69 protein-coding genes, 1 tRNA gene and 2 pseudogenes are annotated in these 81,146 nt (G+C 66.9%); 41 read left to right on the forward strand and 31 right to left on the reverse strand.

What is annotated here, in order from left to right; all coding sequences use genetic code 11:
- Positions 1-854, forward strand: an 854-nt coding sequence (locus tag ACI1US_RS07700) for a glutamate--tRNA ligase family protein (protein ID WP_461639510.1), incomplete at its 5' end; no start/stop codon positions are given.
- A gap of 60 nt (positions 855-914) precedes the next feature.
- Here the strand turns inward: ACI1US_RS07700 and ACI1US_RS07705 are convergent.
- Both ACI1US_RS07705 and ACI1US_RS07710 read right to left on the reverse strand, forming a co-directional pair.
- Positions 915-1,259 carry a hypothetical protein gene (locus ACI1US_RS07705; protein WP_461639512.1) on the reverse strand — a complete coding sequence of 115 codons (345 nt, stop codon included), beginning with the start codon at positions 1,257-1,259 and terminating at the stop codon, positions 915-917.
- 51 nt (positions 1,260-1,310) lie between these two features.
- A complete protein-coding gene (locus tag ACI1US_RS07710; RefSeq protein ID WP_461639514.1) occupies positions 1,311-2,180 on the reverse strand; it encodes an SGNH/GDSL hydrolase family protein in 870 nt (289 codons plus the stop codon).
- A gap of 162 nt (positions 2,181-2,342) precedes the next feature.
- Here ACI1US_RS07710 and ACI1US_RS07715 point away from each other — a divergent pair, with 162 nt between their 5' ends.
- The 3 genes from ACI1US_RS07715 (at position 2,343) to ACI1US_RS07725 (ending at position 4,883) form a co-directional block, all read left to right on the forward strand.
- The gene (locus ACI1US_RS07715; RefSeq protein ID WP_416549515.1) at positions 2,343-4,154 is read left to right on the forward strand and encodes a DEAD/DEAH box helicase; all 1,812 of its coding nucleotides are present in this window, start codon (positions 2,343-2,345) and stop codon (positions 4,152-4,154) included.
- Positions 4,155-4,181: 27 nt separating this feature from the next.
- The gene (gene ybaK, locus ACI1US_RS07720) at positions 4,182-4,670 is read left to right on the forward strand and encodes a Cys-tRNA(Pro) deacylase (protein WP_461639516.1); all 489 of its coding nucleotides are present in this window, start codon (positions 4,182-4,184) and stop codon (positions 4,668-4,670) included.
- A 127-nt stretch (positions 4,671-4,797) separates the two neighbouring features.
- Positions 4,798-4,883, forward strand: a tRNA-Leu gene (locus tag ACI1US_RS07725).
- A 672-nt stretch (positions 4,884-5,555) separates the two neighbouring features.
- Here the strand turns inward: ACI1US_RS07725 and ACI1US_RS07730 are convergent.
- From ACI1US_RS07730 to ACI1US_RS07745, 4 genes are all read right to left on the reverse strand, one after another.
- Positions 5,556-6,323 carry an SDR family NAD(P)-dependent oxidoreductase gene (locus tag ACI1US_RS07730; protein WP_461639518.1) on the reverse strand — a complete coding sequence of 256 codons (768 nt, stop codon included), beginning with the start codon at positions 6,321-6,323 and terminating at the stop codon, positions 5,556-5,558.
- Between the two features lie 30 nt (positions 6,324-6,353).
- The gene (locus tag ACI1US_RS07735; RefSeq protein ID WP_461639520.1) at positions 6,354-7,625 is read right to left on the reverse strand and encodes a M23 family metallopeptidase; all 1,272 of its coding nucleotides are present in this window, start codon (positions 7,623-7,625) and stop codon (positions 6,354-6,356) included.
- A 134-nt stretch (positions 7,626-7,759) separates the two neighbouring features.
- The gene (locus ACI1US_RS07740) at positions 7,760-9,583 is read right to left on the reverse strand and encodes an ABC-F family ATP-binding cassette domain-containing protein (RefSeq protein ID WP_461639522.1); all 1,824 of its coding nucleotides are present in this window, start codon (positions 9,581-9,583) and stop codon (positions 7,760-7,762) included.
- 12 nt (positions 9,584-9,595) lie between these two features.
- Positions 9,596-10,543 carry an EamA family transporter gene (locus tag ACI1US_RS07745; RefSeq protein WP_461639524.1) on the reverse strand — a complete coding sequence of 316 codons (948 nt, stop codon included), beginning with the start codon at positions 10,541-10,543 and terminating at the stop codon, positions 9,596-9,598.
- A gap of 135 nt (positions 10,544-10,678) precedes the next feature.
- On the opposite strand from ACI1US_RS07745, the gene ACI1US_RS07750 reads away from it, so the two are divergent.
- The 3 genes from ACI1US_RS07750 to mshC all read left to right on the forward strand — a co-directional run bounded on the left by ACI1US_RS07750 (position 10,679) and on the right by mshC (position 14,210).
- On the forward strand, positions 10,679-11,989 hold the full coding sequence (locus tag ACI1US_RS07750) for a M20/M25/M40 family metallo-hydrolase (protein WP_416549517.1): 1,311 nt from the start codon (positions 10,679-10,681) through the stop codon (positions 11,987-11,989).
- Between the two features lie 82 nt (positions 11,990-12,071).
- Positions 12,072-12,938 (forward strand): undecaprenyl-diphosphate phosphatase, encoded by an 867-nt coding sequence (locus ACI1US_RS07755; protein ID WP_416549518.1) that lies wholly within the window; start codon positions 12,072-12,074, stop codon positions 12,936-12,938.
- Positions 12,939-14,210, forward strand: a complete 1,272-nt coding sequence (mshC, locus tag ACI1US_RS07760; RefSeq protein ID WP_416549519.1) for a cysteine--1-D-myo-inosityl 2-amino-2-deoxy-alpha-D-glucopyranoside ligase — start codon at positions 12,939-12,941, stop codon at positions 14,208-14,210. It abuts the gene before it with no gap.
- A 379-nt stretch (positions 14,211-14,589) separates the two neighbouring features.
- On the opposite strand, the gene ACI1US_RS07765 is transcribed toward mshC, so the two are convergent.
- Positions 14,590-15,738: a PAC2 family protein gene (locus ACI1US_RS07765; protein ID WP_461639527.1), complete on the reverse strand. Its 1,149-nt coding sequence runs from the start codon at positions 15,736-15,738 to the stop codon at positions 14,590-14,592.
- A 71-nt stretch (positions 15,739-15,809) separates the two neighbouring features.
- Here ACI1US_RS07765 and ACI1US_RS07770 point away from each other — a divergent pair.
- From ACI1US_RS07770 to lnt, 8 genes and pseudogenes are all read left to right on the forward strand, one after another.
- Positions 15,810-16,367, forward strand: a pseudogene (locus ACI1US_RS07770) (HAD family hydrolase); the annotation flags it as partial.
- Positions 16,368-16,448: 81 nt separating this feature from the next.
- Entirely contained in the window at positions 16,449-17,582 is a 1,134-nt protein-coding gene (locus ACI1US_RS07775; protein ID WP_416549521.1) for a tRNA (adenine-N1)-methyltransferase, read from the forward strand.
- 69 nt (positions 17,583-17,651) lie between these two features.
- Positions 17,652-18,590: a peptidylprolyl isomerase gene (locus ACI1US_RS07780; RefSeq protein ID WP_461639529.1), complete on the forward strand. Its 939-nt coding sequence runs from the start codon at positions 17,652-17,654 to the stop codon at positions 18,588-18,590.
- 12 nt (positions 18,591-18,602) lie between these two features.
- Entirely contained in the window at positions 18,603-19,667 is a 1,065-nt protein-coding gene (locus tag ACI1US_RS07785; RefSeq protein ID WP_461639531.1) for a helix-turn-helix transcriptional regulator, read from the forward strand.
- Complete coding sequence (locus tag ACI1US_RS07790; protein ID WP_461639533.1) at positions 19,667-20,758, forward strand: helix-turn-helix transcriptional regulator; 1,092 nt, start codon at positions 19,667-19,669, stop codon at positions 20,756-20,758. Before ACI1US_RS07785 ends, ACI1US_RS07790 begins: the two co-directional genes overlap by 1 nt.
- Before the next feature lie 38 nt (positions 20,759-20,796).
- The gene (gene tatC / locus ACI1US_RS07795) at positions 20,797-21,684 is read left to right on the forward strand and encodes a twin-arginine translocase subunit TatC (RefSeq protein ID WP_461639535.1); all 888 of its coding nucleotides are present in this window, start codon (positions 20,797-20,799) and stop codon (positions 21,682-21,684) included.
- The gene (locus tag ACI1US_RS07800) at positions 21,681-24,071 is read left to right on the forward strand and encodes a DEAD/DEAH box helicase (RefSeq protein WP_461639537.1); all 2,391 of its coding nucleotides are present in this window, start codon (positions 21,681-21,683) and stop codon (positions 24,069-24,071) included. Before tatC ends, ACI1US_RS07800 begins: the two co-directional genes overlap by 4 nt.
- The gene (lnt, locus tag ACI1US_RS07805; protein WP_461639539.1) at positions 24,068-25,909 is read left to right on the forward strand and encodes an apolipoprotein N-acyltransferase; all 1,842 of its coding nucleotides are present in this window, start codon (positions 24,068-24,070) and stop codon (positions 25,907-25,909) included. The genes ACI1US_RS07800 and lnt overlap by 4 nt, the downstream gene beginning before the upstream one ends.
- Before the next feature lie 12 nt (positions 25,910-25,921).
- Here the strand turns inward: lnt and ACI1US_RS07810 are convergent, their stop codons facing one another.
- Positions 25,922-26,281, reverse strand: a complete 360-nt coding sequence (locus ACI1US_RS07810) for an RNA polymerase-binding protein RbpA (protein ID WP_461639540.1) — start codon at positions 26,279-26,281, stop codon at positions 25,922-25,924.
- Positions 26,282-26,524: 243 nt separating this feature from the next.
- On the opposite strand from ACI1US_RS07810, the gene ACI1US_RS07815 reads away from it, so the two are divergent.
- Entirely contained in the window at positions 26,525-27,298 is a 774-nt protein-coding gene (locus tag ACI1US_RS07815; protein WP_461639542.1) for an SDR family oxidoreductase, read from the forward strand.
- 12 nt (positions 27,299-27,310) lie between these two features.
- Here ACI1US_RS07815 and ACI1US_RS07820 read toward each other — a convergent pair whose 3' ends face one another.
- Complete coding sequence (locus tag ACI1US_RS07820) at positions 27,311-28,405, reverse strand: glycosyltransferase (RefSeq protein WP_461639544.1); 1,095 nt, start codon at positions 28,403-28,405, stop codon at positions 27,311-27,313.
- Between the two features lie 262 nt (positions 28,406-28,667).
- On the opposite strand from ACI1US_RS07820, the gene ACI1US_RS07825 reads away from it, so the two are divergent.
- From ACI1US_RS07825 to ACI1US_RS07845, 5 genes are all read left to right on the forward strand, one after another.
- Positions 28,668-31,223: a S8 family serine peptidase gene (locus ACI1US_RS07825; protein ID WP_461639546.1), complete on the forward strand. Its 2,556-nt coding sequence runs from the start codon at positions 28,668-28,670 to the stop codon at positions 31,221-31,223.
- A 270-nt stretch (positions 31,224-31,493) separates the two neighbouring features.
- Positions 31,494-36,107, forward strand: coding sequence for a glutamate synthase large subunit (gene gltB / locus ACI1US_RS07830; protein WP_461639548.1), 4,614 nt, complete (start codon positions 31,494-31,496; stop codon positions 36,105-36,107).
- A complete protein-coding gene (locus ACI1US_RS07835) occupies positions 36,100-37,566 on the forward strand; it encodes a glutamate synthase subunit beta (RefSeq protein WP_461639550.1) in 1,467 nt (488 codons plus the stop codon). The genes gltB and ACI1US_RS07835 overlap by 8 nt, the downstream gene beginning before the upstream one ends.
- Positions 37,567-37,795: 229 nt before the next feature.
- Positions 37,796-38,440: an NAD(P)-dependent oxidoreductase gene (locus ACI1US_RS07840; protein ID WP_461639552.1), complete on the forward strand. Its 645-nt coding sequence runs from the start codon at positions 37,796-37,798 to the stop codon at positions 38,438-38,440.
- A gap of 57 nt (positions 38,441-38,497) precedes the next feature.
- The gene (locus ACI1US_RS07845) at positions 38,498-40,126 is read left to right on the forward strand and encodes a methyltransferase (RefSeq protein WP_461639554.1); all 1,629 of its coding nucleotides are present in this window, start codon (positions 38,498-38,500) and stop codon (positions 40,124-40,126) included.
- A 30-nt stretch (positions 40,127-40,156) separates the two neighbouring features.
- On the opposite strand, the gene ACI1US_RS07850 is transcribed toward ACI1US_RS07845, so the two are convergent.
- Entirely contained in the window at positions 40,157-40,909 is a 753-nt protein-coding gene (locus tag ACI1US_RS07850) for a TSUP family transporter (RefSeq protein WP_461639556.1), read from the reverse strand.
- A 232-nt stretch (positions 40,910-41,141) separates the two neighbouring features.
- Here ACI1US_RS07850 and hisD point away from each other — a divergent pair, with 232 nt between their 5' ends.
- From hisD to ACI1US_RS07865, 3 genes are read left to right on the forward strand one after another with little or no spacing between them, the layout of a single operon-like run.
- On the forward strand, positions 41,142-42,455 hold the full coding sequence (hisD, locus tag ACI1US_RS07855) for a histidinol dehydrogenase (RefSeq protein ID WP_461639597.1): 1,314 nt from the start codon (positions 41,142-41,144) through the stop codon (positions 42,453-42,455).
- Positions 42,455-42,934 (forward strand): transcriptional regulator NrdR, encoded by a 480-nt coding sequence (gene nrdR / locus ACI1US_RS07860; protein ID WP_461639558.1) that lies wholly within the window; start codon positions 42,455-42,457, stop codon positions 42,932-42,934. The genes hisD and nrdR overlap by 1 nt, the downstream gene beginning before the upstream one ends.
- 13 nt (positions 42,935-42,947) lie before the next feature.
- Positions 42,948-44,015 (forward strand): quinone-dependent dihydroorotate dehydrogenase, encoded by a 1,068-nt coding sequence (locus ACI1US_RS07865; protein ID WP_461639560.1) that lies wholly within the window; start codon positions 42,948-42,950, stop codon positions 44,013-44,015.
- Positions 44,016-44,145: 130 nt separating this feature from the next.
- On the opposite strand, the gene ACI1US_RS07870 is transcribed toward ACI1US_RS07865, so the two are convergent.
- Positions 44,146-44,718, reverse strand: coding sequence for a DUF3043 domain-containing protein (locus ACI1US_RS07870; protein WP_461639562.1), 573 nt, complete (start codon positions 44,716-44,718; stop codon positions 44,146-44,148).
- A gap of 183 nt (positions 44,719-44,901) precedes the next feature.
- Between ACI1US_RS07870 and ACI1US_RS07875 the strand changes: the two genes are divergently transcribed.
- The 6 genes from ACI1US_RS07875 to ACI1US_RS07900 all read left to right on the forward strand — a co-directional run bounded on the left by ACI1US_RS07875 (position 44,902) and on the right by ACI1US_RS07900 (position 49,300).
- Positions 44,902-45,252: a HesB/IscA family protein gene (locus tag ACI1US_RS07875; protein ID WP_416549522.1), complete on the forward strand. Its 351-nt coding sequence runs from the start codon at positions 44,902-44,904 to the stop codon at positions 45,250-45,252.
- A gap of 149 nt (positions 45,253-45,401) precedes the next feature.
- On the forward strand, positions 45,402-46,268 hold the full coding sequence (gene ctaC, locus ACI1US_RS07880) for an aa3-type cytochrome oxidase subunit II (RefSeq protein ID WP_416549523.1): 867 nt from the start codon (positions 45,402-45,404) through the stop codon (positions 46,266-46,268).
- 15 nt (positions 46,269-46,283) lie between these two features.
- Complete coding sequence (gene ctaD, locus ACI1US_RS07885; RefSeq protein WP_416549524.1) at positions 46,284-47,927, forward strand: aa3-type cytochrome oxidase subunit I; 1,644 nt, start codon at positions 46,284-46,286, stop codon at positions 47,925-47,927.
- 18 nt (positions 47,928-47,945) lie between these two features.
- A complete protein-coding gene (ctaF, locus tag ACI1US_RS07890; RefSeq protein WP_461639565.1) occupies positions 47,946-48,368 on the forward strand; it encodes an aa3-type cytochrome oxidase subunit IV in 423 nt (140 codons plus the stop codon).
- 9 nt (positions 48,369-48,377) lie between these two features.
- Positions 48,378-48,821, forward strand: coding sequence for a GNAT family N-acetyltransferase (locus tag ACI1US_RS07895; protein WP_416549526.1), 444 nt, complete (start codon positions 48,378-48,380; stop codon positions 48,819-48,821).
- Positions 48,822-48,823: 2 nt separating this feature from the next.
- Positions 48,824-49,300 carry a TetR/AcrR family transcriptional regulator gene (locus tag ACI1US_RS07900; protein ID WP_461639568.1) on the forward strand — a complete coding sequence of 159 codons (477 nt, stop codon included), beginning with the start codon at positions 48,824-48,826 and terminating at the stop codon, positions 49,298-49,300.
- Positions 49,301-50,631: 1,331 nt separating this feature from the next.
- On the opposite strand, the gene qcrB is transcribed toward ACI1US_RS07900, so the two are convergent.
- Genes qcrB through ctaE form a run of 4 tightly spaced genes read right to left on the reverse strand, consistent with a single transcriptional unit; the run spans position 50,632 to position 54,828 of the window.
- Complete coding sequence (gene qcrB / locus ACI1US_RS07905) at positions 50,632-52,245, reverse strand: cytochrome bc1 complex cytochrome b subunit (RefSeq protein WP_416549528.1); 1,614 nt, start codon at positions 52,243-52,245, stop codon at positions 50,632-50,634.
- Positions 52,242-53,330, reverse strand: coding sequence for a cytochrome bc1 complex Rieske iron-sulfur subunit (gene qcrA / locus ACI1US_RS07910; protein ID WP_416549529.1), 1,089 nt, complete (start codon positions 53,328-53,330; stop codon positions 52,242-52,244). Before qcrA ends, qcrB begins: the two co-directional genes overlap by 4 nt.
- A 59-nt stretch (positions 53,331-53,389) precedes the next feature.
- The gene (qcrC, locus tag ACI1US_RS07915; RefSeq protein WP_416549530.1) at positions 53,390-54,193 is read right to left on the reverse strand and encodes a cytochrome bc1 complex diheme cytochrome c subunit; all 804 of its coding nucleotides are present in this window, start codon (positions 54,191-54,193) and stop codon (positions 53,390-53,392) included.
- Positions 54,194-54,213: 20 nt separating this feature from the next.
- Positions 54,214-54,828 (reverse strand): aa3-type cytochrome oxidase subunit III, encoded by a 615-nt coding sequence (ctaE, locus tag ACI1US_RS07920; RefSeq protein ID WP_416549531.1) that lies wholly within the window; start codon positions 54,826-54,828, stop codon positions 54,214-54,216.
- 167 nt (positions 54,829-54,995) lie between these two features.
- Between ctaE and trpD the strand changes: the two genes are divergently transcribed.
- Positions 54,996-56,063 (forward strand): anthranilate phosphoribosyltransferase, encoded by a 1,068-nt coding sequence (trpD, locus tag ACI1US_RS07925; protein WP_416549532.1) that lies wholly within the window; start codon positions 54,996-54,998, stop codon positions 56,061-56,063.
- On the opposite strand, the gene ACI1US_RS07930 is transcribed toward trpD, so the two are convergent.
- From ACI1US_RS07930 to ACI1US_RS07960, 7 genes are all read right to left on the reverse strand, one after another.
- Positions 56,060-56,698: a phosphoribosylanthranilate isomerase gene (locus ACI1US_RS07930; protein WP_416549533.1), complete on the reverse strand. Its 639-nt coding sequence runs from the start codon at positions 56,696-56,698 to the stop codon at positions 56,060-56,062. The genes trpD and ACI1US_RS07930 overlap by 4 nt on opposite strands.
- 150 nt (positions 56,699-56,848) lie before the next feature.
- Positions 56,849-58,897, reverse strand: coding sequence for a BCCT family transporter (locus ACI1US_RS07935; RefSeq protein WP_461639572.1), 2,049 nt, complete (start codon positions 58,895-58,897; stop codon positions 56,849-56,851).
- Between the two features lie 341 nt (positions 58,898-59,238).
- Positions 59,239-59,622: a hypothetical protein gene (locus tag ACI1US_RS07940; RefSeq protein WP_461639574.1), complete on the reverse strand. Its 384-nt coding sequence runs from the start codon at positions 59,620-59,622 to the stop codon at positions 59,239-59,241.
- Positions 59,623-60,012: 390 nt separating this feature from the next.
- Positions 60,013-60,567, reverse strand: a complete 555-nt coding sequence (locus tag ACI1US_RS07945; RefSeq protein WP_461639576.1) for a GNAT family N-acetyltransferase — start codon at positions 60,565-60,567, stop codon at positions 60,013-60,015.
- Positions 60,568-60,596: 29 nt separating this feature from the next.
- Positions 60,597-61,415, reverse strand: coding sequence for a phosphatase PAP2 family protein (locus tag ACI1US_RS07950; RefSeq protein ID WP_461639578.1), 819 nt, complete (start codon positions 61,413-61,415; stop codon positions 60,597-60,599).
- Between the two features lie 173 nt (positions 61,416-61,588).
- Positions 61,589-62,413: a TrmH family RNA methyltransferase gene (locus ACI1US_RS07955; protein WP_461639580.1), complete on the reverse strand. Its 825-nt coding sequence runs from the start codon at positions 62,411-62,413 to the stop codon at positions 61,589-61,591.
- Complete coding sequence (locus ACI1US_RS07960; RefSeq protein WP_461639582.1) at positions 62,410-63,318, reverse strand: alpha/beta fold hydrolase; 909 nt, start codon at positions 63,316-63,318, stop codon at positions 62,410-62,412. Before ACI1US_RS07960 ends, ACI1US_RS07955 begins: the two co-directional genes overlap by 4 nt.
- Before the next feature lie 176 nt (positions 63,319-63,494).
- On the opposite strand from ACI1US_RS07960, the gene ACI1US_RS07965 reads away from it, so the two are divergent.
- Positions 63,495-64,193, forward strand: coding sequence for an exonuclease domain-containing protein (locus ACI1US_RS07965; RefSeq protein ID WP_416549534.1), 699 nt, complete (start codon positions 63,495-63,497; stop codon positions 64,191-64,193).
- A 197-nt stretch (positions 64,194-64,390) separates the two neighbouring features.
- On the opposite strand, the gene ACI1US_RS07970 is transcribed toward ACI1US_RS07965, so the two are convergent.
- Positions 64,391-64,639, reverse strand: coding sequence for a type B 50S ribosomal protein L31 (locus ACI1US_RS07970; RefSeq protein WP_059059830.1), 249 nt, complete (start codon positions 64,637-64,639; stop codon positions 64,391-64,393).
- 171 nt (positions 64,640-64,810) lie between these two features.
- Positions 64,811-65,605, reverse strand: a complete 795-nt coding sequence (locus ACI1US_RS07975; RefSeq protein ID WP_416549535.1) for an ABC transporter ATP-binding protein — start codon at positions 65,603-65,605, stop codon at positions 64,811-64,813.
- A gap of 29 nt (positions 65,606-65,634) precedes the next feature.
- Here ACI1US_RS07975 and serB point away from each other — a divergent pair, with 29 nt between their 5' ends.
- A complete protein-coding gene (serB, locus tag ACI1US_RS07980) occupies positions 65,635-66,273 on the forward strand; it encodes a phosphoserine phosphatase SerB (protein WP_416549536.1) in 639 nt (212 codons plus the stop codon).
- A gap of 187 nt (positions 66,274-66,460) precedes the next feature.
- Here serB and ACI1US_RS07985 read toward each other — a convergent pair whose 3' ends face one another.
- Positions 66,461-67,180, reverse strand: a complete 720-nt coding sequence (locus ACI1US_RS07985; protein WP_461639586.1) for a beta-ketoacyl-ACP reductase — start codon at positions 67,178-67,180, stop codon at positions 66,461-66,463.
- Between the two features lie 145 nt (positions 67,181-67,325).
- Here ACI1US_RS07985 and ACI1US_RS07990 point away from each other — a divergent pair, with 145 nt between their 5' ends.
- From ACI1US_RS07990 to ACI1US_RS08005, 4 genes are read left to right on the forward strand one after another with little or no spacing between them, the layout of a single operon-like run.
- Complete coding sequence (locus ACI1US_RS07990; protein ID WP_461639588.1) at positions 67,326-67,733, forward strand: DUF3099 domain-containing protein; 408 nt, start codon at positions 67,326-67,328, stop codon at positions 67,731-67,733.
- A complete protein-coding gene (locus ACI1US_RS07995) occupies positions 67,730-68,089 on the forward strand; it encodes a hypothetical protein (RefSeq protein WP_461639590.1) in 360 nt (119 codons plus the stop codon). The genes ACI1US_RS07990 and ACI1US_RS07995 overlap by 4 nt, the downstream gene beginning before the upstream one ends.
- Complete coding sequence (locus ACI1US_RS08000; protein ID WP_416549537.1) at positions 68,082-68,939, forward strand: SURF1 family cytochrome oxidase biogenesis protein; 858 nt, start codon at positions 68,082-68,084, stop codon at positions 68,937-68,939. Before ACI1US_RS07995 ends, ACI1US_RS08000 begins: the two co-directional genes overlap by 8 nt.
- Positions 68,932-69,858, forward strand: a complete 927-nt coding sequence (locus ACI1US_RS08005; protein WP_416549538.1) for a cutinase family protein — start codon at positions 68,932-68,934, stop codon at positions 69,856-69,858. The genes ACI1US_RS08000 and ACI1US_RS08005 overlap by 8 nt, the downstream gene beginning before the upstream one ends.
- Before the next feature lie 106 nt (positions 69,859-69,964).
- Here the strand turns inward: ACI1US_RS08005 and ACI1US_RS08010 are convergent, their stop codons facing one another.
- The 6 genes from ACI1US_RS08010 to sufB all read right to left on the reverse strand — a co-directional run bounded on the left by ACI1US_RS08010 (position 69,965) and on the right by sufB (position 75,924).
- Complete coding sequence (locus tag ACI1US_RS08010; RefSeq protein ID WP_416549539.1) at positions 69,965-71,563, reverse strand: ABC-F family ATP-binding cassette domain-containing protein; 1,599 nt, start codon at positions 71,561-71,563, stop codon at positions 69,965-69,967.
- Positions 71,564-71,812: 249 nt separating this feature from the next.
- Complete coding sequence (locus tag ACI1US_RS08015; RefSeq protein ID WP_416549540.1) at positions 71,813-72,214, reverse strand: metal-sulfur cluster assembly factor; 402 nt, start codon at positions 72,212-72,214, stop codon at positions 71,813-71,815.
- A gap of 23 nt (positions 72,215-72,237) precedes the next feature.
- Positions 72,238-72,996: a Fe-S cluster assembly ATPase SufC gene (gene sufC / locus ACI1US_RS08020; RefSeq protein WP_416549541.1), complete on the reverse strand. Its 759-nt coding sequence runs from the start codon at positions 72,994-72,996 to the stop codon at positions 72,238-72,240.
- Positions 72,993-73,325, reverse strand: coding sequence for a non-heme iron oxygenase ferredoxin subunit (locus tag ACI1US_RS08025; RefSeq protein WP_416549542.1), 333 nt, complete (start codon positions 73,323-73,325; stop codon positions 72,993-72,995). The genes sufC and ACI1US_RS08025 overlap by 4 nt, the downstream gene beginning before the upstream one ends.
- Positions 73,325-74,503 (reverse strand): Fe-S cluster assembly protein SufD, encoded by a 1,179-nt coding sequence (gene sufD / locus ACI1US_RS08030; RefSeq protein WP_416549543.1) that lies wholly within the window; start codon positions 74,501-74,503, stop codon positions 73,325-73,327. Before sufD ends, ACI1US_RS08025 begins: the two co-directional genes overlap by 1 nt.
- A 2-nt stretch (positions 74,504-74,505) precedes the next feature.
- Positions 74,506-75,924: a Fe-S cluster assembly protein SufB gene (sufB, locus tag ACI1US_RS08035; protein ID WP_416549544.1), complete on the reverse strand. Its 1,419-nt coding sequence runs from the start codon at positions 75,922-75,924 to the stop codon at positions 74,506-74,508.
- A 231-nt stretch (positions 75,925-76,155) separates the two neighbouring features.
- On the opposite strand from sufB, the gene ACI1US_RS08040 reads away from it, so the two are divergent.
- The 4 genes and pseudogenes from ACI1US_RS08040 to ACI1US_RS08055 form a co-directional block, all read left to right on the forward strand.
- Positions 76,156-77,082, forward strand: a complete 927-nt coding sequence (locus tag ACI1US_RS08040; protein WP_416549545.1) for a COX15/CtaA family protein — start codon at positions 76,156-76,158, stop codon at positions 77,080-77,082.
- A gap of 219 nt (positions 77,083-77,301) precedes the next feature.
- On the forward strand, positions 77,302-79,389 hold the full coding sequence (gene tkt, locus ACI1US_RS08045) for a transketolase (RefSeq protein ID WP_416549546.1): 2,088 nt from the start codon (positions 77,302-77,304) through the stop codon (positions 79,387-79,389).
- A 114-nt stretch (positions 79,390-79,503) separates the two neighbouring features.
- Complete coding sequence (gene tal, locus ACI1US_RS08050) at positions 79,504-80,613, forward strand: transaldolase (RefSeq protein WP_416549547.1); 1,110 nt, start codon at positions 79,504-79,506, stop codon at positions 80,611-80,613.
- Positions 80,610-81,146 (forward strand): annotated as a pseudogene (locus ACI1US_RS08055) (glucose-6-phosphate isomerase); the annotation flags it as partial. The gene tal and the pseudogene ACI1US_RS08055, both read left to right, overlap by 4 nt.

An 81,146-nucleotide genomic window follows, 5' to 3' on the forward strand; every position in this document is an offset into this window, starting at 1 on the left:
GCGCGAGCGGTCGCCGCTTCCTCATGCGCATCGAAGATTTGGATCGTGCCCGCGACGCCGGAACGGCCGAGCTGCAGCTCGCACATCTCCGCGCGATCGGGATCGACTGGGACGGCGAACCCGTGCTCCAGACCGAGCGAGGTGACGCCCACGACGCAGCCATAGCCAGGCTCGACGCCGCGGGCCTCGTCTACGAGTGCACCTGCACGCGCCGAGATATTCTCGCTGCGCCCTCAGCGCCGCACGCCCCGCCCGGCGCGTACCCGGGAACCTGCCGCGACCGTTCGCCCGCCGAACGCCAGGCCGCCCGTGCAGCGATTGCCCCGCGGCTGCCGGCGCTGCGATTGCGCGCCCCCGCCGACCTCACGGAGCTCAGCTTTGATGATCTCGTGCTCGGGCCCACCTCGGGCGACATCGACGACCTGGTGCTGCGTCGCGGCGACGGCACGGTCGCCTACAACCTCGCCGTCGTCGTCGATGACGACGCGATGGGGGTCGACCAGATCGTGCGCGGTGACGACCTCGCCCCGTCGACTCCCCGCCAGATACTGCTGCAGCGGCTACTCGGCCTGCGCTCGACCCCCGAGGTCGCATACGGCCACGTGCCGCTCGTGCTCGGGCCAACGGGCGCACGACTCGCCAAGCGCGACGGCGCGGTCACGTTGCGCGAGCTGGGGGAGGCGGGCGTTTCCGCTGACACTGTGCTCAGCGCGCTCGCGCACTCGCTCGGGATCGCTGCTGCCGGGGAGCGCGTGCACGCAGCAGAGCTGGTCAGCCGCTTCGATCCAGCGCTGCTGCCGCGCGAGCCGTGGGTGTGGCGGGGCAGCTTCGAGGCTGAGCACTTCGACGCGTAGTTCCTCCGCACCTAGCACTTGCGCGCGGCGCGGCCCGCGCCGCGCCGGAGTGCGCTAGCGCTAGCGCTTGAGTGCGCGGATGATCCGCGCGAGCGCGCGACCGGCGACCCAGACGAACGGCACGGCGACAGTGAGCAGCGCGATGAGGTTCGGCTCGAACCGGGTGTGACCGTCGCGGGTCACATACGCGCCGATGGGCAGCGACATGCCGCCGCCTCCTCCGCCCGATCCTTCGCCCGACACGGTGCCATCAGCTCCGCCGCCACCCTCGCCCGCACCAAACATGTAGCTGCCGACGGCGACCGGAAGGATCGTGGTGCCGTCAACGTCGACAGCCTCGCCGTAGGCGGTGTTTACACCCGTCTGAGTGACGGTGTCTGCAATGTGCTTTGTGATGTTAGGCATAGGGCCAGCCTACTTCCTCAGGTCTGAAGGCGAAGGGTGAGTTCTGCGAGATTAGTCGCCGCTGCCGTGCCGCGGGCGCAGCACCTGCGGCTCGGGGCGCTTTGCCGAGATGTCGTCGCCCGACGAGACATGCTTGATGCGGCGTACGACCCAGGGCACCAGGTGCTCGCGCGCCCACACCACGTCTTCCTTTCTCGCCTGCCGCCAGGTGCGCTCGGGCAGCGGCGGTGGATCAAGCGGGCCAAGATCGTGCGGAACGTTCAGCGAATCGAGCGCCGCCCGGGCGATCGTGTGGTGGCCGAGCGCGTTCATGTGCAGGCGGTCACCGGCCCAATAGCGGCTGTCCTGGAGCTCCTCGATAGCCCACTGATCCACCACGAAGCAGTCGTGCCGCTGCGCGACCTTGCGCACGTTCTCATTGAAAATCGCGACCTTGCCGCGAATCGAGCGGAACACCGGCTGGAACGCTACGTCGACCCCGGTAAAGATGAGGATCGTTGCCCCCGTCTCCTTCAGCCGGGAGACGATGTGGTCGAGTTTCTCGGCGACCTCGTCCGGGTCGGTGCCGGGGCGGATGACGTCATTGCCGCCCGCGCAGACACTCACGAGATCGGGGCGCAGCTCCATTGCGGTGTCGAGCTGCTCGTCGATGATCTGCTGGATGAGCTTGCCGCGGACCGCGAGATTCGCGTACGCGAACTCCTGCGACTGCTCGGCCAGTACCTCAGCGAAGCGATCGGCCCAGCCGCGGAGCCCGCCGGGGCTCTCGGGGTCGGGGTCTCCGAGGCCCTCGGTGAAAGAGTCGCCAATAGCAACGAAGCGTGACCAGGGGAGCTCAACATTCTCGGTCGGAGCTACTGACGCTGCCGTCTCGAGCTGCTCAGAACGCGCGTCATCCGCGCGGAGTGAATCGTGAACCATCGTCTCGGTCCCTTTCTTTTCAGCCTCAACGCTACCCTGCTCCGCCGCGTTATACACCCTCGAATTTTGCTCCGACGGGTGCGGCGCGTCGCCAGGCGAGACGCGCTGAGGGCGCGCAGCCGCTCGGGCAGAACCGAGTGATCAGCGGTAGTCTAAGACGTTGTGATTGAATCGGCAGAAGACGGGACTCTCCTGCCGGGGACATTCGCCGCCGAGCACTTGCCGCCCGCCTATCCAGAGCGGGCCGCGCGCGGTACCGCCGGCAGTCTCCGGGCATGGCAGCAGGAGGCAATCAACCTCTACTTGGAACGTAACCCGCGTGATTTCCTCGCTTCAGCGACCCCCGGAGCAGGCAAGACGACCTTTGCGTTGCGGCTCGCGGCGACGCTGCGCGGCAACAAGACCGTGTCGCAGATCATCGTTGTCGCGCCGACCGAGCACCTGAAGGTGCAGTGGGCGGACGCCGCCTCACGCGCCGGCATCCGACTCAACCCGCGCTACTCGAACAGCGACGGGCTCAGCTACGGCAGGCACTACGACGGCGTCGTTGTGACCTACGCGCAGGTCGCGATGAAGCCCGTGCAGCATCGCCTGCTCACCGAGTTCGAAGACACGCTCGTCATCATGGACGAGGTACACCACGGCGGCGACGCGCTCAGCTGGGGCGAAGCGATCCGCGAGGCGTACGGCAGCGCGAAGCGCAGGCTCTCACTCACGGGTACGCCGTTCCGCTCCGACGAGGCCCCGATCCCATTCGTACAGTATGCCCCGCAGGGCGACGGCACTAAGATCTCCCTCACCGACTACGACTACGGCTACGGGCGGGCGCTGGCAGACGGCATCGTTCGGCCCGTGATCTTCATGGTCTACGCCGGCAAGATGCGCTGGCAGACCAGCGCGGGCGAAGAGATGGAAGCCCGCCTCGGCGAGGGCAACACGAAAGACGTCACGAGTCAGGCGTGGCGCACCGCGCTCGACCCGATGGGGGATTGGATCGCCAAGGTGCTCCGCGCCGCCGACAGGCGCCTCACCGAGGTCCGCGAGCACATCCCCGACGCGGGCGGTCTCGTCATCGCGACCGACCATGCCTCAGCCAAGGCGTACGCACAGATGCTGCATCAGATCTCGGGCGAAGAGGTTGCGCTGATCCTCTCCGATGACTCGGGATCCTCTGAGCGCATCGACAGCTTCTCCGCGGGAACATCACGCTGGATGGTCGCCGTACGCATGGTGAGTGAGGGCGTGGACGTGCCGCGCCTCGCCGTCGGCGTGTACGCCACTAGCTCGTCGACGCCGCTGTTCTTCGCGCAGGCCATCGGCCGCTTCGTGCGGTCGCGCCGCCGTGGCGAGGTCGCCTCAGTGTTCATCCCGAACGTGCCCCCGCTCATGGAGCTTGCCGCGTCGCTGGAGAAGGAGCGCAACCACGTGCTCGAGGGGCCCGGATCGGCCGAGGAGATGTGGGACGCCGAGGCCGCGCTCATGGCCGAGGCCGAGCGCGAAGACAAAGCCTCCGACTCCCTGATCGAGGACGAATTCAAGTACCAGGCACTCGAGTCCGACGCCCACTTCGACCGCGCCGTGTTCGACGGTGCCGAGTTTGGTGGCTACGCGGAGGTCGAGAGCGAGGAGGAGCTCGACTTCCTCGGGTTCCCCGGCATCCTCGAACCGCAAGAGGTGAAGGCGCTCTTGCAGCAGCGGCAGTCGAAGCAGGCTCGGCGCAGCGCGGTGAGTCAGGGCATCGTCGAGCATGCCCCTGAGCGGGCCGAGGCGCCCGAAGCGCTGCACCGCACGCTCGGGGAGCAGCGGAAGCTGCTGTCGAGCCTCGTCGGCATGTACGCGCGCGTAAGCGGCGAGCAGCACAAAGACATCCACACCGAGCTCCGCCGCATGTGCGGCGGCCCCGCGGTGCCGCAGGCGTCGGTGACGCAGCTGCAGAAGCGCATCGACCTGCTCCGGCAGCGCCTGCGGCCGTAGCGGGGCAGCCCGGCCTATCCTGGAGGCATGGCGAAAAGGGAAGCAGGGTCGACGCCTGCGATGCTCGTGCTCACGAAACTGGGCGTGCCCTACGAGGTGCGCAGCTATCGTCACGACCCAAGCGAGACTGACTTTGGGGGAGAGGCCGCTCGCGAGCTTGGCGTCGACCCTGAGAGGGTGTTCAAGACGCTCCTCGCCGAGGTCGACGGAACCCTCGCCGTTGCTGTGGTGCCCGTCACCGGAAAACTCGACCTCAAGGCACTCGCGGCCGCGTGCGGCGGCAAGCGTGCGCAGATGGCCGACCTGGCCCTCGCCGAGAAGAAGACCGGGTACGTCGTCGGGGGAATCAGCCCGCTCGGGCAGCGCTCACGGCTGCGAACCGTGGTCGACAGCTCCGCGCTCGCAGTCGACAGCGTCCTGGTTTCTGGGGGACGGCGCGGTCTCGACATCGAATTGCGAGGCGCTGACCTCGTCCGTGCAACCAATGCGGTGACCGCGGATATCGGGCGTGTCTGAGCATATTGCCCGCCGTTTGGCTGGGGTGGCGTGCGTGACACTCCCGGAATCACGACCGAATTGGCTTGGTGTTGAGATTCCGTGGTAAGTTATTCTCTGTTCGGCCGCAAGGAAATGAACAAGATTCGCGCGGATGGCGGAATTGGTAGACGCGCTAGCTTGAGGTGCTAGTGCCCGTATTAGGGCGTGGGGGTTCAAGTCCCCCTTCGCGCACGAGTCGCAAGAAAAGTAAGGCCCCTGCTTCGGCAGGGGCCTTACTTGTTTGTGAACTGAGCCCGGCCCGGCCGGTCACCCGTATTCTGGGTGAGAGGCAGCGTTGCCGGAGGGCTTCGCCGCGGGCCTTGGGCGCAGGGAGCCGGCCGGGAGCATGCGGGCACCGTCAGCCGTGCGCCGGTCGTAGGAGGCCCCGCATCGCTCGGACCGTGCCATCCCGCTTCAGCCCGAGGGGACGCTGGTGTCGGAGGTAGATCTCAGCGCTGTGTAACGCTCACCTGCCATGACCTCAGCGAGGTCATGGGCTTTTTGCTGCAAATCACTCCTGACTTCGCTGAGGTCATGTCTTGTGAGCGATTCTGGCCTGGCGCACCCTTGCCTGAAGTGTGCTTGCCATGGTGAGGAAGGGCCTGGGGCGGGTGCGTTTCGCAGCCCCCAGCCGCGGTGTCGGCACCGGTGGTCGTGGCCTTTCAACGAGTGGGAACTACCGCGCGCTGCAGGACTCCTCGCCGACTGCGGGAGCTAGATGGCGCTACACGTTCGTGTGTGAAGAGCCCTCAAAGCCCCGTTTCATCCATTGCGACCGGTTTTCGGCCCTTGCAGGGGTCGGTCTGGATGAATCGGGTGGGAGAGGACGCGGGTGGTGGAGCCCCGGGAGGCGCTGGGCGCGCGCTACAGCGGCGAGCCGGTCGATCCGAGGCGCTCGAGCATGCGGCCGGGCAACACCGCCATGAGCGGCCGCACCAGACGGTAGCGCCAGTCTGAGACGAGCACGGGGGTGCCCCGATGGAGCGCCCGCAGACCCTCGCGGGCAACCCGGCGGGTGTCTGCCCATGCGATGCGGGGGAGCGTGGGGAGATGATCCTCACCCATCCGCTCATGAAACTCGGTTGCGAGCAGCCCCGGACACAGCGCGGTCACACGCACTCCGCGCGAGCGGTACCGCATGCTGAGCGAACGTGAGAGCGACACCGTGGAGTTCTTCGCGGCACCGTACGTGCCGCTCGGCATGAAGGCTGCGGCGCTCGCCACGTTCATGATCCAGCCGGAGCCGCGCTCGAGCATGCCCGGCACCGCGGCGTGGGCGAGCCGCAGCGGCACCCAGGAGAGCAGCTCGTGCATGCGGCGCTCGTCAGCGATGTCGCTCGCCTCAAAGCCCGCGTAAACGCCGAAGCCGGCATTGTTGATGAGAATGTCGACCGGGGCGTCTCGCGCCGCCACACGCTCAGCTACGAGCTCCAGCGATGCGGGTTCCGTGAGATCTGCGGCGAGCACCTCGACAACGACGTCGTAGCGCGAACGCAGTACGTGCGCGAGGCGTTCAAGCCGCGGCTGATCGCGGGCGACGAGCACGAGGTCTATGCCGCGGGCCGCAAGCTGCCGGGCGAACTCGGCACCGAGCCCCGCCGATGCTCCAGTAATGAGTGCTCGGTAGGTCATGCCCCGTTACGCCACGCTGAAGATCGACAGTTACTTCGAGGCGGCTGCGCGCTTGGCTGCCTTCTCGATCTGCTCGTCGATGTAGGGGAGCGGATCGATCGGAACGCCCGAGCGACGCAGCGCGAGGTGCAAGTGGTCGCCGAACGACATGCCGGTGTTACCAACACGCCCAACAAAGTCACCGATCTCAACCTTGTCGCCGACCTTGCGGTCGTGCGAGTCGACCTGCATGTGGCAGTAGCGGCTAGTGAGCGTTTCTTCACTCACCTTGTGCTGAAGCTTGATGCTGAAGCCGCAGCCGTCGTTGGCGTAGCCGGCCTCAATCACCACACCCGAACCGATCGCGAGCACCGGGGTACCACCCGGTGCGGCGATGTCCTGCGCGTCGTGGAACTGTTCGACCGGAGCCGTCCGATAGGCAAACCCATCCGTGAGCGGGAACTCGCGGTCGAAGGAATACCGAATCTCGGTGTTCTCGAGCGTCGCAGGATCGACGAGACCGGCCTCAGGCGTGATCTGCTTATACGAGCCCGGGTCAACACCGAGTTCGACGGAACCGATGGCCCCGAGTGCGTCTTGCGTCTGTGTTACCGCTGAACTCTGCAGATGCTGCGCCGCACGCGCTGCGACCCCGTCTGTGTCGCCAAAGGCCGAGGAGAAGGCGGGCAGCGTGGTCGTGACGGCGAGCGTTCCGACGCATGCGAGAGAGAAGGTTGCTGCGGCGATCCGCTTCACAGTTCGCCGCGTGGAGCGGGGCCTCGCGGGACTCGCAGGAGCAGCGGTGATGTCAGTGGGGGCTGCTGTGTGCAGCGTGAACTCGGGAAGCGGGGTGAGCAGCAGGCCCTCGGCGGTGAGGGGCTGCGGTTGCTGGGTGGAAGCGGCTGCGGACGGAGCCGGGGCTTGCTGGGCGGGAGCCTGGGCTTGCTGGGCGGGAGCCGGGGCTTGCTGGGCGGGAGCCTGGGCTTGCTGGGCGGAAGTCAGCTCCGCTGGTGCCTGCTCCGCCGGTTCCTGCGTCGCATCAGCGCGCCGCGGCGGAGCCTGCTGTGCCTGCTGTGCCTTCCGAGCCTGCTGCGCGGCCTTCTGGGCCTGCTGCGTCTCTGCGCGCTGTGCCTGGGCTTGAGTGCGCCGCGCCTGCCGCGCCTGAGCCCGCCGCTCTGGCACCTGCTGTGCCTCTGCGTGCTGAACCGGGGCCTGCTCGTCCTGCTCGGCCGATGCCTGCTGGAGGGCGTCGGCTCGCTGCTGAGCTTCCCGGAGGGAGCGTCGGCTCGGATAGCCAGACGGCTCTTGAGGGGGTACAGACATAGAGTAAAAGTCAGCGGTTGGTTGACCTGACGAAGGAGCCGAGCCGCTCACCCGGCCCTCCGAACTTGGAATTGTGCAACCATAGCAGACCCTTCTGTGCGGCGGGCGAAGTGTTCGGAGGCCAACAACGCCCCCTATTTTCGCTTGGATGAATGCTCGAACGGTCCCGAATTGTGTGGCTGCAGCTCGAGTCGATCGCCCTCCCAGCGTCGCCTGAGCCAGCGGTCGTGGGACGCAACGATGACGGTTCCCGGGAACTGCGCGACGGCCCGTTCGAGCGCGTCGGCGAGCGCGAGCGAGAGGTGGTTCGTGGGTTCGTCGAGGAGGAGAACATGCGGCGGGTCTGCGATGAGGATCGCGAGCGCGAGCCGTCGCTGTTGCCCGGTGCTCAGGCTGCCGACCTGCTGAGCTTCGTCGCGCGCAGCGATGAGCCCGAACTGCTGCAGCGGAATGCGCTCGGCCAGCTCGCGGCCCACGCCGTCGATGTAGGTTTCCATGACGGTGCGTGCCGCGCCGAGGCCGTGCGGGTCCGCGAAGCGGATCTCTTGGTCGAGCAGCCCCACCCGGTATCCGGCTGCGCGGCTGATCGTTCCCGCATCGAGCCGTTGCTGGCCGTCAAGGGCGCGCAGCAGCGTCGACTTTCCCGCGCCGTTCACGCCGGTCACGAGCAGCCGCTCGCCCGCGCGCACGGTAAGTGAGAGTGGAGCGAGCCGGCCGGACACGGCGGCGCCCTCCGCCACGAACACGGGAGGGGGTGCGCCGCCCGATTGCGCGTCAACGCGATCGACTGGCACTTCGACGCCGCCTGGCACTTCCGCGCCGCCAACCGGCGGCCCGATCCCGGCAAAGTTCAGCTCGGCGGGCGGCGCAGCAATCTGGCTCTTCGACAGCACCTCGAACCGGGTGCGGGCATCGTTGACGCGCCGCGCCACTACCCGAGCGTTGCGGTCTGCGTAGAATTTCTGCGCCATTCGGGTTTCGGATCGTGGCTTCCACTCCTCGTGGCCGACGATCTGGCTGGTGCCCACTGCCGCGCGGAGCCGCCGCAGCTCGGACTGCTCAGCCGCGTAGCGCTCCTCCCAGCGCAGCCGCTGCGCGCGTCGGGCGGCAAGATAGTCGGAGTAGCTCCCGGTGAAGCGGGTGACGCCTATCGCGCTGCCGGTGCCATCCTGCACGAGCGGGTCGGCGAGGGATCGGGGCTGCGGCGCGGGGTCGAGGTCGATGAGGGCCGTTGTGACCTCGTCGAGGAAGGCGCGGTCGTGGCTCGCGAACAGTGCGGGGCCGGGCCAGGCGGTGAGCAGCCGGGTGAGGAAGTCACTTGCGCTGTCGTCGAGGTGGTTCGTCGGCTCGTCGAGCAGCAGGACGTCGGGGGCGTTGAGCAACAGCCACGAGAGCGAGAGCCTGGCGCGCTGGCCGCCCGACAGCGCACCTGTCTCCCGGTCGCGCGGGATCTCGGCAATGCCGAGGCCGGAGAGGACCTGCTCGATGCGTGAATCAATGACCCAGCCATCCAGGCATTCTACGGCGTCGAGGGCGAGCGCGTAATCGGCAGCGGCCGCCTCGTCGTTCGGGTGCGCAGCGAGCAGACCGGCAACGTCATCGAGCCTTGAGATCGCTGAGCGCACGGGCTGGATCGCGGTGTGGATCGCCGCCTGAATGGTGTCGGTGGGCGCGAACGGCGGCTCCTGATGGAGCAGCCCGATTCGTGGCGTCAGCCCGCCGGGCATGATGGCCGCGACGCTCCCTGCGTCGGGCTCGACGAGCCCGGCAGCGATGCGCAAGAGCGTCGACTTGCCCGAACCGTTCTCGCCGATGAGCCCGACACGGCTGCCCGCTGCGACGGCGAAGGAGATGTCGGTGAGTACTCGGCGCGCCCCGAAAGACTTCGAGACGCCGTCGAAGCGGAGGTGTGCGGAGGGCGCTGACGCGGAGAGAGTTGACGCGGAGTAAGTTGACACAGTCGGGTCAGTCTATCTGCGCGAGCGCTGCAGCTCACCGACCCGCACGGTGACGACGCCGGCCACGATGAGCGCGGCACCGATCCACTGCAGCGGTGTCGGAATCACGGCGAGAAGCACGATGGTCCAGACGATCCCGAACAGCGGTTCGGAGTATCCGGTAAAACTCGCGACCGTCGCGCCGAGGCGTCGGGACGCCGCGACTCCCAGCAGATACGAGAGGACCGTGGAGATCAGTACCATCGCCGCGACGACTGCCCACGGACTCATCTCGACGCCCGCGATGACGGCGGGGCTGTTCGTCACCGTGAAGGGGAGCACGCCCGCTGCGCCCGCGAGCAGCAGCGGCACGGCCCCGACGAGCAGCCCCAACCCGACGAAGGGCAGCGTCGGAATTCCGTGGTCGCTTGCGGCCCCGGTCGCGTAGTAGGCGGCGTTGCCCGCCGCGGCGATGAGCGCGAACATGATCCCGAGCGGATGCAGCGACACGCCAGCGAGCACGCCAGAGATCGCGACGACGCCGAGCACGGCGATCCCCGCACCGAGGAAGGTGAGCGCAGACGGTGCGACGCGGCTGCGCGCCCACATCCAGAACACGAGCATCACCGGGCCGGTGAACTCAACAAGCAGGGCGAGGCTGGGCGGGATGAACTGCACGGCGAGGAAGAAGGCAAGCTGACAGCCGGCGACGGCGAGCACCCCAAAGACCAGCAGCTGCGCCCAGGCGCGCCGCACCGTGTCCCAGCGACCGCGCATCATCACGAGCGTCGGGCCCAACAGCACGAGCGCCGAGAACGTAATCCGCGCGGTCGTGGCGGCCCCGGCCGACCAGCCCGCCTGCATGAGCGCGCTCGCGAAGATCCCAGACAGCCCGAAGGAGGCCGCTGAACCGACGGCAAGCATGAATCCCGTCACCGCTGAGGTGCGTGCGCTCGACTGGAGGGTGCTCGCGTGCATCATTGCCTTTCGGGTGCGGGCCTTCGGGTGCGGGCCTGTCGTGGGTGACCTGCCGGGCAGGCAGCCACACCAGGCCGTCGCCGCAACACTTCGTCGCTTCCTCAGAGGCTACCGCGTTCGCCCCGCTATGGTGGATGCATGGCACCAGAGCTCGATGTAGAACTGTCTGAAACCGCGCGGATCGCGCGCGACCTCATCAGGATCGATACGTCTAACCGCGGTGGCGGCGACGCGAATCCTGAACGCCCCGCTGCCGACTACGTGTCCGCCTACCTGCGTGAGCTCGGGCTCGAGCCCGTCACGATCGAGTCTGCTCCGGGCCGCGCGAGCGTCGTCGCCCGCGTCGCAGGCCGCGAGCCACAGCTCCCGGCACTCGTGCTTCACGGCCACCTCGACGTCGTGCCCGCGGACCCCGCGAACTGGTCGGTCGATCCCTTCGCCGGCGTCGTCAAGGACGGCCTGCTGTGGGGCCGCGGCGCTGTCGATATGAAAGACATGGACGCGATGATCCTCACGGCGATCGCCGAGATCCTCCGCGCGGGCGAGCAGCCCAGGCGCGACGTGGTCCTCGCCTTCTTTGCCGACGAGGAGAACGGCGGCATCTACGGCTCGCACCACCTCGTCACCCATCACCCGGAGCTCTTTGCCGGCGCGGGCACGGCGATCAGCGAGGTCGGCGGCTACTCAATCGACATCGCAGGCAACCGCGCATACCTCATTCAGACAGGGGAGAAGGCGCTCGACTGGATCCGCCTGCGCGCCCGCGGCACCGCCGCACACGGCTCGCGCGTCTGGCACGACAACGCGGTGACCCGGCTCGCCGAGGCGATCGCCGCGCTCGGCCGCCACGAGTGGCCGATCGCGCTGTGCGACACGACACGCGAGCTTGTCGACGAGATCGCGAAGCTCGTGGGGGAGGATCCACATGAGATCAACCCCGAAGAGCTCGTGCTCAGCCTGGGCAAGGGTGCCGGATTTATTCAGGCGAGCCTGCGCAACACCTCGAACCCGACGGTGCTCAGCGCCGGCTACAAGCACAACGTCATCCCCGACACGGCCGAGGCGCTCGTTGATGTGCGGACGCTGCCCGACGAGCAGGAGCAGGTGCGCGCGGAGATCCAACGCATCGTCGGCGACGACATCGAGATCGAGATCGTGCACTCCGATATCGGCCTCGAGGTCCCGTTCACGGGCGAACTCGTCGACGCGATGAAGGCAGCGCTTGAGGCCCACGATCCCGGGGCGAAGGTACTGCCGTATCTTCTGTCTGGCGGCACCGACAACAAGGCACTCGCGCGGCTCGGCATCACCGGCTACGGCTTCGCCCCGCTCAAGCTGCCAGCCGATCTCGACTTCCCCGGGATGTTCCACGGCGTCGACGAACGAGTGCCGCTTGACGCGCTCGATTTCGGCCACCGTGTGCTCACCGATCTGCTGCGCAGCTACTGAGCCCACTGAATTCTGAGCCGCGCTTGGGCTAGTCTGGACGACGGCCCGCAGCGCGAGCCACAAGACGGAAGGCCATTACCGCATGGGTATTTTCGAGGCGATCATCCTCGGCATCGTTCAGGGGCTCACTGAGTTTCTGCCGGTTTCTTCGAGCGCGCACCTCCGGGTGACGAGCGAGCTGCTGGGCATCGGCGACGCCGGTGCAGCGTTCACCGCAATCACCCAGATCGGCACCGAGGCGGCGGTCATCGTCTTCTTCTGGCGCGACATCGTGCGGATAATCGGCAGGTGGTTCCAGTCGCTCTCGGGCAAGACGGTTCCGCGGAACGATCCCGACGCGAAGATGGGCTGGTGGATCATTCTCGGCACCATCCCGATCGTCGTGCTCGGCCTGCTGTTCCAGGACGCGATCGAGACCACCCTGCGCTCGCTCTGGTTCACCGCGATCTCGCTGATTGTCTTCGGCCTGCTGCTCGGCGTCGCCGACCGGCTCGGCACGAAGGTCCGCCCGATCGAGAAGCTCACCTGGAAGCACGGCCTCATCTACGGCCTCGCCCAGGCAGCCTCACTCATTCCCGGAGTCTCCCGCTCTGGCGGCACGATCACGGCAGGCCTCTTCATGGGGTACAAGCGTGAGGCTGCGGCCCGCTACTCGTTCCTGCTCGCGATTCCCGCTGTGCTCGGCTCGGGCTTCTACCAGGTCTTCAAGGTCATCAAGTCGCCGGCGAACCAGGCGCCGTGGAGCATGACGATCATCGCGACCGTTGTTGCCTTCGCGATCGCGCTCGTCGTGATCGGATTCTTCATGCGCTACATCTCCAAGCGGAGCTTCATGCCATTCGTGATTTACCGCGTGCTCATCGGCGGCGTGATCATCGTGCTGCTGCTCACGGGCGTGCTGACCCCGGGCGGCGAAGTCCCCGCGATCGCATTCCAGGACGGTGTGTAAATGAGAACTTGGACCCCGCCGCCGCTTCCAGACCTACCCGGCACCGGCGAAGCGCCAAAGCTCTTCAATACGGCGACCGGCCGTATGGAACACCCCGCGATCCAAGACGACCGCGCAACGCTGTACGTGTGCGGGCTCACGCCCTACGACGCCACCCACGCGGGTCACGCCTTCACCTACCTCACGTTTGACATCATGCAGCGTGCATGGCGCGACGCTGGCATCGAGACCGTGTACGCCCAAAACATCACCGATATCGATGATCCGCTGCTCGAGCGGGCAAACGATACGGGCGTCGACTGGCGAGCACTCGCCGACGAGCAGATCGGCCTGTACCGCTCAGACATGCACCGGCTCGGCATGCTCCCGCCCGAGCATTTCGTCGCGGTGACCGAGTCGATCGACGAGATCGCCTACGGCGTGAAGCAGCTCGTCGAACGCGGCTTTGGCTACACCGTTGCGACCCCCGAGGCCGAGGGCGACGACATCTACTTCGACGTGCGCGGCGCGCAAAAGGAGTCGCAGTGGCGGCTCGGCGACGTCGCTCCCTACGACCGCGACCTGCTCGAGACGCTCAGCGCAGAGCGCGGGGGAGACCCCGAGCGTGAGGGCAAGCGTGACGTGCTCGATCCACTGCTCTGGCGGGCTGCCCGCGAGGGTGAACCGAGCTGGGAGTCGCCGGTGGGCCAGGGCCGCCCCGGCTGGCACATCGAGTGCACGGTGATCGCGCGCGAGGCGCTCGGCGAGCTCTTCACCGTGCAGGGCGGCGGGCACGACCTCGTCTTCCCGCACCACGAGTTCACCGCTGCGCACGCAACCGTGATCTCAGGCAAGCCGCTCGCGCACGCGTTCTGCCACGCCGCGCTCGTGTCGTACGAGGGCCACAAGATGTCGAAGTCACGCGGCAACCTCGTGTTTATTTCGAAGCTGCTCGACGGCTCGCACGCGGGGCACTGCGTCGACCCGTCTGCGATCAGGCTCACCCTGCTCGCGAACCACTACCGCTCAGAGTGGGAGTGGTTCGACGCCGACCTCGAGCGGGCAGAGCGCAGGCTCACCGCGTGGCGTGAGGGCCTCTCGCGCACGAGCGCGGAGCCGGCTTCGGCGACGGGCGTGCTGCAGCAGCTGCGCGCGGCGCTCGCGAACGACCTCGACACGCCGGTGATGCTCGCCACGCTCGACGCTGCGCTTGACGCCGGGGTCGATGATCCTGCGCTCATTGCGCACGCGGTGCAGGCGCTGCTCGGCGTCCAGCTGCTCCCCGCGGAGTAACTCGGGGCGCGCGGGCCATTCCGCCGAACACGGCCAGGGTGTGAAGCGAAGCCCCTGCGCGCTCCGGCGAGCACACTCTGCAGATGCGAGCTTGCCCAGCCTGCGCCGCTCAAAAGCCATGACCTCGGCGAAGTCATGAGTGATTTGCAGTAAAACACCCATGGCCTCGCTGAGGTCATGGCAGGTGAGCGTTGCTGGTCGATGAGGTTGACAGCTGTAGTCGCGAAGAGCTCGGTGGCTTGGGGCTGCGGGTGGCACCCGTATGGTCCCTCAACTTCTGGTCAGTTTGCGCCACCGATCGGGCGGGCGGACCGGGGTTTTGGGCGCGAATTGACCAGGAGTGCGCGGGGCGGGGCAGGGTGGCGGGGTGTTCCGCGCGCTAGCTCGCTGACGGCTGGGTGGGGCCGGCGGGGGAATCTGGATCGGCGCCCGGCGGGAGGTCGCTTTCGGTGCCCGCCGTGCCCGCTGTGCTCTCTGTGCTCTCAGCGTCTTCCAGAGTCGCGGCGCTTTCGCTACCCGCGGCGTCTTCCAACGACGCAGCCTCTTCCAGGCCCGCGTCGTCTTCCAACAACGCAGCGCCTGCCGCCGCACCCCGCGAGTCCTGTTCGAGGAACTTCTCGAACTCGGCCGCGAGCGCGTCGCCCGTCGTCTCGGCGGCCATGGCGTCGTCGCGTGCCTCCTCGAGGCTGCGAATGTAGCGCGTCATATCGTCGTCGTTCTCGGCGATCCGGTTGATGTTGCTCTCCCAGTCGGTCGCCTGCGCGAAGAGCTCGCCGCGCGGGATCACGATGTCGAGGAGTTCCTCGAGCTTGTCGAGGATCGCGAGCGTGGCCTTCGGCGAGGGCGCTGAGTGGACGTAGTGCGGCACCTGGACCCAGAGCGAGAGGCTGTCGATCGTCGCTGCCTCGAGGGCGACGTCGATCGCCGTGACAATGCCGACGGGGCCCTCGTAGTCGCTGCGCTCGGCTCCGTAGCGCTGCCTAAGCTCGGGATCTTCCGAGGTGACACTGGTGATGATCGGGCGGGAGTGCGGCGCGTCCGAGTACATCGAGCCAAGCAGTACGACGAGGTCAACGCCCCATACCTCGGCGAGCTCGACGACCTCGTCGGCGAAGTTCTCCCAATCACGGCCGGGCTCGTAGCCGGGCATAAAGAAAAGGTCGTGCACGGGCGAGCCGTCGATGCGGGTGATGGTCTCGCCCTCGGAGTCGGCCTTGGCGCTCGCGCCAGCGGTGCTGCTGCCTGCCTGGCCGCGGCCGACGACCACGCCCGGCCGGTGCACCGTGCCGTACAGCCGGGTATCGGGCCACTCGATCGTGCGGCGGCCGTCGTCGTCGCGGAACATCTTCGGACGTTGCAGTTGCAGGTCGACGAAGCTCTCGCCGCCGATGATGTGCAGCAGCTCTGCCTGCTGGAGGCCGATGAGGTGCTGAATGGCTTCTGAGGTCGCGTCGCCCGCGTCGCTCCACCCTTGGAACGCGGCGATGAGGACGCGGGGTGCGAGCTGGGGGTCGGTCGAATCTTTCACGCATTCCAGACTATCTCCCGAACGCCTCGGCCGCGCACGAGCGGCGAGACGTGACCGGTAAGATGAGTCAAATGACGACTGCGACGAACACCGCCCGGCCGGCAGCCGCCCTCTGGGACATGGACGGCACCATTATTGACTCCGAGCCGCTGTGGATCCGGGCCGAGCACGCGATGCTCGAACGCTACGGCCTCACCTTCCCTGAGGGAATGGAGACCGAGCTTGTCGGCTCGGGCCTCGTGAAGGCCGCCGAGCGGTTCCGCGAGATTGGCGTGCCGCTGTCCGTCGAAGAGATTATCGATGAGTGGAGCGAAGCCCTGGTTTCCGGGCTCGCGACCGAGCGCCCGAGCTGGATGCCGGGGGCGAGCGAGCTGCTCGCCGAGTTCCGTGAGCTCGGGATCCCGAACGTGCTCGTCACGATGTCCGTGCGGCGGGTCGCCGACGCGGTCGCGGGGATGCTGCCCGAGGGCACCTTCACCGCCGTGATCGCGGGCGACGAGGTCGACCATGAGAAGCCGCACCCAGACCCATACCTGCGCGGGGCTGCCGCAGTCGGCGCTTCCGCGAGCGACTGTGTCGCATTCGAGGACTCGCGCCCCGGCGTCGCCTCTGCGTTGGCCGCCGGTGCCGTCGTGATTGCGACCCCTGGCCTGGTTCCGCTGAGCCCCAGGTCGCGGGCACCCCACCGGGTGCTCACCTCGCTCGACGGAATGAACGCAGCGAGCGTCATCGAGCTCTGGGAGAGTGAGCGCACCCCGCAGGGCACGCCCGCGCTGCGCGGCCCGTTCCGTTTCGGTGACCGCGTGCAGCTCACCGGGCCGAAGGGCCGCATGAACACGATCACCCTCGAGGCCGGGGCAGAGTTCCACAGCCACAAGGGCATGATCCGCCACGAAGACATCGTCGGCCTGCCCGACGCCTCGGTCGTCGAGAACTCGAGCGGCGAGGAATACCTGGCGCTCAGGCCGCTGCTGTCCGACTTCGTGATGTCGATGCCGCGCGGTGCCGCGATTGTCTACCCGAAGGATGCGGCGCAGATCGTGTCGCTCGCCGACATCTTCCCCGGCGCACGCGTCGTCGAGGCTGGCGTTGGATCGGGCGCGCTGTCGCTGCACCTGCTGCGCGCGGTCGGGCCGGAGGGGGAGGTGCACTCCTTCGAGCGCCGCGACGAGTTCGCTGAGATTGCCCGCGCGAACGCCCGCGCATACGCCGGCAAGGATCCGGAGAACTGGACCGTCCGCGTTGGCGACCTCCAGGAGGAGCTGCCGAACGCGCTCGAGGCCGGGAGCGTCGACCGCGTCGTGCTCGACATGCTGGCGCCCTGGGAATGCGTGGGGGTGACCGCCGACGCGCTCTCGCCCGGCGGCGTCGTCATCTGCTACGTCGCAACCGTCACCCAGCTGTCGCGCACGGTCGAGGAGCTGCGCCGCTCGGGCCGCTTCACTCACCCGCAGGCATCGGAGACGATGGTGCGCGGCTGGCACGTTGAGGGGCTTGCGGTGCGCCCGGACCACCGGATGGTCGGCCACACCGGATTCCTCGTGACCGCGCGCAAGCTCGCCCCCGGCACCCCGCTGCCGAGCCTGAAGCGCCGCGCCTCGAAGAGCGACTTCTCTGACGCTGACATGAGCACATGGCTGCGCGAGATGGGCCCCGACGGTGACGCCTCGGAGCTCACCGAGGAGAGCGTCGGGCAGCGGATCAAGAGCGACAAGATCCTCCGCAAGAAGGCGCGCGAGGCGCAGCGCATCGCCGAGCACCGCGCCGGCACGGAGCATGTCGCCGAGGGCGACGCCCAGCTCAGCGGCGACGCGCAGCCCGAAATCACCGACCAGGGCGAGTAACGCCCATACCCCCAGCGGACACCCGGTAGGATGGGCAGGTTCGCATTCGACGCACTCGAGAGGTGTTCCATGCTTCGTCGCATCGCCCCAGCGGTTCTTACCGTCGCTGTCTCCGCAGCAGTCTTGACCGGCTGCAGCTCGACCGACGTGGTTGAGGTGGATCGCGGTGAGTGCACGTCCACGCTCGGTGCTGGCGCGCTCAGCGATAGCGTCGTCGTGCTCGGCGGCTTCGGGACTGAGCCTGAGGTCTCGATCCCGACCGACACCGAGATTCCTGTCTCGCAGCGCTCCATCATCGATAGCTCCGGCGTCAAGCCAGGCGCGAAGCTTGCGGTGAACGACACGATCGCCTCGGTGAACTTTGCGTTCTACGACCAGGGCTCTGGCGAGAAGCTGTTCGCGAGCGCGGGCTTTGGCGGCTCGTCTGAGGCCAACGAGTTCTTCGTGCTCGCCGAGGGCGCATTGAACCCGCTGAGCGCTGCCGTCGAGTGCGCCGTTCCGGGTGAACGCGTCGTGCTCGCGCTCAGCCCGCAGGACGCGCTGCCGCTGCGCCAGCAGATCGGCGGCACCCCCGAGTCAGCGCTCGTCGCGGTGATGGATCTCGAGGGCGTCTCAGACTTCAAGGCCAGCGGCCGCGCCAAGGGCCTGCCGAACGGCTTCCCTGCTGTCGTCACCGACGAGAGTGGCCAGCCCGGCGTGGTCTTCCCGCCGCGTGACGCCCCGGTCGGACTGACCTCGGCGATTCGCGTCGCGGGTGACGGCGAAGATGTCTCGGCCGAGGGCCGTCTGCTCGTGCAGATGTTCGCCGTCGACTGGGACGGCAACGTCCTCACCAATTCGTGGACCTCCGGCGGGCCGCAGCTGCTGCCCGGCGAGACCGAGGCTGCCGCGCAGGGACTCGCGTTCCGCGAGCAGCTCACTGGCGCGCCCATCGGCTCGCAGGTGGTCATCACCGAGGGCGGCGACAACGCCCGGGTGATCGTGCTCGATATCCTCGCGGTGGGATAGTACGGGACAGAGTTGGCCCGATCGAAGGTTCCCAGCGAAGAGCGGGTATTCAGTCTGGTACTCGCTCTCGTTGCGAGCACCAATGGACTGACGAAGCACGAGCTGCTCTCCTCCGTCTACGGCTACTCGGACCGCTATCGGGAGGACGCGCAGCGTGCCTCTCTTGACCGCCAGTTTGAGCGAGATAAGGAGCAGCTCAGGCTGCTCGGGATCCCCGTAGAGACTGTCGACTCGCCCGGCGAGCCCGGAAACAATCAGCTCGCCCGCTACCGCATCTCGAAGGCGGCGCTGGAAGTGCCAGCCGGCCTTGAGTTCAGCGATCGCGAACTCATGATGCTGCGCATGGCCGTGCTTGCGTGGCGTGAGGGGAGCCTCACTGAGGAAGCGCGACGCGCGGCGATGAAGTTGGAGTCGCTCGGTGGTGGCCGCGATCCTCTGAGCCTCGGCGTGAGCGCGGGCTTCGGCACCTCTGAACCCTCAGCGCCAGCGCTGCTCGCCGCGATCGAGGCCGGGCAGGTCGCCGAGTTTGGGTACCAGCTGCCCGAGCGCGATGTGCCGCTCACGCGCCGGGTGTTCCCGCTGCAGCTGCGCCGCTTCGAGGGCCGCTGGCACCTCATCGCCTACGATCTTGACCGCGACGCGACGCGCGTGTTTTTGCTCGCCCGGATCTCCGGGCAGGTCGCGGTGCGCGATCCACGACCCGCCGAGCCCGCGCGCCCCAGCGACGCCGCGGCCCGGGTCGAGCGCGCCGTAGCCGAACTCGTCGAAATTGGACGTGAGCCGCGGGTGCTGCTGCGGGTAGCGTCACGCTCCCGTGCCGACGCCCGCTTCTCGCCGGGGGCTGTCGCGACTGCGGAAAGCGACGGCTCGCGACTGCTGCGCTTCGGCACGGTCGACCTGCACGAGCTCGCGGCGCTCATCGCCGGGTACGGTGCCGAGGCGGTGGTGCTCGAACCGCAGGTGCTGCGCGATGCCGTCATCGCGCTGCTTGGCCGCGTTGGGAGCGGCCACGGCGGTGTCACGCCATCAGGCGCGCCCGATCCCGACTCCGCCGCTCGGCAGGAAGGGGCACGCTGATGGCCCGCACCATGCTCGCAAGTGACCGCGTCGTCCTGCTGCTCTCACTCGTGCCCTACCTGCGCGAGCACGGCCCGACGCCGATCGCGGAGCTCGCGGAGACGTTCGAGGTCGACCCTGACATGCTCAGGGGTCTCATCCGCTTTCTCGGAACGGCGGGGATCCCAGGCGAGACGCTCTCGTACCAGCACAACGATCTCTTCGACATCGACTGGGATGAGTTCGAGGAGCGCGACACCGTGTCGCTCACGCAGACCGTCGCGATCGAAGAGACCCCGCGCTTCACCGGAGTTGAGACCGCGGCGCTGCTCGCCGGTCTCGCCGCGCTGCAACCGCTGCTGTCGCCCGCGGACGCGGCGCTCGCGGCGCAGCTCGGGGAACGGCTCGGGGCGGCAATGGGCACTGCCGGGCTGCCCGCGGTGGCGGTGTCGGCCTCCGACCGAAACGGCACCCTGGCAGCGCTCGTCGGCGCGATCGAAGCCCGTCGGGCCGTACGCTTCGGATACCGTGCCGCGGACGGCTCCGAAAGTGTCCGCACCGTGCATCCCGCCTCGCTCACCGAGCGCGAGGGCGTCTGGTACCTGTTCGGCTACAGTGTCGAGCGGGCGGCGGATCGCACCTTTGCGGTCGCACAGATCAGCGGCCTCGAGATCCTCGAGACTGCGGGCGGAAACGAAGCGGCGAGCGGCGATAGTGCCGCGGGCGGCGATGCAGCGCCCGGCAAAGGGACAGCGCCCAGCGAGGCTGGAGCGTCCGGCAAGGCTGCAGTGCCCAGCGAGGATGCAGCGCCCGGCGATGCAGCAGCGCGCGGTGGGACCGTGAGCAGCGACCTCGTGAGCCGCGAGATGCTCGCGGTCGTCCCGAAGCGGCTGCTCGGCGCCATCCGCGGTTTCGCTCCCGAAGAGGTGTCAGACCCCACTGTTCAGGTCGCGCCCGGGAGCGTGCTCGTGCGGATCGAAGCCTGGCACGCGGGTGCCGCCGTGCGCCTCGCGCAGCACGGGCCCGGCGAGATCGAGATTGTGGCTCCGCCCGCGGCCCGCGCGGCCGTGAGCGAGTGGGCGGAAGCCGCCCTCGCCGCATACGGCGAGTAGCGCGGATCTTCGCAGCCGGGAAACGGTACACTTGCGCCATGGCGAAAGAGGGGCGCGAGAAGCGTAACCGGCAGGGACGGATGAGTCTCGGGGAACATCTCGTAGAACTCCGCAAGCGCCTGATTATTGCTGCGCTCGGACTGGTTGCCGGCTTGGTTGGCGGCTGGTTCTTGGTGAAGCCCGTCTGGAACCTGCTGCGCGACCCCATCAACGAGCTCAAACTCCAGGGCCGCGACGCGGTGCTTACGTACAGCTCGATCACCGAGGGCTTCGACCTGCAGATCCAGATCGCGCTGTTTATCGCCGTGATCATCACGGCGCCCATCTGGCTGTATCAGATTTGGGCATTCTTGGCCCCCGGTCTGACCCGCAAAGAGAAACTGTACGGGGTCGGGTTCCTCGGAGCAGCGGTGCCGCTCTTCCTGGCGGGTATTTTTGCTGCCTGGTACGTGCTGCCAAACATCGTGCGGTTGCTCTCGACGTTTCAGCCCGCGGAAGATGCTTTCTACCTGAGTGCCCGCACCTACGTCGATTTCGCCGTAAAGCTCATGCTCGCCGTCGGCGTCGGATTCGTCATGCCCGTCGTGCTCGTGATGCTGAACTTTGTCGGCATCATCCGCGGTAAGACGATCCTCAAGAGCTGGCGCGTCGCGATCCTCGTCATCGTGCTGTTCGCGGCGCTCACGACACCCGCTGCGGATCTCTGGAGCATGTTCCTCCTCGCCGTGCCCATGATCGTGCTGTATTTCATTGCCGTCGGCATCTCGCTGCTGCACGATCGCAGGGTCGACAAACGCAGGGCGAAGGAGTTCGAGGAGTACGGCATCGACCTCAGCGAACCAGACCTCAGCGACTACGAAGATGAGCCCGCGACATCCAAGTCCGACGCGTCGGCGAAGCCCCGAAAGGCGAGCACAGACTCGTGACCCACGAAGCATCTCCGGCCGACAGCGCGCCAGACAGCACCCTCGCCAGTACTGCTGACAGCTCTGCAGACAGCTCTCCAGACAGCTCCCTCGACACCGCGCTCGCCCATTTCGAGTCGAAGCTCGCGTACCCGCTTGACCCGTTCCAGCGCAACGCCTGCGAGCGGCTCGAAGCGGGCCGCAGTGTGCTCGTCGCGGCTCCGACAGGCTCGGGCAAGACGACGGTCGCCGAGTTCGCCGTGTACCTCGCCAGGCGGGAGAGCAACGCGAAGATCTTCTACACCGCCCCCATCAAGGCGCTGTCGAACCAGAAGTTCCACGAGCTCTGCGCCGAGTACGGCGAGGACGAGGTGGGGCTGCTCACTGGGGACGTGAACCTCCGGGGGGACGCGCCCATCGTGGTGATGACCACCGAGGTGCTCCGCAACATGATTTACGCGGCTTCGCCGACGCTCACCGACCTCGCCTTCGTCGTGCTCGACGAGGTGCACTACCTCGGCGACCGCTTCCGCGGCGCGGTGTGGGAAGAGATTATTCTGCACCTGCCGCGTACGGTGCGGCTCGTATCGCTATCGGCGACAGTCTCGAATGCCGAGGAGTTCGGCGACTGGATGCACGCCGTCCGGGGCGAGACCGACGTCGTGCTCTCGGAGCACCGCCCCGTGCCGCTCTACCAGCACGTGCTCACGACGAAGGCGCTCATGCCGCTGTTCGTCGACCGCGAGGGCGAGCTCGCACGCGCAGGCAAGGTGAACCCCGAACTCTGGATGCTCGGCAACCGCGGTCGCGGTGGTCGTGGCGGCCGTGATAGCGGGCGCGATGGTGGCCGCGATGGCGGCCGGAACTCCCGCGACCGGGGCCGGTCGCGTGGGGGACCGCCGCAGCGTCGAACGAGCCGGATCTCGCGCGGCGACATCGCCCGCGCGCTCGACGAGACACAGCTCCTGCCCGCGATCGTCTTCATCTTCAGCCGGAACGGCTGCGACCAGGCCGTGCGCCAGTGCATGTACGAGGGCATCGCCCTCACGACGCGGGAGGAGCGCGAGGAGATACGCCGCGTCGCGCACCGGCTCGTCGACAGCCTGAGCGAGGAGGATCGCCGCGTGCTCGAGACACGCGAGTGGATCGCGGGTCTCGAACGCGGCGTCGCTGCCCACCATGCGGGCCTGCTTCCCGCGTTCAAGGCCGTCGTCGAGGAGCTCTTCCAGCGCAGGCTCGTGAAGCTCGTGTTCGCGACCGAGACGCTCGCGCTCGGCATCAACATGCCGGCCCGCGCCGTCGTCATCGAACGCCTCGACAAGTTCAACGGCGAGCAGCGTGTGCCGCTTACCTCGGGGGAGTTCACGCAGCTCACCGGTCGAGCCGGTCGCCGCGGCATCGACGTCGAGGGTCACTCGGTGGTGGTCTGGAGCGACTCGGTCGACGTCGAGGATCTCTCGCAGCTCGCTGGGACGCGCTCGTTCCCGGTGAAGTCGACGTTCCGGCCGACCGCGAACATGGCGGTGAATCTGCTGCAGCGCCTCAGCTACTCGCAGGCCCGGGACACGCTCGAGCTCTCGTTTGCGCAGTTCCAGGCTGACCGCGCGGTTGTCGATCAGGCGCGAGAGCTGCAGGCGGCCCAGTCGTCGCTGCAGGGCTACGAAAAGGCCGCGGCACGCGCTCAGGGATCCGACAAGAAGCGCTGGGACGATCGCGCGCGCAAGCTCCGCCGTCAGCTTGAGCGCGGCCGCCGCCAGGTCGCGAATCGCACCGGCACAATCGCGCGCACCTTCGAGCGCGTTGTCGAGGAGCTCCTGGAACTCGGGTACCTCGTGGGGGACACCCGCGATGGCGGGGTCGAAGTCGCCCCGTACGGCGAGATGCTCCGCCGCATCTATGGTGAGCGCGACCTGCTCATCGCCGAGTGCCTCAGGCACGATCTCTGGCGCGGGCTCGACGCAAACGGTCTCGCGGCGATGTGCTGCGCCCTCACCTACGAGCCGCGGCGGGATGACGAAGCGGTGGATCGCGGCCCCGGCGGCAAGTTTGGGCAGGCCTTTGACCGGGTGCTCGACCGCTGGGTCGAGCTTGACGACCTCGCCGAGCACTACCGGCTGCCGCGCGCAGACATGCCGCACGCGGGCCTTGCCGCCGCGATGTATGACTGGTCGAAGGGGTCGACGCTCGAGAAGGTGCTCGAGACCAGCGGGCTCGGTGCCGGCGACTTCGTGCGCTGGACGAAGCAGACGATCGATCTCCTCGACCAGGTGTCGCAGGCCTGCGACGTGGCCGTCTACCACGATGGCTTGAGTGATGACGCCGTTCGCCTGAGCGTGCTCGGCGCGTTGGCCCGCGACGCGAAACGGTCGATCAAGCGCGGCATCGTGGAGGCGTCGAGCTCGTCATGACCGCAGGGCAGTTCCCAGACACCTCGGCAGCGCCGGCGAAGCTCGCGCCAGCCCGCCTGCCGTGGTGGGCCGCAGTCGGCGCGGCCGCCGCGGGCGGGTTCCTTTTCGACTTCGCGAACCCCGGAGCCGCAATCTGGCCGCTCGTGTTTCCCGCGGTGCTGCTCATTGTCGCGAGCTGGTGGCAGCAGCCGATCCGCGTCGCGATGCTTGCGGGCCTGGCGTCGGGCGCGGCCTTCTGGCTCTCGCACCTGAGCTGGCTGACGCTGTATCTCGGGCCGGTGCCCTGGCTCGCGCTCTCCGGCGTGATGATCGCGTGGTTCGTGCTGCAGGGCGCGGCGACCGCTGCCGCAACGCGCGGGCTCGCGGTACTGAACGTACAGGCGGTGGCGCGCCAGCAAGCAGGCAGGCCAGCCGGTGCGCTGCCGGGCCTGCTCGCGAGCCGCTGGGTGCTGGTGCTGGTGCAGGCGGTCGCGGTCGCGGGCATCTGGGTCGCGCGCGAGGCAGTGCAGGGTAACTGGCCCTATGACGGTTTCGCGTGGGCCAGGGTCGCTCACGTCTTCGCAGAGAGCCCGCTCGGTTCCCTGGTGTCGTGGCTCGGCTTTGCCGGGCTCAGCGGGCTCGTCGTGTTCGGGCTCGCCCTCGTCGTCGCGGCGATCGCCGCCCCGCTGAAGGCCCCACTGAAGGCTGCGCAGGCGGCCCCGCCTGCGGCCCCGCAGGCGGCCCCGCAGGCGGACTTGCAGTCGGGCCCACAGGCGGGCTCGCGGCTCGGCCTGCGTCGCGGCCAGGGCCTTCGTGGCCGTGCGGTGAGCGGCGCGGTCGCAGCCGTCGTGGCGGCAGTCGCAGTATTCGGGCTCGCACTCGTGCCGCCCGCCGAGCTCGAGCAGACCGGCACACTGCGGGTCGCCGCGGTGCAGGGCAACTCGAAGTCGGGGATCTTCGACGACCGTGAATCCGGCGATGTCTACGCCGACCACGTGCGCGGCACCGAGGAGCTCCTCGACGAGCTCGAGGCCGCAGGCGACGGCGTCGACGTGATCGTCTGGCCTGAGAACTCGGCCGAGTTCGCCCTCACCGACAACCCGCTGCGCGGCCGCGAGATCGCGCTGCTGTCGAAGCGCGCTGAAGCGCCGATCATCGTGGGAACGATCCTCGCGAACGACGACGGCACCTACACGAACAGTTCGGTCGTGTGGGGGCCAGAGGGTATCGCGGAGACCGCGGCGGGCAGCCGCTACGACAAGCGCTACCCCGTGCCGTTCGCCGAATACATGCCGAACCGCAGCTTCTTCCGGGCGCTCGCCCCCGAGCTCGTCGACCTCGTTCAGCTCGAATACGAACACGGCGAGTTCGCCCCCGTGCACGGCTTCGAGGCGCTCGGCCGCGAGATCGTCGCCGGGGTTGCCATCTGCTTCGACATCATCTTCGATGACCAGGCCGAGCAGATGATCGACGAGGGGGCCGAGGTGATTTTCGCGCCCACCAACAACGCTGACTTTGGCCGCACCGACGAGAGCGTGCAGCAGCTGCAGATCGCCAGGCTGCGCGCCATCGAGACGGGCCGCGCGCTCGTGAACATCTCGACGGTCGGGACGAGCCGGATCGTCGCGCCGGACGGGCGAGACCTCGACGGGCTCGAGGCCTTCACGCGAGGCGCGATGGTCGCAGACGTGCCGCTCGTCACGGGGGAGACCCCGGCCCTCCGATTTGGTGCCGTGATCTCGACGCTGTGGATCGTCACCGGGCTCGTGGGTGCGCTCGGCGGAAGCCTCGTGCTCATCCGCGCCAGGCGTGAGCGACCACGCAGCGCGGCGGCCTCACTCACACACGCAGTGGAGTAACTCGCGCCCGCCTTACTTGGCGGTGCCGCGGCGCGCGCGGAGTAGCTTCAGGCGCTCTTCGAGCAGTTCTTCGAGTTCTTCGCGGGAGCGCCGCTCAATGAGCATGTCCCAGGGGGTGCGCTGCGAGGACTCCTTGGCCTCAAGCTCGGCACGGGCTGTCCTGCCGGCCTCGTCGTCGAGGAAGCCGATCTCGCCGCTGCGCTGATCCGACCACTCGGGCGGCGGCTCTGCGTCGGCGTCGAACGTGACAGCAAAACTCACACCCTTGTCGGTGATGTACTCGACCGTGCGGCGCGGGGACAGCTCTACCCCTGCTTCGCCCTGCAAGCTGGTCGAGCCAATTCTTGACCCTTTAAGTGTTCGATCGGCCATTGAAGCCTCCCTCGCATGCGGCGGTCTAGCTGTGCGCCATCTGGGTTGGCACTTCCGCCGGGTTCTTCGCAGCGTATCGCGAATTCTTCGCCGAGTACACCCCCGATTGCTCCGAGCGAACCCCGACTTTTGTCTCGGCGGGCTCGACGTTACCGCGCGAGGCATGCGCCCGCGGCGGGGCTCTTCGACTACGCTGAGACGAGTTCAACCGCTCGCCCACTCACACTCTGAGGACACCACACTGTGACTGAGACCGCTGCCACCCCCATCCTTGACGCCGGAAGCCTCGCAGGCCGCAGGGCCCTCGTAACGGGATCCTCCCGCGGCGTCGGCGCAGATACCGTCCGCTACTTTGCGGAGGCCGGGGCAGACGTCGTCGTGAACTTCCGGAACAAAGCCCCGCGCGCTGAGAAGCTGGGCGCCCAGCTGCGCGAGCTCGGCGTGCGTGCCCTCGTGCAGGGCGCGGACCTCACCGATGAGGCCTCGGTCGCCGGCATGATGGCCGACATCAAGGCCGAGTTCGGTGGGCTCGACATTCTCGTGCTCAACGCCTCCGGCGGCATGGAGTCGGGCATGGCAGAGGACTACGCGCTGCAGCTCAACCGTGACGCGCAGCTGCGTGTGCTTGACGCTGCGCTGCCGCTCATGGGTGAGGGATCGCGCGTCGTCTTCGTGACGAGCCACCAGGCGCACTTCATCCGCACGACGCCGACGATGCCCGAGTACGAGGCCGTGGCGCTCTCGAAGCGGGCGGGCGAGGACGCGCTGCGCGAGCGTATCCCCGCACTCGCTGAGCGCGGCATCGGCTTTGTTGTCGTCTCCGGCGACATGATTGAGGGCACCGTCACTGCGACGCTGCTCAACCGCATGAACCCGGGTGCGCTCGAGGAGCGCCGTGAGCAGGCGGGCAAGCTGTACAACGTCGCCGAGTTCGCGGCTGAGGTCGCTCGCGCGGCTGTCGACGAGGTGCCCGCTGACAACACCCGCCTCGTCGGTGACGTCACGAGCTTCGGCTAGAGTCCCGGGGGGTCACCCCGATCGCCTCATGGTGGTGAGGATCCGCGCAGCCGCGACCTCACCACCTGGCGGCGTGTGTCGCAGCCGCCGCCCGACCGCGGCCGCACGCTCTCGGAGTGCGGCATCCGCGAGCAGGCCGGTGACCGTGGCGCGGATCTCGCGTGCGCTCGCGGTGCGCGGCAGCACCCGTGCAAGCCCGGCCGTCTCGAGTGCTCGCCCGACGTGCCGTTGATCCGAAATCGGGTTGATGGGCAGCACGAGGAGCGGGATGCCGTGCGCGAGGGCCTTGAGGGTCGTCGAGTGACCGCCGTGCCCGATGACGAGATCCATCGCTGGCAGGAGCCCGTCGTGTGCGACCCAGCCGCGCACCTCGACGTTTGGGGCACCGCGCAGCTCGCCCCCGAGTTCGACTCCGCCGGTCGTCACGACCGCATCAACCGGGAGTTGTGCGAGCGCCGCGACGATGCTGTGATAGACGGCAAGCATGCCCGGCCAATCGGTTGCGCTCAGCGCGACGAGCACGCGGACGCGGCCTCCGCGTGCAACGGGCTCAGCTCCGGTCTCCGAGGTTCCCGCCCAGGTGTAGCGACGCAGTTCGGGTGAGGCGCTGCTCGTATCGAGCTCGGGGTCCGTGAGCATGAGCCGAGTCGATGCCGGGCCCCAGAGCTTCCGCGGCCTGAGCCCGAGCAATGCGAGCCCGCGACCTGCTGGGCCGCGATCGAAGGTGCGGGCCCAGTACCCACCGAAGGTGTGAAACAGCACAGCTGTCGGGCGGTCCGCCATGAGAGCCCCGCGCAGTGGGGCGAGGAGCATGCAGTCGACGACGGTGACGTCTGGCTGCGCCGCGTCGATGAGCTCCCGCGCGGACCGGGCGGCTGCCCGCCCGGCGACGAGGCGAGCCATCGCAAAGCTCTTGCGGAGCCCCTTCCCGCCGCGCTCCGGCGTGATCGCAAGCGCCGCGTCGAAGTGGAGCGTGGGGAAGTCGGTGCTGTCGGGCGCGAGCCCTGCAACGGTAGCCGCAACGCCGCGCCTGGCGAGGGCGCGGGCGACAGCGAGGGTTGGCGGGAGATTTCCGCCGAGGTCTGCGGTGATGAAGAGCGCCTGCATTGTGTCTGCCTTTCTCGCGGGTCCTCGTGGCCTCCGACGTGTGGGGTGTGCGTTTGGCCGGTGGTGTTTGGCGACATGGTACGGCTGGTATCTGCGATGTGCAGGCCCAGTGCAGGCCCAGTGCAGGCCCAGTGTTGGCTGCCGGGTGCGGGCAGGCCGGCGCTCTGGCCCAAGAAACTAGACCCTGACCGGGGGCTCTTGCTACCCTCGAGGTTGGCGTGCTGACACGGGTGTCCGCGCCGAGACCCCGAAAGGTAGTCACATGCGTTCGCTCCTCCTCAAGGGCTTAGCTGTCTGCGCTGCTGTTCCGCTGCTCGTGACACTGTTCGCCCCCGTGGCCTCCGCGGATGAACCATCGGAACCAGCAGAGGGTACGACGCTCGTAGATCGGATCGTGGCCGCCGCGGAAGCGGGGACCACAGCTCCGACCGACCTTGCCGAGGAAATGTCGCTTCCGGTAACGGGCGGGGGAAGTCTCACGTTCGATAGCGCGGCGCGAATCACTGCGACCGTGATGTTCGTGACGTCGCCGGGGCCAGAGGTGCTTGCGGCGGTACGCGGGCTCGCCGAGATTGACGAGGTGTTCACTCGCTTTCCGGCCGCGACGGTCCGCGTCGATCCCGCCCGCCTCGGTGCGCTGTCCGAGATTCCCGGGGTCGCAAGCGCGGTCCCCGCGATGCGGCCGTTCACGGGCCAGGCGGCACAGGCTCAGGGCACAGCCCCGGGCTATCGCGCTCCAACGAGTGTGAGCACGTCGCCGCGGCAGCGTGCGGCAGCTCCGGTGGATCGGTGTGGACCGATCCCGGTTGAGGCTGACGAGGCGCTCCGCTCCAATATCGCGCGGGAGCTCTTTAGCGTCGACGGCACCGGCGTCACGATCGGTGTCATCTCGGACTCCTTCGCCAGCACGGCGTCGCCCACGTCGTGGGAGGGCGATGTCGCGTCAGGTGCACTCCCTGGCCCCGGCAACCCCTGCGGGTACACCACCCCCGTGACCCTGCTCTCTGACGACAGTCAGGGCAGCGACGAGGGCCGGGCGATGGCGCAGCTCGTGCACGGCATCGCTCCCGGCGCGACGATCCTGTTCGCTGACGCCGGGTCAAGCGACTTCGAGATGGCCGATCACATTGCCGAGCTCGCCAACGCGGGAGCCGACATCATCGTCGATGACATCGCCTGGCCGCAGGAAACCGCCTACCAGTGGGGCGTACTCTCGACCACGATCGAGCGGGTGAAAAACAACGGAGTCGCCTACTTCACCTCCGCCGGGAACTCGGGAGGTGTGGGGACGCGCGGGGCCAGCGCGGGCCGCCCAATCAGCTCGTGGAGTACCGCCGCGTATCGGCCGACCGCGTGCCCCGACTGGCTGCTTACGGGGGCGGACGACCCGCTCGCTGGGGCTTCCGGGATTGACTGCATGGATTTCGATCCGGATCCCGCAAGCTCCGTGCCGTACGACACCCTGCATGTGCGGGAGACCGCGAGCAGCCCCTCCGTCGACATGCGGGCGCTTGGGTCGATCGGGGAGCCGATGTTCGGGATCACCACTCGCTACGAGTGGCGGTTTTACCTCGTCGATCCCGAGGTACACGCGCCAGAGCTTATCGGCATGGCGCCACAGCTCGGCCAGCACTATCCGGGTGCCACGGGACAGTTTGCCGCCCCGGCCGGGGCTGAACTGCGCGCAGTGATGGTCCGCACGCTGCACGAGCCAACCGCGGTGCCACCGGCCGTGCGGTTGAGTTTCTTGAAGGGTGGCGACGAGCTCGCTGAGCGCGCGTTTTTGGGCGATGGAGTCGGCGATGTTGTTGGGCCGGCGACGTTCGGGCACGGTGGTGACGGCAGCGCGGTGAGTGTTGCCGCGCTCGACTGGCGGGATCCGGCGGCCGTGCGCCCCTACAGCTCGCTCGGAGCTTCGACGCTGCTCTTTGAGCCCGTGCGAGAGGATGCTGCGGCACCCGCAGCACCGCTTCCCGCGCCCGTGACGCCGGCTACCCCGCACATTGCGGGGGTGGATGGCATGCAGACCACCTTCTTCGGGGAGGCCCCGGACTATCGGTTCTACGGCACCTCAGCCAGCGCCCCGACCGCCGCCGCAGTCGCGGCTCTGGCGCAGTCGCATGCCCCTGACCTGAGCGGTTCCGACCTTACCGCGCGCCTCATCGACACCGCCCGAGGGGCCGCCGACGGCGGGCCAGTCAACCCGTATGCGGGCTTCGGGTTCGCTGATTCGCAGGTCTTCGGCGCGGGCCTCGTCGACGCGGAAGCACTGCTCACGGGGCTGGAGGCGGCACCCGCCACGCCGGAGGGCTTGCGGGCGGTCGAGGTGACCCAGACCAGCTTCCAATTGGAGTGGGAACCAGCGGAGGGGGCGACAGCGCTTGACCTCGAGGTTGAGCTCGTCGAAGCCGCTGGTGAGAACGGTCAATCGCCGGCATCGGCCGCGCCCGTATCGACGGCGCCCGTATCGGCCGCGCTTGACGGCAGTGTGACGTCGCACCGCGTGGAGGGGCTCGAACCCGGGAGTGTCTACGCTGTGAGGCTCGCCGCACGCAACCAGGCGGGAGCCAGCGAGCCGGCGCTCCTCAAGGTATCGACGCGGGTCGCGCCGGGGCCGAAACCCGACCCGGATCCTGACCCACCTGTTCCGCCCACCCCAACGCCTCCCGCCCCATCGCCGCCGGCGGCACCCGCCCAACCACTCGCGCAATCGGGCACCGAGAGCCCCTGGCTCGGCCTGCTCGGGGCAGGCGCGATTCTCGTGCTCGGCCTGGGGGTGAGCGGTGCGGCGCTCCGGCGGCGCACCGCGGCCGAATAGCTCGCTCGCGTACGAGCCGGCGCTGAGCCAGTGCCCGGAATGCTTCGGCCACTGAGGGGTGTGCCCGAAGAATCTTGCGTAACGATGGCTGCCTGCCCGCAGGATCAGCAGAAACTTCGCGTAATGATTGGAACCGCCGAATAAACGGGTGCTATATTCAAAAGCTCCGCAGCGGCTGCCGCGGCGATCCCGGTCACCTGGCTGAGGATCGGTGTTCCAGCAGTCGCATCCGACCGGGTCGCCGACGTCCCGCCGAGAGAAAGGACGTCGATGCGCACACCCATCGACCCCGCACGCCTCACCCCGACGAGTGTGCCTCCCGCGGTCGGCCTCTACGACCCCGCGCACGAGCACGATGCGTGCGGGCTCGCCGCCGTGGTGTCGCTCACGAGCGAGCCAAGCCACCGGATCGTCCAGCTGGCGCTCGAAGCTCTCGAGAACCTCGAACACCGCGGCGCTGTCGGATCTGATGCGGGAACCGGTGACGGCGCGGGCATTCTCACCGAGGTACCCGATGCGCTCATCCGCGAACGCTGCGCAGCGGCCGGCACGGTGCTCCCGGAAGCGGGGGAGTACGCTGCGGGGCTCACGTTCCTGCCGAGATCCACCACGGAGCGCCGCGCGGCGCGCTACCGCATTGCGGCCATCGCGGCGGAGGAGGGACTGCGCGTCGTCGCCTGGCTCCCCGTCGGTGTGCGCGAACACATCCTCGGTGAGAGCGCCCGAGCAGCTGCCCCCGAGATCGAGCAGCTCGTCGTCGCCGCGGCTGCTGGCGGCGCGAGCGACCAGGAGCAGCTCGAGCGGCGGGCATTTCGCGCGCGCAAGCGGATCCAGCACAACACCGGCGTGTACCTGCCGTCGCTCTCGACGCGAACGATCGTCTACAAGGGCATGGTCACCACGCTCCAGCTGCCCGCGTTCTACCGTGACCTCGCCGACCCAGAGTTTCGCTCCCGCTTCGCTGTTGTGCACTCGCGGTACTCGACAAACACCTTTCCGTCGTGGCACCTCGCGCAGCCCCTCAGGCTCGTCGCGCACAACGGCGAAATCAACACGGTCCGCGGCAACCGCAACTGGATGCGAGCGCGCGAAGCCCAGCTTGCGTCCCCGATCCTCGGCGACATCGCGCCGCTCCTGCCGATCTGTTCGCCGGGCGGCAGCGACTCCGCGAGCTTCGATGAGGTCCTCGAACTGCTCGTCATGAGCGGCCGTTCGCTGGCTCACGCTCTCGCGATGATGGTTCCCGAGGCCTGGGAGGCGAACCCCGAGCTTGACGCAGAACTCGTTGACTTCCTCGAGTATCACTCGCTCGTCATGGAGCCGTGGGATGGGCCCGCCGCCATGATTGCGACCGACGGCAGCGAGCTCGTCGCGCTGCTCGACCGGAACGGCCTGCGGCCGGGGCGCTACCTCGTCACGCACGACGGGCTGCTCGTGATCGGCAGCGAGACGGGTGTGCTCGACGTGGCGCCGGAGCGGGTCGCACGGCGCGGCCGGCTGCTGCCGGGGAGAATGCTCGCCGTGAACCTCGCGACGGGAGAGATGCGCGGCGACGAGACGGTGAAGCGAGAGCTGGCCGCCCTCGCGCCGTGGGGTGCCTGGCTTGAGCAGGGGCGGATCCGGCTTGCCGACGAACCGGAGCGCGAACACCTCGTGCACCCGCCGGCATCGATCAGCAGGCGGCAGCGGACCTTCGGGTACACGGAGGAGGAGCTCCGGCTGATCCTCGCCCCGATGGCACTCTCGGGCGGCGAGCCGCTCGCCGCGATGGGCTCCGACACCCCGATTGCGGTGCTCAGCGAGCGGCCCCGCCACCTGCACGACTATTTCGTGCAGCAGTTCGCACAGGTCACGAACCCGCCGCTCGACGCGCTGCGCGAGGAGCTCGTCACGAGCCTGCGCGCGGGGATCGGACCGCAAGAGAACCTGCTGAGCCAGTCTCCGGGGCACGTCAGGCAGGTCATCCTTGACTTCCCGGTGATCGACAACGGTGCGCTCGCGCGTATCCAGCACTTCGGCGACGATCCCGAGCGGGAGCGTGCCGTGACAATTCGCGGGCTCTACCCCGTCGACTTCGGCGCGAAGGGGCTCGCTGACAGGCTCGAGGCGATGTGCTGGGAGGCCAGCGCCGCAGTGCGCGCGGGGGCCGAGTTCATCATTCTGTCCGACCGCGACTCGAACAAAGATCTCGCACCGGTGCCGACGCTGCTCGCCGTGTCGGCCGTGCACCACCACCTCATTCGCGAGGGTGAACGGATGCGCGTCGCGCTCATCGCGGAGGCGGGAGACGTGCGCGAGGTGCACCACGTCGCCGTGCTCGTCGGTTACGGCGCTGCCGCAGTGAACCCGTACCTTGCGATGGAGAGCGTCGGCCTGCTCGTGCGCGACGGGTCACTCCCCGGCCTCACCGAGGAGGAGGCGGTCGGGAGGCTCATCGGGGCGCTCGGCAAGGGGCTGCTGAAGGTGATGAGCAAGATGGGGATCTCCACGGTGTCGTCGTACTGCGGCGCGCAGACCTTTGAGGCGATCGGCCTCTCGCGCGAACTCGTCGACCGGTACTTCACCGGCACGAGTTCGCGACTCGGCGGCGTCGGGCTCGACGTGCTCGCGGCGGAGGTCGCCGCACGCCATCGGTCGGCATACCCAGACGACACCGCCCCGCTCGCGCACAAACGGCTCGAAACGGGGGGAGAGTACCGGTGGCGGCGCGGCGAGGAGCCCCACCTGTTCGACCCCGAGACGATCTTCAAGCTGCAGCACGCGACCCGCACCGGCAGGCGCGAGATCTTCTCCGAGTACACGGCGCGCGTGAACGAGCAGCAAGAGCGGCTCATGACGCTGCGCGGGCTGTTCCGATTCAGCCCGCGGCGGCCCGCGGTGCCGCTCGACGAGGTCGAACCCGTCTCCGAGATCGTGCGCCGGTTCGCGACGGGCGCGATGAGCTACGGTTCGATCTCGCCGGAGGCGCACGAGACGCTCGCGATCGCCATGAATCAGCTCGGCGGGCGCTCGAATACCGGAGAGGGCGGGGAAGCAGAGGATCGACTCACCGACCCCGCCAGGCGCAGCGCGATCAAACAGGTCGCGTCCGGCCGCTTCGGCGTGACGAGCATGTACCTCACGCACGCAGACGAGATCCAGATCAAACTCGCGCAGGGCGCGAAGCCGGGGGAGGGCGGCCAGCTCCCACCGGGCAAGATGTACCCGTGGATCGCGCGCACCAGGCACGCGACGCCCGGCGTCGGGCTCATCTCGCCGCCGCCGCACCACGATATCTACTCGATCGAAGACCTCAAGCAGCTCATCTTCGACCTCAAGCGGGCGAACCCCGCGGCCCGCATCTCGACGAAGCTCGTCGCGCAGAGCGGCATCGGCCCGGTTGCCGCAGGCGTCGCGAAGGCGCTGTCCGACGTCATTCTCGTCTCGGGCCACGACGGCGGTACGGGCGCAAGCCCGATGAACTCGCTGAAGCACGCGGGCTCCCCGTGGGAGCTCGGGCTCGCCGAGGTGCAACAAACGCTCATGCTCAACGGACTGCGCGAGCGCGTCATCGTGCAGGCCGACGGACAACTCAAGACCGGCCGCGACGTCGTGGTCGCGGCACTCTTGGGCGCCGAGGAGTTCGGGTTCGCGACGGCACCACTCGTGGTCTCCGGGTGCATCATGATGCGCGTCTGCCACCTCGACACCTGCCCGGTCGGGGTCGCCACACAGAACCCCGAGCTGCGGGAGCGGTTCACGGGGCAGGCGGCGCACATCGTGAACTTCTTTACGTTCATCGCGGAGGAGGTGCGCGAGATCCTCGCCGAACTCGGCTACCGCTCGCTCGCCGAGGCAGTCGGCGACACCGCCGCGCTCGACGTCGACGACGCTGTGCGGCACTGGAAGGCCGAGGGGCTGGACCTGACGGACGTGTTGCGCGGGCCCGAGTTTGCCGCAGACGAGCCGCGCCGGCACGGCGCGGCGCAGGATCACGCGCTCACCGAGCATTTTGACGTGCGGCTCATCGAACTTGCGCGCGACGCGCTCGAGTCGCGCGAGCCCGCCGTGATCGACCTCCCGATCCGCAACCTGCACCGCGCGGTCGGCACGATGCTCGGCCACGAGGTCACGAAGCGCTTCGGCGCTCGCGGGCTCGCCCCCGAGACGATCGACGTGACGCTCACGGGGTCGGCGGGCCAGTCGCTCGGCGCGTTTCTCCCGGCGGGCGTCACGCTGCGCCTCATCGGCGACGCGAACGACTACGTCGGCAAGGGGCTCTCGGGTGGCGAGATCACGCTCCGCACCCACCCGGCAGAAACGCCGGACGGAAGCACGGTCGTTGCCGGCAACGTTATCGGCTATGGCGCGACGAGCGGCTCGCTCTGGATCGCCGGCTCCGTCGGCGAGCGCTTCCTCGTGCGCGGCTCGGGGGCGACGGCAGTTGTCGAGGGTGTGGGTGACCACGCGCTCGAGTACTTCACTGGTGGCTTCGCCCTCGTGCTCGGGCCGACGGGGCGAAACTTCGGCGCGGGCATGTCGGGCGGCGAGGCCGTGATCCTCGACCTCGACCCGGAGCACATCAACGCGGCCGAGGTTGCATCCGGAGCGCTGCTCGTACAGCGGCTCGGCAGCGGCGCGGTCGCTGCAGCGTCCGAAGCCGAGCTGCTCGCCCGCGTGGAGGCGCTGCTGCGGAGGCACGTCGAACAGACCGGTTCGCGTGTGGCGAGCGAGCTGCTCGCCGAGCTCAGTGCGGACCCGCTCGCGACCGCGGCACGGTTCACCAGGCTGATCCCGCGCGGATACTCGCGGGTGCTGGAGATTCGGGAGCGCGCCGCGGCCACGGGTAGCGACCCCGACGGGGAACACGTTTGGAGCGAGATTCTGGAGGCAACCCATGGGTGACACACACGGATTTCTGAAGGTTCGCGAGCGCGAGCTCGCCCCGAAACGGCCCGTCGCCCTCCGGCTGCTGGACTGGCGGGAGGTCGTAGAGCTCGGCGACACGGCGGTCACCAGGCGGCAGGCGTCGCGCTGCATGGACTGCGGCGTGGCCTTCTGCCATCAGGGCTGCCCGCTCGGCAACCTCATCCCCGAGTGGAACGACCTCACGCACCGTGGGCGGAGCCGCGAGGCGATCGACCAGCTGCACGAGACGAACAACTTCCCGGAGTTCACCGGCCGCGCCTGCCCGGCCCCCTGCGAGTCGGCCTGCGTGCTCGGCATCAACCAGCCGGCCGTCACGATCAAACAGATCGAAAACCATATCGTCGATGAGGCCTTCGCGCACGGCTGGGTGACGCCCATCCCCCCGTCGCGCCTGACTGGCAAGACCGTCGCCGTCGTCGGCTCGGGCCCTGCCGGCCTGGCCGCAGCGCAGCAGCTCACGCGCGCGGGGCACACCGTCGCCGTCTACGAGCGCGACGAGGCCCCCGGAGGGCTGCTGCGCTTCGGGATCCCCGATTTCAAGCTCGAGAAACACCTCGTGACGCGGCGCGTCGAGCAGCTCAAGGCCGAGGGCACCCGGTTCCGCTGTGGCGTCGAGATCGGGCGCGATATGAGCTGGGCCGAACTGCGTCGGCGCTTCGACGCGGTCGTGGTTGCGACGGGTGCTGGCGAACCCCGAGAACTCCCTCTCCCCGGGCGTGAACTCGCAGGCGTTCACCGGGCGATGGACTACCTCGTTGCTGCGAACCGGGTGCAGGCGGGTGCGCTCGATGCGGTTGCCGTTCCTGCGACGCTCAACGCCTCTGGCAAACACGTCGTGGTCATCGGGGGTGGCGACACCGGGGCCGACTGCGTCGGCACCGCGCACCGCCAGGGGGCCCGCTCGGTGACGAGCCTGGCGATCGGCCGGCAGCCTGGCACCGCGCGCCCAGCGAGTCAGCCCTGGCCCACGCATCCGACGCTGTTTGAAGTCTCAAGCTCCCACGAGGAGGGCGGCGAGCGCAGCTACCTCGCCTCAACTGTTGAGTTTGTCGGAGAGCAGGGGCACGTTCGTGGGCTCAGCGTCGCCGAGACTGGGTACACCGATGCCGGCCGCCGACCGGTTGCCGGGTCCGAGCGGATCATCGACGCCGACCTCGTGCTCATCGCCCTCGGGTTCACAGGGCCTGAGGCGATCACGGGCGGCGAGCTCGCGCGCGACGCCGGCGATGCCGGTGGCGGCGGCTTCGCCCGGGCCGCCGACTTCTCTACCGCGGAGCCCGGGGTGTTCGTCGCGGGCGACGCGGGCCGCGGCCAGTCGCTCATCGTGTGGGCGATCGCCGAGGGGCGCTCGGCGGCGGCAGCGGTGGATCGCTTCCTCACCGGCGACTCGACGCTGCCAAGCCCGGTGGGCGCGAACGACCGGGCGTTCGCCTAGCTGGCGCACGTTCTGGCCGCTCGCCGCGCACCGTTGAGCACTGGTATTCGCTGGGTGCTGGTGTTCGCTGAGCGCGCGTGTTCGCTGAGCGCGAGTGCACCGAGGACGGTCCGGGGGATATTCTCGAAAGTGATCCCTCAGGCGTCGCGCCCGGGGCTCGCGCCGCCCGGAAGGTTGCGCGGGCTGCAGGGCGCGGCAGGGGGAGTACCTCGATGAAAGGACAGCACACATGGCTTCGATCGTAGTTTTCGGTGGCTCCGGCTACGCGGGTTCGCACATCGCAGAGGCGGCGGCGGTAAACGGGCACCAGGTGACGAGCATCACGCGCTCGGAGTCAGCGACGCAGATTGCCGGCGTGACATACCGAACGGGCTCGATCCTTGAAGCGGCCGATCGTGCGCGGGCGCTTGAGGGCGCAGAAGTATTGGTCGTCGCGGTGTCGCCGCGCGGCGTCATGGCCGGTCAGGTGCGGCCCGCCATTGCGGAGCTCGCCGATCAGGCTGCCGCGGCAGGCGTCAGGCTCGGTGTGATCGGCGGCGCCGGGTCCCTGCAGTCGACGCCTGGGGGCCCGCTGCTCGCGGAGACGCCCGAGTTCGGCGACGAGTTCCGCCCCGAGGCACTTGAGATGGCCGGCGTGCTCTCCGATCTGCAGGCAAGCGACAGCGCACTCGACTGGTTCTTTGTGAGCCCCGCGGGCGACTTTGGTCCGTGGGTCGCCGGTGAGTACCGCGGTGAGTACCGGGTGGGCGGCGACGTGCTGCTCACTGACGAGAACGGGGTGTCGGCAATCGGAGGCGCAGACTTCGGTGTCGCCATCGTTGACGAGATCGAGGAGCCGGCGCACCGCCGCCAGCGCTTCACGGTCGCTTACTAGCCCCAAGCGCCGGAGGGCGGGCAGGATCTCGCTCGGCCGAGCGGGTACGCTGGGCAGGTGAATTCCGCTCTTGTATCATCGCTCCGTAACGACCTGCTGGCGGCGGGGTACTCGCTCTCTGGGCTGAGCGCGCTCTGGGGGCGCAGCGCAGAAGATGCGCGCCGCCGGGGCGTGTTCCAGCCCGCCCTGCGGGTGCTCGAGCAGCGAGACACCACGGCCCTCGTTACGCTCGGGCGGCTGTTCCTGCTCGGCGAGGCAGCGAGCCGCGCCGAGCTCGACGAGGCGCTGCCCGAACTCGGAGGGGCTGGCGCGGAAGCGCTCGGGCTGGTCCGCGGCGCTATCGACCGCACGGGCGGCACTGAGTACGAGGCCAACTCCGAACGCCCGGCCATGCTGCGCGCCGCGCTCTCGCTGAACCCTGTCGACCTCGTCGGTCTGGGTGAGGGTGCGGTGCCCGGCGGAGCCGCGATCCAGAACGAACTCTGGATCATCTCCGACCTCGACGACGAACTCCGTCGCGGCCCCGCCCGCCCAGACCACGTCATGGGAGTCGGCGGTGCGACCCGCACGCTGCTCGCGCAGATCCCGCCCGTGCACGCGGGCTCGGCCCTCGACCTCGGCACCGGCTGCGGGATCGTCGCCCTGCATCTTGCGCAGCTCGGCATCACGCGCATCGTAGCGACCGACATCTCGGCCCGCGCCCTCACGCTCGCCCGCGCAAACGCCGCGCTGAACGCGCTCGACGGCCGCATCGAGTTTCGCGAGGGCAGCCTCTTCGAACCTGTCGCCCACGAACAGTACGACCTCATCGTCTCGAACCCGCCGTTCGTGATCACGCCGCGCGGCTCGGCCGACGCCGAGCGCTACGAGTACCGCGACGGCGGGATGACCGGCGACGACCTCGCCGCGACCGTCGTGCGAGGCGGCCCGCAGTACCTCAGCGCGGGCGGCACGCTCGTGTGCCTCGCGAACTGGGAGACCGAGTGGGGCGGGCACGGCCTCGAGCGCGTCGGCGGCTGGGTGCGCGATGCGGCCACCCAGAGCGGTGCGGCCCTCGACGCCTGGGTGATCGAGCGCGACCGCGTCGACACCGTGCAGTACGCCGAAACGTGGGCCCGCGACGGCGGCGCGCGGCCGGGCCAGCCGGAGTTCGACACGCTGCTCACCGGCTGGCTCGACGACTTCGGCGCACGCCGGATCGTGAGCATCGGGCTCGGCGCGATCCACCTGCGCCGGCGCGACCTCGACATCGTCGACACGCCCGCGAGCGATTCGGTGATCCACCTCGAGCAGGCAACTGGCGCACTCGCGCAGGCCGGGCTCGGCGGCTCACTGCGGCGCGCCTTCGACGCGGGCGCGGCCGCGGCCCGCGCGAGCGACGAGGCGGTGCTTGCGACGCGGTGGATCCGTGACGCCGCAGTCACCGAAGAGCGCAGCTACACGCCCGGCTCAGAATCGCCGAGCGCCATCAGCCTGGTCACCGACGAGCCCATCGCCCGCCGCGTGGTCGCAGACACGCTGCTCGCCGCGGCCGTCGGCGTGTGCGACGGCGAGCTCACGCTCGGCCAGATCGCCGACGCCCTCGCGACGCTGCTCGAGGTCGACACGAGCGCGGCGGCGGAGGCGCTCGCTGCGGGCGTCCGGGAGCTCGCCTGGTTCGGCATGCTCGCGCCGGCCCGATCCTGAGGTTGTTGGCGGGCGAACTGGGCAGCGGCGTTAGCTGAGCAGCCCGATCAGCCCGCGGATGAGCGTGGCGGCGGCACCCGCGCACGCCATGAGCACCACGAAGCGGCGTACCTGCGTCGCCGAGACCAGGCGGAGGAGCCGCTCGCCGAGCGCGATTCCGACGAGGATCGCGGCGAGGATCGCGATCCAGAACCACCACGCAGCCTCCGGGAAGCCGGTGGGATCGAGCGCGAGCTTGGCCGCAGCCGCGGCTACCCCGGTGACCACGAAATACGGCTGGAGGGTGGCGGCGAACGACACCTGCGGCCAGCGAGTGAGCACCGCGTAGGCGCTCACAGCGGGGCCGCCCACGCCGGCGAGTGCGTTCGTGAGACCGGAGAGCAGCCCGGCGACGGCGCGCGGGGCCCGCGGCTCAGTCGAGAACCGCTCGCTCGTGAAGACGACCGACAGGCCGAGAGCGACGAGCACCGTTGCGCCAACCGCGACGCCCATGAGGTCGGGGGAGAACTGACCGGCAAGCCACGCACCCCCGACCGCCCCGAGCACGGCGAACGATGCGAGCCAGCGGAACATCGACCAGTCGATTGACCGCCACACCCGCGGCAAAATGAGCAGGCTTGAGACGACGCCGAGAATGTTGACGAGCAGCACGCCGGTGTGGCCGCCGAGCATGAGCGTCATGAGCGGAGAAACGAGCAGCGCGAAGCCGAGCCCCGCCATGCGCTGCGCCGCCGCTCCGACGACCGTGACGCCGACGATGAGCAGTGCGAGGCCGAGTGTCACCGGAGGCTCCCGCCGCGCGCGCCGGACGAGCGGGTCGCCGCGCAGCGATCGAGCGCTGACGTGTGTTGGGACTGGGGCACTGCGCTGAGAACTCGGGCGGACAACATGCCTCCCATCATCCCAGACGGGCCAGCACCTCCCGTTCCAGTTGGGTCGGCCTCACCGCGCGGCGACACCGCCTGCCGAGCGTGTGTAAGGGAGGCATATGGCATCTCGGTAGACTGGTGGGGTGATGCGTACCACCGATCTCCGCGGCCGCGAGCTCTCCCGTGGCGACCTGCTTGCCCTAGTCCCGCGCGCTGCCCTCGGGGCAGACGTCGCTGTCGAGCGTGTCCGGCCGCTGGTGGCGGCCGTGGCAGACCGAGGTGAGGATGCCCTCCGCGAGCAGGCGCTCGAGTTTGATGGGGTCTCCGGACACGCGCTGCGCGTCCCCTCCGAGACCGTGCAGGCGTCACTCACTGATTGCCCTGCAGACGTGCGGGAGGCGCTCACCGAGCTCATCGCGCGGTTGCGGCTGGGGTCGGCTGCTCAGGTGCCCGAGACCCGGGTGACCGAGATCGGCGCGGGAGCGAAGATCGTGCAGCGCTGGCAGCCGGTCTCACGGGTCGGCCTGTACGCCCCGGGTGGCAAAGCCGCCTACCCCTCATCGGTGATCATGAACGCGGTGTCCGCGCAGGTGGCGGGGGTGCCGAGCCTCGCGCTCGCCTCGCCCGCGCAGGCAGACAATGCGGGCCTGCCGCACCAGGCTGTGCTCTGGGCGGCAGCGCTCTGCGGGATCGACGAGGTATACGCGATTGGCGGGGCTGGCGCGATCGCCGCTTTCGCACACGGCGTGCCCGCGATCGGGCTCGACCCGGTCGACGTGGTGACGGGCCCCGGCAACGTGTTCGTTGCCGCGGCGAAACGAGTGGTGAGCGGCACGGTCGGCATCGACTCTGAGGCCGGAACCACCGAGATTCTCGTCATCGCCGACGACGCCGCCGACCCAGGATTCGTGGCGGCTGACCTCATCAGCCAGGCCGAGCACGACGAGGCCGCGGCATCGGTGCTCGTCACGGACTCCGCGGAGTTCGGGGAGCGCGTGCTCGCCGAAATCGCCGAGCGCGCCCCGCGCACCCAGCACGCTGAGCGCGTGCGCGTCGCCCTCTCAGGCCCACAGTCGGCCGTGATCCTCGTCGACGACCTCGACACTGCGGTGCGCGTATCGAACGCATACGGCCCAGAGCACCTCGAGATCCAAACGCGTGATGACGACGGCGTGCTCACCGGGATCACCGATGCCGGCGCGATCTTTGTGGGCGGCTACACGCCCGTGAGTCTCGGCGACTACCTCGCGGGCTCCAACCATGTACTCCCGACAGGCGGAACCGCGCGGTTCGCCGCGGGCCTCGGCGCGCACACCTTTCTGCGCCCGCAACAGATCATTTCATACGACCGAGCGGCCCTCGCCGCAACCGAGGCCCCGCTGCTCGCGCTTGCCGGGGCCGAAGGCCTGCCCGCCCACGGCGAGGCAGTGAGCGCACGCTTCGAACAGGAAGGCTCCTGATGCATTGCCCCTTCTGCAGACACTCCGACAGCCGAGTCATTGACTCGCGCACGGCCGACGACGGCATGTCGATCCGCCGTCGGCGGCAGTGCCCCGAGTGCGGCAAGCGCTTCACCACGACCGAGACCGCCAGCCTGACGGTGATCAAGCGCTCGGGCGTCGTCGAACCCTTCAGCCGCGAGAAGGTGATGGTGGGGGTGCGCAAGGCCTGCCAGGGCCGCCCCGTCACCGAGGCGGATCTCGCGCTGCTCGCGCAGCGCGTCGAAGAGTCGCTCAGGCTCACCGGCGTCGCCCAGTTCGAGACCAACGACATCGGGGTCGCGATCCTCCCGCACCTGCGCGTGCTCGATGAGGTCGCGTACCTCCGCTTCGCGAGCGTGTATCAAGATTTCGAGTCGCTCGACGATTTCGAGGCGGCCGTCCGAGACCTGCGCGCGAAGCGCACCGACGCTGGCGCCGCGGGTGCCGCGGCAGAATAACGAGGGAAGCATCTTGGCAACGACACCCGGCCGTAGCGCTGTGACCCCCTACGGAATCCTCTTCAACGCCGTGTTCAAGGGGATGGATCCCGAGCGGGCTCACCACCTGGCCTTCGGCGTGATCCGGGCGCTGCCCGCGCTCGGCGGGCTCGTGCGGCGGTTCTGCGCGCCGCACCCATCGCTCAGCGTCAACGCGCTCGGACTCGAGTTTCCGAGCCCATTCGGCCTCGCTGCCGGCTTTGACAAAAACGCCGCCGGTATCCCGGGGCTCGGCGAGCTCGGCTTCGGACATGTCGAGGTCGGCACCGTCACGATGCACGCGCAAGACGGCAACCCGAAGCCGCGCATGTTCCGGCTCGTTCCCGACCGCGGGCTCATCAACCGGATGGGATTCAACAACGAGGGATCCGCCGCCGCAGTCCCACGCATCGAGCGTGCGCGGATGCGCCGCAACCGACCGATTATCGGCGCAAACATCGGCAAGAGCCGCGTCACCGAGGTCGAAGACGCGGTCGCCGATTACGTGTGGAGCGCGCAGCGGCTTGCCCCGATCTCCGACTACCTCGCCGTCAACGTGAGCTCGCCGAACACCCCCGGGCTGCGCGGACTGCAGGAACTTGAGATGCTCGAGCCGCTGCTCGCCGCGGTCAAGGATGCGGCGGGGGAGACCCCTCTGCTCGTGAAGATCGCGCCCGACATGGAAGACGAGCAGATCGACGGCATCGTCTCGCTCGCCGTGCGCCTCGGCCTCGACGGCATCATCGCCACGAACACGACAATCTCGCGTGCCGGGCTCGAAACGCCCTCAGCCGATGTCGAGGACATGGGAGCCGGCGGACTCTCGGGTGCCCCGCTCGCAGAGCGCGCCCTTGCGGTGCTGCGACGCATTCGCGCAACCGCGCCGGCAGAGTTCTGCGTGATCTCCGTCGGGGGAGTGACGACGGCAGCTGACGTGCTCGAGCGGCTCGCGGCCGGCGCGACCCTCGTACAGGGCTTCACCGCGTTTATCTACGAGGGCCCCCTCTGGGCGCGCGCAATCAACCGGGGGCTGCGGAAGGCCGGATGGCGGCAGGCCGCGTAGTGGTTTAAGCGGTTCGCGGGTTCGCGGGTTCGCATAGGATCCTGCCGCACGGCAACACAGCAATGGCCCGGATTTCTCCGGGCCATTGCTGTGTGTCTGCGTGAGCTGCTCGCTGCTGCTCGCTGCGTGACTAGTTGGGGTACTTGCCGCGCTTGACCTGGGGCTTCGGCATCCGCAGCATGCGGAACTGCATGGCGCGCATCGCGCCGTACCACTTGAAGCCGGGCTGCACGTTGCCCTCGCCGAACTTCTGCGTCAGCTTCTTCTTCAGGATGAAGGTGAGCACGACAGCGTCGATGATCGCGAGGAACAGGAAGCCCCAGACAAAGAACACGCCGTACACCTGGCCCCAGCCGGGCAGCATCGCGACGATGAGGAAGAGCACCATCACCGGGATGAGGAGCTCGCCTGCGCTCCAACGCGCGTCGACGTAGTCGCGCACGAAGCGGCGCTGCGGGCCGCGGTCACGCACGGTGAGGTAGCGTTCTTCGCCGGCCATCATGCCCGTGCGAGCACGCTCGCGGGCCTCGTTCTGGGCGGCGCGCTGCTGCTTACGCAGCTCCTTGTCCTGCGAGCCCACAATGGGGCGGGCATTTGCGGCCTGCACGGCGCGACGCGACGGTGTCGGGCGGCCCTTGCCCTCGTTCTCAGCCGTTTCGTCCTGGGTCGAGCCAGTCGGCTCGTCTCGCTTGGCAGCGCTCATGATCGCCTGTTGTTTCCTCTCGTCAGACACCCAATTGGGTTCTTGCACATACCCCCAAGCGTACCGCGTCGAAGGCGCGTAGACTGGAGACATTCGGTCTGAGGGCCGTTATTGGGCTTTCGGGCCGCACAGAGCGCTCAGACCAGCGGTCGGGCACCAGAGGGAAAGGCAGAGGGAGAACGCATGAGTGACGACACTGCAGTACGCGAACACGGGGTCGATCTGAGTTCTGCAGCACAAGACAAGGTGCGCAGCTTGTTGAGCCAGGAGGGGCGTGACGATCTGCGACTGCGGATCGCCGTACAGCCCGGTGGCTGCTCGGGGCTGATTTACCAGCTGTACTTTGACGAGCGGCAGCTCGATAACGACGCCATCGTTGACTACGAAGGGGTGCAGGTGGTCGTTGACCAGATGAGCATTCCCTATCTTTCCGGTGCAACGATTGACTTCGAAGACACAATCCAGAAGCAGGGCTTCACCATAGACAATCCAAATGCTGAGGGAAGCTGCGCCTGCGGCGATAGCTTCGGCTAAACCCTCACAGCAAAAGAATGTTTGGCCCTGTTCCGCGCGACACCCCGTTTGCGTTCGGGGAACGCTCAGCTTCGCGCTAAGCTAACAGGTAGTCATCAGTTTCGCCTGCCTGCGTGGGCAATGACCGGTAAGAATTCGAAAGGTATGCGGTGCGTTCCAATCGTGTAAACAAATGGGTTGCAGCCCCAGTCGCCATCGGCGCGGCGCTCCTGCTCGCTGGCTGTACTCCCGAGCAGCAGCGCGGTTTCCTCCCCGAGGGATCCACACACGCCACGAACCACACTGAGGGCATCACTGCGCTCTGGGTGAACTCGTGGATCGTGCTGCTGGGTGTAGGTGTCATCACCTGGGGCCTTATTATCTGGGCAACCATCGCGTACCGTCGCAGGAAGGGCCAGACTGGCCTTCCCGTGCAGCTTCGCTACAACATGCCCATTGAGACCTTCTTCACGGTCGTCCCCGTGATCCTCGTGCTCGGCTTCTTCGCGTTCACCGCGAAGGAACAGGCCAGCATCGAGGCGCGCTACGACGATCCGGAGAACGTTGTTGAGGTCTACGGCAAGCGTTGGGCTTGGGACTTCAACTACATCTCAGACGACGTCTACTTCCAGGGCGTTCAGGTGAAGACCGACGAGAAGGGCTCGGCTCTGCCCGAGACCATGCCGGTCCTCATGCTCCCCGTCGACAAGACGACGGAGATCCGCCTGGAGACCCGCGACGTCATCCACTCCTTCTGGGTCGTTGAGTACCTGTACAAGAAGGACATGATCCCGGGTCAGACCAACTACATGAGCTTCACGCCGACTGAAACCGGCACGTTCATGGGCAAGTGCGCTGAGCTCTGTGGCCAGGACCACTCGATGATGCTCTTCGAGCTCAAGGTTGTCGAGCAGGACGAGTACGACGCATACGTCGAGTCGCTCCGCGCTGAGGGCAACACTGGCAGCATCGGAGACGAAGCGAATGCAAACATCGAGTCGTTCTACGGCGACGAGGCCAAGGCCCAGAACGACTAGCGAGGGAAGATAGTTATGAAGAAGGGTAATATCATCGTTTCGTGGATGACCTCCACGGATCATAAGGTGATCGGGTACATGTATCTGATCAGTTCCTTCGTGTGGTTCTTGGTCGGTGGCCTCATGGCCCTGCTCATCCGCGCGCAGCTGTTCGCTCCGGGTCTCGAGGTTATCGCGACCAAGGAGCAGTACAACCAGCTGTTCACCATGCACGGCACCATCATGCTGCTCATGTTTGCTACTCCGCTGTTCGCGGGCTTCGCAAACGTCATGATGCCGCTGCAGATTGGTGCTCCTGACGTCGCGTTCCCGCGACTCAATGCATTCGCATTCTGGCTCTACTCGTTCGGCTCGCTCATCGCGGTCGGCGGCTTCCTCACCCCGCAGGGCGCAGCTTCGTTCGGCTGGTTCGCATACGCGCCGCTGTCCGAGGTCACGTACTCACCGGGTGTAGGCGGTAACCTCTGGGTTCTCGGCCTCGGCATTGCAGGCTTCGGCACGATTATGGGTGGCGTGAACTTCATCACGACCATCATCACGATGCGCGCCCCCGGTATGACGATGTGGCGTATGTCCATCTTCACCTGGAACACGCTCGTCACCTCGCTGCTCGTTATCCTCGTGTTCCCGGTCCTCGCGGCCGCGTTCTTCGCACTCGCAGCTGACCGAATCTTCGGTGCCCAAATCTTTAGCGGTGAGGGCGGAGCAATTCTCTGGCAGCACCTCTTCTGGTTCTTCGGCCACCCTGAGGTCTACATCATCGCGCTGCCGTTCTTCGGCATCGTCTCTGAGATCTTCCCGGTCTTCAGCCGCAAGCCCATCTTCGGCTACAAGACACTGATCTACGCGACAATCGCGATTGCTGCTCTGTCGATGACCGTGTGGGCACACCACATGTACGTCACCGGCTCCGTGCTGCTGCCGTTCTTCGCCCTGATGACGATGCTCATCGCGGTTCCGACCGGCGTGAAGATCTTCAACTGGCTGGGCACGATGTGGCGTGGCTCGATCACCTTCGAGACCCCGATGCTCTGGTCGCTTGGCTTCCTCGTGACCTTCGTCTTCGGTGGCCTCACCGGCGTGATCCTGGCGTCGCCCGCGCTCGACTTCCACCTCTCGGACACCTACTTCGTCGTGGCTCACTTCCACTACGTCGTGTTCGGAACGGTCGTCTTCGCGATGTTCGCAGGCTTCTACTTCTGGTGGCCGAAGTGGACCGGCAAGATGCTCAACGAGCGTCTCGGCAAGATCCACTTCTGGGTCCTGTTCATCGGCTTCCACACCACCTTCCTCGTGCAGCACTGGCTTGGCGTCATGGCAATGCCCCGTCGCTACTACACCTACCTGCCTGAGGACGGCATCACCTGGGGTAACCAGCTCTCGACCGTTGGCGCGATTATTCTCGGCGCTTCGATGATCCCGTTCCTCCTGAACGTGTACGTCACGGCTCGCCGTGCACCGAAGGTCACTGTGAACGACCCGTGGGGCTACGGCCGCTCGCTCGAGTGGGCAACCTCTTGCCCGCCGCCGCGCCACAACTTCACGTCGATCCCGCGTATCCGTACCGAGTCGCCTGCGTTCGATCTCAACCACCCTGAGGTGAGTGGCATCGAACAGCCGAAGCCGGCCACGGTTCCCGATTTCGCCGAACAGAAGTAAGCAAGGGGATATCTCACTATGAAGTCAAACATTGTGATCTTCTGGATCCTCACGGTGTACTTCGTCGTCCTCGGCGTGGTGTACACCGGGTGGAACCTCATCACTCACAACTACGTTGAGTGGGCGGGAAGCACCGCCCTCTTCGGCGGCGCGTTCCTCGGCGGCTTCGTCGCGGTCTACCTCATGCTTGTCCAGCGCAAGCAGGGCGGCGTGCTCATCGAAGACCTCGACGATTCAGATATCGACGATGGCGATCCCGAGCTCGGCGAGTTCAGCCCGTGGAGCTGGTGGCCGTTCATGCTCGCTCTCGCAGCGTCGCTGTTCATCCTCGGCCTCTGCCTCGGGTTCAACTTCTGGATCACCTTCCTCTCGATCCCGCTCTGCATCATCTCGATCGTGGGCTGGGTATACGAGTACTACCGCGGACACTTCGCGAGGTAATCACACATCGTGGCAATCACCATCCGCCGGGGCCAGGCCGAGGACGCGCAAGCGCTCCTCGGCCTGGCCCGTCAGTTCACCACCGGACGCGACCCCATTGGCCGTGACGACTTCCAGGTCGCCTACGACAATGTGCTTCGCCGACGCGACCAGGAGACGAACGTCCTCTTTGTCGCTGAGAATGATGGGGTAGTCGCTGGCTACTCCCTCATGACTGTTTCTCGGTTGCTCCATGCGCCGGGTCTCACCGCCCACCTGCAGGAGATCGTCGTCGACGAGCACTCCCGCGGGATCGGTGTGGGGGATCGGCTCATCGCAGCTAACGAACACTACTGCATGGGTCGCGGGGTGCGTCAGCTTTCGGCTTCGACCGCCCGCATCGGCTCGTTCTACAATCACCGCGGCTTCGAGGCTGTCGGTGAGCACTACCGCAAGCTCCTCGAGCTGGAGTAGCGGTGAGCAGCGCCTCTGTTAGCGCTGCGCCCGGGGCCCGTCGTCCGCGGCGGCGCCCCGGGGAAAACCGTGCCGGCCTTATAGCCGCCGGCACCATCGAGTTCGGGCTCCACGGCTACGCCGGTGCGCAGACCTCCGCGATCGCCTCGCGCGCCGGAGTCTCCCAGCCCAACGTCTACGCGAACTTCTCTTCGAAGCGCGAGCTCTTCCTCGCGTGCGTGCACGAGCTCCTTCAGGCAGTCGCTGACGGCGGCACGGTGCTCACTGGCGATGATGTCCGTGACCTCGCCAGCCCGCCTCTGACCCAGGAGCGCGTGCTGCTCGTGTTCCAGGCCGTCGCCGCCGCACGCGAGCCCTCGCTCGCCCCAGATCTCGGCGAACTGCTCGCAGAACTCTACTCCCGGCTTGGCAGTGAGGCCCTCGCAGCGCTGCTGCTGCGAGCTGCGACACTGCTGGTGGATCCGGCGGCGGGGGAGTAAGACCCGCTCGGCGTCGCGCTTCGCTAGATGCCGTCACGGCCGCTGAGGAACCCGCTGCGTGCACGGAAGCGCGCTTCCGCAGTGTTGCGGCCCCAGCTGGAGCCGCTCGCCGTTGCCACAGCCCCTCATGACGTCCCTAGCCCCCGATTAATCCATTCCGCCCCGTTTATGCCCCGTGCAAGCCTCGGCATGGATGAATAGGGTCGATCAGGATGCCAAGTGCGGCTCCTTGTCCAGCGTTGAGCTCACAGCGGCTAGTTGTGAAGGGCCCTCGAGCTATCCGCCCAGAAAGGCCCTCGCGGTTGCGGCAGGATCCTCGGGTGGGCCGAAGGCGAGGCTTGCTCAGAGCATTGGACTCGAGGCGCGCTGCGCGCCTGAGGGGAGCGTGGCTAGGCCCCGGACCTCATGAAGGCACTCCCGCGGCCGGGGCGTAGCTTGCAGCTGTGATCGAGTCCAAGCGGTCTCCCGCGCTCGCAACGAGAGCGGGTATTTGAGCTTTGATGAGCCGGCTGTGGGAGGGGGTGAAGGAAGGATCCCGGCGAGAATCAGGACGCACGCGCCGTCACAAGCAAAGCGCCGCGCGCCTACCCACGCCGAGTGGCTAAGCGGCTCTTCACATTTGAAGGTGCAGCGGCATATCGCGGGGGAGTCGTACCGCGTGCGGCATTTCCCCACTCGCTGAAAGGCCAGCACCACCTGACGCCCACGCACACACCTGGGGAGCTCGGACTGGCACACGGCCCGCAGCCAGCTGCCCTGCCCGGCAAGGGCGCGAAGGGCCCGCGGCAGCCGCCACCATGGATGTCGGCGCGAGGCTGTGTTGAAGCGCAAGTGGCTTCGGCGTGAGTGCTGCGGGAACTCCCGCGCTCGCCGGCCAGCTGTCGGCGCCCGACAGCGCTGGCGGGTTCCCTCCGCGCCAATGGGCCGCGGCGAAGCCCCTTCTCGCTAGGGCCAACACCTTTCCGGGGAGTGGCCACACCCAGCTTGAGTCGCTCACAACCCATGACCTCAGCGAAGTCAGGAGTGATTTACCGCAAAAACACCATGACCTCGCTGAGGTCATGGGTCTTGAGCGTTCATCATCACGGAGGTCTACACCTTCAATTGCGAAGAGCCGGCTAAGCTCGCGCGAAGGATGCTCATCGGTAGACATCTCTTCCGCAAGAGGACATGCCTTCGACCGTCGAAATCACTCCATCTCGCTGAAACGATAGGCTTTCGGCGCCGTGGGGTGGGGAGCTCCAACTAGCGCCGCAACGCAGGAACCCCCGCCGAGCAGATGCTCAGCGGGGGTTCCTGTCGGTGTAGCGGGGAGCTACCGGGGGAGAAGCCTAGTGGCCCTCCTCCTTGCTCTGCTCGATCTCGCCCTGGGTCGGCGGCACGATGCGGTCCTCGAAGAACCAGCGCGTGAAGCCTGCACGGAGACGCTTCCCGAAGGGTATGCGGCCGTCGTCGTTCGGGCGAAGCATGACGGGTGCGTAATCGTGGTAGCTGACAAGCTCCCAGCGCTCGTAGTCGCTGACGGGCTTGTGAACTTCGACGTACTCGCCACCGGGGAGGCGGACAATGCGGCCCGACTCGTAACCGTGGAGTGCGATCGAACGATCCTTCTTCTGCAGCGCGAGGCAGATCCGCTTCGCCATGAAGTAGGCGATGATCGGTGCCACGATGAGCAGTGCCTGGAGCGTGTGGATCACGCCTTCGATCGACAGCTGGAAGTGCGTTGCCATGAGGTCGGAGCTCGCGGCGGCCCACATGACCGCGTAGAACGTGACACCGGCTGCACCGATAGCGGTACGGGTCGGCGCGTTGCGCGGGCGGTCAAGGATGTGGTGCTCACGCTTGTCGCCGGTGACCCACGCCTCAATGAAGGGGTAGATCGCGACGAGAACGATGAAGCCACCCATGATGATCACGGGAACGAGCATGTTCCAGGACCAGGTGTAGCCGAACCACTCAGTCTCCCACCCCGGCGGAATCAGTCGGAGCATGCCATCGGCAAAGCCGATGTACCAGTCCGGCTGGGTACCCGCGGAAACAGGGGAGGGGTCATACGGGCCGTACATCCAGACCGCGTTAATTCCGAAGAATGTCGCGATGAGCACGATCACACCGAAGACGATGAAGAAGAAGCCGCCAGCCTTCGCCGCGTATGCGGGGAGAACCGGGTAGCCAACAACGTTGCCCTGGGTCTTGCCTGCGCCGGGGTACTGCGTGTGCTTGTGGATGACCACGAACATGAGGTGCAGTGCGACGAAGAGGATCACGAGTGCGGGAAGCACCATGATGTGCAGCATGTACAGTCGGCCGACAATGTCGACGCCCGGGAACTCGCCACCGAAGAACAGGAACGAGAGCCACGTGCCGACAACCGGGAAGGACTTCAGCAGGCCGTCGATGATGCGGAGGCCGTTACCCGAGAGCACGTCGTCGGGGAGCGAGTAGCCGGTGAAGCCCTCTGCCATCGCGAGGATGAAGAGCACGAAACCGATGACCCAGTTGAGCTCGCGCGGCTTGCGGAATGCACCCGTGAAGAAGATACGGAGCATGTGCAGGCCGATCGACGCTACGAAGAGCAGCGCCGCCCAGTGGTGCACCTGGCGCATGAGCAGACCGCCACGGACCGAGAACGACAGGTCGACAGTCGACGCCATAGCGGCCGACATCTCGATGCCCTTCATCGGAACGAAGGGGCCGTCGTACACAACCTCGGCCATGGTGGCCTGGAAGAACAGCGTCAGGAACGTGCCCGAGAGCAGGATCACAACGAAGCTGTACAGCGCAACCTCGCCGAGGAGGAACGACCAGTGGTCGGGGAAGACCTTTCGGCCGAACTCCTTGACTGCAACGCCAGCCTTGGTGCGCTCGTCAATGTAATTCGCCGCCTTCGCGGTGAAAGTGCTTGAACCGCTCTGCTGAGTCGGCTTTTCAGTTACGGTGCTCACTTGAGGCGCTCCCAGTAGCTCGGACCAACAGGTTCAGTGAAGTCGCTGCGCGCGATGAGGTAGCCGTCAGCGTCGACCGTGATCGGGAGCTGGGGCAGCGGGCGCTTTGCCGGGCCAAAGATGACCTTCGCCTCGTCGGCGACGTCGAACTGTGACTGGTGGCAGGGGCAGAGCAGGTGGTGCGTGTGCTGCTCGTTCAGAGCAACGGGGCAACCGACGTGCGTGCAAACCTTCGAGTACGCGACGATGCCGTTGTACGACCAGTCCTTGCGCTCGTCGCGCTCCTTGAGGTCCTTCTCGTCGAGACGGATGAGGAGCACGATGGCCTTGGCCTTCTCGTTGATGAGGTCCTTGGCGGTGCCGAGGTTCTCGGGGACAACGTGGAAGACGGAACCGATGGTGACGTCAGCTGCGCGGATCGGCTCGCCGATCTTGTGCCCACCGTTGTCGCGAGCGAGGCGAATGCCCTTTTCCCACATCGTGTGCTTGAGCACCTCGACCGGGTCGACGTCCTGCGGAGCAAGACTGCGCAGGAGCGTGATGCCGGGGAGCGGGAACGCGATGAGCGCACCGAAGAGGCTGTTGCGAACGAGCGTACGGCGCGAGAAGCCCGACTCCTCGTCAGCGACGCGGAAGACCTCTGCCGCTGCCTCACGAGTTTCCTCGTTGCTCGGTGCCGGGTGGCGCTCGTCGATCGCCTCGACGTCCGACATGAGCGCCTTGCCCCAGTGGACTGCGCCGATGCCGAGCGCGAGCAGTGAAAGGGCCATGCCCGACCCCACGAAGACAGTGTGGAGTCGGATAGCCGACTCTTCACCCGTCTCAATGGGGAAGAACATGTAGGCCAGCACCGCTGCGAGGCTGCCAACGATTGAGAGATAGAAGAGGGAGTAGACGACGCGTTCCGCGGTCTTTTCCTTCTTTGGATCCAGCTCCGTCACACGCTTGCGGTGCGGGGGAAGGCCCGGATTCTGCACGGCGTCGCTCGAAATGACACCGGCACCAGCCGAAGTCAGATCAGGGCCGTGGCTCTGGGCGGCAACAACGGCGTTGTCGCCGCCGCTGCTCTTCGCTTCCTCTGCCATTTTGCTCCTTGATTCCTGAAAAGTGTAGATACTTTGCGAGTTCGACGAGTCGTGACCGACTAGTTGGACTTCGCGGTGACCCAAACAGTGAGTGCGACGATCGAGCCGAGCCCGATGATCCAGATGAACAGACCCTCAGCTACCGGACCAATCGACCCGAGTGAGAAGCCACCGATCGACGGCTTCTCCTCGATGTACTTGAGGTAGGTGATGATGTCAGCCTTCTGCTCCGGCGTGATGTTCGCGTCGCTGAAGACGGGCATGTTCTGCGGGCCGGTCACCATTGCGTTGTAGATGTGCGTCGGCTCGACACCGGTCAGCGGGGGAGCCCACTTGCCCTGCGTCAGCGCGCCACCAGCGCCGGCAACGTTGTGGCACATCGCGCAGTTAATGCGGAAGAGTTCGCCGCCGCGGGCCGAATCGCCCTCGCCTGCGAGCAGATGTGCTTCGGGAAGAGCGGGCCCGGGAGCCAGTGACGCGACGTACGCGGCCATCTGGAGGGTCTGCTCTTCGGTGAACTGTGCCGGCTTCACCATGCCCTGGGGGCCCTGGAAAGCGAGCGGCATACGGCCGGTGCCGACCTGGAAGTGCACGGAGGCAGCTCCCACGCCGATGAGCGAGGGGCCGTCTTCGCCGCTACCCTGTGCACCCATGCCGTGGCAGGTTGCGCAGTTCGCGGCGAACAGCTTCTCGCCGTCCTTGATCACGCTCGGTGACGTGAGGTCTACCTCGGCGGTTGCGGAGGTCGTGCTGATGCCTGCGTAGGCAGCTCCGGTCACGACCAGTCCGACCGCGAGCAGTGCTGCGGTGGCAAGTGGGTGACGACGCCCGGTCTTTGCGGAGTTCTTCTTGGCGCGAGCCATGATGTCTATTGCTCCTGACTCTACTTAATGACGTAGATGATGAAGAAGAGGATGATCCAGACGATGTCGACGAAGTGCCAGTAGTACGACACGACGACAGCGGTCGTCTCCTCCTTGTGCGTGAAGTTCTTGACCGCGTAGATACGGCCGATCACGAGGAGGAAGGCAAAGAGGCCCAGGGTCACGTGGATTCCGTGGAATCCGGTCGTGAGGTAGAACGCGGAGCCGTAGGGATCGCTTGCAAGGGTGATTCCCTCAGAAACGAAGACCGCGTACTCGTAGGACTGGCCGGCGACGAAGATGGCACCCATGAAGAAGGTGAGGAAGAACCATTCAACGGTTCCCCACTTCATCGGGCTCCACCCGGTGCGTCGTGGCTGCATCCGCTCAGCGGCGAAGACGCCTGCCTGAGCGGTGAACGAGGACAGCACCAGGATCGACGTGTTAATCGCCGCAAAGGTGAAGTTGTGCTTCGAGGTCTGTTCGGCCCACAGTTCGGGGTTCATTGCCCGAAGCGTGAAGTAGATCGCGAACAGGCCAGCGAAGAACATGACCTCGCTGCCGAGCCACACGATCGTGCCTACGGCGACTCCGTTTGGTCGCTTCACCGCGGGCACGGCTGACTTGGTATTCATAGTGGTCGTTGTCACCCTTCCATTATGGCTGAAAGTTTGGTGTGGATTTTCACTGATCATCGGCGCGCCGAATAATCTGTGCGAAATACCGTTACAGCCTACCCCGTTTGCTCACCTTGATGGACCACTTCGCCCGGGGTGTGGCGTGTCGTCACTAGGATTGTCTCATGACTGAAGATCGCACTTGGCCAGCAATTCTCTCGACGCTCCTCGCGGGAGAGGATCTGAGCGTTTCGCAGGCTGAGTGGGCGATGTCCCGCTTCATGACGGGGGAGGCGAGCGATGCGCAGATCGGCGGCTTCCTGATCGGCCTGCAGGCGAAGGGTGTGACTGTCGAGGAAGTCATCGGCTTTCGCGACGCGATTCTCGAGGAAGCTGCTCCGATAAAACTCCCCATTATGTCTCTCGATATTGTGGGAACGGGGGGAGATCGCTTCGGAACCGTCAATATTTCTTCGATGGCCTCCATTGTGGCCGCGGCGGCGGGCGCTCCCGTGGTCAAGCACGGCAACAAGGCAGCGAGTAGCCTCTCGGGCTCCTCAGACGTGTTTACGCAGCTCGGGGTGAACCTGCAGCTCGACGCGGAGCAGCTTGCGCGCTCCTTCGATCAGGCTGGGATCGCGTTCGTCCACGCGTCGCGGTTCTTGCAGGGCTTCAAGCACGTGGCGGCGGCGCGCGCAGAGCTCGGGATCCCCACAGTCTTCAACTTCCTCGGTCCGCTGTGCAACCCGGTGCGCCCGGAAGCGTCGGCTCTCGGCGTGGCGGATCTGGATCGCGTGCCGACCTTCGTCGGCGTGTTCAGGCTTCGCGGCGCGTCGGCGCTCGTCTTCCGTGGCGACGACGGTCTCGACGAGCTGACAACCACCGGGCACTCGCGTATTTGGGAGGTCAGCCGCGGCGGGCTCACCGAGCACGACCTCGAGCCCCGTGACCTCGGGATCCCTCGCGCTGACATTTCTGCGCTTCTCGGCGGCACGCCCGAAGAAAATGCAGATGTGGTTCGGCGTGTCCTCGGCGGCGAGAAGGGGGCGGTGCGGGATATCGTGCTGCTCAACGCCGCCGCCGGGCTCGTTGCCTACGACATTGCTGCCCAGCCGGAGTCGGTTGAGCGGCCCTTGCTCGCGCGACTGCGTGACAAGTTGGATCTCGCGGAGTCGGTCATTGACTCAGGCGGCGCCGAAGCGAAGCTGCAGGCCTGGGTCGACGCGACGCAGGCCGCGGGAGCGGCGAACTAGCGAGAGGATCCCGTGCGGTGCGGATCCGCGCCCCGGGCGGCCTCGATGAAGCGCGAGATGAGTTCGACGCTCTTCTCGCCAGGGGTGGTCTCGACGCCGCTCGAGACATCCACGCCTCCGGGCCGCGCGGTCGCGATCGCCTCGGCGACGTTCGTGGGGGAGAGGCCGCCGGCGAGCAGCCAGTGCTGGCCGAGCTTTGCCCCTGCGATCAAGCCGAGATCCCACGGCTCACCCGAGCCCGCCGCCGCACCGTCGACGAGCAGACGTTCCTCGCCGGAGTCCCCGGCTCGGAGCCCGGGGTGATCCGCGAGGCTCGCCGCACGCCAGACCCGCGGGTGGATCGCGCTGGCCACCGCGAAGTCCTCGCGCGTGTATGCGCCGTGGAGCTGCAGCACGTCGAATCCCAGGCGCACCGCGGTCTGAGCGGCCTCGACGGCCGGCATCTCGCGTACGACGAGCACAGTGTCGATGTCGGGCTTCACGCCCTTCGCGGCTGCGATGACCGCGAGCGCCTCTGCTTCGCTGGCATGCCGCGGGCTGCGGGGGCTCATGACGACGCCGACCGCGTCTGCCTGTTCTGATGCTGCGCGGGCGGCGTGGACGGCTTCGCGGAGCCCGCAGATCTTCACATACATGGCGGCAAGCTTAGCGGGCGCCGCAATCGACGCGGTGCGACTCGGCGTTGACGGCCGGCCTCACGGCAGCCCTCGATGCACATGATCTTCCCGCGCGGCGCGGGGCCAGTCGTCGCGGCCCCGGGCAGCGCGGCGGCGGATCGCACGCGGCTAGCTCTCAGTCTCGGGCGAGCTGCCGTGCCGGCCCTTCGGGCGATCCTCCGGCGTATCGTCGTCGGATGCTTCGGAGCCTTCGGGCTGCTCTGCCAGCGGCTCGGGCTCCTGTGGCACGCGCGGCTCCGGCTGCTTCTCGCCAACGACGAGCGCTGCGTCGCCCGAGGCGGTGTTTCCGGGGCGCGGCGGGCCGGGGGGCTGGATGCGCCCGGGTTCGAGCGTGCGCTGCACGTCTTCGCCGGTGACGCGTTCGATGGGCCCGGTCGTCGCGTCGACGTACCAGTCGGTGAGGGCAGGGTCGGAGCTGTCGAAGCCCGCACCCGCGCCCTCGTCGGCGGGAACCTCGCTCGTACCGAAGACGAAGTCGTCACCGTACTCGTCGATCCCTCGTCGCACGCCCTGCGCGATCGCGGCGCGAGCGTACTGGCGGCGGATGATGAACGGGTCGGTCTTCAGATCCTTCGCCCACGCCACCATGATGCCCATCACGATGAACGCGAATGGCAGCGCCGAGACGACCATGAGCGATTGCAGCCCCGAGAGCGCGTCGCGGCCGCCCGCGAGCAGCAGCGAGATCGCGATGAGGCTGAGGAGCAGCCCCCAGAGGATCGTGACCCACCGCGACGGCTCCGGCCTGCCCGCCTGCGACATCGACGCCATCACGATCGACGCCGAGTCGGCTGCCGTCACGAAGAAGACGACGACCGCGACCATCGCGATCACCGAGGTGATCATGGCGAGGGGGAGCCGCTCAAGCATTTCGAAGAGCACGGCCTCGCCGGATCCGCCGGTCTGCAGATCCTCTCCGCCCAGCGTCATCGAGATCGCAGTGCCGCCGTAGATGACGAACCAGGCGACTACGATCGCTGACGGCACGAGGACGACCGTGGTGACGAACTCCCGCAGCGTGCGGCCGCGCGAGATCTTCGCGATGAACATTCCGACGAACGGCGTCCACGAGACCCACCAGGCCCAGTAGTACGTCGTCCAGCTCGCGAGGAACTCTGCCGTGTCAGCGCCCTGGTTCGGGTTGCGGGCGAGCATGGTCGGTAGCTGACCGATGAACTCGACGAGCGACGCCGGCATGAAGTTGAGGATGAACACCGTAGGTCCCGCGATGAGCACGAACAGGCCGAGCGCGCCGGTGAGGATCATGTTCAGGTTCGACAGTCGGCGGATGCCGCGCTTCACGCCAGATACCGCAGAGGCGATGAACAGCGAGGTGAGGATCGCGATCGCCCCAACGAGGAAGGTGTTGCCCATCGGGCCGAGGCCCGTGACCATGCGGAAACCGCTTTCGATCTGGAGCGCGCCGATGCCGAGCGAGACGGCCGTGCCGAACAGCGTCACGATGATCGCGAACACGTCGATGATGCGGCCGAGTACCTTGTGGCTGCTGCCAGGAAAGACCGGTTCAAAGAGCGCAGAGATGAGCGGGGCGCGGCCGCGGCGGTAGGCGCTGTAGGCGATCGCCCCGCCGACGAGGGCGTAGAAGGCCCAGGCGATGGGCCCCCAGTGCAGTACCGTCTGCGCGAGCGCGGGGAGGGCTGCCTCAGCACTGCCGGGTTCGACGTCGAGCCCAGGCGCGGGATTCAGGAAGTAGGTGAGTGGTTCGAGCGGCCCGTAAACCAGCAGGCCGATACCCAGGCCGGCTGCGAAGAGCATCGAGACCCAAGAGGCCGTCGAGAACTCCGGCTCCTCGTCGTCCGCGCCGAGGCGGATACCGCCTGTGCGGCCGTAGCCGACCACGAGCATGAACAGCGCGACCGCGACCGCGAGCGCGCCGAACATCCAGCTGAAGTGTTCGGTCACCCACGCGAGTGATGCAGCCCCGACCTCGGCGAGATTGTCTGGGGCGATGAAGGCCCACGCGATTACCCCGATGGTGAGGGTGAAGGTGACGCTGAGCACCATCCAGTTGGTGGGGAAACGCAGACCGGTTTGCTCGACGCCGATCCCGGGAAGGAGACCCGGGTGGGGAACCGGTGGCGGAGCAGGCGCGGTGATTTTGCGCGTGCGGGGGAACTGATGTTCAGAATCCGGCATAGTGCCCTGTGTCTCCTTTGCTCCGTCAAAGCGACGGCCGTGGGGTTACAGGTCAAAGCTACTGTCACGGTGGAGTAATAGATAGGGCTGCGATATCGTCTTCGTGCGACCCTGCGGCGAATAATGTGGTTACGACCTGGGTTTTTGCCTGTTATCTGATCGTGACCTGCTCTGGGCGAGTCGCGCTGGGCAGGCGCCTTTTGGGCGCACTGCTTGGGCCGCCTGGCTGAAGGCTTGGCCGAGTGGCTTGCCTGGTCGCTGTGCTGCTGGGCCGCTGGGCCGCTGGGTCGAGTGGCTACTTGGCCGGCGCGTAGAGTCGGGGGAGCGGCGAGGGTGTGCTGTTACAGAGGGTTCGTGTCGGGCGCTGCGCTCGAGGCTGCTGCGCTGGAGCCGCCGTCGCTGGCGGCCGCGTTGCTGGAAGCGCCGGGCACCTCCCAGCCTTCGTTCTTGTCGAGCAGCACGCGCCCGGCCATGAACCAGTAGGGGAGTATGGCGATGGCGCCTGCCCCGACGAGCATGAGGATCAAGCTGGGAACCTCGGACCAGTCACGAAAGCCCAGCGCTGCGACCACCGAGGGGATGATGATCGAGGTGGCTGCCTGGGTGAGCCACAGCCAGAAGAGCATCCGCCGCGTCCGCTGACGGCTCTTGACCCTGACGCCCTTGACTGGCGTTTCGTAGACAGGGGCGTCGTTCGGCGTGGCTCCAGTAGCTTCTGTGGACATTGATCCTCCGAGTGGGGTGGCCGCTGGGGGAGGCGTCGCCCGCGGTTCCTGCTAGTCACCCTAGGCCGGGCGCGCACCTTCTGCAACGTTTGTCGCAAAAGCCATGCCGCCTCATGCCCGCGACGCCACGATCCAACGGTATCGGCGCTTCTGGCGGCCCACCGCGCAAGTTCTGGTCAGTTCCTGCCAGGAACTCGGAGTTTTCCCGGCGATCGTGGCGCGAACTGACCAGAAGTGGGCGAAGGGAACGCGCTGCAGACGCATGGAGGCGGTTGGGTGGTGCAGTGAGGTTGGGGCGAGTGGGGGTGGGTGAGCGGTTTTCGGGTCCACTCTCGCATGAGCTGACATAATATAGATTATCAACAATCGGCCCAAGGGTGGAAAGAGTGGTCAGGCCGGCCATTCCAGGGCCTGCAAGTCGTGGCTGCTGTGCTGGATCTCCGCCGTCCACGATTGCACCGCGTTTCCGTCGCGCCCAAGGATGGCTCCTGGGTGTTCGCCGGTGTAGCTGAAGCCCGCGCGCCGAGCCGTGCGCAGCGACGCTATGTTGCCGACGTGCGCCTCCCACTTCACGGCCTGCAGCGGTGTGCGCGTGAAGGCGGCACCGACCACAGCTTCGGTTGCAGCTGACATAATCCCAGACCCTCGGTGCGGCGCGCCCAGCCAGAACCCGATCATGCCGCTGGGCAGTCGCAGACTGATGACGCCGAGGAGCTCTCCACCAGCGCCAGGGCGAATCGCCCAGGTCCACTCGGAGCCGTTCGCCCAAGCCGCGGGGACGTACTCCCCCACAAACGACTCCGCGTCAGCGAGCGAGTAGGGCCACGGCGTCGTCATGAATTGCTCAAACACCGGGTCGCTGCAGTACAGGGCAATCAACTGGAGGTCTGCGCCCGTGAGCTGATCGAGCAGCAGGCCATCAGGGTGTAGCGAGAACGGTTCCATGCAACAAAGCTACGCGCAAGACCGGGCCGCTAGCCGGCCTTCGGCGAGTACGTCAGGGCCGCGAGCCGCAGCAGCGAGTGCGCGGCGAGCAGCGAGACTCCGATGCTGCCGGCCTGGCCGGCGCTGAGCATGAGATCCGCGTTTACGGACTGCCAGGCGACGAGCGTGAGGATCAGCGCGGCGGCGACTGCCAACCACCCGATGATGACGAGCCCCACCGACACCGTGCCGAGCAGCCACGCCCGCGGCGGGCGGTTGAGGCCCGTGAACATCGTGACGATCGCGAAGCCTGCAACGGCAAGCGCGAGCGCGCCAAGCACGTCGCTGGGGCGGTGCCAGCCGTAGCCGAGGAGCTGCCAGCTCACGACGCCCAGCAGCACTGCCCCACCGGCGGTGAGGATCGGCCGGATCCGCGAGGGCGCAGCGAAGATCGCCGCGCCAACGATGGTCCCAAACACTGTCATATGCCCGCTCGGGAATGAGTTCTCGGCCCCGAGCGTGAGCAGTTCCGGCCGTCCGAGAACCTCGGATTTCAGCAGCTGAGACGCGACAATTGCGACCGCCGGAACGAGGGTGACCGTGAGCGCGCGCCCGATTCCGTGCACCCAGAGGGCAACAAGCCCCAGCGCGACGAGCGCTATCGCGATCGCAAACGGCGAGACGAGGCTCAGCGGCGCTGGCGGATGCGCGTTGAAGTTGGAGGCAGACAGCAGGTTGTCCTCAACGGCTTGCCCCGTAGAGCTCAGCACTCCGAGCACATACGATCCGACTCCGAGAATGAGCCAAAAGAGCAGGATCCAGAGCACGCGAAAGCGCCTGTTTGCGTTAGAAGCCAGAGGTGTACTCACTGATCCCCCTTTCTTGGAATGATCCTCTCACGCGGTGCCTGTGGGCCCGCGGTGCGGCACGGTGGCGTTCGCTGAGAACGCAAGGTGATAGCGATGAATTGACCAACGCTACAGTTTAAAACGCGCGCCTGGAGAAACGCCCGGCAGCCGGCCTGCGCGGGGCGCGCCCGCCGCTACTTCGCGGCCCGCTGATCCCCCGTGCGCACCGCCCACAGTGCAAGAGCCGCCGCGGTCGCGACGTTCAGGGAGTCGACGCCGTGCTCCATCGGGATCACGACAGAACTGCTCGCCGAGGCCAGCGCACGCTTCGTGAGTCCCGGGCCCTCGGTGCCGAACATGAGCGCGAGCTTCTCGGGAATGTCCTCGACGAACTCGGCGAGATCCTGCGCGTCGTCCCGCAGCGCGAACGCCGTGAGCTCATAGCCGGTTTCACGGAACAGCGGGCCAGCCTCGCGCCAATCGGGCAGCCGTGCCCAGGGCACCTGCAGCACCGCGCCCATGCTCACGCGCACAGCACGGCGGTAGAGCGGATCCGCGCAGCCGGGGGTGAGCAGCACCGCGTCGACGCCGAGAGCCGCGGCCGAACGGAACACCGCTCCGACGTTGGTGTGGTCGGCGAGATCCTCGAGTACGACGACGCGCGTTGAGGTGCGCAGCAGCTCCTCAGGATCCAAAGGCTCCGGACGATGCATCGACGCGAGTGCGCCGCGGTGCATATTGAAGCCCGTGAGCTGCTCGAGCTGCGCGGGTGCGCCCACATAGACAGGAACGTCGGGGTAGTCCGCGAGCAGCAGCGCGATGCTCGGCAGCCACTCCTCCACGATCAAGAGCGCGCGTGGGCGGTGGCCCGTGGCGAGCGCGCGGGTGATGACCTTCGGCGACTCAGCGAGGTAGAGGCCCTCGGCGGGCTCGCGAACGCGCCGCAACGCAACGTCGGTCAGCTGCGTGAAATCGGCGAGCTCGGGAAGGCTGAGGTCGTCGATCCGGATGACCCTCACGCGCTGCGCTCCTGAGCTGCAGCGTTCGCGGGGCTATCCCCCACGAACTGCGCGATCCGCGCAACGGTGTCCTCGACGGCTTCATAGTGCACGAGGTGGCCGGTGCCGGGCAGGATCATGAGCTCGGCGTCGGCGATGAGCCGCTGCAGGTCGAGCTGCTTTGCGGTCGGAGTGATGTCGTCCCGCTCCCCCGCGATGAGCAGCGTCGGCATGTCGTAGGCGGCAGCAAACTCGGTGACCGTGTGCGACACCGAAGCCTTGAACGACTCAAGCAGCGAGCGTGAGTCGGCGAACTCGGAAAAGTACTGGTGGTGCTGATCGTGGATCCACGCGCGCAATTCGCGGTCGCGAGTCTTTGCCATGACCTCGCTCATCCCCCGCACGATGAGCTTGTTGCCGAGCAGTGCCTTGGCGGCGCGCTCTGGCAGCGCCGCCGCCACCCGGTAGTAGAAAATGGCGAGCTGCGTCAGCAATGCCTGTGGCCCCTCGAGCGCAGGCGCCGAGATCGGGTTGATGAGGATTGTGCGGGCCGAGCGTGCGCCCTGGGCGAGTCCCGAGCTCACGACGAGGGAGCCAAAGGAATGGCCGAGGATCATGCCGCCCGCAGGGGCGATCGATGCCGGTGCGACAGCCTCGGTGAACTCGACGAGCCACTCGCCGAACGTCGACAGCTCGTGAGTGCGGCCCGGAATGGCTGGTGTCTGGCCGAACCCTGGCAGGTCGGGGACGTGGATCGCGAGCTCGGGGCGCGCGATGGCGAGCGCGCGGGCGATGCCCTCGAGGCCGTGGTGATCCCCCCGGTAGCCGTGCACAAGCACGATGGGTTTGCCCGCTGGATCGCCGTACACCCAATCGCGGGTATCGACGCCGAGCGTGGGAACAAGCTGGGGAGATAAATCTGGCACAGCATCGATGTTATCGGCAGCGGGCTGGCACGGGACTGCACGCGCCGGGGGTGCGGCGGCCGCGAGCACGCGCAGGCTGGCGAGATAAGCACAGGTTGAAGAGATAAGCAGAGGCTGGCGAGATAAGCAGAGTGTCCGACGTTCTCGGTACTATCGAGGAAGGCGAAAGGATCACCGTGAACGACGTACTCCCCCTCTGGGCCGCACAGCTGGCCGTCTTCGACACCGAAACTACGGGGGTTGAGACCGACACCGCGCGTATTGTGAGCGCGACGCTCGCGATCCTCAGCGAGCACGGTGAGGTGACTGAGCGCTACGACTGGCTGCTGGATCCCGGCGTTGAGATTCCCGACGCCGCGATGCGGGTGCACGGGATCACGACCGCGGTCGCGCGGTCAAGCGGGATCGACGCGGCAGTCGGTGTGCAGCAGATTACTGACCGGATCGCGCAGATGATCGACCGCGGGCTCCCCCTCGTCGTCTACAACGCTCCCTATGATCTGTCGCTGCTGCGTTCAGAGCAGCGGCGCTACGGGATCGCGGAGGCGGACGTCGCGCCGGTGCTTGACCCGCTCATCATCGACAAGCAGCTCGACCGGTTCCGGAAGGGAAAGCGCACCCTGGTCGCGGTAGCAGAGCACTACGGCGTTGAGCTCGGAAACGCGCATGACGCCGGTGAAGACGCAATCGCTTCGGGCAAGGTGATGCAGCATCTCGCCCGCAAATACGCTGCGACGCTCCCGGGTGAGCTCGAAGAGATTCACGCGGCGCAGGTGGGCTGGGCGAAGGCACAGGCCGAGAACTTCCAGGAGTACATGCGACGGGTGCGCGACCCCAACTTCGTCGCCGAGGGCGACTGGCCGGTGCGGCCCTAGGCTACGCCCTAGGGTGCGGCCCTAGGGTGTTGCACTAGCGAGTGCGCCCGCCCGGTGCGGTCCGGGCGGGTGCGCGCGGGCCGCGGCCGCCCCCAGCGGCCCTGCGAGCGGCCCGCAAGCGAATGCACGAAGGGGCGAACGATCCGTAGTGGATCGTCCGCCCCTTCGTGGTTGCAGCCGTGAGGCTGCGCAGCTGCTTAGGCGCCGAAAGCCTTGAAGCGCTGGTTGAACTTCTCGACGCGACCAGCGGAGTCGAGGATGCGCTGCTTGCCCGTGTAGAACGGGTGCGAAGCGCTCGAGATTTCGACGTCGAGAACCGGGTAGGTTGCTCCGTCAAGCTCGATGGTCTTGTCGCTCGTGAGGGTCGAACGCGTGAGGAAGGTCTCCCCCGACGCAAGGTCGCGGAACACGATGGCGTTGTACTCGGGGTGAATCTCGGTCTTCATGACTGTCCTTCGATATTGTTGCGTCTCGCTGATTCGGCGGAAATGCCGAGCGCAGAAGTCTTGCGGCGTCACCGCACCAAGGATCAATATTAACAGATCCAAACCGCTCGCGTGCCCGTTTCGGGCGAGTTGTGTGCCGCGTGTCGGAGATTGGTGCGCGTGGCGTTGGGGTTATGCGGTTGCTGGGCGCGCCGTGGCGGCGTAGCGACCGTTGGCAACGCTGAGTTCGAACTGCATCCCGAACGTCGCCTCGAGGTTTTCGGGAGTGAGTGTGTCGGCGATCGGGCCGGCGGCCTGCACCTTGCCGTCGTTCACGAGCAGCACGTGGGTGAACCCTGGCGGGATCTCCTCGACGTGGTGCGTCACCATCACCATGGCGGGCGAGTACGGCGACTGCGCGAAGCCCGACAGCATCTGAAGCAGTCGCTCACGCGCGCCGAGGTCGAGGCTCGCGCTCGGCTCGTCGAGTAGCAGCAGCTCCGGATCCGTCATCACGGCGCGCGCAATCAGCGTGCGCTTGCGCTCTCCGTCGCTGAGGGTGCCGAACGGCTGGTCTGCGAGTTCGAGGAGATCCCACTCCGCGAGCACACGATCCGCCTGGCGCACGTCGATCGCGTCGTACTCCTCGTTCCAGCGCCCCTCAACAGAGTAGGCGGCGGTGAGCACGACGTCGCGGACGAGCTCGTTCGGCGGGATCCGGCGCGCGGTCGCGCTCGACACGAATCCGAGACGCGAGCGCAGCTCGAAGATGTCGATCTTGCCGAGGCGGTTGCCCAGCACGTCGACGGTTCCGGTGGTCGGGAAGTCGTTCGCGGTGACAAGCTTGAGGATCGTCGTCTTACCGGCACCGTTTGGGCCGAGGATGACCCACCGTTCGCTGTCGTCTACCTGCCACGTCACGTTGTCGAGAATCGGTCTGCGATTGCGAATGTAGCTCGCATCATTGAGGCTCAGCACGGTCGTCATGGGGTCAAGCCTATCTCTAGACTGGGGCTATGAGCGTTACCCCACTCGTCGTTCTCGACTGCGATTCCACGACCATCCAAGATGAGGTCATTGAGCTCCTCGCTGACGCCGCGGGCACCCGCGAACTCGTCGCCGAGGTGACCGAGCGTGCGATGCGCGGTGAGATTGATTTCTCCGAGAGCCTGATCGAACGCGTCGCGACGCTGCGGGGCACCCCCGAGTCGGTCTTCGCGGAGGCGTACGCAAGGGTGCGGCTCTCCCCCGGCATTCGCGAACTCATTGCCGCGGTGCACGAGCGTGGCGGCAAGGTGGGGGTGGTGTCCGGCGGGTTCCACGAGGTGCTCGATCCGCTGGCGAAGGATCTCGGGCTCGACTTTTGGCGCGCTAACCGCCTGGAGGTCGTTGACGGCGAGCTCACGGGGCGCACCGTTGGCCCGATCATCCACGCGGAGGCCAAAGCCGTGGCGCTCACCGAGTGGGCGGAGGAAAGCGAGATTCCACTCAGCGCCACCGTCGCGATCGGCGACGGCGCGAACGACCTGAAGATGATGGCGGTCGCGGCGATCGGCGTGGGCTTCAACGCGAAGCCCATCGTCACTGAGCAGGCGGACGTGTCGATCGAACACGACCTCGCGCTCGCGATCCCGCTGCTCGACCGACTCAGCTAGCTCGCCGGTGGGCTTCGGGCCCTGCTGGGCCCTGGCTGCGTAGGGGCTCCAACACCCCAAACGACCCGTTTCATCTATTCCGAGCCTTGCGCAGGGCGCGCGGCACTCGGAATGGATGAAACGGGTCGGAATGGATGTGGACGGCGGGCCGGCCGGGGAGGCCGAGCCGCCCGGGCAGACCGGACTGCTAGTGCCCCATGCCCAGGCCGCCGTCGACCGGGATCACCGCGCCCGAGATGTAGGCCGCGTCGTCGCCCGCAAGGAACGACACCGCGCCGGCGATCTCCTGCACCTGGCCGAAACGTGCGGCCGGGATCGACGAGAGGTACTGCTGCTGCTGTGCCTCTGGGAGCACTGCGGTCATGTCGGTGTCGATGAATCCCGGCGCGATGACGTTCGCGGTGATCCCGCGGCTGCCGAGCTCACGGGTGAGGGATCGAGCGAAGCCCACGAGGCCCGCCTTCGACGATGAGTAGTTGATCTGGCCGGGCGAGCCGTACAGGCCCACCACCGACGAGATGAAGATGACGCGCCCGAAGCGCTGCTTGAGCAGCCCCTTCGACGCCCGCTTGACGACGCGGAACGCCCCGGTGAGGTTCGTATCGATGACGTCGATGAAGTCTTCCTCAGACATGCGCAGCAGCAGGGTGTCCCGGGTGATGCCGGCGTTGGCGACGAGCACCTCGACCGATCCCAGCTTCTCCTCGACCTCCGTGAAGGCGCGGTCGATCGACTCGGCGTCGGTCATCTCGGCACGCACGGTGAGTGCGCCGGCGGGGCCCTCCCCCGAGCGTGAGGTGACGGCGACGCGGTGACCGTCTGCAATCATGCGTTCTGCGATGGCATAGCCGATGCCACGGTTGCCGCCGGTGATGAGGACGGTGCGCGGGGTGATGGGTGCATTCATGCCCATCAGCCTAGCGAATCGGGGTGCGCGGAGCGGTGTGCGTGCTCGCGATCCGGCGGCTGCGGTGGTGGATCGCGACTTCCCACGCGCGCTCAGGCGGCTTGCCAGCGGAGCCCGTAAACTAGGGGCATTGAAGAGGGAGCCGATGCCAAAAAAGAGCGGCGCAGTGCCGAGCTACAGGGTCACCTCGGCGGGGGTGAACCCGACCGAGGATAGAGCTCACCGTATGCGCATGTATTTCATCGCGATGACGCTGCGGCTCCTCTGTGTGCTGTCGGTGTTTTGGGTGAGCGGCTGGTGGCTCATTATTCCCGCTGTTGGCGCGGTGGTGCTCCCCTGGTTTGCCGTGATGGTCGGTAACGCGGTCGCGTACGGCGGGGAGGAACAGGTCGCTGTTCCCGAGCCGCTCGAACTGGCCTCGAACGATCCCGTACCCGACAGCAACGTCGACGCGGCAGAGCCCGAGCTACTTATTGTTGATGTCGACCCCGTGAGGCGCTCCGACTCGTCTCGGGCGGCGTTCACGGCAGATCAGATTGAGGACGAAGCATGACCGTTGTTGGAGGCCTCAGTCTGGGGGCCCCGCTCGAGCACCGCCATACGTGTTCGCGCGCGGGCTGCCGTGCCGAGGCCGCGTGGGCCCTCATCTGGCGCAACCCGAAGATCCACACGGCTGACCGGCGCAAGACCTGGCTGGCATGCGACGCCCACCGCGAGGTACTAGCCTCGTTTCTGAGCGATCGCAGTTTTCCGCTCGAGGTGGTGGCGGTCCAAGACATGGCTTCGCCGGACGACACCAGCAGCGGCAACACCAGCAGCGGCAACACCGGCAGTAGCAAGCCCAGTAGCAGCAAACACAGCAGTAGCAGTACCAGCAATACAAGTGCAGTAGGAGAGCTCGATGAGTGAGACGCGTGTGGGCTGGTCCTTCCTGTATTCGCGGAGGTGGATCGGCTATTTCGCGCTCTTTGTGGTGTTCGCAATTGCGTGTGTGTATCTCGGTAACTGGCAGTTTGACCGTCGCGCTCAGGCGCGCGCTGAGATATCCCGAATCGACCGCAACTACGACGCCTCGCCGGTGCCAATTGCCGAGGCGCTGCCGAATCCCGCGGGCTTCGACGTTGACGCGCACAAGTGGCTGACGGTGACGCTCGAGGGCACCTACGAGGATAACGCGGTACTCGCCCGAAACCGGCCCGGCCCCGACGGCGTCGGCGCCGATATCATCGTGCCGTTCCGCACGACCGAGGGCCGCGTGTTCTTCGTGGATCGCGGCTGGGTGCTCGCGAGCGGCACCGACATGGAAGACGTGCTCGCCACCGTTGACGCTCCTCCCGCGGGCACGGTCGACGTCGTCGTTCGGCTGCGCGCGAGCGAACCGGAGGTCGACGGCCGAAGCTCCGCTGGGCGCACCGTCGCGAGCATCAACGTACCGGACATCGCAGAGGTGACGGGTGTCACGGGCGAGATCTACTCCGGCACCTACGGCATGCTCGTCTCGGAGACACCGTCTGCCGGCCATGGCACGCTGCCGCCGAAGCCTGAGCGTGACGAGGGCCCGCACCTCTCGTACGCCCTGCAGTGGTACGTCTTCATCATCATCGGCGCGATCGGGGTCGGCTACGCCGCCCGCCAGGAGTATAAGAACCTCAACGCCGGCAGCAAGGAAGTGCTGGCGATGGAGAAGAAGTCGAAGGCCAGAAAGACGAAGCGGGGGCCGACCGACGCCGACGTGGAGGACGCTCTGCTCGATGCGTAGCCCGGGACTCCCCCGTCGCAGGCTCGCAGCTCTCGGCGGTGTCGTGGTTGTCGCGACCCTCTTGGTGGGGTGCGCGGCAGAGGTGGATCCTGCGGTGACCCGCGACGCGCTGCAGGAGGTCACTGCCGAACCCGCTCCCACCGAGGTCACGGACGCCTACGATAGCGAGGCGTTCCCCGAACCGATCGTGGAGCCGCTTGAGTGTTCGCCGTATTTGGTCATCACCGCGCGCGGCACCGGCGAGCCCCCAAAGAAGCAGCTGCTCGCCCCCGTTGCCCGCGCGATCGCTCAGGCGCGGCCCGATGACGTCGAGCGGATCGACCTCGACTATCCCGCCGACACCGAGATCAACGCTGGCGGAACGCTCGGGGCGCGCACCCTCGTCGACACCCTCAACGTGCAGGCTGAGGCGTGCCCGGATCAGGGCACGATCCTCCTCGGATACTCGCAGGGCGCGCTCGTGATCGGTGACGCTCTCGCCGAAGCCGACACGCGCCTGGTGGGCGCGAAGGTCGGGAAGATCACCGACGAAGCGGCCGAGCGGATCGTCGCCGTCGTCATGTACGGAAACCCGCGGTTCGTCGGGGTCGACCCGGCGGGCTACGGGAACTTTGACCCCGCGCTGAACGGCCTGTTACCGCGGCCTCCCGGCAGCTTTGCACGCTTCGATGACCGAATGCGTGACTTCTGCGTTGCCGATGATTTCATCTGCCAGTCGACGCTCGCGCTCGAAGAGTCCGGTCACGTTGCCTACTACGAGAACGGCATGCAGAACGACGGTGCCGCGTTCGTGATCTCGCTGCTCGATCCCCCGGCGGATACGGCAGATGCGACCGATCGCGCAGAGGATCAGGACCAGGATCGAGATCGGGATCAGGGCCAGTCTGAGGCTCAGGCCCAGGAATCCGATGGTGCCTGAGCAGAATCCGCCAGCCCCTGAGCCTCCACTGCCATGAGCATGGGTGATCGCTAGCACCTGGCACCTGGGACCTAGGAGCTAGGAGCTAGGAGCTAGGACCCAGCGGCTACGCGAGCTCGATGAGCTCGAGGTACTCCTTCGACCAGTGGTCTTCGGTGCCCTCGGGCATGATGAGCACGCGCTCGGGGTTGAGCGCCTCGACGGCACCCGGGTCGTGTGAGACGAGAACGACGGCACCGGTGAAGTGCGCGAGCGCGTCGAGAATCTCAAGGCGGCTGGCAGGATCGAGGTTGTTCGTGGGCTCATCGAGCAGCAGCACGTTCGCGCTTGACACCACGAGGCGCGCGAGCGCGAGACGGGTCTTCTCGCCACCGGAGAGTACCCCGGCGGGCTTCAGCACGTCGTCGCCGGTGAAGAGGAACGAGCCGAGCACCTTGCGTGCCTCGGTCTCGGTGAGGTGCTGCGATACCGACACCATGTTCTGCAGCACGCTCGCCTTCACGTCGAGCGTCTCGTGCTCCTGCGCGTAGTAGCCGACCTTCAGGCCGTGCCCCTCGACAATCTCGCCCGTGTCGGGCTTGTCGACGCCCGCGAGGATCCGCAGCAGCGTCGTCTTGCCCGCACCGTTGAGCCCGAGGATAACGACCTTTGAGCCGCGGTCGATCGCGAGGTCGACGCCCGCGAAGATCTCGAGGGATCCGTACGACTTCGACAGCCCCTCGGCCATGATCGGCGTCTTACCGCACGGCGCCGGGTCCGGGAAGCGCAGCTTCGCGACGCGATCCACCTGGCGTACCTCGTCGAGGCCTGAGAGCATGCGTTCTGCGCGGGCCACCATCTGGTGTGCGGCCGCGGCCTTCGATGCCTTCGCGCCGAAGCGTGCGGCCTGATCCTTCAGGGCGCTCGCCTTCTTCTCGACGTTCGTGCGCTCCTTGCGGCGGCGCTCCTCGTCGGCGGCGCGCTGGCGCTGGTAGAGCTTCCAGCCCATGTTGTAGACGTCGATGACCTGGCGGTTCGCGTCGAGATAGAAGACGCGGTTCACCGTCTCCCCCACGAGGTCGATGTCGTGGGAGATGATGATGACGCCGCCCTTGTACGTCTTCAGGAATTCGCGCAGCCAGACGATCGAGTCGGCGTCGAGGTGGTTGGTGGGCTCATCGAGGATCATCGTGTCGGCGTCAGAGAACAGGATTCGCGCGAGTTCGATGCGGCGGCGCTGACCGCCCGAGAGGGTCTTCAGCGGCTGGTCGAGAATGCGGTCAGGCAGCCCGAGGTTGTGCGAGATCGAGGCGGCCTCGGCCTCGGCGGCGTACCCGCCGAGCGCCTGGAAGCGGTCGGTGAGGTTGCCGAAGCGCTTCATCGCCTTCTCGGCGACCTTGGGATCGTCGGATCCCATCTCCTCAGACGCCTTGGTCATGTTCTTCGTGATCGTGCCGAGGCCGCGAGCGTCAAGGATGCGGTGCCTGGCGATCTGCTCGGGGTCGCCCGTGCGCGGATCCTGCGGCAGGAAGCCGAGCTCGCCCGTGATCGACACGGATCCCTCGGCCGGCTGCAACTCCCCCGACAGTGTGCGCGTGAGCGTCGTCTTGCCCGCACCGTTACGCCCGACGAGACCAATCTTGTCTCCCGGGTGCACGCGGAACGAGACCTCGCCCATGAGGCGCCTTGCGCCCACGTCGATCGCGAGATCTTCGACAACAATCACAGCTTCACACTCTTTCGTAGCTTGCGGGCCCCTCAGATCAGGGCAACCTACCTATTCTAGGGTGAAACCCTGAGGAGATCTGCCCGGGCGCGCTCGGCGGGCCCTGGCAAAGGCACAAGCGCGGTCCCGGACACAACAGAACCGGGCGGCACGGCTCGAAAGCCATGCCGCCCGGTTCGGGTGATTGCGAGATGTTGAAGCCCAACCGCCTCTCGGTGGGGCCCTCGGATCTAACGCCCCACTGGGGCGTTAGATATTGAATCCGAGTGCCCTCATCATCTCGCGACCGTCGTCGGTGATCCGCGCTGGCGTCCACGGCGGCATCCACACCCAGTTGATGCGGAACGCTGCCACGAGGCCGTCCAGCGACTCGGCGATGTCGTTCTCGATCACGTCGGTGAGGGGGCAGCCCGCGCTCGTGAGCGTCATCGAAATGACCAGCGCGTCGTGCTCTTCGTCGTAGGCGAGATCGTAGATCAGGCCGAGATCGACAATGTTGACACCGAGCTCAGGGTCGGAAACGTTCTTCAACGCCTCGATTGCCTGCTCGCGGAAATCAGGATCTATCGAGACCGGAGCGGCCTGGACGGCTCCCGCCGACACGGGTTCTGCCGACACCGTTCCGGTCTCCGTTGTGGTCTCTTCGCTCATGTGAGTAGCCTACGCCCTAATGCTTAGGCGTCAACGAGGAAGCGGTCGTAACCCTCTGCCTCGAGACGGTCTGCGAGCTCTGGGCCGCCCTGCTCGGCGATCTTGCCGTCAACGAAGACGTGCACGAAGTCAGGCTTGATGTAGCGCAGGATGCGGGTGTAGTGGGTGATGAGCATGACGCCGAGGTCTGAACCCTCCTTGGCGCGGTTCACACCCTCCGAGACGATCTTCAGCGCGTCAACGTCGAGACCTGAATCGGTCTCGTCGAGCACGGCGAACTTCGGCTTGAGGAGCTCAAGCTGGAGGATCTCGTTGCGCTTCTTCTCGCCACCCGAGAAGCCCTCGTTGACGTTACGTGCAGCGAAGGACTCATCCATGCGGAGGTTCTTCATTGCCTCGCGAACATCGCCCATCCAGGTACGGATAGCCGGTGCTTCGCCGTCGATCGCGGTCTTCGCGGTGCGCAGGAAGTTGGCGTTGGTCACACCGGGGATCTCGACGGGGTACTGCATTGCGAGGAAGAGCCCCGCCTGCGCACGCTCGTCGACACCCATCTCGGTGACCTCTTCGCCGTCGAGCAGGATCGATCCGCTCGTGACCTCGTAGCGCGGGTGACCGGCGATCGCGTATGCGAGCGTCGACTTGCCCGAGCCGTTGGGGCCCATGATTGCGTGGGTCTCACCCTGCTTGATGGTGAGGTTCACGCCCTTGAGAATTTCCTTGGCGCCCTGGTCAGTCTCAACGCTGACGTGCAGGTCCTTGATCTCGAGAACGGAGCTCATAGTTCAATCTCTTTCGTAACAGTGGGGTCAATAAAGATGTCGCCGTCTTCAATCTCGACGACGTAAACGGGGACCGGCTCGTAGGCCGGGAGGTTGAGCGGCACGCCGGTGCACAGCGAGAACGCAGAGCCGTGGGCCCAGCACTCGAGCGTGTCACCGTCAACGAAGCCCTCGGAGAGGCTGATCTCACCGTGGGTGCAGATGTCGCCAATGGCGTGCACCTTGCCCTCGTTGTCGAGCACGACCGCCATCGGAACCCCGTCAAGCACGACCCTGGTGGCCTGGTCTTGCACGAGTTCCGACAGCGCAATCGCTTTTTGTCGCGCCATTACGCAAGCACGCTCTGCTCGAGCTCGGACTCGATTGCGGTCTGCAACCTCTCCTCGATCTGCTCGTTGCCAATGCGCTGAATCACGTCGAAGAGGAAGCCGCGCACGACAAGCTTGCGCGCCTCATCCTCGGAGATGCCGCGGCTCTGGAGGTAGAAGATGTGCTCTTCGTCGAAGCGGCCGGTGGTCGAAGCGTGGCCCGCTCCCTCGATGTCGCCGGTCTCGATCTCCAGGTTCGGGATCGAGTCCGCGCGCGTGCCCTCGGTGAGGGTGAGGTTGCGGTTCTCCTCGTAGCTGTCGGTGCCGCTGGCGACACGACGGATGAGCACGTCACCGATCCACACGGCGCGCGCGCCCTCGCCCTGCAGCGCGCCCTTGTAGGCGACGCGGCTGCGGGTGTGGGGAGCGTTGTGGTCCATGTAGACCTGGTGCTCGAGGTGCTGGCCTGCGTCTGCGAAGTACGCACCGTACGCCTCACCGTTCGCGCCCTGCGCGTCGAGGTGGATCGACGGGTTCACGCGAACGATCTTCCCGCCGAGCGAAACGACGATGTGCTGCAGGTTGCCGTCGCGACCAACGGTCACGTTGTGGCTTGCCACGTGCACGGCGTCTTCGTTCCATTCCTGGATCGAGACGACCTTCAGGTGCGCGCCCTCTCCGACCACGATCTCGACGGTCTCCGTGAGGTTCGCGTCGCCCGTGTTCTCGAGGATCACGACGGTGTCGGACTGCGGCGCAGCCTCGATGATCGTGTGCGCAGCAGCAGGGTTCTTCGAGAGCGAGTCACGCTTGATGGTGACCGTCTGACGCTCCTGGCTCGTGAGGAGGATGCGCTGGGCAGAGCCGACCTGGGTCCAGGCGTTAGCTGCAGCCTGATCCTCAGGGAGTCCTGCGCGGCCGACGAACTCCGAGTCCATCGGCACCTGGCTGACCTCGACGCCGGCGGTCTCAGGAACGCTGAGCGCGGTGTTGCCTGATTCGAGTTCGCCGTCGGTGAGCGCCTTCAGCTCGGCGACCGGAGTGTACTTCCAGTTCACCTCGCGTCCGGTGACCTCCGGGAAGTCGGCGCGGTTGGCCGACTTGAAACGCTCGGATCGGGTCTGCACCGGTGCGCGGTTGTCCCAATCGCCGTCTGAGTGCGCCTTTGCGCCGTGCTGTTCAGTTTGAAGCGTAGTCATCGTTAACCGACGGATCCTTCCATGCTCATCTCGATGAGCTTGTTCAGCTCGAGTGCGTACTCCATCGGGAGCTCGCGGGCGATGGGCTCGACGAAGCCGCGAACGATCATCGCCATCGACTCCTCCTCAGTCATACCGCGGCTCATGAGGTAGAACAGCTGTTCTTCGCTCACGCGGGTGACGGTCGCCTCGTGCGCGAGGGTCGCGTCGTCGGTGCGGATGTCGATCGCCGGGTAGGTGTCCGAGCGCGAGATCGTGTCGACGAGCAGCGCGTCGCACACTACGGAGTTGCCCGCGTGGTGCGCGTTTGCCTCGATGCGGACCTCACCGCGGTACCCCGACCGGCCGCCGCCACGCGCGATTGACTTCGCGAGGATCGACGACTTGGTGTGCGGCGCGAGGTGGATCATCTTCGCACCCGTGTCCTGGTGCTGGCCGGGGCCTGCGAATGCGACCGACAGGGTCTCGCCCTTGGCGTGCTCACCGGTGAGGAAGATCGACGGGTACTTCATGGTGTACTTCGAGCCGATGTTGCCATCGACCCACTCCATGGTTGCGCCCTCTTCTGCGATCGCACGCTTGGTGACGAGGTTGTAGACGTTGTTCGACCAGTTCTGGATCGTCGTGTAGCGAACGCGAGCGTTCTTCTTCACGATGATCTCGACGACGGCCGAGTGCAGCGAGTCCGACTTGTAGATCGGAGCCGTGCAGCCCTCGATGTAGTGAACGTAGCTGTCCTCGTCGGCAATGATGAGCGTGCGCTCGAACTGGCCCATGTTCTCCGTGTTGATACGGAAGTAAGCCTGCAACGGGATCTCCACGTGCACGCCCTTGGGGACGTAGACGAAGGAGCCGCCCGACCAGGTCGCGGTGTTGAGTGCCGCGAACTTGTTGTCACCCGACGGGATGACGGTGCCGAAGTACTCCTTGAAGATCTCAGGGTGCTCCTTGAGCGCAGTGTCGGTGTCCAGGAAGAGGACACCCTGCTGCTCAAGATCCTCACGGATCTGGTGGTAGACCACCTCGGACTCGTACTGCGCTGCGACACCCGCGACGAGGCGCTGCCGCTCCGCCTCGGGGATGCCGAGACGCTCGTAGGTCTCCTTGATTTCGTCGGGCAGCTCTTCCCAGGTCGTTGCCTGTTTCTCGGTCGAGCGGACGAAGTATTTGATGTTGTCGAAGTCGATGTCGGTGAGGTCTGCACCCCAGGTCGGCATCGGCTTACGGCCAAAGATTTGGAGCGCTTTGAGGCGGCGTTCAAGCATCCATTCGGGCTCGTCCTTCAGCGCCGAGATGTTGCGAACCACCTCTTCGCTCAGTCCGCGTTTAGCCGTCTCGCCGGCCTTGTCGCTGTCGTGCCAGCCGAACTCGTATTGGCCGAGGCCTTCGAGTTCGGGGCGGTCGATCAGTACCTCAGGCATGATCATTCCCTCTCTCTTTTCGCGCAACCAAGAACCTATTTCCCCAAGTGCTCTCGGACGGTTCCCTGCGATGGTGCAGTAGTCTGGGCGTCGGACAAATCCCGGAAGTCTGATGAATCATCAGACGTTGGGGTTGCCGCACTAAACCACAGCTTCCGAGTCTACAGGTTTTCCCCTGAAATCGGGTGAGACAGGCGTGTTTCACTGGGAGCTTAAAGCGAAGGAGATCCTGTGCCCGGCGCAACCAGCGTGACCGCAACTCGGCCCGCTCGAACCCAGCTGCCACGCTTCCTGCCATTTGCCGCGTGGGCGTCGTTCGTGCTGAACGTGCTCATCATCGCGACGGGCGGCGCCGTGCGGCTCACAGGTTCGGGGCTTGGTTGCACGGACTGGCCGCTCTGCACCCCCGGGTCACTCGTTCCGACGCAGGAGCAGTCGTACCACGCGCTCATCGAGTTCGGAAACCGCACCATCAGCGGCCCCCTGCTGCTCGCCGCGCTTGCCGTGGTCATCATCGGGTGGAAGGTCCGCAAGCAGCGCGGTGACCTCTTCGTCATCTCCTGGATCGTGCTCGGACTCGTGCTGCTGCAGGCTTTCGTGGGCGGCGTCATCGTCTGGGAGGAGCTCGCGGCAGTGCTCGTTGGGTTCCACTACACCGTGTCGCTCATCATCGTCTGCATCGCTGCGGCTTATCTCGTGCGGATGTATGAGGCTGGCGGGCCGCGCGAGCGTGCGGTGCCGAAGGGCTTCGGGATCCTCACCCACGTCACGACACTCGTCATGGCCGTCGTCATCGTCCTCGGCGTCATCACCACCGCGAACGGCCCGCACTCCGGCGACGAGAACGTTGTGCGCAACGGCGTCGACGCGACGCTCCTCAGCCATCTCCACGCCTGGCCCGGCTACCTTGCATTCGGGCTCGTCGCCGCGCTGCTCATCTGGGCGGCCGTGCAGAAGCTTCGCCCGCTGCGCTGGGCGACGGCGCTCATGGCGATCCTCGTCGTGCAGATCCTCGTGGGCGTCTACCAGGCCCGCAACGGGCTCCCCCCGCTGATCGTCGGCGTGCACATGGTGCTCGCTGCGCTCACCGCCGCGACCATGACTGTCACGGTGCTGCGGCTGAAGCGCCCTGTGGCTGAGGCCCAGCTCGAAGCATAGCCGTGCGCCGCGAAGCGTTGCCGCGCGCTTCGAGTCACCGCTGCGCGCCCCGAAACACCCGGCCACCACGGGCAAAGTGCCAAGGAACTGCTGTATTCGGCCAATCGGGCTGAAACGTGCCTCGCGCTCGGGGCTGTCTGTAGAATTAGAGGTGCTGCGCAATCGGCGCGCTGAGCGCGCCATTTGGCGCGAACTTTTTACTGCGAGGAAGGCAGGCTATTGGCAAACGGACTGGAGTGGAGCGAGCTCGACGATCGTGCGGTAGATACCGCACGTGTACTCGCGGCAGACGCTGTTGAAAAGGTTGGCAACGGCCACCCCGGGACAGCGATTAGCCTCGCACCGGTAGCGTACCTGCTGCATCAGAAGGTGATGCGCCACGATCCCGCTGACGCGAAGTGGCTCGGACGCGACCGGTTTATCCTGTCGGTTGGCCACTCGTCGCTCACGCAGTACGTGCAGCTCTACCTCGGCGGCTACGGGCTCGAGCTCGACGACATCAAGGCACTGCGCACCTGGGGCTCGAAGACCCCCGGCCACCCGGAGTACGGCCACACCGACGGCGTCGAGATCACCACTGGCCCCCTCGGCCAGGGCCTTGCCTCGGCCGTCGGCTTCGCCTACGCCGCCCGCTACGAGCGTGGCCTGTTTGACCCCGAGGCTGCTGCCGGCACCAGCCCCTTCGACCACAACATCTACGTGATCGCCGGCGACGGCGACCTGCAGGAGGGCGTGACCGCTGAGGCGTCGTCGCTCGCGGGTCACCAGGAGCTCGGCAACCTCATCGCGATCTACGACTCGAACCAGATCTCGATCGAAGACGACACCGACATCTCATTCTCCGAAGACGTAGCAATGCGCCATGAGTCCTACGGCTGGCAGGTGCTCGAGGTCGACTGGAAGAAGACCGGCAACTACGTCGAGGACGTCGCCGAGCTCAACGCAGCGATTGAGGAGGCGAAGGCTGAGACCACGAAGCCCTCGCTCATCATCCTGAAGACCATCATCGGCTGGCCCTCACCGGGCAAGCAGAACACCGGCGGCATCCACGGTTCAAAGCTCGGCGCAGACGAGCTCGCAGGTCTGAAGACCGTTCTCGGCTTCGATCCCGAGGAGCACTTCGCCGTCGCCCCCGAGGTCATTGAGCACTCACGCAAGGCTGTTGAGCGCGGCGCTGCGAAGCGTCAGGTCTGGCAGGAGTCCTTCGACGCCTGGGCCGCAGCAAACCCCGAGCGCAAGGCACTGTTCGACCGCGTTGAGGCGCAGGAGCTTCCCGAGGGCGCACTCGAGGCACTCCCGACGTTCGAGCCGGGCGACTCGGTCGCGACCCGCGCCGCAAGCGGCAAGGTGCTCGCAGCGCTCGGCCCGATCATGCCCGAGCTCTGGGGCGGATCTGCTGACCTCGCTGGCTCGAACAACACCACGATCCCGAACTCGGCATCGTTCGTGCCCGCGAACCACTCCACCTCGACGTGGACGGGCGACCAGTACGGCCGCGTGCTGCACTTCGGTATTCGTGAGCACGCAATGGGGTCGATCCTCAACGGCATCCAGCTACACGGCAAGACCCGCAGCTTCGGTGGCACGTTCCTGATCTTCAGCGACTACATGCGCCCCGCCGTTCGCCTCGCGGCGCTCATGAACGTCCCGAGCATCTTCGTCTGGACGCACGACTCGATCGCGCTCGGCGAAGACGGCCCGACCCACCAGCCCATCGAGCAGCTCGCAACGCTCCGCGCGATCCCGAACCTCACAATGGTTCGCCCCGCAGACGCGAACGAGGTTTCGATCGCGTGGCACGAGATCCTCACCCGCCACGAGGGCCCGACCGGCATCGCGCTCACCCGCCAGAACGTGCCGGTTCTCCCCCGCGGCGGCGACTTCGCGACGCACGAGCAGGCTGCCGAGGGCGTGCGCCGCGGCGCCTACGTGCTCGCTGACACTGCAACCGACTCGCTGGATCTCGTGATCATGGCGACCGGTTCCGAGGTGCAGCTCGCAGTCGAGGCGCGCGAGCGCCTCACCGCTGAGGGCGTTGGCGTGCGAGTGGTTTCGGCCCCATCGCTCGAGTGGTTCCAGGAGCAGACCCCCGAGTACCGCGAGAGCGTTCTGCCGGCAGCGGTCACGGCGCGCGTCAGCGTCGAAGCTGGGCTGTCGCTCGGCTGGGAGCGTTACGTCGGCGACCGCGGTCGTTCGGTATCGCTCGAGCACTTCGGTGCGTCGGCAAGCTACGAGGTGCTCTTCGAGAAGTTCGGCATCACGACCGACGCCGTCGTAGCGGCTGCTCGCGACTCGCTCGCGAGCTAGCAACCACTCGCGGGTGAGCGGTTTGCTTGCACCGAGCGGTTCGCTCCAACCGAGCGAACCGCTCCCCGCCCCGCGAATTTGCGAACTTGTACTGGCTTTTACGAAAGGCAAACATTGAGTAACGAACGTACCGCGGCGCTGTCCGTAACCGGCGTCAGCATCTGGCTCGACGACCTCTCACGCACCCGCATCGAGAGCGGCCAGCTTGCCGAACTCATCGACACCCTGAGTGTCGTCGGAGTGACGACTAACCCGACGATCTTCCAGAACGCGATCGGATCGGGCGTCGGCTACGGCGACCGCATCGCTGACTGCGCGCAGCGCGGCCTTGACGCCTCGGCGACGATCGCCGAGCTCACCACGGCCGACGTTGCCGATGCCTGCGACATTTTTGCCGGTGTCTACGCGGCGTCGAACGGACGTGACGGCCGCGTCTCGATCGAGGTCGAGCCCGGGCTCGCCCGCGACACCACGGGCACCATCGCGCAGGCCAAGGAGCTGTGGGCGAAGGTCGATCGCGAGAACGCGATGATCAAGATCCCCGCAACTGTCGAGGGACTCGAGGCGATCTCGGAGACGATTGCAGCTGGCATCAGCGTCAACGTCACCCTGATCTTCAGCCTCGAGCGCTACCGCCAGGTCATCAACGCCTACCTCACCGGGCTCGAGCGGGCCCGCGAGGCCGGTATCGACATCTCGAAGATCCACTCGGTTGCTTCCTTCTTCGTGTCGCGCGTCGACACCGAGATCGATGCACGCCTCACCGCGGTCGGCACGCCCGAAGCGCTTGCGCTCAAGAGCCAGGCGGGCGTCGCGAACGCGCGCCTCGCCTACGAGGTGTACGAGCAGTCCTTCTCGAGCGAGCGCGCGAAGATGCTCCTCGACCTCGGCGCGAACGCTCAGCGTCCGCTGTGGGCCTCGACTGGTGTGAAGGATCCGGCGCTGCCGGACACCCTCTACGTCACCGAGCTCGCTGCCCCGAACACCGTGAACACCATGCCGGAGGCGACGCTCAACGCACTCGCCGACCACGGCGAGGTCACGGGTGACACCGTCAGCGGAAGCTACGTCGAGGCAAACCAGGTACTCAACGCGATTGATGCCCAGGGCGTCGATTACGTGGAGGTCACCGAGAAGCTCGAGTCCGAAGGGCTGTCAAAGTTCGTCGCCTCGTGGGACGACCTCATTGAGACAGTGGCGGGCGCTCTGAAGGCGTCGGCGTGACCATTGTGATCTCAGGGGTGAGCCGAGACAGCGCCTTCGCAGGTGCCCTCGGCTCGCTCCTCACCGGATCGTTCGCATCGCGGCTCTTCGAGCGCGATGCGACCCTCTGGGGCGAGGCGGCGGCCGCGGAGGCCGCCGTCCGCCTCGGCTGGACTGACTTTGCCGCGGCTGCCGAGCACGTGCTCGCAGAGGCTGAACAGCTCGCGGGCGAGTTCGCGGCCGCAGGGGTTGACAGGATCGTGCTCTGCGGCATGGGTGGCTCGAGCCTTGCGCCGCTACTCATTGCCCCCGGGCTCACGGTGCTTGACTCCACACACCCTGACGCGGTTCGCGCCTCCCTCGAGGGCGACCTTCGGCGCACCGCCGTCGTAGTGAGTTCGAAATCAGGCGGCACAGTGGAGACGCTGAGCCACCTCGCAGCTTTTGAGGCGGCGTTCCTTGGCGCAGGCATCGACGCCGCTGCGCGGATCGTCGTTGTCACCGACCCCGGCTCACAGCTCGAAGCGAGCGCGAAGGCGAGCGGTAAGCGGGTC

This window comes from Leucobacter sp. BZR 635 (assembly GCF_048061935.2).
In the GTDB taxonomy this organism is placed as follows: domain Bacteria; phylum Actinomycetota; class Actinomycetes; order Actinomycetales; family Microbacteriaceae; genus Leucobacter.

What these genes read in the sequence shown, in the direction of transcription:
- ACI1US_RS07705 (WP_461639512.1), bottom strand. Translation starts at nt 1,259, where the DNA reads ATGCCTAACATCACAAAGCACATTGCAGACACCGTCACTCAGACGGGT.
- ACI1US_RS07710 (WP_461639514.1), bottom strand. Translation starts at nt 2,180, where the DNA reads ATGGTTCACGATTCACTCCGCGCGGATGACGCGCGTTCTGAGCAGCTC.
- ybaK (WP_461639516.1), top strand. Translation starts at nt 4,182, where the DNA reads ATGGCGAAAAGGGAAGCAGGGTCGACGCCTGCGATGCTCGTGCTCACG.
- ACI1US_RS07730 (WP_461639518.1), bottom strand. Translation starts at nt 6,323, where the DNA reads ATGACCTACCGAGCACTCATTACTGGAGCATCGGCGGGGCTCGGTGCC.
- ACI1US_RS07735 (WP_461639520.1), bottom strand. Translation starts at nt 7,625, where the DNA reads ATGTCTGTACCCCCTCAAGAGCCGTCTGGCTATCCGAGCCGACGCTCC.
- ACI1US_RS07745 (WP_461639524.1), bottom strand. Translation starts at nt 10,543, where the DNA reads ATGATGCACGCGAGCACCCTCCAGTCGAGCGCACGCACCTCAGCGGTG.
- ACI1US_RS07750 (WP_416549517.1), top strand. Translation starts at nt 10,679, where the DNA reads ATGGCACCAGAGCTCGATGTAGAACTGTCTGAAACCGCGCGGATCGCG.
- ACI1US_RS07755 (WP_416549518.1), top strand. Translation starts at nt 12,072, where the DNA reads ATGGGTATTTTCGAGGCGATCATCCTCGGCATCGTTCAGGGGCTCACT.
- mshC (WP_416549519.1), top strand. Translation starts at nt 12,939, where the DNA reads ATGAGAACTTGGACCCCGCCGCCGCTTCCAGACCTACCCGGCACCGGC.
- ACI1US_RS07775 (WP_416549521.1), top strand. Translation starts at nt 16,449, where the DNA reads ATGAACGCAGCGAGCGTCATCGAGCTCTGGGAGAGTGAGCGCACCCCG.
- ACI1US_RS07780 (WP_461639529.1), top strand. Translation starts at nt 17,652, where the DNA reads ATGCTTCGTCGCATCGCCCCAGCGGTTCTTACCGTCGCTGTCTCCGCA.
- ACI1US_RS07790 (WP_461639533.1), top strand. Translation starts at nt 19,667, where the DNA reads ATGGCCCGCACCATGCTCGCAAGTGACCGCGTCGTCCTGCTGCTCTCA.
- tatC (WP_461639535.1), top strand. Translation starts at nt 20,797, where the DNA reads ATGGCGAAAGAGGGGCGCGAGAAGCGTAACCGGCAGGGACGGATGAGT.
- lnt (WP_461639539.1), top strand. Translation starts at nt 24,068, where the DNA reads ATGACCGCAGGGCAGTTCCCAGACACCTCGGCAGCGCCGGCGAAGCTC.
- ACI1US_RS07810 (WP_461639540.1), bottom strand. Translation starts at nt 26,281, where the DNA reads ATGGCCGATCGAACACTTAAAGGGTCAAGAATTGGCTCGACCAGCTTG.
- ACI1US_RS07820 (WP_461639544.1), bottom strand. Translation starts at nt 28,405, where the DNA reads ATGCAGGCGCTCTTCATCACCGCAGACCTCGGCGGAAATCTCCCGCCA.
- ACI1US_RS07825 (WP_461639546.1), top strand. Translation starts at nt 28,668, where the DNA reads ATGCGTTCGCTCCTCCTCAAGGGCTTAGCTGTCTGCGCTGCTGTTCCG.
- gltB (WP_461639548.1), top strand. Translation starts at nt 31,494, where the DNA reads ATGCGCACACCCATCGACCCCGCACGCCTCACCCCGACGAGTGTGCCT.
- ACI1US_RS07835 (WP_461639550.1), top strand. Translation starts at nt 36,100, where the DNA reads ATGGGTGACACACACGGATTTCTGAAGGTTCGCGAGCGCGAGCTCGCC.
- ACI1US_RS07840 (WP_461639552.1), top strand. Translation starts at nt 37,796, where the DNA reads ATGGCTTCGATCGTAGTTTTCGGTGGCTCCGGCTACGCGGGTTCGCAC.
- hisD (WP_461639597.1), top strand. Translation starts at nt 41,142, where the DNA reads ATGCGTACCACCGATCTCCGCGGCCGCGAGCTCTCCCGTGGCGACCTG.
- nrdR (WP_461639558.1), top strand. Translation starts at nt 42,455, where the DNA reads ATGCATTGCCCCTTCTGCAGACACTCCGACAGCCGAGTCATTGACTCG.
- ACI1US_RS07870 (WP_461639562.1), bottom strand. Translation starts at nt 44,718, where the DNA reads ATGAGCGCTGCCAAGCGAGACGAGCCGACTGGCTCGACCCAGGACGAA.
- ACI1US_RS07875 (WP_416549522.1), top strand. Translation starts at nt 44,902, where the DNA reads ATGAGTGACGACACTGCAGTACGCGAACACGGGGTCGATCTGAGTTCT.
- ctaD (WP_416549524.1), top strand. Translation starts at nt 46,284, where the DNA reads ATGAAGAAGGGTAATATCATCGTTTCGTGGATGACCTCCACGGATCAT.
- ctaF (WP_461639565.1), top strand. Translation starts at nt 47,946, where the DNA reads ATGAAGTCAAACATTGTGATCTTCTGGATCCTCACGGTGTACTTCGTC.
- qcrA (WP_416549529.1), bottom strand. Translation starts at nt 53,330, where the DNA reads ATGGCAGAGGAAGCGAAGAGCAGCGGCGGCGACAACGCCGTTGTTGCC.
- qcrC (WP_416549530.1), bottom strand. Translation starts at nt 54,193, where the DNA reads ATGGCTCGCGCCAAGAAGAACTCCGCAAAGACCGGGCGTCGTCACCCA.
- ctaE (WP_416549531.1), bottom strand. Translation starts at nt 54,828, where the DNA reads ATGAATACCAAGTCAGCCGTGCCCGCGGTGAAGCGACCAAACGGAGTC.
- trpD (WP_416549532.1), top strand. Translation starts at nt 54,996, where the DNA reads ATGACTGAAGATCGCACTTGGCCAGCAATTCTCTCGACGCTCCTCGCG.
- ACI1US_RS07930 (WP_416549533.1), bottom strand. Translation starts at nt 56,698, where the DNA reads ATGTATGTGAAGATCTGCGGGCTCCGCGAAGCCGTCCACGCCGCCCGC.
- ACI1US_RS07935 (WP_461639572.1), bottom strand. Translation starts at nt 58,897, where the DNA reads ATGCCGGATTCTGAACATCAGTTCCCCCGCACGCGCAAAATCACCGCG.
- ACI1US_RS07940 (WP_461639574.1), bottom strand. Translation starts at nt 59,622, where the DNA reads ATGTCCACAGAAGCTACTGGAGCCACGCCGAACGACGCCCCTGTCTAC.
- ACI1US_RS07945 (WP_461639576.1), bottom strand. Translation starts at nt 60,567, where the DNA reads ATGGAACCGTTCTCGCTACACCCTGATGGCCTGCTGCTCGATCAGCTC.
- ACI1US_RS07970 (WP_059059830.1), bottom strand. Translation starts at nt 64,639, where the DNA reads ATGAAGACCGAGATTCACCCCGAGTACAACGCCATCGTGTTCCGCGAC.
- ACI1US_RS07975 (WP_416549535.1), bottom strand. Translation starts at nt 65,605, where the DNA reads ATGACGACCGTGCTGAGCCTCAATGATGCGAGCTACATTCGCAATCGC.
- serB (WP_416549536.1), top strand. Translation starts at nt 65,635, where the DNA reads ATGAGCGTTACCCCACTCGTCGTTCTCGACTGCGATTCCACGACCATC.
- ACI1US_RS07985 (WP_461639586.1), bottom strand. Translation starts at nt 67,180, where the DNA reads ATGAATGCACCCATCACCCCGCGCACCGTCCTCATCACCGGCGGCAAC.
- ACI1US_RS07990 (WP_461639588.1), top strand. Translation starts at nt 67,326, where the DNA reads ATGCCAAAAAAGAGCGGCGCAGTGCCGAGCTACAGGGTCACCTCGGCG.
- ACI1US_RS07995 (WP_461639590.1), top strand. Translation starts at nt 67,730, where the DNA reads ATGACCGTTGTTGGAGGCCTCAGTCTGGGGGCCCCGCTCGAGCACCGC.
- ACI1US_RS08000 (WP_416549537.1), top strand. Translation starts at nt 68,082, where the DNA reads ATGAGTGAGACGCGTGTGGGCTGGTCCTTCCTGTATTCGCGGAGGTGG.
- ACI1US_RS08005 (WP_416549538.1), top strand. Translation starts at nt 68,932, where the DNA reads ATGCGTAGCCCGGGACTCCCCCGTCGCAGGCTCGCAGCTCTCGGCGGT.
- ACI1US_RS08015 (WP_416549540.1), bottom strand. Translation starts at nt 72,214, where the DNA reads ATGAGCGAAGAGACCACAACGGAGACCGGAACGGTGTCGGCAGAACCC.
- sufC (WP_416549541.1), bottom strand. Translation starts at nt 72,996, where the DNA reads ATGAGCTCCGTTCTCGAGATCAAGGACCTGCACGTCAGCGTTGAGACT.
- ACI1US_RS08025 (WP_416549542.1), bottom strand. Translation starts at nt 73,325, where the DNA reads ATGGCGCGACAAAAAGCGATTGCGCTGTCGGAACTCGTGCAAGACCAG.
- sufD (WP_416549543.1), bottom strand. Translation starts at nt 74,503, where the DNA reads ATGACTACGCTTCAAACTGAACAGCACGGCGCAAAGGCGCACTCAGAC.
- sufB (WP_416549544.1), bottom strand. Translation starts at nt 75,924, where the DNA reads ATGCCTGAGGTACTGATCGACCGCCCCGAACTCGAAGGCCTCGGCCAA.